Annotated in this window: 118 protein-coding genes and 1 pseudogene (1 of these 119 only partly in view); 47 read left to right on the top strand and 72 right to left on the bottom strand. The window is 71.3% G+C overall.

Annotation, left to right across the window (positions count from 1 at the left end; genetic code table 11):
- The 3 genes and pseudogenes from FHX82_RS21285 to FHX82_RS21295 form a co-directional block, all read left to right on the top strand.
- Positions 1-378, top strand: a pseudogene (locus FHX82_RS21285) (DEAD/DEAH box helicase); the annotation flags it as partial.
- Positions 379-1269: 891 nt separating this feature from the next.
- On the top strand, positions 1270-2652 hold the full coding sequence (locus FHX82_RS21290) for an Rv3212 family protein (RefSeq protein ID WP_183176745.1): 1383 nt from the start codon (positions 1270-1272) through the stop codon (positions 2650-2652).
- Positions 2649-3509, top strand: a complete 861-nt coding sequence (locus tag FHX82_RS21295; RefSeq protein WP_145939296.1) for an alpha/beta fold hydrolase — start codon at positions 2649-2651, stop codon at positions 3507-3509. The genes FHX82_RS21290 and FHX82_RS21295 overlap by 4 nt, the downstream gene beginning before the upstream one ends.
- Positions 3510-3513: 4 nt before the next feature.
- On the opposite strand, the gene FHX82_RS21300 is transcribed toward FHX82_RS21295, so the two are convergent.
- From FHX82_RS21300 to FHX82_RS21325, 6 genes are read right to left on the bottom strand one after another with little or no spacing between them, the layout of a single operon-like run.
- The gene (locus FHX82_RS21300; RefSeq protein WP_145939295.1) at positions 3514-3834 is read right to left on the bottom strand and encodes a hypothetical protein; all 321 of its coding nucleotides are present in this window, start codon (positions 3832-3834) and stop codon (positions 3514-3516) included.
- A 19-nt stretch (positions 3835-3853) separates the two neighbouring features.
- A complete protein-coding gene (locus FHX82_RS21305; protein ID WP_183176746.1) occupies positions 3854-4711 on the bottom strand; it encodes a RecB family exonuclease in 858 nt (285 codons plus the stop codon).
- Positions 4712-4725: 14 nt separating this feature from the next.
- Complete coding sequence (locus FHX82_RS21310; RefSeq protein WP_261377319.1) at positions 4726-5343, bottom strand: MarC family protein; 618 nt, start codon at positions 5341-5343, stop codon at positions 4726-4728.
- On the bottom strand, positions 5344-6213 hold the full coding sequence (locus tag FHX82_RS21315) for a PHP domain-containing protein (protein WP_183176747.1): 870 nt from the start codon (positions 6211-6213) through the stop codon (positions 5344-5346). It abuts the gene before it with no gap.
- Between the two features lie 29 nt (positions 6214-6242).
- Positions 6243-6803 (bottom strand): PH domain-containing protein, encoded by a 561-nt coding sequence (locus FHX82_RS21320; protein ID WP_145939292.1) that lies wholly within the window; start codon positions 6801-6803, stop codon positions 6243-6245.
- A 3-nt stretch (positions 6804-6806) separates the two neighbouring features.
- A complete protein-coding gene (locus FHX82_RS21325) occupies positions 6807-6965 on the bottom strand; it encodes a hypothetical protein (protein WP_222426010.1) in 159 nt (52 codons plus the stop codon).
- 189 nt (positions 6966-7154) lie between these two features.
- Between FHX82_RS21325 and FHX82_RS21330 the strand changes: the two genes are divergently transcribed.
- Positions 7155-7541 carry an NUDIX hydrolase gene (locus FHX82_RS21330; RefSeq protein ID WP_145939291.1) on the top strand — a complete coding sequence of 129 codons (387 nt, stop codon included), beginning with the start codon at positions 7155-7157 and terminating at the stop codon, positions 7539-7541.
- A gap of 3 nt (positions 7542-7544) precedes the next feature.
- Here FHX82_RS21330 and FHX82_RS21335 read toward each other — a convergent pair whose 3' ends face one another.
- From FHX82_RS21335 to FHX82_RS21345, 3 genes are read right to left on the bottom strand one after another with little or no spacing between them, the layout of a single operon-like run.
- Complete coding sequence (locus FHX82_RS21335; protein ID WP_145939290.1) at positions 7545-9155, bottom strand: acyl--CoA ligase family protein; 1611 nt, start codon at positions 9153-9155, stop codon at positions 7545-7547.
- Between the two features lie 21 nt (positions 9156-9176).
- Entirely contained in the window at positions 9177-10265 is a 1089-nt protein-coding gene (locus FHX82_RS21340; protein ID WP_145939289.1) for a DUF2332 domain-containing protein, read from the bottom strand.
- Between the two features lie 12 nt (positions 10266-10277).
- On the bottom strand, positions 10278-10781 hold the full coding sequence (locus tag FHX82_RS21345) for a MaoC family dehydratase (RefSeq protein WP_183176748.1): 504 nt from the start codon (positions 10779-10781) through the stop codon (positions 10278-10280).
- A gap of 300 nt (positions 10782-11081) precedes the next feature.
- On the opposite strand from FHX82_RS21345, the gene FHX82_RS21350 reads away from it, so the two are divergent.
- The 4 genes from FHX82_RS21350 to FHX82_RS21365 all read left to right on the top strand — a co-directional run bounded on the left by FHX82_RS21350 (position 11082) and on the right by FHX82_RS21365 (position 14508).
- A complete protein-coding gene (locus FHX82_RS21350) occupies positions 11082-12164 on the top strand; it encodes a magnesium and cobalt transport protein CorA (protein ID WP_145935061.1) in 1083 nt (360 codons plus the stop codon).
- Between the two features lie 366 nt (positions 12165-12530).
- Positions 12531-12890 carry a hypothetical protein gene (locus tag FHX82_RS36585; protein WP_221216354.1) on the top strand — a complete coding sequence of 120 codons (360 nt, stop codon included), beginning with the start codon at positions 12531-12533 and terminating at the stop codon, positions 12888-12890.
- A gap of 27 nt (positions 12891-12917) precedes the next feature.
- Complete coding sequence (locus FHX82_RS21360; protein WP_145935062.1) at positions 12918-13574, top strand: metallophosphoesterase family protein; 657 nt, start codon at positions 12918-12920, stop codon at positions 13572-13574.
- Between the two features lie 85 nt (positions 13575-13659).
- Positions 13660-14508 carry a ParB N-terminal domain-containing protein gene (locus FHX82_RS21365; RefSeq protein ID WP_145935063.1) on the top strand — a complete coding sequence of 283 codons (849 nt, stop codon included), beginning with the start codon at positions 13660-13662 and terminating at the stop codon, positions 14506-14508.
- A 20-nt stretch (positions 14509-14528) separates the two neighbouring features.
- On the opposite strand, the gene FHX82_RS21370 is transcribed toward FHX82_RS21365, so the two are convergent.
- The gene (locus FHX82_RS21370) at positions 14529-16028 is read right to left on the bottom strand and encodes an MFS transporter (protein WP_145935064.1); all 1500 of its coding nucleotides are present in this window, start codon (positions 16026-16028) and stop codon (positions 14529-14531) included.
- 101 nt (positions 16029-16129) lie between these two features.
- On the opposite strand from FHX82_RS21370, the gene FHX82_RS21375 reads away from it, so the two are divergent.
- The 3 genes from FHX82_RS21375 (at position 16130) to FHX82_RS21385 (ending at position 18398) form a co-directional block, all read left to right on the top strand.
- Positions 16130-16795: a TetR/AcrR family transcriptional regulator gene (locus tag FHX82_RS21375; protein WP_373308667.1), complete on the top strand. Its 666-nt coding sequence runs from the start codon at positions 16130-16132 to the stop codon at positions 16793-16795.
- A gap of 101 nt (positions 16796-16896) precedes the next feature.
- Positions 16897-17229, top strand: coding sequence for a YciI family protein (locus tag FHX82_RS21380; RefSeq protein ID WP_145935066.1), 333 nt, complete (start codon positions 16897-16899; stop codon positions 17227-17229).
- Entirely contained in the window at positions 17226-18398 is a 1173-nt protein-coding gene (locus FHX82_RS21385; protein WP_145935067.1) for an RNA polymerase sigma factor, read from the top strand. The genes FHX82_RS21380 and FHX82_RS21385 overlap by 4 nt, the downstream gene beginning before the upstream one ends.
- On the opposite strand, the gene FHX82_RS21390 is transcribed toward FHX82_RS21385, so the two are convergent.
- From FHX82_RS21390 to FHX82_RS21420, 7 genes are all read right to left on the bottom strand, one after another.
- Positions 18383-19570: an ABC transporter ATP-binding protein gene (locus tag FHX82_RS21390; protein ID WP_145935068.1), complete on the bottom strand. Its 1188-nt coding sequence runs from the start codon at positions 19568-19570 to the stop codon at positions 18383-18385. The genes FHX82_RS21385 and FHX82_RS21390 overlap by 16 nt on opposite strands.
- 6 nt (positions 19571-19576) lie before the next feature.
- A complete protein-coding gene (locus FHX82_RS21395; protein WP_183176749.1) occupies positions 19577-20419 on the bottom strand; it encodes a carbohydrate ABC transporter permease in 843 nt (280 codons plus the stop codon).
- Positions 20419-21369 (bottom strand): carbohydrate ABC transporter permease, encoded by a 951-nt coding sequence (locus FHX82_RS21400; RefSeq protein ID WP_145935069.1) that lies wholly within the window; start codon positions 21367-21369, stop codon positions 20419-20421. The genes FHX82_RS21395 and FHX82_RS21400 overlap by 1 nt, the downstream gene beginning before the upstream one ends.
- Entirely contained in the window at positions 21366-22661 is a 1296-nt protein-coding gene (locus FHX82_RS21405) for an ABC transporter substrate-binding protein (protein ID WP_145935070.1), read from the bottom strand. Before FHX82_RS21405 ends, FHX82_RS21400 begins: the two co-directional genes overlap by 4 nt.
- A gap of 125 nt (positions 22662-22786) precedes the next feature.
- Positions 22787-23323, bottom strand: a complete 537-nt coding sequence (locus FHX82_RS21410; protein ID WP_145935071.1) for a general stress protein — start codon at positions 23321-23323, stop codon at positions 22787-22789.
- Positions 23324-23432: 109 nt separating this feature from the next.
- On the bottom strand, positions 23433-24629 hold the full coding sequence (locus tag FHX82_RS21415; RefSeq protein ID WP_145935072.1) for an acyl-CoA dehydrogenase family protein: 1197 nt from the start codon (positions 24627-24629) through the stop codon (positions 23433-23435).
- 78 nt (positions 24630-24707) lie between these two features.
- On the bottom strand, positions 24708-25538 hold the full coding sequence (locus FHX82_RS21420; protein ID WP_145935073.1) for an SPFH domain-containing protein: 831 nt from the start codon (positions 25536-25538) through the stop codon (positions 24708-24710).
- Between the two features lie 187 nt (positions 25539-25725).
- Here FHX82_RS21420 and FHX82_RS21425 point away from each other — a divergent pair, with 187 nt between their 5' ends.
- The 3 genes from FHX82_RS21425 (at position 25726) to FHX82_RS21435 (ending at position 28740) form a co-directional block, all read left to right on the top strand.
- Positions 25726-27018, top strand: a complete 1293-nt coding sequence (locus tag FHX82_RS21425; RefSeq protein WP_145935074.1) for a magnesium transporter MgtE N-terminal domain-containing protein — start codon at positions 25726-25728, stop codon at positions 27016-27018.
- Complete coding sequence (locus FHX82_RS21430) at positions 27011-27529, top strand: DUF1003 domain-containing protein (RefSeq protein WP_145935075.1); 519 nt, start codon at positions 27011-27013, stop codon at positions 27527-27529. Before FHX82_RS21425 ends, FHX82_RS21430 begins: the two co-directional genes overlap by 8 nt.
- Before the next feature lie 65 nt (positions 27530-27594).
- A complete protein-coding gene (locus FHX82_RS21435; RefSeq protein ID WP_145935076.1) occupies positions 27595-28740 on the top strand; it encodes an Mrp/NBP35 family ATP-binding protein in 1146 nt (381 codons plus the stop codon).
- 10 nt (positions 28741-28750) lie between these two features.
- On the opposite strand, the gene FHX82_RS21440 is transcribed toward FHX82_RS21435, so the two are convergent.
- From FHX82_RS21440 to sigE, 5 genes are all read right to left on the bottom strand, one after another.
- Positions 28751-29665 carry an NADP-dependent oxidoreductase gene (locus FHX82_RS21440; RefSeq protein WP_145935077.1) on the bottom strand — a complete coding sequence of 305 codons (915 nt, stop codon included), beginning with the start codon at positions 29663-29665 and terminating at the stop codon, positions 28751-28753.
- Between the two features lie 321 nt (positions 29666-29986).
- Positions 29987-30385, bottom strand: coding sequence for a Sec-independent protein translocase protein TatB (gene tatB / locus FHX82_RS21445; protein WP_145935079.1), 399 nt, complete (start codon positions 30383-30385; stop codon positions 29987-29989).
- Between the two features lie 44 nt (positions 30386-30429).
- The gene (locus tag FHX82_RS21450) at positions 30430-31944 is read right to left on the bottom strand and encodes a S1C family serine protease (protein ID WP_145935080.1); all 1515 of its coding nucleotides are present in this window, start codon (positions 31942-31944) and stop codon (positions 30430-30432) included.
- Positions 31945-32027: 83 nt separating this feature from the next.
- Positions 32028-32690 (bottom strand): anti-sigma factor family protein, encoded by a 663-nt coding sequence (locus FHX82_RS21455; protein ID WP_145935081.1) that lies wholly within the window; start codon positions 32688-32690, stop codon positions 32028-32030.
- On the bottom strand, positions 32687-33313 hold the full coding sequence (gene sigE, locus FHX82_RS21460) for an RNA polymerase sigma factor SigE (protein WP_145935082.1): 627 nt from the start codon (positions 33311-33313) through the stop codon (positions 32687-32689). The genes FHX82_RS21455 and sigE overlap by 4 nt, the downstream gene beginning before the upstream one ends.
- Before the next feature lie 177 nt (positions 33314-33490).
- Here sigE and FHX82_RS21465 point away from each other — a divergent pair, with 177 nt between their 5' ends.
- Both FHX82_RS21465 and FHX82_RS37785 read left to right on the top strand, forming a co-directional pair.
- Positions 33491-34123 carry an O-methyltransferase gene (locus FHX82_RS21465; RefSeq protein ID WP_145935083.1) on the top strand — a complete coding sequence of 211 codons (633 nt, stop codon included), beginning with the start codon at positions 33491-33493 and terminating at the stop codon, positions 34121-34123.
- Positions 34124-34181: 58 nt separating this feature from the next.
- Complete coding sequence (locus FHX82_RS37785; RefSeq protein WP_145935084.1) at positions 34182-34964, top strand: helix-turn-helix transcriptional regulator; 783 nt, start codon at positions 34182-34184, stop codon at positions 34962-34964.
- 232 nt (positions 34965-35196) lie between these two features.
- On the opposite strand, the gene FHX82_RS21475 is transcribed toward FHX82_RS37785, so the two are convergent.
- Positions 35197-36564: a leucyl aminopeptidase family protein gene (locus FHX82_RS21475; RefSeq protein WP_145935085.1), complete on the bottom strand. Its 1368-nt coding sequence runs from the start codon at positions 36562-36564 to the stop codon at positions 35197-35199.
- 71 nt (positions 36565-36635) lie between these two features.
- Positions 36636-36803, bottom strand: coding sequence for a DUF3117 domain-containing protein (locus tag FHX82_RS21480; protein WP_081617745.1), 168 nt, complete (start codon positions 36801-36803; stop codon positions 36636-36638).
- A gap of 184 nt (positions 36804-36987) precedes the next feature.
- On the opposite strand from FHX82_RS21480, the gene FHX82_RS21485 reads away from it, so the two are divergent.
- Complete coding sequence (locus FHX82_RS21485; protein WP_145935150.1) at positions 36988-37782, top strand: enoyl-CoA hydratase-related protein; 795 nt, start codon at positions 36988-36990, stop codon at positions 37780-37782.
- Between the two features lies 1 nt (position 37783).
- On the opposite strand, the gene FHX82_RS21490 is transcribed toward FHX82_RS21485, so the two are convergent.
- The 3 genes from FHX82_RS21490 to FHX82_RS21500 are packed head-to-tail and all read right to left on the bottom strand — an operon-like array spanning position 37784 to position 39101.
- A complete protein-coding gene (locus FHX82_RS21490; RefSeq protein ID WP_145935086.1) occupies positions 37784-38350 on the bottom strand; it encodes a DNA-3-methyladenine glycosylase I in 567 nt (188 codons plus the stop codon).
- A complete protein-coding gene (locus tag FHX82_RS21495; RefSeq protein WP_145935087.1) occupies positions 38347-38802 on the bottom strand; it encodes an SRPBCC family protein in 456 nt (151 codons plus the stop codon). The genes FHX82_RS21490 and FHX82_RS21495 overlap by 4 nt, the downstream gene beginning before the upstream one ends.
- Complete coding sequence (locus FHX82_RS21500) at positions 38799-39101, bottom strand: DivIVA domain-containing protein (protein WP_145935088.1); 303 nt, start codon at positions 39099-39101, stop codon at positions 38799-38801. The genes FHX82_RS21495 and FHX82_RS21500 overlap by 4 nt, the downstream gene beginning before the upstream one ends.
- A 112-nt stretch (positions 39102-39213) precedes the next feature.
- Between FHX82_RS21500 and FHX82_RS21505 the strand changes: the two genes are divergently transcribed.
- Positions 39214-39885 (top strand): lysophospholipid acyltransferase family protein, encoded by a 672-nt coding sequence (locus FHX82_RS21505; RefSeq protein ID WP_145935089.1) that lies wholly within the window; start codon positions 39214-39216, stop codon positions 39883-39885.
- A gap of 94 nt (positions 39886-39979) precedes the next feature.
- Here the strand turns inward: FHX82_RS21505 and FHX82_RS21510 are convergent, their stop codons facing one another.
- The 3 genes from FHX82_RS21510 to dapE are packed head-to-tail and all read right to left on the bottom strand — an operon-like array spanning position 39980 to position 42400.
- Positions 39980-40549, bottom strand: coding sequence for an LOG family protein (locus FHX82_RS21510; protein WP_145935090.1), 570 nt, complete (start codon positions 40547-40549; stop codon positions 39980-39982).
- The gene (locus FHX82_RS21515) at positions 40549-41325 is read right to left on the bottom strand and encodes an LOG family protein (protein ID WP_373308668.1); all 777 of its coding nucleotides are present in this window, start codon (positions 41323-41325) and stop codon (positions 40549-40551) included. Before FHX82_RS21515 ends, FHX82_RS21510 begins: the two co-directional genes overlap by 1 nt.
- Before the next feature lie 10 nt (positions 41326-41335).
- A complete protein-coding gene (dapE, locus tag FHX82_RS21520; protein ID WP_145935091.1) occupies positions 41336-42400 on the bottom strand; it encodes a succinyl-diaminopimelate desuccinylase in 1065 nt (354 codons plus the stop codon).
- Between the two features lie 36 nt (positions 42401-42436).
- On the opposite strand from dapE, the gene FHX82_RS21525 reads away from it, so the two are divergent.
- Both FHX82_RS21525 and dapD read left to right on the top strand, forming a co-directional pair.
- The gene (locus tag FHX82_RS21525) at positions 42437-42868 is read left to right on the top strand and encodes a hypothetical protein (RefSeq protein ID WP_145935092.1); all 432 of its coding nucleotides are present in this window, start codon (positions 42437-42439) and stop codon (positions 42866-42868) included.
- A 25-nt stretch (positions 42869-42893) separates the two neighbouring features.
- The gene (gene dapD, locus FHX82_RS21530; RefSeq protein ID WP_145935093.1) at positions 42894-43874 is read left to right on the top strand and encodes a 2,3,4,5-tetrahydropyridine-2,6-dicarboxylate N-succinyltransferase; all 981 of its coding nucleotides are present in this window, start codon (positions 42894-42896) and stop codon (positions 43872-43874) included.
- Here the strand turns inward: dapD and FHX82_RS21535 are convergent.
- On the bottom strand, positions 43849-45237 hold the full coding sequence (locus tag FHX82_RS21535) for an FAD-dependent monooxygenase (RefSeq protein WP_145935094.1): 1389 nt from the start codon (positions 45235-45237) through the stop codon (positions 43849-43851). The genes dapD and FHX82_RS21535 overlap by 26 nt on opposite strands.
- A gap of 69 nt (positions 45238-45306) precedes the next feature.
- Here FHX82_RS21535 and FHX82_RS21540 point away from each other — a divergent pair, with 69 nt between their 5' ends.
- Positions 45307-45879 (top strand): TetR/AcrR family transcriptional regulator, encoded by a 573-nt coding sequence (locus tag FHX82_RS21540; RefSeq protein ID WP_145935095.1) that lies wholly within the window; start codon positions 45307-45309, stop codon positions 45877-45879.
- Positions 45880-45887: 8 nt separating this feature from the next.
- Here FHX82_RS21540 and dapC read toward each other — a convergent pair whose 3' ends face one another.
- Together dapC and fdxA are read right to left on the bottom strand one after the other, a co-directional pair.
- Entirely contained in the window at positions 45888-46970 is a 1083-nt protein-coding gene (gene dapC / locus FHX82_RS21545; RefSeq protein WP_145935096.1) for a succinyldiaminopimelate transaminase, read from the bottom strand.
- Positions 46967-47287, bottom strand: coding sequence for a ferredoxin (fdxA, locus tag FHX82_RS21550; protein ID WP_145935097.1), 321 nt, complete (start codon positions 47285-47287; stop codon positions 46967-46969). The genes dapC and fdxA overlap by 4 nt, the downstream gene beginning before the upstream one ends.
- Before the next feature lie 108 nt (positions 47288-47395).
- Between fdxA and FHX82_RS21555 the strand changes: the two genes are divergently transcribed.
- The 5 genes from FHX82_RS21555 to FHX82_RS21575 are packed head-to-tail and all read left to right on the top strand — an operon-like array spanning position 47396 to position 51320.
- On the top strand, positions 47396-48124 hold the full coding sequence (locus FHX82_RS21555) for a GNAT family N-acetyltransferase (protein ID WP_145935098.1): 729 nt from the start codon (positions 47396-47398) through the stop codon (positions 48122-48124).
- Complete coding sequence (gene cofD, locus FHX82_RS21560; protein ID WP_145935099.1) at positions 48121-49116, top strand: 2-phospho-L-lactate transferase; 996 nt, start codon at positions 48121-48123, stop codon at positions 49114-49116. The genes FHX82_RS21555 and cofD overlap by 4 nt, the downstream gene beginning before the upstream one ends.
- A complete protein-coding gene (locus tag FHX82_RS21565; protein ID WP_145935100.1) occupies positions 49109-50443 on the top strand; it encodes a coenzyme F420-0:L-glutamate ligase in 1335 nt (444 codons plus the stop codon). Before cofD ends, FHX82_RS21565 begins: the two co-directional genes overlap by 8 nt.
- Positions 50440-50967 (top strand): NUDIX hydrolase, encoded by a 528-nt coding sequence (locus FHX82_RS21570; protein WP_145935101.1) that lies wholly within the window; start codon positions 50440-50442, stop codon positions 50965-50967. Before FHX82_RS21565 ends, FHX82_RS21570 begins: the two co-directional genes overlap by 4 nt.
- Entirely contained in the window at positions 50964-51320 is a 357-nt protein-coding gene (locus FHX82_RS21575; RefSeq protein WP_145935102.1) for a GntR family transcriptional regulator, read from the top strand. The genes FHX82_RS21570 and FHX82_RS21575 overlap by 4 nt, the downstream gene beginning before the upstream one ends.
- Positions 51321-51681: 361 nt before the next feature.
- On the opposite strand, the gene FHX82_RS21580 is transcribed toward FHX82_RS21575, so the two are convergent.
- Both FHX82_RS21580 and manB read right to left on the bottom strand, forming a co-directional pair.
- On the bottom strand, positions 51682-52578 hold the full coding sequence (locus FHX82_RS21580; protein WP_145935103.1) for a DNA-3-methyladenine glycosylase family protein: 897 nt from the start codon (positions 52576-52578) through the stop codon (positions 51682-51684).
- Positions 52578-53657, bottom strand: coding sequence for a mannose-1-phosphate guanylyltransferase (gene manB / locus FHX82_RS21585; RefSeq protein ID WP_229881320.1), 1080 nt, complete (start codon positions 53655-53657; stop codon positions 52578-52580). The genes FHX82_RS21580 and manB overlap by 1 nt, the downstream gene beginning before the upstream one ends.
- A gap of 141 nt (positions 53658-53798) precedes the next feature.
- Between manB and FHX82_RS21590 the strand changes: the two genes are divergently transcribed.
- Positions 53799-54149, top strand: coding sequence for a hypothetical protein (locus tag FHX82_RS21590; RefSeq protein ID WP_183176750.1), 351 nt, complete (start codon positions 53799-53801; stop codon positions 54147-54149).
- Between the two features lie 9 nt (positions 54150-54158).
- Here the strand turns inward: FHX82_RS21590 and FHX82_RS21595 are convergent, their stop codons facing one another.
- Positions 54159-55052, bottom strand: coding sequence for a glycosyltransferase family 2 protein (locus FHX82_RS21595; RefSeq protein WP_145935104.1), 894 nt, complete (start codon positions 55050-55052; stop codon positions 54159-54161).
- A gap of 223 nt (positions 55053-55275) precedes the next feature.
- Here FHX82_RS21595 and FHX82_RS21600 point away from each other — a divergent pair, with 223 nt between their 5' ends.
- Entirely contained in the window at positions 55276-55536 is a 261-nt protein-coding gene (locus FHX82_RS21600) for a hypothetical protein (protein ID WP_145935105.1), read from the top strand.
- Between the two features lie 177 nt (positions 55537-55713).
- Positions 55714-56247 (top strand): hypothetical protein, encoded by a 534-nt coding sequence (locus FHX82_RS21605; RefSeq protein ID WP_145935106.1) that lies wholly within the window; start codon positions 55714-55716, stop codon positions 56245-56247.
- An 89-nt stretch (positions 56248-56336) separates the two neighbouring features.
- Here FHX82_RS21605 and FHX82_RS21610 read toward each other — a convergent pair whose 3' ends face one another.
- Both FHX82_RS21610 and FHX82_RS21615 read right to left on the bottom strand, forming a co-directional pair.
- Positions 56337-57485 (bottom strand): glycosyltransferase family 4 protein, encoded by a 1149-nt coding sequence (locus tag FHX82_RS21610; protein ID WP_145935107.1) that lies wholly within the window; start codon positions 57483-57485, stop codon positions 56337-56339.
- A 42-nt stretch (positions 57486-57527) separates the two neighbouring features.
- Positions 57528-58550 carry a glycosyltransferase family 4 protein gene (locus tag FHX82_RS21615; protein WP_145935108.1) on the bottom strand — a complete coding sequence of 341 codons (1023 nt, stop codon included), beginning with the start codon at positions 58548-58550 and terminating at the stop codon, positions 57528-57530.
- Between FHX82_RS21615 and FHX82_RS21620 the strand changes: the two genes are divergently transcribed.
- The 3 genes from FHX82_RS21620 to FHX82_RS21630 are packed head-to-tail and all read left to right on the top strand — an operon-like array spanning position 58531 to position 63097.
- A complete protein-coding gene (locus tag FHX82_RS21620; protein ID WP_145935109.1) occupies positions 58531-59478 on the top strand; it encodes a glycosyltransferase family 2 protein in 948 nt (315 codons plus the stop codon). The two genes, FHX82_RS21615 and FHX82_RS21620, sit on opposite strands and share 20 nt — an antisense overlap.
- Positions 59479-59511: 33 nt before the next feature.
- A complete protein-coding gene (locus FHX82_RS21625) occupies positions 59512-62019 on the top strand; it encodes a glycosyltransferase (RefSeq protein WP_145935110.1) in 2508 nt (835 codons plus the stop codon).
- The gene (locus tag FHX82_RS21630) at positions 62012-63097 is read left to right on the top strand and encodes a glycosyltransferase family 4 protein (protein WP_145935111.1); all 1086 of its coding nucleotides are present in this window, start codon (positions 62012-62014) and stop codon (positions 63095-63097) included. Before FHX82_RS21625 ends, FHX82_RS21630 begins: the two co-directional genes overlap by 8 nt.
- Here FHX82_RS21630 and rfbD read toward each other — a convergent pair.
- Entirely contained in the window at positions 63073-63963 is an 891-nt protein-coding gene (rfbD, locus tag FHX82_RS21635) for a dTDP-4-dehydrorhamnose reductase (RefSeq protein WP_145935112.1), read from the bottom strand. The two genes, FHX82_RS21630 and rfbD, sit on opposite strands and share 25 nt — an antisense overlap.
- Positions 63964-63971: 8 nt before the next feature.
- Entirely contained in the window at positions 63972-64964 is a 993-nt protein-coding gene (gene rfbB / locus FHX82_RS21640; protein ID WP_145935113.1) for a dTDP-glucose 4,6-dehydratase, read from the bottom strand.
- A 125-nt stretch (positions 64965-65089) separates the two neighbouring features.
- Here rfbB and FHX82_RS21645 point away from each other — a divergent pair, with 125 nt between their 5' ends.
- From FHX82_RS21645 to FHX82_RS21655, 3 genes are read left to right on the top strand one after another with little or no spacing between them, the layout of a single operon-like run.
- Positions 65090-66403 (top strand): LCP family protein, encoded by a 1314-nt coding sequence (locus FHX82_RS21645; RefSeq protein WP_145935114.1) that lies wholly within the window; start codon positions 65090-65092, stop codon positions 66401-66403.
- A 55-nt stretch (positions 66404-66458) separates the two neighbouring features.
- Positions 66459-67661: an LCP family protein gene (locus FHX82_RS21650; protein ID WP_145935115.1), complete on the top strand. Its 1203-nt coding sequence runs from the start codon at positions 66459-66461 to the stop codon at positions 67659-67661.
- Positions 67662-67670: 9 nt separating this feature from the next.
- Positions 67671-68348 (top strand): TIGR03089 family protein, encoded by a 678-nt coding sequence (locus FHX82_RS21655; protein WP_145935116.1) that lies wholly within the window; start codon positions 67671-67673, stop codon positions 68346-68348.
- 33 nt (positions 68349-68381) lie between these two features.
- Here FHX82_RS21655 and FHX82_RS21660 read toward each other — a convergent pair whose 3' ends face one another.
- From FHX82_RS21660 to FHX82_RS21670, 3 genes are all read right to left on the bottom strand, one after another.
- Positions 68382-68720, bottom strand: a complete 339-nt coding sequence (locus FHX82_RS21660; RefSeq protein WP_229881322.1) for a DoxX family protein — start codon at positions 68718-68720, stop codon at positions 68382-68384.
- A gap of 212 nt (positions 68721-68932) precedes the next feature.
- A complete protein-coding gene (locus FHX82_RS21665; RefSeq protein ID WP_183176751.1) occupies positions 68933-69076 on the bottom strand; it encodes a hypothetical protein in 144 nt (47 codons plus the stop codon).
- A 242-nt stretch (positions 69077-69318) separates the two neighbouring features.
- On the bottom strand, positions 69319-70461 hold the full coding sequence (locus tag FHX82_RS21670; RefSeq protein ID WP_183176788.1) for an acyl-CoA dehydrogenase family protein: 1143 nt from the start codon (positions 70459-70461) through the stop codon (positions 69319-69321).
- Between the two features lie 113 nt (positions 70462-70574).
- Between FHX82_RS21670 and FHX82_RS21675 the strand changes: the two genes are divergently transcribed.
- Positions 70575-72200, top strand: coding sequence for a class I adenylate-forming enzyme family protein (locus FHX82_RS21675; RefSeq protein WP_145935118.1), 1626 nt, complete (start codon positions 70575-70577; stop codon positions 72198-72200).
- Here the strand turns inward: FHX82_RS21675 and FHX82_RS21680 are convergent.
- The 6 genes from FHX82_RS21680 to FHX82_RS21705 all read right to left on the bottom strand — a co-directional run bounded on the left by FHX82_RS21680 (position 72197) and on the right by FHX82_RS21705 (position 78453).
- A complete protein-coding gene (locus tag FHX82_RS21680; RefSeq protein ID WP_145935119.1) occupies positions 72197-73333 on the bottom strand; it encodes an AlbA family DNA-binding domain-containing protein in 1137 nt (378 codons plus the stop codon). The genes FHX82_RS21675 and FHX82_RS21680 overlap by 4 nt on opposite strands.
- A 42-nt stretch (positions 73334-73375) precedes the next feature.
- Positions 73376-73879 (bottom strand): 5-(carboxyamino)imidazole ribonucleotide mutase, encoded by a 504-nt coding sequence (gene purE, locus FHX82_RS21685; RefSeq protein WP_145935120.1) that lies wholly within the window; start codon positions 73877-73879, stop codon positions 73376-73378.
- Entirely contained in the window at positions 73879-75075 is a 1197-nt protein-coding gene (locus FHX82_RS21690) for a 5-(carboxyamino)imidazole ribonucleotide synthase (protein WP_145935121.1), read from the bottom strand. The genes purE and FHX82_RS21690 overlap by 1 nt, the downstream gene beginning before the upstream one ends.
- A 6-nt stretch (positions 75076-75081) precedes the next feature.
- Complete coding sequence (locus tag FHX82_RS21695; RefSeq protein WP_373308669.1) at positions 75082-76218, bottom strand: glycosyltransferase 87 family protein; 1137 nt, start codon at positions 76216-76218, stop codon at positions 75082-75084.
- A complete protein-coding gene (locus FHX82_RS21700; protein ID WP_229881323.1) occupies positions 76187-77512 on the bottom strand; it encodes a glycosyltransferase 87 family protein in 1326 nt (441 codons plus the stop codon). The genes FHX82_RS21695 and FHX82_RS21700 overlap by 32 nt, the downstream gene beginning before the upstream one ends.
- Positions 77513-77589: 77 nt before the next feature.
- Positions 77590-78453 (bottom strand): GGDEF domain-containing protein, encoded by an 864-nt coding sequence (locus FHX82_RS21705; RefSeq protein WP_145935123.1) that lies wholly within the window; start codon positions 78451-78453, stop codon positions 77590-77592.
- A gap of 225 nt (positions 78454-78678) precedes the next feature.
- Between FHX82_RS21705 and FHX82_RS21710 the strand changes: the two genes are divergently transcribed.
- From FHX82_RS21710 to FHX82_RS21720, 3 genes are read left to right on the top strand one after another with little or no spacing between them, the layout of a single operon-like run.
- The gene (locus FHX82_RS21710) at positions 78679-80886 is read left to right on the top strand and encodes a sigma-70 family RNA polymerase sigma factor (protein WP_145935124.1); all 2208 of its coding nucleotides are present in this window, start codon (positions 78679-78681) and stop codon (positions 80884-80886) included.
- Positions 80887-80910: 24 nt separating this feature from the next.
- Complete coding sequence (locus FHX82_RS21715) at positions 80911-81459, top strand: GtrA family protein (RefSeq protein ID WP_145935125.1); 549 nt, start codon at positions 80911-80913, stop codon at positions 81457-81459.
- A gap of 37 nt (positions 81460-81496) precedes the next feature.
- Positions 81497-82042, top strand: a complete 546-nt coding sequence (locus tag FHX82_RS21720) for a GtrA family protein (protein WP_145935126.1) — start codon at positions 81497-81499, stop codon at positions 82040-82042.
- On the opposite strand, the gene FHX82_RS21725 is transcribed toward FHX82_RS21720, so the two are convergent.
- Positions 82039-83328 carry an ATP-binding protein gene (locus tag FHX82_RS21725; RefSeq protein ID WP_145935127.1) on the bottom strand — a complete coding sequence of 430 codons (1290 nt, stop codon included), beginning with the start codon at positions 83326-83328 and terminating at the stop codon, positions 82039-82041. The genes FHX82_RS21720 and FHX82_RS21725 overlap by 4 nt on opposite strands.
- Before the next feature lie 3 nt (positions 83329-83331).
- Positions 83332-84024: a response regulator transcription factor gene (locus FHX82_RS21730; RefSeq protein WP_145935155.1), complete on the bottom strand. Its 693-nt coding sequence runs from the start codon at positions 84022-84024 to the stop codon at positions 83332-83334.
- A gap of 47 nt (positions 84025-84071) precedes the next feature.
- Between FHX82_RS21730 and hisN the strand changes: the two genes are divergently transcribed.
- Both hisN and FHX82_RS21740 read left to right on the top strand, forming a co-directional pair.
- Positions 84072-84857, top strand: a complete 786-nt coding sequence (gene hisN, locus FHX82_RS21735; protein ID WP_145935128.1) for a histidinol-phosphatase — start codon at positions 84072-84074, stop codon at positions 84855-84857.
- A 58-nt stretch (positions 84858-84915) separates the two neighbouring features.
- Positions 84916-85431 carry a DinB family protein gene (locus FHX82_RS21740; RefSeq protein ID WP_145935129.1) on the top strand — a complete coding sequence of 172 codons (516 nt, stop codon included), beginning with the start codon at positions 84916-84918 and terminating at the stop codon, positions 85429-85431.
- Between the two features lie 7 nt (positions 85432-85438).
- Here the strand turns inward: FHX82_RS21740 and FHX82_RS21745 are convergent, their stop codons facing one another.
- From FHX82_RS21745 to FHX82_RS21795, 11 genes are all read right to left on the bottom strand, one after another.
- On the bottom strand, positions 85439-85720 hold the full coding sequence (locus FHX82_RS21745; protein WP_145935130.1) for a DUF2218 domain-containing protein: 282 nt from the start codon (positions 85718-85720) through the stop codon (positions 85439-85441).
- A gap of 174 nt (positions 85721-85894) precedes the next feature.
- Positions 85895-86464, bottom strand: coding sequence for a TetR/AcrR family transcriptional regulator (locus FHX82_RS21750; RefSeq protein WP_145935131.1), 570 nt, complete (start codon positions 86462-86464; stop codon positions 85895-85897).
- A 77-nt stretch (positions 86465-86541) separates the two neighbouring features.
- Complete coding sequence (locus tag FHX82_RS21755; RefSeq protein WP_145935132.1) at positions 86542-86943, bottom strand: GNAT family N-acetyltransferase; 402 nt, start codon at positions 86941-86943, stop codon at positions 86542-86544.
- Positions 86927-88201 carry an adenylosuccinate lyase gene (gene purB, locus FHX82_RS21760; protein WP_145935133.1) on the bottom strand — a complete coding sequence of 425 codons (1275 nt, stop codon included), beginning with the start codon at positions 88199-88201 and terminating at the stop codon, positions 86927-86929. Before purB ends, FHX82_RS21755 begins: the two co-directional genes overlap by 17 nt.
- A gap of 18 nt (positions 88202-88219) precedes the next feature.
- Positions 88220-89710: a glutamine synthetase family protein gene (locus tag FHX82_RS21765; protein ID WP_145935134.1), complete on the bottom strand. Its 1491-nt coding sequence runs from the start codon at positions 89708-89710 to the stop codon at positions 88220-88222.
- Positions 89711-89714: 4 nt separating this feature from the next.
- Entirely contained in the window at positions 89715-91097 is a 1383-nt protein-coding gene (locus tag FHX82_RS21770; RefSeq protein ID WP_183176752.1) for an amidase, read from the bottom strand.
- On the bottom strand, positions 91094-92992 hold the full coding sequence (locus tag FHX82_RS21775; protein WP_145935135.1) for a hypothetical protein: 1899 nt from the start codon (positions 92990-92992) through the stop codon (positions 91094-91096). The genes FHX82_RS21770 and FHX82_RS21775 overlap by 4 nt, the downstream gene beginning before the upstream one ends.
- Positions 92989-93333 (bottom strand): ATP-binding protein, encoded by a 345-nt coding sequence (locus FHX82_RS21780; RefSeq protein ID WP_145935136.1) that lies wholly within the window; start codon positions 93331-93333, stop codon positions 92989-92991. Before FHX82_RS21780 ends, FHX82_RS21775 begins: the two co-directional genes overlap by 4 nt.
- 97 nt (positions 93334-93430) lie before the next feature.
- A complete protein-coding gene (locus FHX82_RS21785) occupies positions 93431-95329 on the bottom strand; it encodes an FAD/NAD(P)-binding protein (protein ID WP_229881325.1) in 1899 nt (632 codons plus the stop codon).
- Positions 95330-95349: 20 nt separating this feature from the next.
- Positions 95350-96735 (bottom strand): class-II fumarase/aspartase family protein, encoded by a 1386-nt coding sequence (locus tag FHX82_RS21790; protein WP_229881326.1) that lies wholly within the window; start codon positions 96733-96735, stop codon positions 95350-95352.
- On the bottom strand, positions 96732-97757 hold the full coding sequence (locus tag FHX82_RS21795) for a ketoacyl-ACP synthase III family protein (protein ID WP_145935137.1): 1026 nt from the start codon (positions 97755-97757) through the stop codon (positions 96732-96734). The genes FHX82_RS21790 and FHX82_RS21795 overlap by 4 nt, the downstream gene beginning before the upstream one ends.
- Before the next feature lie 251 nt (positions 97758-98008).
- Between FHX82_RS21795 and FHX82_RS21800 the strand changes: the two genes are divergently transcribed.
- Positions 98009-98263 (top strand): phosphopantetheine-binding protein, encoded by a 255-nt coding sequence (locus tag FHX82_RS21800; RefSeq protein ID WP_221216359.1) that lies wholly within the window; start codon positions 98009-98011, stop codon positions 98261-98263.
- On the opposite strand, the gene FHX82_RS21805 is transcribed toward FHX82_RS21800, so the two are convergent.
- On the bottom strand, positions 98247-98954 hold the full coding sequence (locus FHX82_RS21805; RefSeq protein ID WP_145935139.1) for a response regulator transcription factor: 708 nt from the start codon (positions 98952-98954) through the stop codon (positions 98247-98249). The two genes, FHX82_RS21800 and FHX82_RS21805, sit on opposite strands and share 17 nt — an antisense overlap.
- Positions 98955-99144: 190 nt before the next feature.
- Positions 99145-100578: a PucR family transcriptional regulator gene (locus tag FHX82_RS21810; protein ID WP_183176753.1), complete on the bottom strand. Its 1434-nt coding sequence runs from the start codon at positions 100576-100578 to the stop codon at positions 99145-99147.
- 246 nt (positions 100579-100824) lie between these two features.
- Here FHX82_RS21810 and solA point away from each other — a divergent pair, with 246 nt between their 5' ends.
- Positions 100825-101973 carry an N-methyl-L-tryptophan oxidase gene (gene solA, locus FHX82_RS21815; protein ID WP_145935141.1) on the top strand — a complete coding sequence of 383 codons (1149 nt, stop codon included), beginning with the start codon at positions 100825-100827 and terminating at the stop codon, positions 101971-101973.
- 324 nt (positions 101974-102297) lie between these two features.
- On the opposite strand, the gene FHX82_RS21820 is transcribed toward solA, so the two are convergent.
- Positions 102298-103359 carry an LLM class flavin-dependent oxidoreductase gene (locus FHX82_RS21820; RefSeq protein ID WP_145935142.1) on the bottom strand — a complete coding sequence of 354 codons (1062 nt, stop codon included), beginning with the start codon at positions 103357-103359 and terminating at the stop codon, positions 102298-102300.
- Between the two features lie 232 nt (positions 103360-103591).
- Here FHX82_RS21820 and FHX82_RS21825 point away from each other — a divergent pair, with 232 nt between their 5' ends.
- Genes FHX82_RS21825 through FHX82_RS21835 form a run of 3 tightly spaced genes read left to right on the top strand, consistent with a single transcriptional unit; the run spans position 103592 to position 106643 of the window.
- A complete protein-coding gene (locus FHX82_RS21825) occupies positions 103592-105211 on the top strand; it encodes a (2,3-dihydroxybenzoyl)adenylate synthase (RefSeq protein WP_145935143.1) in 1620 nt (539 codons plus the stop codon).
- A gap of 11 nt (positions 105212-105222) precedes the next feature.
- The gene (locus FHX82_RS21830; protein WP_145935144.1) at positions 105223-106470 is read left to right on the top strand and encodes a DegT/DnrJ/EryC1/StrS family aminotransferase; all 1248 of its coding nucleotides are present in this window, start codon (positions 105223-105225) and stop codon (positions 106468-106470) included.
- Entirely contained in the window at positions 106461-106643 is a 183-nt protein-coding gene (locus tag FHX82_RS21835; protein WP_145935145.1) for a tautomerase family protein, read from the top strand. The genes FHX82_RS21830 and FHX82_RS21835 overlap by 10 nt, the downstream gene beginning before the upstream one ends.
- 20 nt (positions 106644-106663) lie before the next feature.
- Here the strand turns inward: FHX82_RS21835 and FHX82_RS21840 are convergent, their stop codons facing one another.
- The 7 genes from FHX82_RS21840 to FHX82_RS21870 form a co-directional block, all read right to left on the bottom strand.
- Positions 106664-106942, bottom strand: a complete 279-nt coding sequence (locus FHX82_RS21840) for a hypothetical protein (RefSeq protein ID WP_145935146.1) — start codon at positions 106940-106942, stop codon at positions 106664-106666.
- Positions 106939-109194 carry a TNT domain-containing protein gene (locus FHX82_RS21845; RefSeq protein ID WP_183176754.1) on the bottom strand — a complete coding sequence of 752 codons (2256 nt, stop codon included), beginning with the start codon at positions 109192-109194 and terminating at the stop codon, positions 106939-106941. Before FHX82_RS21845 ends, FHX82_RS21840 begins: the two co-directional genes overlap by 4 nt.
- 1 nt (position 109195) lies before the next feature.
- Positions 109196-109495: a hypothetical protein gene (locus FHX82_RS21850; protein WP_145937902.1), complete on the bottom strand. Its 300-nt coding sequence runs from the start codon at positions 109493-109495 to the stop codon at positions 109196-109198.
- A complete protein-coding gene (locus tag FHX82_RS21855) occupies positions 109492-109911 on the bottom strand; it encodes a YbaB/EbfC family nucleoid-associated protein (RefSeq protein WP_145937903.1) in 420 nt (139 codons plus the stop codon). Before FHX82_RS21855 ends, FHX82_RS21850 begins: the two co-directional genes overlap by 4 nt.
- A gap of 84 nt (positions 109912-109995) precedes the next feature.
- Entirely contained in the window at positions 109996-110937 is a 942-nt protein-coding gene (locus FHX82_RS21860) for a hydroxymethylglutaryl-CoA lyase (protein WP_145937904.1), read from the bottom strand.
- A gap of 1 nt (position 110938) precedes the next feature.
- Positions 110939-111478, bottom strand: a complete 540-nt coding sequence (locus FHX82_RS21865; protein WP_145937905.1) for a PH domain-containing protein — start codon at positions 111476-111478, stop codon at positions 110939-110941.
- A 34-nt stretch (positions 111479-111512) separates the two neighbouring features.
- Entirely contained in the window at positions 111513-112325 is an 813-nt protein-coding gene (locus tag FHX82_RS21870) for a biotin--[acetyl-CoA-carboxylase] ligase (protein WP_145937906.1), read from the bottom strand.
- A gap of 70 nt (positions 112326-112395) precedes the next feature.
- Between FHX82_RS21870 and FHX82_RS21875 the strand changes: the two genes are divergently transcribed.
- Positions 112396-112551, top strand: partial view of a C40 family peptidase gene (locus tag FHX82_RS21875; protein WP_145937907.1) — the start only. The gene runs 981 nt beyond the window's last position; only the first 156 of its 1137 coding nucleotides appear in the window; it begins with the start codon at positions 112396-112398; the stop codon falls past the right edge of the window.

Here is a 112551-nt window from a genome sequence, read left to right on the forward strand (position 1 = left end):
GGCGGCAGGCTGCCGCTGGGCAAGCGGACGCGGGCCGGGCTGGCCGCCGAGCCGGAGGAGAAGATGGGCGGCGGGCGCAAGCGCCGCTCGGAGTCCCCGTCCTCGGCGGCGCGGACCACGCGCAAGCGCCGCCGCACGCGCGGCGGAGCGGGTGCCGCGGAGGCCATCGAGTCGGCGGACGCGAAGGCCGAGGCTGGCTCGACGGACGACGAGCGCCCGGCACGCCGCCGGACCCGGACGCGCAGTGGCGAGACCGCTCCCCCGGCGGAGCGCGAGAACCGCGAGAGCGCGGACAACGCGGAGCGCCCCGCCCGGCGGAGGCGCCGCAGGCGTTCCGGCGCGGCAAACGCATCTGATACGCCCGCTTCGGCAGACTGAGCACTCGGGAAGTCGCGCCGAACAACGGGAGCAGTGCAGGTGAGGGAGCCCGCCGAGGGGACGTCGAACCACGACGAGGGCCGGACCGGTGGCCAGGAGGAGACTGCCGACCACCGTCCGGCACGGCCGGAGGCCGGTGCGCCCGCCAGCGGGACGGCCGAGGCCAGTGCGCCTGCTGGCGGCACGGCCGAGGCCGGTGCGCCTGACAGCGGGGCGGCCGAGGCCGGTGCACCTGCTGATGGCGTGCCGGAGGCTGACGCACCTGCTGGCAAGGCGGCGGAGGCTGGCGCGTCTGCCGACGGGGCGGCCCAGGCCATGCCGCCGGAGGTGGCAGGCACATCAGCCGAGCCCGGTGGCTCCGAGGTGCCCGCGGCGCCGGAAGCTCAGGCAAGTGAGGCGGGCGACCAACCTGCCGATCTGCCCAGCACGAGCCACTCACCTGCTCCGGAGTCCTCCGCAGGTCAAGGCCCTGCGGAGGAAGCCCCGGTGGCCACCACTGCGCCCGCTACCGAGCCCCCCGCCGCGGAGGCTCCCTCGGCAGGCACCACTTCGGCGGGCACTTCCCCCACCGAACCCGCCCCCATGGAGGCGCGCGCGGGCAACCCACCCGCCGAGCCATCAGGCACCACTCCGGCGGGTGCTTCACCCGTAGAACCGGCTGCCGCCGACGAGGTACCGGGCAGCGGTCACTCCCCAACGGGAAGCGCCGAGCCACCGGTCACCGCCCCGGCGCCCACGGACGAAACCCCCAACACCGGCCACTCCCCGACCACCCCCCTGAGCTGGGCCGCCTTCACCCCCCGCCACTCGCCTTCCTCCACTGACCAACCCGACGCCAGGAGCCGCGAGCCGAAGCACGCCCTTGGCACCCGGGACAACCTCAAGCCCGTCGTGTTCACCCCCGACCCCGCCCAGCCCCGCGGCGGGCGGCACCGGCGGCGGCCCGACGACTCCGAGGTCACCCAGATCATCGGTGTCGAGGACGTGCTCGCCGCCGCGGGAGCGAACACCACCACCTCGCCGCCCCGCCGGCACACCGTCGGCCGTGACCGGCCCTCGCCGTGGAGCAAGCCCCGCGATCGGGTGATCGCCGTGGTCATCGCGGTCGTCGTGGTGGCCGTGGGCGTCGTCGTGTGGGCCGGCAGTGAGAGCCGCGCCACCGTCTCCGAGACCACCACCCCCGGGCCCGCGCTCCCCGCCGCCCCCGGCGCCGTTCCCGCCCAGCTCAGCGAACTCTGGCAGGCCCCCAGCGGCGCCACGACCGTGCCCATCGCCGCGGGCAACGCCGTCGTCACCGCCTCCGGTGGCGAGCTCGACGGGCGCGACCCCATCACCGGCCAGGTCCGCTGGCGCTACTCCCGCGACCTCACCCTGTGCACCGCCGCCGAGGGCTGGTCCCGCGCCGTCGCCCTGTACCGCCAGGACGGGGTCAACGGCGAGAGCGGCTGCAGCGAGGTCATCGCCCTCGACCCCGACACCGGGCACCGCAAGGCGCAGCGCACCGGCAGCGCCCAGCTCGGCACCGGCCTCGTCACCGACGGCACCTACGTCACCGCGTCCGGCCCGACCCTGCTCAACACCTGGCGCGACGACCTCGTCGAGACCGCCGAGTACGGCCAGGTTCCCGCGCTCATCAACCCCGGCAAGCAGCCCCGCACCGGCTGCACGTACGGCTCCGTCGCGATGGCCTCCAGCCGCGTCGGCGTGATCGAGCGCTGCCCCGGCGACCCCGGCGACCGCCTCACCGTCTTCCGCGCCGCACCGAAGGAGTCGGACTCGCCGCAGGTCGTGTTCAGCGTGCTGCTGCCCGGCGTCACCGGCCGCCTGGTCGCGATGTCCGGCGACTACACCGCCGTCGCGGTCGCCGACCAGAAGCAGCTCGTGCTGTTCGGCCCCGAGGGCTCGGAGGTGTCGGCGTACCCGCTCGATTTGCCCGCGACCGACCTCGCGCAGGACCCGCCGAACGCCATTCCCGTCACGTCGTCCACCGCGGCCAACGTGTACTGGTACACCGGTTCCAAGCTGATGGCCTTCTCCCGCGACAAGCTGACTCCACTGTGGACGCTCAGCTCGGCGCTGGGCCCCGGCGTCACGTTCGACAACCAGCTCGTCGTGCCGATCACGGGCGGACTCGCGGTGCTGAACGAGCAGGACGGCTCGACGATCCGCACCATCGGCGTCGACCGGCACGGCTACACCGGTCCCGTCCGGCTCTCCGCGATCGGCCCCGTGCTGCTGGAGCAGCGTGGCGAAACCCTGGCGGCACTGCGATGACCGGCCCTCTCACCCCGCACGACGCCGAGCGCCTCGAACTGCCGGGCCCGCACGGCCCGGTCGCGGCACTGAGCACCAAGGAGGCGGGCAAGGCCATCGCCTTGCTGGTGCACGGCTACACGGGGTCCAAAGAGGACTTCGCACCGGTGCTGGACGCCATCGCCGACGACGGGTTCCGCGCTGTCGCGATCGACCTGCCCGGCACCTTCGAGTCACCGGGTCCGGAGGACGAGTCCGCGTACCTGCCCGCCGCGCTCGGGCAGGTCGTGGCGTCGGTCGCCGAGCACCTGGCGAACGAGGGCAAGCCGGTGCTGCTGCTCGGCCACTCGTACGGCGGGCTCGTCGCGCGCGCCGCGGTGCTCGCCGGGGCGCCGGTCGCCGGGCTGACGCTGATGGACACCGGCCCGTCCGCGCTGCCCGAAGGCCACCGCCGGACGGCGCTCGCCCTCGGCGAGCCGCTGCTGCGACGGCACGGCATCGAGGCCGCGTATCGGATCCGCGAGGAGATGAACGCCCAGTTCCCTGGCTGGCTGGCCCTGCCTGAGGAGCTGCGGGAGTTCTACCGGCACCGCTTCGTCTCCTCCAGCCCGCAGGCGCTGCTGGGCATGGCCGACGGCCTGCGCTACGAGCCGGACCTCGTCGCCACGCTCGCCGAAGCCCTGCGGGAACGCACCGTCCCGGCGCTGGTCGTCGCGGGCGAAGGCGACGACGCGTGGAGCGTGCCGTCCCAGCGGGACATGGCGCAGCGTCTCGGCGTCCCGTTCGAGACCGTGCCGCACGCCGCGCACTCGCCGAACACCGAGAACCCCCAGGGCCTGCTCGACGTGCTGCTCCCGACGTGGCGCTCCTGGCTGTGACCGCCTAACCCCACCAGAACAGCCACAGCGCGGCGAGCAGGAGCACCACGACGACACCTCCGGCGACGCCCGCCACGCGGCCCTCGCCGCGGTCCGCGAAACGCTGCGCCACCAGGGCGAGCACCGCGGCCACCGGGTGTCCCACCAGCAGCCACAGCCCCGGCCCCGGCGCGCCCAGCAACGCGCACACCACGCCCGAGCCGAGGACGATCACGGCCAGCCCCGCCAGCCCGGCGGCCAGCGAACCCGTCAGCCCGCGCCACCACCGGCCCCGCCGGGGGCGTTCCCGCTCCTCCGGCGCGGCCCGCAGCTCCTCCGTACTCACGAGACGCTCGCCACCTCCCTCACGGCGCCAGCAGCTCCCATGACTTCGCCGGCGGCGCCGCCTGCTGGCCCTCCGCGCAGCTCGGCCGGAAGTCGCACCACGAGCAGCGCACGCCGGGGTTCACCGGGAACAGGACCTCCCTGTCCCCGCCCGCGGTGAGCGTATCCGTGGCGACCCGCAGGTCCTCGGCCGTCTCCTCCGCCCGGGTGAGGTGCCGCCGCAGGGTGTCCGGCGTGTGCTCCGCCGCCGCGACCGTGCCCGTCGGCAGGTGGTGCAGCTCCACACGGTGACACGGGCGCCGCAGGGTCCGGGCGGCCGCGACGGCGTACATCGCAAGCGCTTGCGAGCTGCGGGCCTCGTACTCGTCGGGCGCGCGGCGGCCGGTCTTGTAGTCGACGATCACCAGCTCCGCGTCCCGCTCGTCGATGCGGTCCGCGCGCCCCTCGATGATCATCGACGGCGGCTGCCCCGGCTCGGGGTTCACCGGCGCGGACACCCAGCGCTCCAGCCCGACCGGCGTCGACGAGACGTCGTTGTGCTCGACGTACTCCATCACCCAGGTCTTCGCCCGGTCGCGGTACACGGCGGCCTGCTCGGCGTCGGCGAACCCCGCGTCCTGCCAGTGCTCACTGACCAGCTGCGCGGCGCGGACGGGCGTGCGGCGCTCCGGCGGCAGCTCGAACAGCGCCCGCAACGCGTTGTGCACCACCGCGCCGAGGGTGCTGTGCGCCCACGGACCGCTGCGCTGCGGCGTCGGCCGGTCGAGGTAGCTCAGCCGGTACCGGCGCGGGCAGTCGGCGAACGTCGCCAGCCGCGCCGGGCTCACCTTGGTCAGGCGCCGCGGCTCCACCGCGAACTCGAACCCCAGTTGCTCCACGGCCACCACCGTACTCAGGCCCCGTCGATGAACCCGCGGACGGAGTTCGCGACGAGCTCGACCGCGATCGCGGCCAGCAGCAGACCCGCGATCTTCGCCAGCAGCAGGATCCCGCTCTCCTTGATCAGCCGGATGACCAGCCCGGAGTAGCGCATGCACAGGAAGATCACGACGTGCACGACGACGATCGCCAGCGCGAGCGCGACGTACGACCCCAGGTGCCCGGACGCCTCCCGCACGAACACGATCGTCGCGGCGATCGCCCCCGGCCCGGCCAGCAGCGGCGTGCCGAGCGGGACCAGCGCGACGTTGACGTCCTCGGCGGCCTCCGGCTCGGTGCCGCCCTTGCCGGTCAGCAGGTCCAGCGCGATCAGCAGCAGGAGCAGCCCGCCCGCGCCCTGTAGTGCGGGAATGCCGATGCCGAGGTACGCGAGGATCGCCTGCCCCGCCACCGCGAACAGGGAGATCACCAGCAGCGACACCAGCACGGCCTGCCGGGCGGCGCGCGCCCGCGCGCCCGGTGACTTGCGGCCGACCAGGCTGAGGAACACCGGTACCGTGCCGGGCGGGTCCATGATCACGACGAGCGTGATGGTGGCCTCGATGAAGACGTTGACGTCGAAGAACGACACTCAGCCCACCGCGACCCGGTAACCGGAGGCCTTGTCGACGAGCGCTTCGAGCGACTCGGGCGGGGTGGTCTCCGCGCCGATCGCGATCGTCTTGTTCGTGCCGTGGTAGTCGCTCGACCCGGTGGGCACGAGGTTCAGCTCGCGGGCGAGGCCGCGCAGCTGGACGCGGGTCTCCTCGTCGTGGTTGGGGTGGTCCACCTCGACGCCGGTCAGCCCGTGCTCGGCGAGCGCGACGAGCGTGTCGACGGAGACGATCCGGCCCCGGCTGCGGGCGAACGGGTGCGCGAACACGGTGACCCCGCCCGCTTCGGCGATCATGTCGATCGCGTCCTCGACCGGCGTGTCCTGACGCGGGAGGTAGTAGCCGCGCCCGGCGCCGAGGTACTCGGCGAACGCCTGGTCGACCGTCGAAACGAGCCCGGCGCGGACCAGGGCCTGCGCGAGGTGCGGGCGCCCGGCCGGGGAGTCGGCGGGCAACAGACCCATGATCTCGTCGGCGTCGACGGGCAGGCCGTCGGCAGCCATCCGCTCGGCCATCGCCCGGACGCGCGTACGCCGTTCGAGGCGCAGGCGCGTCTGCTCGGTGACGACCGCGGGGGACGTCGGGTCGAACAGGTACGCGAGCAGGTGCACGCTGATGCCGTGCGGGCTGTCGTGGTAGCTCACGCACGACAGCTCCGCGCCGGGCACGAGGGTCAGCCCGGGTGGCAGCGCCGCGGTGGCGGCGTCCCAGCCCGCTGTGGTGTCGTGGTCGGTGAGCGCGACCACGTCCAGGCCTGCCTGTGCGGCCACCTGGACGAGTTCGGCTGGGCTGTCCGTGCCATCGGAGACGGTCGAATGGGTGTGCAGGTCGATGCGCATCGAGCCCATTCTGACCTATGCGCCGAGCGGGCCCTTCCTCAACCGACCATCTTCTTGCCGCGCGCGAGGCGCTGGGCCTTGATCATCGAGAAGCGCTCGCTCTGCTTCTGCTTGTCGCCGAACACCAGCTCGGAGATGGTGTCGTAGAACTCCTCCGGCCGCGGCAGGTAGTCGATCCGGTTCAGCGCCTGGATCTGGCCTGCCGACTCGACGATCACCGTGCCGTAGCCGAACAGGCGACCCCACGCGGTGCGCTCGTACGTCAGGTCGGTGACCTTGCTGATCGGCATCATGGCGACCTTCGTGGTGAACACGCCGGTGGTGAGCACGAACCGCTTGTCCGTGACCACCAGGCGCTCGACCCACCACTCCATCACCTTGAAGGCGAAGACCAGCACCACCAGCAGCGCCGCGTACCACAGGATGTTCTGCACGATGTACAGCGACGGCGGCAGCAGGTAGGACACCATCACGCAGATCGCGAGCAGCGCGACCGTCTCGAAGATGTCCCAGGCCAGTACGGACCAGTGCCTGCGGACCCGGACGACTCGCCGCTCGGTGTCGAGCAGGTACTCGTCGGGATCGCGGGGGGCGAACACCGGCTATCCGTTGAACACGTTGCTGACGAAGGTGATCACCGCTTCGGCCGAGCTCCGCAGGAAGTCGACGATGTTGCTGACGAGGTGCGCGGCTTGGCCTGGTTGGGCGATGACGAAGAACAAGACCAACGCGATACCCGCGATCGACGCTATCTTCTTCACGTCCACAACGATCAATCCCGTCTCTTGCTCCGGCATCGGTTCTGCGAGCTCACCAGTAACGTTGTACCGCACTGCGCACCGTTACGGGAGAAAAGTCCCGCGCTTGGGTCAGTGCCCGCTTACGATCTTACCGTATGGCTACTCTCCGTGTACACCTTGAGGCTGTCGGAAGCCCACTACGCTGCGGTTATGGGTGCGGAGCGTTGCGTCGGAGGCATCGTGCACGACCCGGCCGGCCGGCTGCTGGTGATCCGGCGCGGGCACGAGCCGGGGCGCGGGCTGTGGTCGCTACCGGGCGGGCGGGTCGAGCCCGGCGAGAGTGACGCGCAGGCCGTGGTGCGGGAGATGCGCGAGGAGACCGGCCTGGACGTGCGTCCCGGCGCGCTGGTGGGCACGGTGGTGCGCGGGCGGTACGAGATCCACGACTACGCCTGCGAGGTCCTCAGCGGCGACCTCAGGGCGGGCGACGATGCGGACGAGGCGCGCTGGGTGGACTCAGCGGCCTTCACGGCGCTGGAGCTCACGGAGGGTCTGGCGGAGGTTCTCGCGGAGTGGGACAGCCTCCCCCGCTGCTAGGTCTCAACCCTGGATGCGGCTCTCCCGCCCCGACCAGTCCCGCTCCCGCAGCTGGAACTTCTGGATCTTCCCCGTCGACGTCTTGGGCAGCTCCCCGACGAACTCCACCGCGTCCGGCACCTTGTACCGCGCGATCTGCCCGCGCACGTGCTCCCGCAGCTCGTCCGCCGTCACCGAAGCACCGTCGCGCAGCACCACGTACGCCTTCGGCCGCTCGCCCCACCGCTCGTCGGGCACGCCGACCACGGCGACCTCCAGCACCGCGGGGTGCGAGTCCACCGCGGCCTCCACCTCGATCGTCGAGATGTTCTCGCCACCCGAAACGATGATGTCCTTCGCCCGATCGCGTAGCTGGATGTACCCGTCCGGGTGCCAGACGCCGAGATCGCCGGAGTGGAACCATCCGCCACGGAACGCCTTTTCGGTCGCCTCCGGGTCCTCGAAGTACCCGGACATGACGTTGTTCCCGCGCATCACGACCTCGCCCATCGTCGCGCCGTCGCGTGGCACGTCGCGCATCTCCTCGTCCACCACGCGCACGCCGTCGGTCACGATCATCCCGACGCCCTGGCGGGACATCACCCTGCTGCGCTCGGCGACGTCGAGCTTCAGCCAGCCCTCCTGCGGCTCGCACACGGTGTACGGGCCGTACGTCTCCGTCAGCCCGTACACGTGCGTCAGGCGCGCGCCCAGTTCCGACATGCGCCGGATGACCGTCGGTGACGGCGGGGCGCCCGCCGTGGTCACCACGACCTCGCGCGGCAGCGGGTGCGCCTGCGGGGCGTTCGCGATCGTCACCAGCACCGTGGGCGCGCCGTTGAGGTGGGTGATGCCCTCGGTGTCCAGCAGGCGCCAGATCTCCGTGGCGTCCACCGAGCGCAGGCACACGTGCGTACCGCCGATCGCCGTCACCGCCCAGGTGGTGCACCAGCCGTTGCAGTGGAACATGGGGAGTGTCCACAGGTAACGCGACTCCGGCGTGTGTCGCGAGTGGACGATCTCGGCCAGTGAGTTCAGGTACGCGCCGCGGTGGTGGTACATCACGCCCTTGGGCTGCCCGGTGGTGCCGGACGTGTAGTTGATCGAGATCGTGCCGCGCTCGTCCGCGACCGTCCAGGGCAGCGGTTCGCCGGAGCCGCGCGCCAGCAGGTCGGGGTACGAGATGCCGCCCACCGCGGGGTCGGGCGTGGCGCCGGAAGCGGGGTCGGTGACCGTCACGACCTCGGCGACCGGGAGGTCGGGCGGGAGCGACGGGTGCAGCGCCGCGTCCACGACCAGCACCTTCGCGCCGGAGTGGCTCAGGATGTGCCGGATCTCGGCAGGCGCGAGGCGCGTGTTGATCGCGACCAGGACCGCGCCCGCCAGCGGCACGGCGAAGTGCGCGACGAGCATCTCGGGCAGGTTCGGCAGCAGGTAGGCCACGCGGTCCCCGGCCTCGACCCCGGACGCGCGCAGGGCGTGCGCGACGCGGGTGGTCTCCGCTGCGAACTCCCGGTACGTCACGCGCCGCTCGCCGTAGACGATGGCTTCCTTGTCGGGGAAGACCTCCGCGGAGCGCTCCAGGAACGCCAGCGGGGTCAGTGGCGTGAACCAGGTGTCGTCAACGTTGACCATGCCTGGAAGGTTAAGCGGCGGTCAGCCCGCGAGCCAGGTCATTCTGTTGCCGTAGCGGGAGGTGAGCGCCAGCGCCCGGGCGTCGGGTTCGCCGTCGTGCCAGGTGGTCAGGCCCAGGACGCACCCGCCGAGGTCGGAGAAGCTCAGCTCGGGGCGTCCGGGCAGGACGTGGGACAGCGCGGCCTCGTACGGCTCGTCGCTGACCCACCACACGGGACGGTCGGCGGCGAGCTTCGCCAGTGCCTCGACGAACTCCGCGCCCCGCCCGACGTGCCCCAGGGTGCGGCAGGTCAGGACCACCAGCGGGCCCTCGGTGCGGGCCGCCGCGGCGGCGAGGTCGTCCACCGCGTCGCCCTGGACCAGTTCCGGCACGTCCTTGCGCTGGGCCGCGGCGGCGGCGCGCAGGAGGCGGATCCGGTCGAGCTGGTCGGCCCACACGCACGCCTCCAGCCACGCCAGCTCGTCCTCGTCGGACACGTCGACGGGATGCGTGTCGAGGCCCACCTTCGCGGTGACGGTGATCTTCTTCGGCAGCTTCGGCAGCACCGCGCCCGGTTCGAGGCCGAGCGCGCAGTGCAGGCCGACCGGCGCCTTCGCGGGACCGGACACGAGCTGCTCGCCGCCGTCGCACTGGTAGCGGTAGCCGAACCTGTCCAGCCCCAGCAGCAGGCCCGCGGCGCAACCCACTTCGAGCAGGGCGACCTTCCCGCCGGCCTGCTTCGCGGCGAGCGCGACGGCGGGGAACAGCCCGGCCGCGCGGCCCACGTCGTTGGTGGTGGCCTCCCGCGTGGCGACCAGCTCCCGGACCCGGTCCGCCCGCTCCAGCAGGAACTCGCGGAACAGCGGCCAGGTCTCGTCGTCGACCCCGTCGGAACCGCCGAGGGACGGGTAGTAGCGGAACAACGGGTGCACGGGCTCGGCCTGGACGAGGCGGTGCGCGGCGGCGAGCAACAGCAGGGCGGCGGCGTGCTCGTCGGACGCGGAGACGAGCAGCCCCGCGACCTCGTCGTCCTCCGCGGCGCGCCCGGCGAGGTGCTCGTACAACGGCGACACTTCGGCTGCCTCCGCCGCGAACGCTCGCAGCCGCTGCTTCGCCTCGTCCAGCTTCACCCGACGTCCTCCCTACTCGTGCGGGACCGGGCGGGCGGGTTGCTCGCCACCGCGGGCCTCGCCGTACGAGCGCTTCGGCACCATCACCTTCCGGCGGAAGGTGCAGACCACCGTGCCGTCCTGCTTGTAGCCCCTGGTTTCGACGTACACCACACCGCGGTCGTCCTTGGACTTCGACGGCGTCTTGTCGAGCACCTCGGTCTCACCGTAGATCGTGTCACCGTGGAAGGTCGGCTTCACGTGCCTGAGGGATTCGACCTCCAGGTTGGCGATCGCCTTCCCGGAGACGTCCGGCACGGACATGCCGAGCAGCAGCGAGTAGACGTAGTTGCCCACCACGACGTTCTTGCCGAAGTCGGTGGTCTCGCCCGCGTAGTGCGCGTCGAGGTGCAGCGGGTGGTGGTTCATGGTGAGCAGACAGAACAGGTGGTCGTCGTACTCGGTGACGGTCTTGCCCGGCCAGTGCTTGTAGACCGCACCCACCTCGAACTCCTCGAAATACCGCCCGAACTGCACTGGTTCACTCCTCGAAAAAGCGGGTAACGCCACACCGGCCGAAAACGACGTGACAGATGTCGAGGAGTACCCTCGACCAACGGAGGCGGTCGCGTCAACGCGACCACCGGCACATGTCCCCGGCCCGAGGAGGTGAGGAACGCGCGATGAGTAGTGGCGATAGTCCGCTCCCTAGGAAGACCAGCGTTCCCCCGCCGGCCGGGCCCGTTCTCTAGCTCGCATCCCCGGGACGCTGGTTCCGGCCGGGCGGACACCCCCGCACGGCCGTCGTAGCACGCACTACGTCAGCCAGGAGATCCCATGCCTGCGATTCCCTCCCTCGGCGGCCTGCGCGGCCGCGGCAATGGCCGTGCCCGCGTCCAGCCGCCCATTCCGGTCCCCCTTTCGGCGTACGTCGTCGACTGCGCGGTGTACGTCGACGGCAAGCGCGTACCCGGGCGCTGGACGCACGCCGAAGCCATCAAGGAGGTCCGGCGGCGACGGGAGGGGTTCGTCTGGATCGGCCTGCACGAGCCGGACGAGCAGCAGATCCAGGGCATCGCGGACATGTACGGGCTGCACGAGCTGGCGGTCGAGGACGCGGTGCAGGCGCACCAGCGGCCGAAGCTCGAACGCTACGACGAGACGCTGTTCATGGTGCTCAAGACCCTGCGGTACGTCGAGCACGAGTCGCCCACCACGGCCAACGAGATCGTCGAGACCGGCGAGCTCATGACGTTCCTGGGCAGGGACTTCATCATCACCGTCCGGCACGGCGCGCACTCCGGGCTGGCCCGCGTGCGCCAGGACCTGGACGAGGACCCGGAGCGGCTGAAGTTCGGGCCCGCCGCGGTGCTGCACGCGATCACCGACCACGTCGTGGACCACTACCTCGACGTGACCGCCGCGGTCGAGGACGACATCGAGGAGATCGAGACCCGCGTCTTCGCGCCACGCACGATGGTCAGCGCCGAGCAGATCTACCTGATGAAGCGCGAGGTGCTGGAGCTGCGCCGGGCGGTCGTGCCGCTGGCGGCCCCGGTCCGGCGCCTCGCGGAAGGTTTCACGCGGCTGGTGCCGGACGAGGTGCGCTCGTACTTCCGCGACGTCGACGACCACCTCATCACGGTCTCCGAGCGCGTGGCGAACTTCGACGAGCTGCTGAACACGCTCGTCGACGCGACGGTCGCGAAGATCTCGCTGCAGCAGAACACCGACATGCGCAAGATCACCGCCTGGGCGGCGATCATCACGGTGCCCACGATGCTCGCCGGTGTCTGGGGCATGAACTTCGACTACATGCCCGAGCTGCACTGGCAGTTCGGCTATCCGCTGGCACTCCTCGTGATCTTCGGGGCGTGCCTGCTCCTCTACCGAATATTCAGGAAGAACCAGTGGCTGTGACTCCCCCTTCTCCCTGAAAACCTCGTGAAAGGAGTGATGACCCATGTCGCGCTTCCTGACCAACCTCAAGTTCTGGGCCGTCGCCTTCAGCCTGACCTGGATCGCCGTGGTGGTGTTCGTGATCGCCGACCACCCGGAGTTCGCCCGCGCGGCCCACTGAACCGGGTGGTCGTGCTCGCATCCCGGCCCGATCACATTTAGTGTCCGATAGGTCACTTAAAGTGATCGGGGCGGCTGCGATGGCGCTGCCACTGGCCGGGACGGCTTCGGCGGCTGCCGCGCCACGCCAGCTCCCCTCGCCGCCGGCGCCCGGCACGGAGTACACGTGGACGCGCCCGCCACCGGTCTGCCGGTACGGGATCCACCGTGACCGATTTCCGGCTCACCGGGCAGGACCGGCAGGGTCTCGGCCAGATCACCCTCCAGCACGACGACTCCGGGACCACCCCCGCCAGCCTGCTCCGCAGCGTCTCGCAGACCCCGCCGAAGTGGGAGCAGACGTTGTTACTCGACTTCACCATGACGATCGAGGACCCGCCGGAACGCCAGAACGAGCCGCTGGTGCTGACCACCAAGGACCCGGGGAAGCTGGTCGGACAGCTCACCCAGTTCCCGCCGCGGGGAGACCTCTACAAACTCCAGAACCCGATCGACCTGGTGCTGCCGGACAACCCCGACGAAACCATCGCGAGCATCGAGAAGTTCCCCGTCAAGGTCGCCGGTTAGTACCCCCCTGCCTCTAGTCTGGGAGGCATGCGCGCCCTCGTTGTCGCGGATGAAGTCGACGAGCGGTTGCGGGCCTGCGGGGTCCGCACCGGGGTCGACGTCGTCCTCGGGGCGGGTGACCTGCCCTTCGACTACCTCGGTTTCCTCGCCGACGCAGCGAACCGGCCGTGCGTGTTCGTACCCGGCAACCACGATCCCGACCTGACCGGCTTCCGCCGCTCCGCCGGATTGTGGACACGCGCCGGGTTTCCGCAGGCGTGGCCGGGGCCTCCCGGTGCGGTGAACGCCGACGGGCGCGTGGTGGACATCGCCGGGCTGCGCATCGCCGGGCTCGGTGGGTCGGTCCGTTACAGCGGCGGACCGAACCAGTGGACGCAGGCGCAACAGGCCCGCCGCGCGAAACGGCTCGTGCGGGCCGCCGAACGCCGCCGGCGCCGGGACGGGCGCGGCGTGGACGTCCTGCTCACCCACTCACCGCCACGCGGCGTCGGCGACCGCGAAGACCCGCCCCACCACGGCTTCGACTGTCTGTTGTGGATGGTCGAGCGGCTCGCGCCGAAGTGGTTGCTGCACGGGCACATCCACCCCTACGGCGAACACCTGCCCGAGCACCGCCTCGGCGGCACGAGGGTGCGCAACGTGGTGGGGTCGCACGTACTGGACCTCGACGAGGTGACGGTATGAGGACTGCTTGCAGGTCCGAATCATCCAACGCCATGCTGGCCGAGAACACAGTCGCGGCTTGCCGCGTCCTTGAAGGTAGGGCCGCATGACCCCGGCCAAGGACACCGGTTTCCCCCGCGCCGACGCGGAACACGACTTCCTGCGCGCCCGCCGCCGCCAGGTGCTGTCGCGGCTGGCGAACTGGCTGCGCCGCGAACCCGACGACGTGAACATCATGCTGCCGTTCGACGAGGTCGTCGAGGCGCTCGGCTACCAGGGCGAACGCCGCATCGGACTGCGCGTGATCAGGCTCGACTCGATCGTCGGGAGCGTGGACCGCGGGCACGACTTCGACCGCCGCTTCCGCCCCACGTCCGGCCGGGTGCGCGAGCGGTGGGAACGGCTCGCGCTCGCCGCGCGCCGGGGCGAAGCGCTGCCGCCCATCGAGGTGTACCGGGTGGGTGAGCTGCACTTCATCATCGACGGTCACCACCGCGTGTCCGTGGCGCTCGCGATGGGACTGTCCACAGTAGACGCCTACGTGACCGAGGTGCGGACGAAGCTGACGCCGAGCGGGATCCGGTACCGGGGCGACCTGATCGTCAAGGACTACCGCAGGCTGTTCCTGGACCGCGTGCCGCTGACGGGGCAGGCCCGCGCGTCGATCGTGCTGTCGGACCCGTGGCACTACGCGATGCTCGGCGAGCACGTCGAGGCGTGGGGCTTCCGGCTGATGCAGGACGAGGGCACGTTCCTCGACCGCGCCACCGTCGCGAGCCGCTGGTACGCCGACGAGTACCAGCCCGTCGTGGAGATGCTGCGGCAGGCGGACCTGGTCGGCGACCGCACCGAGGCCGAGGCGTACATGTGGGTCGCGGGCGAGCGTTACCGGCTCATCCGCACCCACCGCTGGGACGACGACGTGATCGAGGCGCTGCGCTCCCACCGGCGGTGAGGGCACAGCGCCCCGGAGTGTCACATGTGGACGGCGGCGGGCGCCTCGCCCTGGTCCGGCACGCCCGGCTTCATCAGCGCGCCGCAGACCACCGCGCCGACCACGAAGATCACGGCGGCCCAGGTGAACGCGGTGGTGTAGCTGTGCACCGCGGCCTCGGCCACCACCTGCGGGGTGAGCTGTTTGCCCGCGACGAACGAGGTGACGGCGTTCGCCGCGATCGAGCTGAGCAGCGCCGTACCGATCGAACCGCCGACCTGCTGCGCGGTGTTCACCGTCGCGGAGGCGACCCCGGCGTCGTGCGCGCCGACACCCGCCGTGGCGACGTTCATCGCCGGCGCCATCGACAGCCCGATACCGATCCCAGCGATGATCAGCGGGAACAGCACACCGTTGGCGTAGGTGCTGCTGGTGTCCAGCGTGCTGAGCCAGAACATGGCCCCGCCCGCGATCAGCATCCCCAGCCCGACGAGCCACTTCGGCCCGTAACGCGGTAGCAGCACCGCGGTCGCCGTGGTGGCGGTGATCATCAGTCCGCCGACCATCGGCAGGAACGCCAGCCCCGAGGTGATCGGCGAGAAGCCGAGGTTCTGCTGCAGGTAGTAGGTCAGGAACAGGAAGATCCCGAACATCCCGATGCCGATCATGAACACCGCGAGGTACGCGCCGCCGCGGTTGCGGTCCAGCACCACGCGCAGCGGCAGGAGCGGGTGCTCGACTCGCCGCTGCAGCGCGACGAACACCGCCAGCAGCACGACACCCGCGGCCAGGAAGCCCCACACCAGCGCGTTGGACCAGTCGTGCGTCTCCGCGTTGGAGAAGCCGTAGACCAGCGCGAACAGTCCGGCGGACGCGGACAGCGTGCCCGGGATGTCGAGCTTCGGCCGGTGCTCCGACCGCCGGTGGTGCAGCAGCGCCAGGCCCCCGACCAGCGCGACGGCGGCGATGATGATGTTCACGAACATGCACCAGCGCCAGTTCAGGTACTCGGTGAGCACACCCCCGAGCAACAGGCCGACCGCGGCACCCCCGCCGGCGATCGCCCCGAAGATGCCGAACGCCCGGCCGCGTTCCCTGACGTCGGTGAATGTCGTGGTCAGCAGCGAAAGCGCGGCCGGCGCGAGCAGCGCGCCGAACGCCCCCTGAGCCGCGCGGGCGATGACGAGCATCTCGAACCCGTTCGCCGCTCCCCCGACGGCGGACGCCACGGCGAAGCCGCCGAGGCCGATCAAAAGGGCGTACTTTCGACCGAAGAGGTCGGCGACGCGGCCGCCCAGCAGCAGGAGGCTGCCGAACGCGAGCGCGTAAGCGGTGACCACCCACTGCCGCGCATCACTGGAGAAGCCCAGGTCGTGCTGCGCGGTGGGCAGCGCGATGTTCACGATGGTCGCGTCGAGCACCACCATCAGCTGCGCCAGCGCGATCACCACCAGGATCAGCCACCGGCGCGCGTGGTGCGGATCTTCGGTCGCGCGCGAGCCCGCTCTGGGCTCGGCGACGGCCGTGGACGAGTCAGTCATGCTGGTCCCTCGCAGACATATGTGGAGTAGAGACCTCCCCTTACAAGTTCACCGTACCGGAAGCGGAGGAGTGCCCTCGGCTTGTTGGTAGAATGGAAAACATGACGCGGGACACAACGCGGACCGCAACGACGCGGCCGCTCAGGCGCGACGCGGAGCGCAACCGCCAGCGCATCATCGCCAGTGCCCGTGAGGTTTTCCGCGAGCGTGGCTTCGAAACGACGCTCGATGACGTCGCTCATCACGCCGGACTCGGGGTGGGGACGGTCTACCGGCGGTTCCCGAACAAGGAGCACCTGGTCGACGCGATGTTCGCCGACCGGCTCGAAGGAATCGGGCGGCTCATGAGCGAGTCGCTCACCAAGCCGGACCCGTACCAGGCACTGCTGGACTTCCTGTGGGAGGCGGCGGCGCTCATCGCGGAGGACCGCGGGCTGCACGACGTGATGCTCAGCACGGCCTTCGGGCACGACAAGGTCGCGCAGGCCCGCGACCGGCTGATCCCGCTGGCGCAGGAGCTGATCCGCCGGGCGAAGGAGGCGGGCGAGCTGCGGGCCGACTTCGAGCCCGAGGACGTCCCGATGCTGTTCAAGATGATCGGCGGGGTGGCGGAGTACACGCACCGGAGCGCGCCCGAGCTGTGGCGCCGGTACGCGGCGCTGCTGTTCGACAGCCTGCGCGCCCGGCCGTCCGGCCCGTCACCGCTGCCGTGCCCCGCACTGGACATCGACGCGGTGCGGGACACCATGGACAACTGGTGCCGCTGACGTCGACCGAGTGATCCAGGTCACATACACTCCCTGTCGATCCACGGGGGCTTCGCTCGTCCTCCTCGTGCAAGCCACACCGGAACCGAAGGGGAACTCCCATGCAGTACCTGGTCATGCTTTACATGAACGAAGACCCCGCAGCCGACTACAGCAAGATCAGCCCCGCCTTCGTCGAGTACGCGCGGCAGCTCACCGACGCCGGCGTGCTCAAGAGCGGCGCCCGTCTGCTGCCCTCGACCAGCGCCACCACCGTCCGCGTGCGTGACGACGAGGAGCTGTTCACCGACGGGCCGTTCGCCGAATCGCGGGAACAGCTCGGTGGCTACTACGTGTTCGAGTGCCCGGACCTCGACGACGCCCTCAAGTGGGCGGCCCGGTGCCCGGTCGCGCGGGAGGGCGCGATCGAGGTCCGGCCGCTCGCGCACCGGTGACGACGGAGCCGCTCGCGGCCGTGTTCCGCGCGGAGCACGGCCGCGTGCTGGCCAGGCTGATCCGCCTCCTCGGCGACTTCGACCTCGCCGAGGAGGCGCTCGCCGACGCCTACGCCACCGCCGCCGCGAAATGGGCGGTGGACGGGGTGCCGGACCACCCCGCGGCCTGGCTCGTGACGACGGCCCGCCACCACGCCGTCGACCGGATCCGGCGGGCGCGGACGCTCGCGGAGAAGCTCCCCTTGCTGGAGCCGGAGCACGCCGAACCCGACGAGGGCCCGGTACTGGACGACCGGCTGCGCCTGTTCTTCACCTGCTGCCACCCCGCGCTGTCCCGCCCGGCGCAGGTGGCGTTGATCCTGCGCTGCCTCGCCGGACTGTCCACTGTGGAAATCGCACGGCTGTTCCTGGTCGGCGAGAACACGATGCAGCAGCGGATCGTGCGTGCGAAGCGGAAGATCCGCGAGGCGGGGATCCCCTTCCGGGTACCCGAGCCCGAGGAGCTGCCGCAGCGGCTGCCCGCCGTGCTGTCGGTGCTGTACCTGCTGTTCACCGAGGGGTACGCGGCCACCTCGGGACCGGAGCTGATCCGGGCCGAGCTGTGCGACGAGGCGATCCGGCTGGCGCGGGTGCTGCACGAACTCCTGCCCGAGCGCGAGGTCGCCGGGCTGCTCGCACTGGTGCTGCTCACCGACGCCCGCCGTGCCGCGCGGGTGGACGCGGCCGGACAGCTCGTGCCGCTGGAGGAACAGGACCGGACGCGGTGGGACCGGGCCATGCTCGACGAGGGACGGCGCCTGCTCGGAGGCAGCGCCGGGTCGTACGCGGTGCAGGCCGCGATCGCCGCGGTGCACGCGGACGCGGCGACACCCGAGGAGACCGACTGGCCGCAGATCGTGCGGCTCTACGGCCTGCTGGCCCCTTCGCCGATCGTCGAGCTGAACCGGGCGATCGCCGTCGCCATGGCGTCCGGACCGGAGGAGGGCCTGCGGCTGCTGCGGCACGTCCGGCTGGACTCGCACCTGCTGCCGGCCGCCCGCGCGGAGCTGTTGCGCCGCGCGGGCCGCACCGCGGAAGCCGTTGCCGCGTACCGGGAAGCGCTCGCGCTCGCGACGAACGACGTCGAGCGCGAGCACCTCAGACGGCGGCTGGCTCAGTCCTCCTCGTAGGTGAGGTTCCGGCCCGACGACGGGTCGAACAGCTGCAGCTTCGTCGCGTCGAACCAGACCTCGGCCTGCCCGCCCTCGGTGATCGGCGACGCCGCCGACAGGCGCGTGACGATCTGCGCGCCACCGCCGCCCGGCACGTCGTCCGCACCGGCGTCCGCGGCCAGCTCCGCCAGCTCCGCGGCGTTCGCCAGCTCGCCCTCGACCGTGAAGTACGCGTACTTCTCCGAGCCCATCGACTCCAGCACGTCGACGTGGGCGCTGAACGTCACGCCGCCCCGCCGTGCCGCCTCGTCCACCAGCGACGCGTCCTCGAAGTGCTCCGGCCGCACGCCCGCGATCACCTCACGCGGCGCGCCCGCCGCCTCCGCCAGCCGCCGCACGCGGTCGGGCAGCGCGACCGAGCCGAGCGGGCTCTTGAGCTGCCCGTCCTCCAGTGTGGCGGGCACGAAGTTCATCGACGGCGAGCCGATGAAGCCCGCCACGAACAGGTTCGCCGGGTGGTCGTAGAGGAACTGCGGGCTGCCGATCTGCTGCACGTACCCCGCACGCAGCACCACGACCCGGTCGCCCAGCGTCATGGCCTCGGTCTGGTCGTGCGTCACGTACAGCGTGGTGGTGCCCAGCTGCTTCTGCAGCTTCGACACCGACGTGCGCATCTGGCCACGCAGCTTCGCGTCCAGGTTGGACAGTGGCTCGTCCATCAGGAACGCCTTGGGGCTGCGGACGATCGCCCGGCCCATCGCCACGCGCTGGCGCTGCCCACCCGAGAGGTTGGCGGGCTTGCGGTCCAGGTGCTGGGTCAGGTCGAGAATCTGCGCGGCCTCCTCGACCTTCGCCCGCACCGTCGCGTCGTCCACTTTGGCCAGTCGCAGCGGGAACGCCATGTTCTCGCGCACGCTCATGTGCGGGTACAGCGCGTAGGACTGGAACACCATCGCGATGTCGCGGTCCTTCGGCGCCCGCTCGTTCATCCGCTGCCCGTCGATACGCAGCTCGCCGGAGGAGATGTCCTCCAGGCCCGCCACCATGTTCAGCGTCGTCGACTTCCCACAACCCGACGGGCCGACCAGGATGATGAACTCACCGTCCGCCACTGTCAGGTCCACTTCGGACACCGCGAGCGCGCCGTCGGGATAGCGCTTGCTCACTTTTTCCAGAACGATCTCAGCCATTGAGCCTTACCCCTTCACGGCACCGGAGGTCAGCCCCGCGACGATACGGCGCTGGAAGAACAACACGAACAGGATGATGGGAATGGTGATCACCACGGCGGCCGCGGAGATCGTCCCCGTCGGGTCCTCGAACTGCGAGGCGCCGGTGAAGAACGACAACGCCGCGGGCACCGTGCGCGACGCGTTGGTCGACGTCAGCGAGATGGCGAACAGGAAGTCGTTCCAGCAGAAGATGAACACCAGGATCGCGGTGGTGAACACGCCGGGCGCGGCCAGCGGCGCGATCACCCTGCGGAACGCCTGCGCCGGCGTCGCACCGTCCATCTTGGCCGCCTTCTCCAGCTCCCACGGGATTTCGCGGAAGAACGCCGAGAGCGTGTAGATCGCCAGCGGCAGCGCGAACGTGATGTACGGGATGATGAGCCCGATCCACGTGTCGAACAGCCCCAGCGTGCGCTCGATGTTGAACAGCGGGGTCACCAGCGACACCTGCGGGAACATCGCGATCAGCAGCGAGACGCCCACCAGCAAGCGCTTTCCGGGGAAGTCCAGCCGCGCCACCGCGTACGCCGCCATCGTGCCGAACACCACCGCGATCAGCGTCGCGATGAGCGCGATACCGATCGAGTTGACCAGCGCGCGGATGAAGTCACCGGTCTGGAAGATGTCGGCGTAGTTCTGGAAGGTCCACGACCGCGGGATGAAGTTCCCGTCGTCGAGGGTGTCCTTCGTCTTGAACGACAGCGACAGGATCCACAGCACCGGCACCAGCGCGTAGACCACGACCACGATGTCGATCAGGGTCCACCGGGCGCGGCGACCCGGCGTGATCGCACCCTGCATCACCATCAGCGCTTACCTCCCGTGTCCGAGCCCGGCGCGGCGGTGCCGAACAGCTTGATGAAGACGAACGCGATCAGCGCGACCGTGAGGAAGATCAGCACGGCCATCGTCGAGCCGATGCCGAGGTTCAGGCCCTTCAGCAGGTTGTTGTAGGTCTGCATCGACACCGACGAGGTGTCGTTCGCCCCGCTGGTGAGCACGAAGATGTTGTCGAAGATGCGGAACGCGTCGAGCGTGCGGAACAGCAGCGCGACCAGGATCGCCGGCTTCATCACCGGCACCATGACCTTGATGAACCGCTGCCACGCGTTCGCCCCGTCCATCGCGGCGGCCTTGAGCAGGTCGTCCGGCACGAGCGCGAGCCCGGCCATCAGCAGCAGCGCCATGAACGGCGTCGTCTTCCACACCTCGGCCAGCACGATGATCAACAGCGACGGCACGAACTGCGTCAGCGGCGCGGAGTCCGGGCCGAGCAGGTTGGCCAGGTACCCGGTGCCCGGCGTCCACGCGTAGTACCACGAGAACGCGGCCACGACGGTCACGATCCCGTACGGGATCAGGGAAACCGTGCGCACCAGTCCACGCCCGACGATCGTGCGGTGCATGATCAGCGCGAGCAGCATGCCCAGTACCAGCTCGATCACGACGGAGACCACCGTGATCAGCATGGTGACGCCGAACGCGGTCCACCAGTACGAATTGGACAGTACGGCCGCGTAGTTCGCCAGCCCCACGAAAGTCCGCTGCGACGGGAACCTCAGGTCGTAGCGCTGCAGCGACAGCCAGATCGAGTAGACGATCGGGTAAGCCGTGACCAGCAGCATGATGATCGCGGCCGGCGCGCACAGCAGCAGCCCGAGCCGCCGCTCCGCCTTCTTGCCCTCGCTCAGCACCGGCTTGCCCTTGCGCCCCGTTTCCGGCTGTGCCGCGGGAGTTTCGGCGACAGTGGAACTCACGGGATCACCCCTTTCGACTGCAGCGCATCGGACAGCTGGCTGCGCAGCTCGTCCGCGGTCTTCTGCGGATCGATCTTCGACGGCGGCGAGAGCACCTTCGAGATCACCGTGGACAGGCTCTGGTAGGCCGGGGTGAGCGGCCGCACCGCGGCGTTCTTCAACGCGGCCAGGATCGCGTCCCGCATCGGGTACGCGGTCTGCATGCTCGGGTTGTTCTTCGCGTCGACGGGCTTGCTCGGGTCGAGCGGCGCGTTGTCCGTGTAGAGCGACTCGATGCTCGGCGGCACGCCGTCCTTGAGCGCGGAGAACTTCTGGTTGTCCTTGTTGCGCAAGCACAACGCGGCCTCGAACGCCTCAGGCTTGTGCTGCGAGTACGAACTCACCGCGAGGTCGTAGCCGCCGATCGTGGTCTTCGCCGGCTGCCCCGGGTTCACCGCGGGATAGGTGGACCACTTGAAGTGCGCCAGATTCTGCGGGTCCTCCTTGGCGAAGGAGGCGTAGACGAAGGGCCAGTTCAGCTCGAACGCCCCGTTGCCGCGCTGGAACGCCTGCCGGACGTCGTCCTCCTTCTGGTTCGTCAGCGACGGGTCGGTGATACCCGTGGACGTGACCTGCTTGAGGATCTCCAGCGCCTTCACCGCGCCCGCGTCCATCACGACGGACTTGCCGTCGTCGGACAGGATGTGCCCGCCCGCGGACTCGACGAGAGTGTTGTAGACGACCACCAGTCCCTCGTACTGGGCGCCGGTGAACAGGACGTTCCCCGGCTTGCCCTGCGCCTTGAGGTCGTGGGCCTCGGCCATCAGCTGGTCCCACGTCGCGGGCGGCTGCGGCGTGATCCGGTCGTCGTACCACAACAGCTGCACGTTGGTGTTCTTCGTTGCGGCGTAGAGCTTTCCGTTCCAGGTGGCCGTTTCCAGCGGTCCGGGTAGGACACCCGCGCTGGCGGCCGCCTTGTTCGAGCCGGTCCACTCCTCGGCCCAGCCCGCCTCGGCGAACTCCGGCACCCACGTCACGTCGAGCCCGAGGATGTCCAGGCCCTTGTCGCCCGCGGCGAGCCTGCGGACCATGCCCTGGCGCTGGTCGTCGGCGCCGCGCTGCAGCTTGTTGTAGACGATGTGGTACCTGCCCGCGGCCTGCGCGTTGCAGTTGTCCACCACGCTCTGGAACGTGTCCTCGGGCGCGTAATAGAGATTGATCGTGATACCGCGGTCGGAGCTGCACGCGGCCAGCGCGCCGGCGGCGAGCACGCCCGCGCCCAGCGCGGCCACTCCCCTCCTGCCCTTCCCCATCAGGCCTCCTTGTCCCGACGCGCACGCCGGCGGGAGACCGTACCCGCACTACAGCGTGCCTGTGGATCGGTGGTGCCTCAAACTATGCCGGGAGATGATCAGCCGCAAGCGACTTGAGGAATGCTTTAGCTCGTTGACCCGGATGGACGCATGGCGAGCTTCGCGAGCAGGTTCCGGCCCTGCTCCGCGTTGCGGGGCTGGCACAACACGTCGTACCGCCCGGCCACGAGCTGGCTCGCCGAGGAGAAGTCGCGGCGACCGCGCGTGGAGGCGTAGGAGATCGCGGCGAACACCAGCCCGAAGAACATGCCGGAGACCAGGCCGACGAGGATCGGCTCGTAGTGGATGCCGGGGCCACCGCCGCTGAACAGGCCCAGCAGGATGCCCACGAACAGGCCGAACCACGCGCCCGACACCGCGCCGGTGCCCAGCACCTTGCCCCACGACAGCCTGCCGATGACCCGCTCGACGAGCATCAGGTCGACGCCGACGATGGTCACGTCCTCCACCGCGAAGTCGCTGTCCGCGAGGTGCTCGACCGCGCGTTGCGCCTCCGCGTACGTCGCGTACGAGCCGATGGGCCAGCCGCTGGGTGGCGTCGGCATCCGGGGCAGCCCCTGCTGTTGCCTGGTGGAGGAGGAGAACGGGCTGGTCACGGTCATCACCTGTATCGGAAGTTCGAACGGGCTTCCATCCTGCCAATGTTCAGGAAACCACGCCCACCCGGCACGCCGTGAGTGGTTGCGCCGGATTTCATCCCCGATGGGCCGTTCAGTCCCTCACCCGGTACTCCCGCAGCAGGCCGCGGCTGATGATCGTCTTCTGGATCTCGCTCGTACCCTCGCCGATGAGCAGGAACGGGGCCTCGCGCATGAGGCGCTCGATCTCATACTCCTTCGAGTAGCCGTAGCCGCCGTGGATGCGGAAGGCGTCCTGGGTGACCTCGGCGCAGTACTCCGACGCGACCAGCTTCGCCATGCCCGCGGCGACGTCGTTGCGCTCGCCGGTGTCCTTCAACCGGGCGGCGTTGACCATCATCAGGTGCGCGGCCTCGACCTTCGTGGCCATCTCGGCGAGCTTGAACGCGATCGCCTGGTGCTCGGCGATCGGCTTGCCGAACGTCCGGCGCTGCTGGGCGTACTCGATCGCCAGCTCGAACGCGCGGATCGCGATGCCGCACGCCCGGGCGGCGACGTTGACCCGGCCGACCTCGATGCCGTCCATCATGAACGAGAAGCCCTTGCCCGGCGCCTCCCCGAGCACCTGGGCGGCCGGGATGCGGAACCCGTCGAACACCGCCTCGGTGGTGTCGACGCCCTTGTAGCCCATCTTGTCGATCTTGCCGGGGATGGTGAGGCCGGGCGCGACCTCGCCGTAGCCCTCGGGCTTCTCCACCAGGAACGTCGTCAGGTTCTGGTGAGCCTTCTCAGCTCCTTCGTCGGTCTTCACCAGCAACGCGATGAGGTTCGACGTGCCACCGTTGGTGAGCCACATCTTCGACCCGTCGATGACGTAGTCGTCCCCGTCGCGCTTCGCCCGGGTCTTGATGGCGGCGACGTCGGAACCGAGGTCCGGCTCGGACATCGAAAAGGAACCGCGGATCTCACCGGCCGCCATCTTCGGCAGGTAGCGCTGCTTCTGCTCCGGCGTGCCGTGCCGGGAGATCATGTGCGCCACGATGAAATGGGTGTTGATCACGCCGGACACGCTCATCCAGCCCCGCGCGATCTCCTCCACGACGAGCGCGTACGTCAGCAGGGACTCACCGAGACCGCCGTACTCCTCCGGGATCGTGATCCCGAACAGGCCCATCTCCTTCATGCCCTCGACGATGTCCGCCGGGTACTCGTCGGCGTGCTCCAGCTCCTGCGCGTGCGGGATGATCTCCTTGTCCACGAACGAGCGCACCGTCGACAGGATCTCCGACTGCACCTCGGTCAGGCCGGCGGTCCGGGCCAGTCGGGCCATGGGGCGACTCCCTCGTCCTCGGGCGTTTCGTTACCGCCGAGTATGACGGGGGCGGTGGACGCCCGCATATGAGCAGCCTCACTGACCGGGCTTGTCGTCCTCCGGCAGCCGCGGAACCGGGGCGTGACCGTTCGCGGCCTCGTGCCTCTCGTCGGCGTTGCGCGTGTACTGGTCGACGAACCGCAGCAGCTCCACCGGGAATGGCAGCACGAGCGTGGAGTTCTTCTCCGCCGACACCTGCACCACGGTTTCCAGCAGGCGCAGCTGCAACGCGGCCGGGGTGTCGGCCATCGTCGCCGCGGCCTGCGACAGCTTCGCCGACGCCTGCAGCTCGCCGTCGGCCGAGATGACGCGCGCGCGTCGCTCCCGCTCGGCCTCCGCCTGCCGCGACATGGAGCGCTTCATCGTCTCCGGCAGCGCCACGTCCTTGATCTCCACGCGGTCGATGTGCACGCCCCAGTCCAGCGCCGGGCTGTCGATCATCAGCTCCAGCCCCTGGTTGAGCCGCTCGCGGTTGGACAACAGGTCGTCGAGGTCGCTCTTGCCGATGATCGAGCGCAGTGACGTCTGCGCGACCTGGCCGACGGCGAAGCGGTAGTCCTGCACCTGCACGGCCGCCACGACGGGGTCGATGACCTTGAAGTACACGACGGCGTCCACCCGGACCGTCACGTTGTCCCTGGTGATGCCCTCCTGCGCGGGCACCGGCAGCGTGATGATCTGCATGTTGACCTTCTGCAGGCGGTCGGCCACCGGCACCAGCAGCGCCAGGCCGGGCTCCCGCACCTTGGCCCGCACGCGCCCGAACCGGAAGATCAGCCCGCGCTCGTACTGCTTGATGACCCGCACGCTGGCGCCCAGCCCCACCAGCCCCACAGCGGCGAGGGCGGAGACGAGTTGCACGATCATGGCAGCTCCCGGGGTCTAGTCCCTGTACTCGATGTTACCCCGGTCACAGCGGTTCGGACCCGCCGATTTGACCGCTTGGAAGAGGCCGTCCGCTCACGATCCGGTCCACAGTGGACACAGAAGACATCCCGGTCCGGGGCGACCGACATGCTGGGCGGCGGGTTCCAACTCCGGATAACCTGGGCCCGTGTCCCCCGTGAACAGGGTTTTCGCCGCTCAGCTGGCCGGTCTGCCCGTGTTCGGGCCGGACGGCGAGTCGATCGGCAAGGTGCGGGACCTCGTCGTCGGGCTCCGGCTGGACCGGCAGCCGCCGCGAGTGCTGGGACTGGTGGTCGAGCTGTCCACACGGCGGCGCGTGTTCGTGCCGATGCTGCGGGTCACCTCGATCGAGCCCAACGCCGTCACGCTCGCCACGGGTTCGGTCAACATGCGCCAGTTCCACCAGCGCCCCAACGAGGTGCTCGTGCTCGGGCAGCTCACCGACGCCCACGCGACGCTGCGCGAGAACGACACGCGCGTCACGGTCGTCGACGCCGCGATGGAACCGATCCGCACGCGCGACTGGGTGCTGACGAGGCTCGCCGTCCGCGAGCGCACCAGCCGCCTCGGGCTGGGCAGGCGCCGCGCGTCGCTGCAGGTGCTGCCGTGGGACGACGTGTCCGGGCTCGGCCTCACCGATCTCACCGCGCAGCCGCAGGGCGCGGGCCAGCTGCTGATGCTGTTCGACACCATGCGGGCGGTCGACATCGCCGCGACGGTGCGGGACCTGCCGACCAAGCGCAGGCACGAGGTCGCCGACTCGATGGACGACGAGCGGCTCGCCGACGTGCTGGAGGAACTGCCGGAGGACGACCAGAAGGAGCTGCTGCAGCACCTTTCGGAGGAACGCGCGGCGGACATCCTGGAGGCGATGAACCCGGACGACGCGGCCGACCTGCTCGCCGAGCTGGCGCCCGCCGACCAGAGCCGCCTGCTGGAGCTGATGGAACCGGAGGAGTCCGAGCCCGTCCGGCGGCTGCTCGCGTACTCGTCCGACACCGCAGGCGGCCTGATGACGCCCGAACCCGTGGTCCTCGCTCCGGACGCGACCGTCGCGGAGGCCCTCGCCCACATCCGCAACGCCGACCTGCCCGCCGCGCTCGCCACGATGGTGTTCGTGTGCCGACCGCCGTCGGCGACACCCACCGGCCGTTACGTCGGTGTCGCGCACTTCCAGCGGCTGCTGCGCGAACCGCCCGCGGAGCTCGTCGCGAGCGCCGTCGACACCGACCTGCCCGCGTTGCGCCCCGGCGCCCCGCTGGCCGAGGTCACCCGCTACTTCGCGGCGTACAACCTGGCGTGCGGGCCGGTGGTGGACGAGCAGGACCACCTGGTCGGCGCGGTCACCGTCGACGACGTGCTGGACCACCTGCTGCCGGAGGGCTGGCGCGAGACCGGCCTGCACGACGTGACCAACAAGGAGGAGGTGGAGCATGCCTGAACTGCTTCAGAGGCGGCGGCTGGACCAGCCACGCGCATCGACGCGCCGGGTGATCTCGATCGACCCGGACGCCTTCGGGCGGATCTCCGAGCGGCTGGCCCGGTTCCTCGGCACCGGCAAGTACCTGTTCTGGCAGACGCTCATCGTCGTCGTGTGGATCGCCATCAACCTCGGCGCGGCGTCGCTCCGCTGGGACCCGTACCCGTTCATCCTGCTCAACCTGGCCTTCTCCACGCAGGCGGCGTACGCGGCGCCCCTGATCCTGCTCGCGCAGAACCGGCAGGACGACCGCGACCGCGTCTCGCTGGAGGAGGACCGCAACCGGGTCGCCCAGACCAAGGCCGACACCGAGTACCTGGCGCGGGAGCTGGCGGCGCTGCGGCTGGCGATCGGCGAGGTCGCGACGCGCGACTACCTGCGCGGTGAGCTGGACAAGCTGCGCGAGGACCTGAACACGAAGCCGCGGAAGAACAAAGGGAGGCAGGCGCCGGAGCCCGTTACCCCTACGTAGCCGCCAGCCCCTCGCCCGACCACCGCCCCTCAACGAGGCGCTTCGCGCCGCAGTAACCTCGACCTATGACCAGCACCCAGCAGAGCCCCAGCGTCGAGGACGTCCGCGCGGCGCTGAAGGACGTCTACGACCCCGAGATCAAGAAGCCGATCACCGATCTGGGCATGGTCAAGGACGTCGTCGTCGGCGACGACGGGGTCGTGACGGTCTCGGTGTACCTGACGGTCGCGGGCTGTCCGCTGAAGGACACGATCACGCGCGACACCACGAAGGCCGTCGGCAAGCTCGACGGGGTGCGGGACGTGCGGGTCGAGCTGGACGTGATGAGCGACGAGCAGCGCACCGAGCTGCGCAAGTCGCTGCGCGGGGACGCGGCGGAGCCGGTGATCCCGTTCGCGCAGCCGGGCTCGCTGACGCGGGTGTACTGCGTCGCGTCCGGCAAGGGCGGCGTCGGCAAGTCGAGCGTGACGGTGAACCTCGCGGTGGCGATGGCCGAGCGCGGCCTGTCGGTCGGCGTGGTGGACGCGGACATCTACGGCCACTCGGTGCCGCGCATGCTGGGCGCGACCGAGAAGCCGACCAAGGTCGACACCATGATCATGCCGCCGCAGGCGCACGGCGTGAAGGTCATCTCGATCGGCATGTTCACCCCCGGCAACACGCCGGTGGTGTGGCGCGGGCCGATGCTGCACCGCGCGCTACAGCAGTTCCTGGCCGACGTGTTCTGGGGCGACCTCGACATCCTGCTGCTGGACCTGCCGCCGGGCACGGGCGACATCGCCATCTCGGTGGCGCAGCTGATCCCGAACGCGGAGATCCTGGTGGTCACCACGCCCCAGCAGGCGGCGGCGGAGGTGGCCGAGCGCGCGGGCGCGATCGCGATGCAGACCCGTCAGCGCCTGGCGGGCGTCATCGAGAACATGTCGTGGCTCGAAACGCCTTCCGGTGAGCGCATGGAGATCTTCGGCGCGGGCGGTGGCCAGACGGTGGCGGACAGCCTGTCCAAGTCGACGGGCGCGAAGGTCCCGCTGCTGGGCCAGGTCCCACTCGACCCCCGCCTGCGTGAACAGGGCGACGCGGGCACGCCTCTCGTACTGGCCGAGCCGGAGGCCCCGGCCGCGCAGGTGCTCAAGGACGTGGCGAAGCAGCTGTCGGTCAGGGCCCGCGGCCTGGCGGGCATGATGCTGAACGTGACCCCGAAGGGCCGCTGAGCAGGCGGTTCTACGCCACCTGAATGATCGTCCGGCCGCCGGCGCGGCGGCGGGAAGCCAGCGCGTCGGGCGCCTCGGTCAGCGGCCGTACGGCGCCGATGCGGGGCTTGAGGCGCCCGTCCCGCACCCGCTGGGCCAGCTCGGCCAGCTGCCCGCGGTCCGGCTCGACCACGAAGAAGATCGCGCGGCCGTCCTCGGGCTGCACCTCGGGTGGCGTGGCGATGCTCACGACGGTGCCGCCGGGACGCACCAGCGCGGTCGACTGCTTCAGTACGTCGCCGCCGATCACGTCGAAGACCACGTCGACCTGCCCGACGCCCGCCAGCGGTTCGGCGCCCAGGTCCACGAACGCCCGGGCACCGAGGCCGAGCACGACCTCGCGGTCATCGGCCCGTCCGGTGCCGATCACGGACGCGCCCGCCTCGCGCGCGAGCTGAACGGCAGTCGACCCCACCGCACCGGCGGCGCCGTGGATCAGGACGGTCTGGCCGGTGGTGAGCCCGGCGTGGACGAACAGCCCCTGCCACGCGGTCAGCCCCGAGATCGGCAGTGCCGCGGCCACGGTGTGGTCGATGTCGGCGGCCAGCGGAGCGAGGTTGCGGGCCTCGACGGCGGTGTACTCCGCCAGTGAACCGTTGCGGGCCCAGTCGGTCAGGCCGAACACCCGCTGGCCGACGGTGAGGCCGGTGGTGCCGTAGCCCAGCTCGGTGACGACGCCGGACAGTTCGTGGCCCGGCACGCTGGGCGTGCGGTCGCGGCCCGCCCGGTCGGTCCACGTCGCGGGCCAGTCGAGTTCGCCGGGAGTGAAGCCGGCCGCGTGGACGCGCACGATGACGTCGTTCTCGGCGGCATGCGGGTGGGGCAGGTCGGTCGGGGTGAGCCCGCCGATCCCGGCGTTCCGGTCCCGTACGACGATGGCTTTCACGTCGAATCCCTTTCTCGGGTCTGGTTTTTCGGTCAGCGCTCCAGGCCGAGCCGGTGTGCGTGCGTCCATGTTGCCGAGCGCGGTGCCCCCGGCGCCGCCTTCATCCGGCCAGAAACCCCTCGAATCCGGACGCGTGCTACGAAGGGCTTTGCCTTCGTCCACCTCGCGATCCTCGTCTACGACGAGGTGACCCTGCTGGACGTCGCCGATCCGGCGGAGGTATTCAAGGAGGCCAACCGGTTCGGCACGGCTCGCCGCGGCGAGTCCGGCTAACGGCACCCGGCACGACGACCGGCACCGGCCGCCAGCCCGTGAAAATTCCTACGTCGCGTCCGGGTCGACCGGCGGCTTCTCCCCCGGCTTCAACGCCTCCGGCTCCGCCTTCGCGGCCGCCGGGTACCCGTTCGGCTTGGTGCTCCCGCCGCTGGTTCCGTTGAGCCCCAACGGGTCCGGGTCGCCGTCGAAGAGGTGGTTGGTGATCGCCCTGCGGGGGTCGAAGTTCCGCAGCTGCCGCAGGTCCTCCAGCGGCTTGCGGAATTCGTCGAACTCCGGGCCCATCTCCTCGCGCAGCTGCTCGCGGGCGCCGTTGGCGAACTCACGCACCTTCCGCACGCTCTTCGCCAGCCAGGACGCCGCCTCCGGCAGCCGCTCGGGACCGAGGATGAACAGCCCGGCCACGATGAGTACGAGTATCTCGCCCCAGCCCACACTGTCGAACACCAGCGAACCTCCTCGCGACCCAAAGCCCCGCTCAGGGTACTCCGCTAATCAGAACCCAGGGTTACGTCAACCACAAGAGGCCGCCCCTGCCGGACCAGCTGCACGGGCACGACATCGCCCACGTTGTGCGCCCGCACCGCGACAGTCAGCTCGGCCGCGTTGCGCACCAGCCGGTCCCCGACCTTGGTGATCACGTCGCCCTCGGCGATGCCGGCCTTCGCCGCCGGGCCGCCGTCGGCGACGTTCAGCACCTGCGCGCCCTCGGAGGTGTCCGCGGAGACCGACGCCGCGTTGATGCCGATGTCCGCGTGCTTGACCTGCCCGCTGCTGATGAGCACCTTCGCGATGCGCATCGCGTCGTCCGCCGGGATCGCGAACCCGATGCCGATGCTGCCGCCCTGCCCGGACTCGCCGCTGTCGGTGCGGATCGAGGAGTTGATGCCGATCAGCGCGCCCGTGGAGTCGACGAGCGCGCCGCCGGAGTTGCCGCGGTTGATGGGCGCGTCGGTCTGGATCGCGTCGTACGTCACCGGCGGCTCGCCGTTCTCGCCCTGCGCGGTGATGGGCCGGTGCAGCGCGCTGACGATGCCCGCGGTCACGGTGTTCTGGAGCCCGAGCGGCGAACCGACCGCGATCACCGAGTCGCCGACCTCCAGGTCGGAGGACTTGCCGACCTGGATCACCACCGGATTGGCCACGGCGACCTTGATGACGGCCAGGTCGGTCTTCGGGTCGGTGCCCACGACCTTCGCCTCGGTGCGCGTGCCGTCGGTGAACACGGCGGTGATCGTCGCCTGCGGGTCGGTGGTCGCGAGCGAGATGACGTGGTTGTTGGTGACGGCGTAGCCACCGGCGTCGATCATCACGCCCGACCCGACGCTGCCGGACTCCCCGGACTTGACCTCGATCGAGATCACCGCCGGGGACACGCGCTGCGCGATGTCGGCGATCGAACCCGGCGCGCGTTCCTTGCCCGCCTCGGCCTCGGCGATCGTGGCGCTGCCGGTCAGCGAGTTGCCGGTGCTGGCGACCCACCAGCCGACGAACCCGCCCACGGCGCCGATCAGCAGGCACACCACGCCGAGCAGACCCAAGGCGGTCGGCTTCACGCGGCGCCCGAACAGCACCTCCGGCAGGGACAGCAACGCGCCGCGCGGGCGCTCGTCGTCGCCCTTCGCCGCGTCGTCGGCCGCCAGCGCGGGGCTGCCGAGCACGGCCGGAGCACCGGGATCACGCCACGGGTCCGCCGTCTTCGACCACAGCGGTGCTTCACCGGGCTTGCCCGAGCCGTTGCCATTGTCGTCCGCCGGGCGCTGCAGCTGGACGTCCTCGGCGCCGGGCGGCCGCCCGAACGCCTCGGCCAGCGACTCCGGGGCCGGCGGCTTGGCGATGATCGTGTCCGAGCCCCGCCCGTTGGGCGTGTAGAGCTTGTCGAACGCCCCGTCCACCCCGCGCGGGCGGCCGAACACGGCGGCCTGCGCGGCGTCGACCGGGGGCCGGTCCAGTGGCTTCGGGGCGAGCCGCGGCTCTTGGTCCTCTGGCGTGTTCGGCTGGCTCATCGTTCCCCGGGGCTGGACGGACATCGTGGGCTCGGCAGAACCCTACGTCACCCCATGATCCCGCTCGACCGGTGAAACGGGCGTCAGCGGGCCTGCGCGACCGGTGTGGTCGTCGGCGTGGAGGTGGTCGTGGGAACCGCGGACACCAGCGGCGGCTGACCGCCGAGCTGGGCACGCAGCACGCCCGGCGAACCGTTCGGCTGCTGCGGCACCTGGTCGTTACCGCCGCCGGAGGTCGCGACAAGCACGAGCGCGCTCAGCACGATGCCGGACACGACGACCCCGGCGCCCTGCGCGGCGCGGCGCCGCACCGAGCTCGACCGGTGGGAGTTCAGCACCGCGGACCCGCCGCCCAGCGGCGTGCCGGAACCCAGCGGAGCGGACGAGCCGAACATCGACGGCAGGTGCCGCAGCCCGGCGACCCGCTCGGGACGCTGGATGGCGACCAGCTGGCCGTCCTGGGTGATCGCCAGGTTGTCGGGCGTGGTGGGCAGGTCGGTGTGCTCCGGGATGGCACGCAGGCTTGCCAGGAAACCGGCGGACATGCTGGGCGCACCGGCGCGTTTCACCTCGGCCCGGGCCTGTCGTTGCGCTGCCACCTCGGCGGCGCAGCACGGGCACCCGGCGATGTGCGAAGCGGCGCGGTCCCGCGCACCCAGCGACAGCTCGCCGTCCACGAAGGCGACGACCACGTCGGGCAGCAGATGCGACTCGGGAAGCAGACCCCGGCCTCGCAGATCGGTCATACGGACGCCTCCACGGATTCCTCCTCCTTCAGCGCGCGCCGCCGCTCGAGCGAGGCACGCAGCGCCTGCCGCCCGCGGTGGATGCGGCTGCGCACCGTGCCCAGCTTGACGCCGAGCGTGGCGCCGATCTCCTCGTAGGACAGTCCTTCGACGTCGCACAGCACCACCGCGGCGCGGAACTCCGGCGGCAGCTCGTCGAGCGCGGCCTGCAGGTCCGGGTCGAGGTGGGTCTCGCTGTACACCTGCTCCGGGCTCGGGTCGTCGCCGACGATCCGGTCGGTGTCCTCGGGCAGCCCCTCCATGCGCACCCGCGAACGGCGGCGCGCCATGTCGAGGAAGAGGTTGGTGGTGATGCGGTGCAGCCAGCCCTCGAAGGTGCCGGGCTTGTAGGAGGCGAGGGACCGGAAGACGCGGATGAAGGTCTCCTGCGTCAGGTCCTCGGCGTCGTGGGTGTTACCGGTGAGGCGGTACGCGAGCCGGTAGACCCGGTCGGCGTGCTCCCGCACGACCTCGTCCCAGGACGGCGGCGTCCACGCGGCCTCGTCGACCGTCACGGGACGGCCTTCGGGCGCGAGCTGCTCGTTCGACGGGCTCTTCTGCATCGGCGGGGAAGGCACCTCCATCAGGCTGTTCTCCCAACTGCTTGCTCCAACGTGGTCCGGCCACGCCGTGTTCCCTGGCGTCGAGAACGAGCTTGGCGCGTCTCCTTATGGATGTAGTGAGACCGGACTGAGAGGTACCTGAGAGAAGTGTGCACGTCTTGCGCGGATTTGGCGACGACCAGCGCTAACCTTTCCCGCGTGACCTCCGAGACGCACGCCGGCGTCACCGACTTCGCCGCGAGCTACCTGCCCGACGACGACGTCCTGCTGACCGCCCGGCTGCGCGCGGAGGACCTGGGCTGCGGGGCGCTCGGCGCCTCGGTGGGCGCCACGCTGTGCTTCCTCGCCGCGAGCCTGCGGGCCCGCGCTGTCGTCGAGATCGGCACCGGCACCGGCGTCAGCGGCCTCTACCTGCTGCGGGGCATGGCGCCCGAGGGTGTGCTGACCTCGATCGACCTGGAGCCGGAGTACCACCGGACGGCGCGTAAGACCTTCGCCGAGGCCGGGTTTCCGCCGGGCCGGACGCGGTTGATCATGGGCCGCGCGCTGGAGGTGCTGCCCCGGCTCACCAGCGGCGGCTACGACCTGGTGTTCGTCGACGGGGTCCGCGAGGAGTACCCGAGCTACTACGAGCACGGCGTGCACCTGCTGCGGCCCGGCGGCGTCATCGCGTTCCACGGGGTGCTGCCGCCGCGCGTCGACCCGGCCCGGCGCGATCCGGGCGCGCTGGCGGCGCGCGACCTGGCCAGGGCGCTGCGCGACGACGAGCGGCTGGTGCCCGCGTTGCTGCCGGTCGGCGGCGGTCTGCTCGTGGCGGCGCTGCGCGCCTGATTTCTGTCGTACCCCTCGGCTAGCGTGGCGGACGTCACGAAAGGAGAGGGGGTGCGCAGTGCGCGATGCCGTGGTCGAGGCCGCCAGGTTCCTCGCCGTGCGCTGCGGTGAGCAGGTCACGCTGGGAGATGTCGCGGACCACGTCGGGTACAGCCCGTTCCACCTTTCGCGTGCGTTCGAGCGCGAGCTCGGCCAGCCGCCGGGGCAGTTCCTGGCGGCGCACCGGTTCCAGCGGGCGAAGCAGCTCCTCCTGGCGGGGGACGAGCGGGTGATCGACATCTGCCACGAGGTCGGGTTCTCCTCGGTGGGCACGTTCACCACGCGGTTCACGGCGGCGGTGGGTCAGTCACCGGCGCGTTTCCGGCGGCTGCCGGAGGTGCTCGCGGAGGCGCCACCGGAGCCGGTGATCGTGCCGGGCAGCGCGCGGGACGGCGGCATGGTCACGGGCGTGGTCCGGCTGACCGCGGCGGCGCAGGCGGCGCTGGGGCAGGTGTCGGTGTACGTGGGGCTGTTCCGGAAGAGGAGTGCGCGCGGGTTCCCGGTGTGCGGCACGCTGCTCGCGGGGGCGGGCGACTTCCTGCTGCTCGGAGTGCCGCCGGGCACGTACTGGGTGCTCTCGTCGGCGCTCCCGGCCCGCGCGGGCCCGGTGCGGCAACTGGTGCCGGGGATCCAGATCTCGGGCGCCGCCCGGCTGCCGGTGCACGTCAGCGCCCGGCAGCCCGTGCACCACCGCGAGGTGTGGCTGGACGTGGCCCCACGGTGGGAGGCGCCGGTCCTGGTCGCGCTGCCGCCGCTGGCTTCGCCCCGGACGCTCAAGCGACTGGTCCCCGCGGGGCGGTGAGGCACGCCTTCGAGGACCAGAAGTCGGACACGGTGCGCGGCCTCGTCGGGGCCGGGCGGGGAGTGGCGCTGCCGCCCCGGTCCGTGGCAGGCGTGGTGGCGGTCTTGCTGTCCCCGGAAGGCAGACGATCTGCCTGATGTGGTTCGCAGGCGGCCACTGCACCCGGCGGTCCTGACGCGGGCCTGAACCGTACGAGGCGACGGCCTCCACGAGCGCCCGCGTCGCCGGGGCCTCAGGCGTACGAGGCCGCCAGCTCCACCAGCGTCCGGGCCGCGAAGCCCGTCGCGCCCGGGACGACCTCCGCGTAGGTCTTGTCCGCCCTTGCCGGGCCCGCGATGTCCAGGTGTGCCCACGGCACGCTGTCCACGAACTCGCGCAGGAACAGCGCCGCCGTGATGCCGCCCGGGCCGCCAGGGGCCTGCCGCACGTCGCCCAGCTCGCCGCGGACCGCGCCGGCGTGGGCGTCCAGCAGCGGCATCCGCCACCACGCCTCGCCGGTGCGCTCCCCCGCCGCCGCCAGCCGCGCGGCCAGGTCGTCGTCCGTCGCGAACAGGCCGCCCGTGCGCAGGCCGAGCGCGACCTTCATGGCGCCGGTCAGCGTCGCCACGTCGACCACCGCATCCGGCCGGAAGCGGCGGATCCCGTAGGCCAGCGCGTCCGCCAGCACCATCCGGCCCTCGGCGTCGGTGTTGCTCACCTCGGTCGTCGTGCCACCGTAGTGGCGCACCACGTCGCCCGGCCGGTACGAGCCACCCGAGACGTGGTTCTCCGCCGCCGGCACGAGCGCTGTCACCCGCACCTCCAGCCGCAGTGCCGCGATCGCCCGCAGCGCCGCGATCACCGCGCCACCGCCGGCCATGTCGGTACGCATGAGGTGCATCCCGTCCGCGGGCTTGATCGACAGGCCGCCGGTGTCGAACGTGATCCCCTTGCCGACCAGCAGCAGGTGCTTCACGGCCCCACGCGGCCGGTACGTCAGCTCGATGAACCGCGGCGGGCTGGCCGAACCGCCACCCACGGCGAGCACGCCACCGAAGCCCTGCTCGGCGAGCCACGCCTCGTCCCGGATCGTCGCGCGCACCCCCGGCACGCCGGCCACGACGCGCTCCGCCGTCTCCGCGAGCCACGCCGGGTTCTTGATGTTCGACGGGGTGTTCGCCAGGTCCCGCGCCAGTGCCGTCGCGGCCGCCAGCTCCCGGACCCGGGCCACGAGCTGCCGGTCAGCCGAGGCCGTCACCAGCCGCAGCGTCTGCAGGCCGGGCCGCGTGTCGACGCTGACCTTGAACCGGTACCCGCCGAGCAGCGCCCCCAGCGCGAACTCGGCCACCCGCGCCTGCGGACCCAGCTCGACCTGCACGCTCCGCACCGGTTTCGCGTCGTCGGCCTGCACCGCGCGGACGAACGCCGCACCCGCCGCGCGCCAGTCCTTCGCCGCGCCTTCACCCACGCCCACCAGCCAGCGGAACTCGCCCTGACCGTCGCGCACGTCCCCGGCCTTGCCGGTGTCGACGGAGGCGACCGGGACGCCGCGCCGGAACGACTCGGCGACCTCGACGTCGATCAGCGGGCTGGGCACGGGCGGCAGGGGAAAGCGCGGCAAAGGAAGCCTCCGGAGGGGACGGCGAAAGACCGGCTGACCACCTGTCAGCCGGCGGACGAAAGGGACGGGAACTAGCTGGTGGCCTCCTGCAGGGCGACGCCCAGGTCCTTGGCCTCCTCGGCCGACAGCTCGACGACGAGTCGCCCGCCACCCTCGAGCGGAACGCGCATCACGAGGCCCCGCCCCTCCTTAGTCACCTCGAGGGGACCATCTCCGGTCCGGGGCTTCATGGCCGCCATAGCGTGCTCCCTCCGTCTCAACCGGCGCGCCCGGGTCGCGCTTGTCTGAGCCAACCGGGTGTCACCGGTCATTCTCCCTCATCAACGCGGGCGTGCGAACGCGGACCGATCTTTTCGTGTTTGCATAGGTGCTGGTATGCGGCTCGCAAGCCGCCAGAACGAGCTTTCCCGCCAGGAGGACACCGTGACCACCGAGGACGTGCTGCTGACCGCCGATGCCGACGGCGTGCGCACCCTGACCCTGAACCGCCCGAAGGCGTACAACTCGCTGACCGTGGAGCTCAAGGAGCGCCTGCTCGCGGCGTTGCGCGAGGCCACGGACGCGCCCGAGGTCCGCGCGGTGGTGCTCACCGGCGCCGGCAAGGCGTTCTGCGCCGGGCAGGACCTGAAGGAGCACGTCGGGCTGCTGCAGGCGGGCGACCCGTCGCCGCTGCGCACCGTCGTCGACCACTACAACCCCATCGTCAAGGCCATCGTGGGCATGCCGAAACCGGTCATCGCGGCCGTCAACGGACCTGCCGCCGGTGCGGGCGCGGCGTTCGCCTACGCGTCCGACCTGCGGATCGCCGCCGAGTCGGCCAATTTCCTGATGGCCTTCGCCAACGTCGGCCTCGGCCCCGACTCGGGCGCGTCGTGGACGCTGCAGCGGCTGGTCGGCTACGGCCGCGCGGCCGAGCTGATGCTGCTGGCGCGCACCGTGCAGGCGGAGGAGGCGCTGCGGCTGGGCCTGGTCGGCGAGGTCGTGCCGGACGGCGAACTGGCCGAGCGCGCGCACGCCGTCGCGGCGAAACTCGCCTCCGGCCCGACCGTCAGCTACGCCAAGATCAAGCAGGTACTGACCATCGCGGCGGAGAGCACGCTCGACGAGGCGCTCGCGGCCGAGGACGCCGCGCAGAGCGCGCTCGGCGAGACGGCCGACCACCGCGAGGCGGTCGAGGCGTTCGTCGCCAAGCGCAAGCCGGTCTTCCAGGGCAAGTAGGTCAGGACGCGCGGAAGCAGCCGGCGAGGTGGTCGTCGACCATGCCGGTCGCCTGCATGAGGGCGTAGCAGGTGGTCGGGCCGACGAACGCGAAGCCGCGCTTCTTCAGCGCGCGGGCCATGGCCGTCGACTCGGGCGTGATCGCCGGGACGTCGGCCATGGCCACCGGGCGCTCGCGCGGACCTGACGGCGCGAACGACCACAGCAGCTCGTCGAGCGGCCGGTCCAGCTCGGCGACGGCGCGCGCGTTGGTGATCGCGGCCTGGATCTTGGCGCGGTTGCGGATGATCGTGGCGTCGGCGAGCAGGCGCGTGACGTCGTCCTCGCCGAACTCGGCGACCTTCTCGGGGACGAACCCGGCGAACGCCCGCCGGAACGCCTCGCGCTTGCGCAGGATCGTGATCCACGACAGCCCGGACTGGAACGCTTCGAGGCACAACCGCTCGTACAGCGCGTCGTCCCCGTGCAGCTCCACGCCCCATTCGGTGTCGTGGTACGCGACGTAGTCCGGTGCGGTGTTGCCCCAGGGACAGCGCACGAGGCCGTCTTCACCCGGCAGCGCGGTCACGGCGCCCCCATCGTGTAGTCGGCGGCGAACGCGGCGAACCGCTTGAGCGACTGCCGCACGCCCAGCTCGAACAGCGGCCGCGCGACCGGCCAGCCGAGGCGGCCGAGCAGCCCTAACGGCACGTCGAGGCTTTCGGACCAGACGAACGTCGACGACTGCGGTCCCTTCGGGTGGACGTGGAACGCGCCGCTCCCCCTGATCAGCGTGCCGGAGTGACGGACCGTGCACCGCACCGGCGGCTCCCACGCCGTGATCTCCATCGTGTCGGTGAAGCCGACGCCGCCCAGCCCGGTGAACGCGGCAAGCCGTGACCCGACGCTGCGCCCGTCCCCGGACTCGACCCGCACGTGGGTGCCGAGCATCCACTCGCCCTGCCGCGTCCAGTCGGTGAGCGCGAGCCAGGTGGTCCCGGCGGGCGCGGCGACGTCGACGGAGAAGACGAGGTCCATCAGTGCTGTCCCGCGCGCTGGGCTTCCAGCTCGGTGACCCTGGCCCGCAGCGTGTCGATCTCGTCGCCGAGTCTGCGCACCACCCAGTCCACTTCGGACATCTTGTAACCGCGCAGGACCAGCTGGAACTTCACCACCTGCACGTCCTCACCGGTGATGTCGCGCACTGGCAGCCGTGTGGGCGAGCTGCCCGGCGGCAGCGGCGCGAGCTCTTCCCCGCGCCCGAAGACCACGGCGGCCAGCAGGAACACCACCGCCGCGACAAGCAGCATGACTACGAGGTAGATCAGCGCGGTCGTCACGGCACGATCGTGGCACACCGGCCGCCGGCGTGTCCGGTGCGACTAGGAAACGCACCCCCGGTGGTGCGATGCTGGGAGTGATGCCTTCGAGGTGGGCTGGTCTGGAGGAGTCTTGCTACAACTGTTGATCCGGTACGTGCTGGCACCGTTCGCCAGGATGGTCTACCGGCCGGAGGTCCACGGCACCGAGCACGTGCCGCTGACCGGGCCGGTGATCCTGGCGGCCAACCACCGGGCGGCGGTCGACACCTTCGTGATCCCGGTCGTCGCGCCGCGCCCGGTGTCGTTCCTGGGGAAGGCCGAGTACTTCACCGGCAGAAGTCCCAAGGCCAGGTTCGTGGCGGCGTTCCTGCGGGGGCTGAACTACGTGCCGGTGGAACGCGGCAACGCGGCGGCCGGACTGGCAGCGCTGGAGTCGGCGCGCAAGGTGCTGAACGCGGGCGGCGCGTTCGGCATCTACCCGGAGGGCACGCGCTCGCTCGACGGCCGCGTGCATCGCGGCCACACGGGAGTCGGCGCGCTGGCGCTGACGACGGGCGCGAAGGTGGTGCCGGTGGCGCTGACGGGCACGGAGAAGATGCTGCCGATCGGCAAGAAGATCCCGCGCCTGGCGAAGGTGTGCGTGCGGTTCGGGGAGCCGCTGGACTTCTCGCGGTACGCGGGCATGGAGAACTCGCCCGCGATCCGCCGCGCGGTGACGGACGAGATCATGTACGCGATCTTGGAGCTGTCGGAGCTGGAGTACGTGGACCGCTACCACAAGCGCCCCGGCGAAGCGGCGTGAGTGACTGCTCCCGGGAGGCCACCCGGCAGCCCAGTTCCTGACGCGGCCAAGGGTGGCCTCTCCCGCTATCCCCGAATCGGGCGAGAAGCTGCCGCTACTTGATCCACTTCGCCACGTCGGGGGCCTCGTACCGGGCGAAGGCGTCCAGCAGCGCGGCCGGGTCGGCGTCGACGAACAGCAGGTCCCGGTGCTCCTGCCGCAGGAAGCCCTCGGTGACCATGTGGTCGGCGAACTCGCGCAGCGGCCGGTAGTACCCGGCGACGTCCACGAGCCCGAGCGGTTTCGCGTGCAGGCCCAGCTGCGCCCACGTCCAGATCTCCGCCAGCTCCTCCAGCGTCCCGGCCCCGCCGGGCAGCGCGAGGAAACCGTCGGACAGCTCGGCCATCTTCGCCTTGCGCTCGTGCATGTCGGCGGTCACGTGCAGCTCCGTCAGGCCCGCGTGCGCGATCTCCACGCGCTTCAGGTGCTGCGGGATCACGCCGATGACCTCGCCTCCGGCGGCCAGCGCGGCGTCGGCGACGACGCCCATGATCCCGACGCTCGCCCCGCCGTACACGAGCCCGATGCCCCGGTCGGCGAGCAGCTTGCCCAGCGCGGCGGCCTGCTCGGCGTACACCGGGTCGCGCCCGGTCGAGGAACCACAGAAAACGCAGATCCGGCGCACTAGTGGGTGTCCTCCCAAGCCTTGTACGACTCCTGCACCACGCGCACCGCGTCGTCGATGTCGTCCGTGACGTGCAGCAGCGCGAGGTCCTTCTCCCCGATCTTGCCCTCGCCGTGGACGGTGCTCTTCACCCAGTCGTAGAGGCCGCCCCAGTACGACCGTCCGAACAGGACGACCGGGAACTTCGTGACCTTTTTGGTCTGCACCAGTGTCAGCGCCTCGAACAGCTCGTCGAGCGTGCCGAAACCGCCGGGCAGGCAGATGAACGCCTGCGCGTACTTGATGAACATCGTCTTGCGCGTGAAGAAGTAGCGGAAGTTCACGCCGAGGTCGACCCACGGGTTCAGCCCCTGCTCGAACGGCAGCTCGATGCCCAGCCCGATCGACAACCCGCCGGCCTCGGACGCGCCGCGGTTGACCGCCTCCATCGACCCCGGGCCACCGCCGGTGATCGCCGCGAACCCGGCGTTCGCCAGCGCCGCGCCGATCTTGCGGCCCAGCTCGTACTCGGGGTGGTCACGCGGGGTGCGGGCGGAGCCGAACACGGTCACCGCGCGGGGCACCTCGGCGAGCGCGCCGAAGCCCTCGACGAACTCGGCCTGGATGCGCAACACCCGCCACGGGTCGGTGTGCACCCAGTCGCTCGGCCCCCGCGAGTCGAGCAGGCGCTGATCGGTGGTGCTGTCCTCGTCCCGGCTGCCACGGCGCAGCACTACCGGTCCCCGGTGCTTCTCGCGCGGGTGCTCCGGGTAGTCGGTGCTTTCTTCCACTGTCACCTTCGCGAGCTTATCGGGGGGACAGAAACTCCCGCAGCACGCTGGCCACCTGCCTGATTTCCGCCGCGTGAACGAACTCCTCCCGGGTGTGCGCGAGCGTCGGGTCACCCGGGCCGAAGTTCACCGCGGGCATGCCCAGCGCGGCGAACCGGGCCACGTCCGTCCACCCCAGCTTGCCCGCCGCCTTCCCGCCCGCGGCCGCGACCAGCTCCGCGGCGGCAGGCGCCGACAGTCCGGGCAGCGCTCCGGGAGAGGAGTCCACGACCGTCACGTCGAAGCCGTCGAACACCTCGCGCACGTGGGCTTCGGCCTGCTCGGGCGTGCGGTCGGGGGCGAACCGGAAGTTCACGGCGAGCACCGCCTCGTCCGGCACGACGTTGCCCGCGACCCCGCCGGAGATGCGCACGGCCTGCAGCCCCTCGTGGTAGCGCAGCCCGTCGATCTCGACCTCGCGCGCCTCGTACGCGGCCAGGCGCTGCAACGGCTCGGCGAGCTTGTGGATCGCGTTGACGCCCATCCACGCCCGCGCGGTGTGCGCGCGGCGGCCTTCCAAACGCAGCTCGACGCGCATGGTGCCCTGACAGCCGGCCTCGATCCCGGCGTTCGACGGTTCGCCGACGATCGCCAGATCCGCCCGCAGCCAGTCCGGCAGCTCGCGCTCGATGCGCCCGAGGCCGTTGCGGACCGCCTCGACCTCCTCCTGGTCGTAGAAGACGAAGGTCACGTCGTGCCGCGGCTCGGGCACCGTCGCGGCCAGGCTCAGGAAGACCGCGTCGCCGCCCTTCATGTCCACCGTGCCGAGGCCGTGCAGCTCGTCACCTTCGCGGCGCAGCGGCAGGTTCCGGTTCACGGGCACGGTGTCGAGGTGCCCGGCGAGGATCACGCGCGACGGACGGCCGAGGTGGGTGCGCGCGAGCACGGCGTCGCCGTTGCGCACGACCTCCAGGTGCCCCGCCTGCCTGGTCAGCGCCTCCTGCACGGCATCGGCGATCGCCGCCTCCTCCCCCGAGACGCTCGGGATGTCCACCAGCGCGGCGGTGATGTCGACGGGATCCGCGTACAGGTCGAGTGCCATGTCCCGGACCGTAGCCCAGCCGCGTACCGTGGCTACGTGCGCACGCGAAAGATCCTGGCGGTGGCCGCCCTCACTCTCGCGTTGGCAGGCTGCTCCGGTGAGGAAGCCGGGCCCACTCCCAAGGCCGGCGGGTCGGCGGCGACCCCTGACGCGCTCGCGACGAAGCTGCGGGCGTACACCGCCGACACGTGCTTCACCGCCCCCGCGAAGCAGGTGCCCAAGGGCTGCGAGAAGTACGTCACCGAGCTGGGCGGTTCGGTGGGCATGGTGCGCCAGCTCGCCGGGCCGAAGCACCCCGAGCTGAACACCCTCGCCGACTCGCTCGACAAGAACGTCGCGGCCTACCGCGGCCCGCACTGCGAGAACGTGACGACGCCGGGAAACCCCTGCTCACAGGCACTGACGAACCTGGCGAACACGCTGCGCGACGTCAAGCAGGCCGTCGACACCCAGGTCACCACCGGCTGAGCCGCGGTCCGTTACCGTGGGGGCCGTGAGCGAAGAGACCCCGAACCCCGAGACCACCGGCGCCTCCGGCGTCGGGCTGGCGACCGTCACGGCCGACGGCACCGTTCTGGACACCTGGTTCCCGCACCCGAAGCTGTGCGACCCGGGCACGGCGGGCACGGAGCGCCTCTCGCACGCACAGGCGGTCGAGGCGCTGGGCGAGGCCGCCGCGGCGCTGCTCGGCCCGGACGACGCCCGTGGCGTGGAGGTGGTCGCGGTGCGCAGCAGCATCGCCCGCCTGGCCGACGCCCCCGCCGACGCACACGACGTGTACCTGCGCCTGCACCTGCTCTCGCACCGCCTGGTGCGCCCGCACGGGCAGAACCTGGACGGCATCTTCGGCCTGCTCGCCAACGTGGTGTGGACCAACCACGGCCCCTGCCCCGTCGAGGGTTTCGAGGCCACCCGGCTGCGCCTGCGTGCGCGGGGTTCGGTCGCCGTGCACAGCGTCGACAAGTTCCCCCGCATGGTCGACTACGTGCTGCCCACGGGCGTCCGGATCGGTGACGCCGACCGCGTCCGCCTCGGCGCACACCTGGCGCCCGGCACCACCGTGATGCACGAGGGCTTCGTGAACTACAACGCCGGCACGCTCGGCGCCTCCATGATCGAGGGCCGCGTCTCGGCCGGGGTCGTCGTGGGCGATGGCAGCGACGTCGGCGGCGGCGCCTCGATCATGGGCACGCTGTCGGGCGGTGGCAAGGAGATCATCTCGCTGGGCGAGCGCTGCCTCATCGGCGCGAACGGCGGCGTGGGCATCTCCCTCGGCGACGACTCGGTGATCGAGGCCGGGCTGTACGTCACCGCGGGCACGAAGGTCGTCGTCGAGGGCCGATCGGTCAAGGCACGCGAGCTGTCGGGCATCTCGAACGCCTTGTTCCGCCGCAACTCCGCCACCGGCGCCGTCGAGGTGGTGCCCCGCAACGGCGCCACCGTCGAGCTCAACGCCGCTCTGCACGCGAACTGAGGTAACCGTCGGGGCGCACCAGCACGTCCGTGCCGTCCGACGCGTCGTAGGCCGCGAAGGCGTGCCCGTCCGTGTCGACGACGTACGCGCCCGAAGCGGTCTGTCCCGGCCGTAGCACCGCGTACGCGTGGGGCTCGGCCGGGGCGGACGCGCCGAAGACCAGGCGGGTCGCGTGCGGCCCGCGGAACAGGTCGAACAGCCTCGTCGGGGTACCGTCGGCGGCCGTGACCGGCGCGTCCGGCGCCCGGTCACCGGCCACCAGCTTGCCGTCCGTCGTGCGGTAGCTGATGTTCAGCTGCTGGGTCTCCTCCCCACGCTCGTGCGCGGACTCGTCGCCGTCGGCGTACCGCTGCATCAGCTCGGTGCTCACCCCGAGGACCCGCTCGGCCACGGCCCGGCGCTCGGTCTCGTAGCTGTCGAGCAGCTCAGGTGCACCGTCGGCGAGCTTCCAGCCGAGGTTGTACGCGTCCTGCACGCCCGTGTTGAGTCCCTGCCCGCCGGTCGGCGGGTGCACGTGGGCCGCGTCCCCGGCGAGGAACACGCGCCCGACGCGGAACCGCTCGGCGAGCCGGACGTTCGGCCGCCACACCGTCGACCACGTGAGCTTCTCCAGGCGCACGCCCGCCTGCCGCTCGTCGAGCTTCGCCTGCAACGTCTCCAGCGTCGGGTCGGTGTCCTCCTCACCCAGCGGCGTGCCGAACTGGAACAGCCCCTGCCCCGGCAGCGGGCTCATCATGACGCCGGACATCGGGTCGTCCTCGCTCGCGAACCAGTACCCGCACGCCGGGTCGAGGTCGGCCGCGACGTCGCCCAGCAGCATCCGGAACGACTCGTCCGTGGTGCCCTCGAACGCGATGCCGAGCGCCTTGCGCACGAAACTGCGGCCGCCGTCGGCACCCACCAGGTAGGCCGCGCGCACGACCTCGCCCGTCGACAGCGTTGCCGTCACGCCGTCGACGTCCTGCTCGAACCCGGCGAGCGCGGTGTTCAGCTCCACCCGCACGCCGAACTCCGCCAGCCGATCGCGCAGGATCGCCTCGGTCTGTGACTGGCCGAGGAAGTAGGCGTTCGGATAGGGCACGTCCGGGCGGGGCTCCTGGAGCGGCGCCATCCACCGTTCTTCCACGAACCGCCCGTTCAGGTGCACGCGGAACGGCGCGGGCAGCATCCCCTCGGCGAGCACCGCGTCGAGCACGCCCAGGTCCTCGAACACCTCCATGGTGCGCGGCTGCAGGCCGTCGCCCCGCGAGCCCGCGAAGAACTCGGTCGCTTTGTCGACGATCCGCACCTCGACGTTCCGCCGGGCGAGCTCGATGGCGAGGGTCAGGCCGGTCGGTCCGCCGCCCGCGATCAGTACCTTCATGACTGAATCTCCTTTCAGTGAATTCAGATTCAGCATGCTCGCTGCTAGCGTTCCTGTCAAGGAGGTGCGGTGAAGCGCAAGGAGAAGGCGGCCGAGACGGAGGCCGCGCTGAAGGAGGCGGCGAAGCGGCTGTTCGCCGAGCGCGGCTACCTGAACACGAAGATCACCGACATCACGGCGGCGGCGGGCCGGGCGGCGGGGTCGTTCTACAACCACTTCGGCAGCAAGGAAGAGCTGCTCGAAGCGCTACTGAAGGACATGTCGGCGAGCAGCGACGAGACGGCGCGCGAGGCCGAGCACAAGTCCGACTTCTCGGACCCGGACGCGGTCCGCTGGCACGTGGTGGCGTACCTGCGCTTCTACGAGGAGAACGCGCCGACCCTGCTCGCGATGCAACAGGCGGCGCTGGTGAACGAGGAGTTCGCGGAGCGGTTCGCGCGCTTCGGCGAGGTCGAGCGCAGCGACCTGCTGAGCCACCTGACCGGGCTGGACCTCCCGGCACCGCCGGAGGTCAGCGTCGCGATGATGTACTCACTGGTGGACAGCTTCATGCGCCTCGCCCCGGCGGGACTGTCCGAAGAGGACACGGTGGAGGCGCTGACCCGCTTCGCCTACCGCGGCCTGACCGGCAAGGACTACTAGCCGCGACCTCAGCCCAGGCGCTCGGCGGCGGCTTCCACGCGCTCGTCGGTCGCGGTCAGCGCCACGCGGACGTGCTGCCCGCCCTTCGGGCCGTAGAACGTGCCGGGCGCGACCAGGATGCCGCGTTCGGCGAGCCAGTTCACCGTGGTCCACGCGTCCTCACCGCGCGAGGCCCACAGGTACAGCCCGGCCTCGGAGTGGTCGATGGTGAAACCGTTGTCCTGCAACGCCTTCTGCAGCACCATGCGGCGACGGGCGTAGCGCTCGCGCTGGGTGGCGAGCACCTCGTCGTCCGCCAGCGCGACCGTGATCGCCTCCTGCACCGGCCGTGGCACGATCATGCCGGCGTGCTTGCGCACCTCCAGCAGCCGCGCGACCACCGCCGGGTCACCGGTGACGAACCCGGCCCGGTAGCTGGCGAGGCTGGCCGACTTCGACAGCGAGTGCACGGCGAGCAGGTTGGCGGTGCTGCCGCCGCTGACCGACGGGTGCAGGATCGACAGCGGCTCGGCCTCCCAGCCCAGCGCGAGGTAACACTCGTCCGACACGACCAGCACGTCCCGCTCCCGCGCCCACTCGACCACCTTGCGCAGGTGGTCGACGCCGAGCACGCGCCCGGTGGGGTTGGACGGCGAGTTGAGCCAGATCATCTTCGGGCGCTGCGGCCCGAGCGCGAACAGGCTGTCCGAGCGCAGCACGGACGCCCCGGCCAGCAGCGCGCCGACCTCGTACGTCGGATACGCCAGCTCGGGGATCACCACCGTGTCGCCGGGCCCGGCGCCGATCAGCTTCGGCAGCCACGCCACCAGTTCCTTGGACCCGATGGTGGGCAGCACGGCGTCCGGCTCCAGGCCGGTGACGCCGTGGCGGCGGCGCAGCGACTCGACGGCCGCGGCCCGCAGCTGCGGGGTGCCGTGGGTCTGCGGGTAGCCCGGGATCTCCGACACCGAGGCCAGCGCCTCGCGGATGTTCGGCGCGACCGGGTCGACCGGGGTGCCGACGGACAGGTCGACCACCCCGCCCGGATGGGCGGCGGCGGTCGCCTTGGCCCCGGCGAGGGAGTCCCAGGGGAAGTCGGGCAGCGAGCTCATTCGCCCTGCGGGGGCAGGTCCTTGATCCACTGCGGGTCGTCGCTGGTCTTGCCGACCTTGGACGCGCCGCCGGGGGACCCGAGCTTGTCGAAGAAGTCCGCGTTCGCCTTGGTGTAGTTCGCCCAGTCGTCGGGGACGTCGTCCTCGTAGTAGATGGCTTCCACCGGGCAAACCGGCTCGCAGGCACCGCAGTCCACGCACTCGTCGGGGTGGATGTAGAGCATCCGGTCGCCCTCGTAGATGCAGTCGACTGGGCACTCGTCGATGCACGCCTTGTCGAGCACGTCGACGCAGGGCTCGGCGATCACGTAGGTCACTGCGCACTCCTGCTGTGTGAATGAGATCCAGCTACGACGTCGGACATTACGCGTCCGCGGCGCGCCAATCCCAGGTAAGGCCACCCTTACGTAGGCACAATGTAGCGCATGAACCCCGCTGAAAACGTCGAACTCCGGTGCGCCGACGCCTGGCGCCCGGTGGTCGAGGACAAGGTGGGCGACTGGCGCCTACGTGCTGCTTCCGGATTCACCGGCCGGGCCAACAGCGCACTGGCCGTGGGCGACCCCGGGATGCCGTTCGACCAGGCGCTGGCACGGGTGTGTGAGTTCTCCCACGTCCACGGCATTCCGCCGGTGGTGCAAACGATCGTGGGAAGCGAGACCGAGCAGGCGCTCGAAGCGGCCCGGTGGGTGCCGAACACCGGGCACGCGGCGGGACATCTCGTGGCCGTGTTGCTCGGGCCATTGGGCACCGGCGCCGACGGGATTTCCTTCCTGCCCGAGCCTTCTCCCGCATGGTGGGAACTCACCGCGGGCACCACCGCCCCCTCGCCCGCGCAGCGGCACGTGCTGACCACCGGCGAGGTCGGCTACGGCGTGGCGGAGGGCACGGCGGGCGCTGTGCGGACCGCCATCGCGGGCGAGTTGCTGCACGTCTCACGGCTCGCCGTCCGCCCGGAACACCGGCGGCGCGGGCTCGCGAAGGCGCTGATGGCCGCGTCCGGGTCGTGGGCGGCGGAGCGGGGCGCCACCGAGTGCGTGCTCCAGGTCGCCGTGGACAACGCCCCCGCGCTGGCGCTCTACGTGGCGCTCGGTTTCCGCGAACACCACCGGTACCGGTACTGGACGCCAGCGTGCGAGGATCGCTCCTCGTGAAGGTTGTCGTACTAGTCGGCGGAGTCGGCGGCGCCCGCTTCCTGCTCGGCGTCAAGGCCGCGCTCGGCCTGCCCCCGATCGGCCCCGGGGAGTCCCCGCACGAGGTCACCGCCCTGGTCAACACGGGCGATGACGTGTGGATGCACGGGTTGCGCATCTGCCCGGACCTCGACACGTGCATGTACACCCTCGGCGGGGGTGTCGACACCGGACGGGGCTGGGGCCACGCGGGCGAGACCTGGGTGGTCAAGGAGGAGCTGGCGGCCTACGGCGCCGAGCCGAGCTGGTTCGGGCTCGGTGACAAGGACATCGCCACGCACCTGATCCGCAGCCAGATGCTGCGCGCGGGCTACCCGCTCTCGGCGATCACGGAGGCGCTGTGCGACCGGTGGCAGCCGGGCGTGCGGCTGCTGCCGATGACCGACGACCGCGTCGAGACCCACGTGGTGGTCGACGATCCCGAGGAAGCCGGGCAGCGCAAGGCACTGCACTTCCAGGAGTGGTGGGTGCGGTACCAGGCCGGGCTGCCCGCGCACTCGATCGTGCCCGTCGGCGCGGACGAGGCGAAGCCGGGGCCGGGCGTGCTCGACGCGATCGCGGAGGCCGACGCGGTGCTGTTCGCGCCGTCGAACCCGGTGGTGTCGATCGGGACCACGCTGGCCGTGCCCGGTGTGCGGGAGGCGCTGCGCAAGACGGCGGCCGGTGTCGTGGGCGTGTCGCCCATCATCGGCGGCAAGGTCGTGCGGGGCATGGCGGACGCGTGCCTGACCGCGATCGGCGTGGAGACCTCCGCGGAGGCGGTGGGCCGCCACTACGGCTCGCGCCAGACGTCCGAGGACGGGCTGCTCGACGGCTGGCTGGTGGCCGCCGGCGAGACGGTGCACGTGCCCGGCGTCGCGGTGCACGCGGTTCCGTTGCTGATGAGCGACGTGGACGCCACCGCCGCGATGGCCCGCGCGGCGCTCGAACTGTCCGGAGTGGACCTTGACTGAGCATTCCACCGACCGGCTGGAAATCCTGCCCGTCGAAGGGCTCCCGGAGTTCCGGCCCGGCGACGACCTGACCGGCGCGATCGCGTCCGCCGCCCCGTGGCTGCGGTCGGGGGACGTCGTCGTGGTGACCAGCAAGGTCGTGTCGAAGATCGAGGGCATGCTGATACGCGTGCCCAGTGACCCGGAGGAGCGGGACGCGGCGCGGCGCCGGCTGGTCGAGGAGGAGGCGGTCCGGGTCATCGCCCGGTTCGGCCGCACCCTGATCACGCAGAACCGCATCGGCGTCGTGCAGGCGGCTTCCGGGGTCGACGGGTCCAACGTGGACCAGGGTGAGATCGCACTGCTGCCCACGGATCCGGACGCTTCGGCGCTCGCGCTGCGCAACGGCCTGCGGGAGCGGCTCGGCGTCGAGGTGGCCGTGGTGGTCACCGACACGATGGGCCGGGCGTGGCGCGTGGGCCAGACCGATGCGGCGATCGGTTCGTCGGGGCTGCGCGTGCTGCACTCGTACGAGGGCGAGGTCGACGGCCAGGGCAACGAGCTGATGGTCACCGAGATCGCCGTGGCGGACGAGGTCGCGGCGGCGGCCGACCTGGTGAAGGGCAAACTGAAGGCCACTCCCGTCGCGGTCGTTCGTGGACTGTCGCTTGTGGACGACGGCTCCACGGCCCGAAACCTGGTGCGCCCGGTGGAGCAGGACATGTTCCGCCTCGGTGTCGCGGAAGCGATCGCGCAGGGCCGCCGCGAGGCCGTGCCCGCTCGGCGTTCGGTGCGGCGGTTCACGGACGAGCCGGTGGAGCCGGAGGCGTTGCGCCGGTCCATCGCCGCGGCGTTGACCGCCCCGGCGCCGCACCACACCAAGCCAGTGCGGTTCGTGTGGCTGCGTGACCGTGGGCTGCGCACGAAGCTGTTGGAGGCGATGCGCGAGTCGTGGCGGGCGGACCTGCGGGCCGACGGTTTCACCGACGAGCAGGTCGCGAAGCGGGTCGGCCGGGGCGACATCCTGTTCCAGGCGCCCGAGGTCGTGCTGCCGTTCCTCGTGCCCGAGGGCGCGCACACGTACGCGGATGAGCGTCGGAACGCCTGTGAGCGCACGATGTTCACCGTCGCCGGCGGGGCCGCGGTGCAAGGTCTGCTGGTCGCATTGGCCGCCGAGGAGCTGGGTTCGTGCTGGATCGGCTCGACCATCTTCGCGGCGGACGTCGTGCGCGAGGTGCTGGGGCTGGGCAGGGAGTGGCAACCGCTGGGTGCGGTCGCGATAGGTCATCCCGTCGAGATTCCGGAGCGGGGCCCGTTGTCCACCGGTGAAGGCTTGGTGGAACTGTGAGCCTGCACGCGGATGCGGTGTCCACACTGGACAAGTGGCGCCCAGCCCTGCCGTCACAGGAGTCCCTGCGTCAAGCGTTCCTGGGTTTCCTGGCGGCACGCGAGGATGCGTGTAGGCGGTCGTGCGAGGCCGGCCACATCACGGCGTCGGCGGTGCTCCTCGACGCGGACGGTGCACGGGTGCTCCTGACGTTGCACCCCCGCGTCGGCCGCTGGCTCCAACTCGGCGGCCATTGCGAACCGTCGGACTCGTCCTTGGTGGACGCGGCCCTGCGGGAGGCGCGGGAGGAGTCCGGGATCGCGGACCTGCACATCGACCCGGAGCCGGTGCACCTGGACGTGCACCCGATCACGTGTTCTCTTGGAGTCCCGACGCGGCATTTCGACGTACGTTTCGCCGTGCGCGCCCCTCGCGGCGCGGAACCGGTGCGCAGCGACGAGTCGGACGACCTGCGCTGGTGGCCGGTCGACGCCCTGCCGCCGGGCTCGGAGGACTTGGCAGAGCTGGTGGCGGCAGCACGATGATCGTTCGCGTCGACCCGGAATCCGCCATGCCACCGTACGAGCAGGTGCGCTCGTCACTGGCGGAGCAGATCAACGACGGTCGCCTGGCGGTCGGCACCAGATTGCCCACGGTCCGGCAACTGGCGGCGGACGTGGGGATCGCACCGAACACGATTGCGCGGGCGTATCGGGAACTGGAAGAAGCCGGGCTGATCGAGACGCGCGGCCGAGCGGGCAGCTTCGTGTCATCATCGGGCGACGAGTCCCGGCGGCTGGCACAGGAAGCGGCAGCGAGGTACGCGGCAACGTGCCGGTCTTTGGGGTTGGGGGATAAGGAAGCTTTGGCGATCGTGAAGGCAGCCTTGGGGGCGTAAGCCCGCTTTGAACACACCCCGAGAGTTGGGTGGTCATCCCGTCGCCTGACACCGGACGATCACTTTGAGCCAGGCCCGCAACCCTCGTGCTCGCGTGAGCTGACATGCCAAGCTTGCGGGCCTGGGTCAAAGTGATATGCACAAACCGCAGGCGACGGGATGACCACTCAACTCGACCACCCACCCGAGGTGAGATCCCTTGGGGCCCCATCATCCTGGAGCCTGCCCGCCGGCGAGGCATTCTTTTCATCTTTAAAGCCGCGCCTTCGCGCGCGAGCCGTGGTCACCTCGGGCACGAACTTGACCGGGCGCTGGGAGGCCTGGGCGTGTGCCGGGCGGCTTTGTGTTGCCGGGTTTCCGTTTACATTGCTCGATAATCTCTTACTGCGTATCTTGGCCCGAATCTTGGGCGTTGGAAGCCTGCTGCTTCCAGGTAGCGCACTGCGCGTTGTCGTTGTGGGGCATAGGGTGCCAGGACTTCCGCTAGTCCTGCGTCATCCAGTGGCTCGCCCAGCAGTGCGTAGCCTACGACTGTGGGGATGTGAAAGTCCCCGAAACTGACTGCATCGGCGTCGCCCCAGGCGCGTTGGGCTACTTCCGCCGCGGTCCACACTCCGATTCCCGGGACTTTTTGCAGCCAGGCCCTTCCTTCTGCGCCACGCAACTCCGCTGCTCGTTCCAGGCGGTGTGCTACCTGCGCCGCAAAGACGAGAGCCTTCCTGCGGGACAGGTCGACGCCCGCCTTGTGCCACTTCCAGTCCACAATAGACAAGATCGCGCGTGGCGTCGGGGGGACGCGCATGCCGGCAGGCGCCGGGCCCGGGGCTGGTTCGCCGTACCACCGGCACAGCTCACGCCACGACCTGCGCGCCTCGTAGCCTGTGACCTTCTGCTCCAGCACCGCCGGGATCAGGACGTCGAACACACGGCCCGTCGCGCCGATGCGCAGGCCCGGCATGGCTCGCCGTGCGCGGGCGACCGGGTCGTGGTGCGCGACGAAACCGCTGTCATCGTCGTCCGCGCCCAGCAACGCGGGCACGCCCGTCAGCAACCGGTCCGCGCCGGGGCCCCACGCGTCCGCCTCGATCTCGCCGTCCGCGAAACGGCGGAAAGCCAGTGTGCCCGGACCATCCTTCGTGTTACCTGTCAGCCAGGTGACGCCGGACTCCTCGGCCCGGAAGCACGGATCACCCTTGCCGCGGCGCAGTGGGGCGAGCACCGCGCCGAGGTCCACAGTGAACGGGGGCCGGTACCGCACTAGCAGTCGCTGGAGAAACGGATCGAACGATCGGCCAACGTCATGTCCGGCCACACGCGCGCGCCGTGCAGCAGCTCGCACCCCGCGCCGACCACCGCACCATCGCCGAGCACCACGCCCCGCAGCACCGCGCCCTTGCCGACGCATGCGCCGACCCCGAGCACGGAGTCCTCGACAACCGCGTCTTCCGCCACGGTCACGCGGTCGAACAACACCGAACCCGTGACGCACGCGCCCGAGGCGACCTGCGACTCCGCGCCGATGGTCGAACCACCGCGCACCTGCGCACCGTCCTCGACCTTTGCCCCATCGAGCACGAGTGCGTCACCGATCGGGCCGGGCAGCGCGGACGTCGGCGCCAGGCCGCGCACGAGATCCGCGGAACCTCGCACGAAAGCTTCGGGCGTACCGACGTCCAGCCAGTACGACGCGTCGACGAACCCGTGCACGTGCGCGCCGTTCGCGAGGAGGCCCGGGAACGTCTCGCGCTCCACCGAAACCCGGCGACCCGCGGGAATGGACTCGACCACTGAGCGGCGGAAGACGTAGCAACCCGCGTTGATCTGGTCCGTCGGCGGGTTCGGCGTCTTCTCCAGGAACGCGGTGACCCGGCCGTCGGGATCCGTGGGCACCGAACCGAAGCGGCTCGGGTCGTCGACGCGCTGCAGGTGCAGCGTGACGTCGGCCGACACGTCCAGGTGCGCCTGCACGAGGGCGTTCAGGTCCGCGCCGGAGAGGATGTCGCCGTTGAAGATGACGGCGTGCTCGGCGCGCAGCTTGTCGTACACGTTGCGGATGGCGCCGCCGGTGTCCAGCGGTTCGTCCTCCACGACGTACTCGAGTTCGAGCCCGAGGGACTCGCCGTCGCCGAAGTACTCCTCGAAGACCTCGGCGCGGTAGGACGTGCCCAGCACGACGTGCGTGATGCCCGCGGCCCGGATCCGGGACAGCAGGTGGCTCAGGAACGGCACGCCCGCGGTGGGCAGCATGGGTTTCGGCGCGGACAGGGTGAGCGGCCGCAGCCGGGTCCCCTTGCCGCCCACGAGCACCACGGCGTCGACATTCTCCGTCGGCGTCACAACTTCCTCCCGTGATCGAGCACCTGCCGGGCGACAGGCCGCACGTTTTGCTGACGGCGACCGCCTGGAGGGCCTACCCTAGACAGCACACGGGCGGCCCCGGTCGGAGAGGGCCTCAGGTCGAGTCGGGAGGCCGAGCGGATGGACCCCCGCGAACGAGCGGACGCGTTGCTGGCCCGGGCGCGGGCGCGCGGCGCTTTCGTGGTCACGCCCGATGACGCGGTGTCGCCGATGGACGCGTCGAACACCCAGCAGATCCCCCGTTCGGTGGTCGACCGGATCGACCAGGGCGAGGATCCGGACACCACGGCGGTGGTGCCGTCGTCGGTGATCGACTCGGTGCAGAGCAGTCTCCAGCCGAAGCCGGGTACGCGGGTCGACCTGCGGCCGGTGGCGCCGGACCCGCAGGAGGAAGAGGTCGGCGGGCTCATCCCCACCACCAAGCAGACCACGGGCCGTTCCGACCTTTCCCGTCGTCTCGAAGGCTTCTGAGGCGGCCGGTCACCGGTCGCGCGTCTCGAGTTTCAGCCGGACCGCGAGTCCGAGCTTGATCGCGGCGAGCACGGGCCGCCACGCGGGGCCGCGGTGGCGGTCGGCGAGGTAGCGGTAGGCGCTTTCGTGGTGGGCGGCCAGCATCTTCTTCGGCGCGCGGGCAGTCGCCTTGCCACCGATGTGGGTGACCGCGGCGGAGGGTACGTAGACGTTCTGCCAGCCGGCGCGGCCGATGCGGTCGCCGAGGTCGACGTCCTCGAAGTACATGAAGTAGCGCGAGTCGAACCCGTTGACGGAGTCGAAGGCTTCGCGGCGGAAGAGCTGGCAGGAACCGGACAACCAGCCCGAAGTGCGTTCCTCGGGGGCGCGTTCCTGGCGGTAGGCGCGGGTCCACGGGTTCGCGGGCCAGACCTTGCCGAAGACGGCGTGCCCGACCCCCCGGCCGAGTGACGGCAGGAGGCGGGCCGAGGGGTAGACGGTGCCGTCGGGCTCGCGGATGAGCGGCCCGAACGCGCCACCGCGCGGCCACCGGTGGGTGGCTTCGAGGAGCACGTCGAGCGAGCCGGGTTCCCATTCGAGGTCCGGGTTGGCGACGACGACCCAGCCGTAGGACTCGTCGAGCTCGGCGACGCCGCGGTTGGCGCCGCCGCCGTAGCCGAGGTTCTCGCCGATGCGCAGGAGCTGCACCCCGTCCCGCTCGGCGGCGCTGTCGAGGGCGGCATTGTGGACGGCGGCGTCGGAGGCGGGGTCGGCACTGTTGTCGGCGAGCACCACGCGGACGTCGCGGGTGGTGGCCTTCTCGAGCGTGTCGAGGAAGCGGGCGAGGTCGTCCCCGGGGAAGTAGGTCACCACGACCACGGCGACGCCGTCCCCATAACGTGTCGGCTCGGTCACCCGGGTCATTGTGCCGGGTTCACTCAGTGCAACGGCGCGGTGGGGCGTTTTGTGGGTGGTGGGGGTAGGGACCGCGTTGCGCCACACCATCGCGCGACCGTCCACGTTCCCGCGCACCCCTCGCCACCTCGAACGCCAAGATGAGCCGGTGCCAGTGCATGCCTTCATCGACGAGTCCGGGCGAGACCGCCGCTACTAGTCAGTCTTCGTGTGCTTGCCCAACGCCTGGTAAATGGTCGCCCTGTTCTTGTGGGCCGCGGTGATCGTGGCTGTCCAGGATCACCCGATCGGCCCGCAGCTCGGCGAGGTCGTGGATCGCCTGCCCCAAGCGCCGTTGACGGTCGTGCTCCTCCGTCTTCTGACGCACCAGCACCTGAACTCGGCATCCGTACCGCTGCTGTGGGTTCCCGACGCCGTCGCCTGGTGCTACGGCGCGGGCGGAGACTGGCGCCGCCGCGTGATGCCGATCGTCTCGAAGGTGATCGAGGTCTAGACAGCGCAAAGCCCGTGACACGACCGTCCGGACGCACCACGGGCTCACTTCTCGGCCCTAAGGGGGCCTCGCACTGGCAAGGTTACCAGTCTGCCCCGCCCATGCGCCAACCACACCATTGCGCGACCGTCCACGTTCCTGCACACCCCTTGCCACCTCGAACGCCAAGATGAGCCGGTGCCAGTGCATGCCTTCATCGACGAGTCCGGGCGAGACGGTTCCTACATCGTCTGCGTCAGCGTCGTCGATCCCGCCCAGCTCGTGCCCATCCGCAAGCAGCTGTCCGCGCTGCTGCTTCCCGGGCAGCGGGAACTGCACTTCAAGAAGGAGAAGTCACCACGACGCCGCCTGCTCGCCGACCGGATTGCCGCGCTTCCCGCGATCTCCTGGCTCTACACGACGTCGTGCACGCCCAAGACCGCGGAACAGGACCGCCAGCGGTGCCTGGCCGAAGCGGTGCACGACCTCGTCGAGGCGGGGGCGTACCGCGTGATCATCGATAGCAGGCAGGAGCAGGACAAGCACGACCAGGTGACCATCTACCGCACATTGGGAGGGTGCCCGTCCGCGCCTCTGGTCGTCTACGAACACCACGAATCCACCGCCACCCCACTGCTCTGGATTCCCGACGCGGTGGCCTGGTGCTACGGCGCGGGCGGCGACTGGCGACGACGCATCTCACCGGCGGTCGCCAGGATCACCCGTCTCTAGACAGCGCAAAGCCCGTGACACGACCGTCCGGACGCACCACGGGCTCACTTCTCGGCCCTACGGGGGCCTCGCACCATGAAGAATACCAGTCACCCTCGCCGATGTGCCAGCCACGCCTTTCCGTACGCCTCGCGGTGACGCTCGGCGCTCGTGGTCCACGAGAACTCCTTCGCCCGGCGCTGGGCTGCCTCCGCGAGCTTCGCGCGGCGGCCGGGGTCGTCGAGCAGCTCCGAAAGGGCCAGTGCGACGTCTCCCGCGCCCACGCCGCAGTACGCCACCGCGTCGCCGCCGACCTCCGGGAGTGACAGCCTGCGCGTGGTCAGCACACACGCCCCGCACGCCATGGCCTCCAGTACCGGCAGGCCGAAGCCCTCCCCGAGGCTCGGGTACGCCACCAGCTCCGCGCCGCCGAGGAAACCCGCCAGCGAGTCGAACGGCAGGTACCCCGCCCGGATCACGCGCAGCCGCAGCGGCGCGGCGTCCAGTGCGCGCTCCACCTGCGTGTCCCACCCCGGCTGACCGGCCAGCACGAGCGCCGGCGCGTCCGCCCTGTGTTCGACGGCCTTCGCGAACCCCCGGATCAGCGCCGGCACGTTCTTGCGCGGTTCGAGCGCCCCCAGGAACGCGACGTACGGCTGCGTCTCCAGGCCGATCGCCGCCCGTGCCGCGCGCACCTCCTCCGGCGACGGCGGGTGGAACCGCTCCATGTCGACGCCGTGTTCGATGATCTCCAGCGCTCGCGGGCGCGCCTTCGTGACGCGCGCCAGCTCGTTCGCCGTCGCGTGGCTCGGGACGATGCACATCGTCGCGCGGCGCAGGGCCGTGACCGTCCAACCGCGGAAGAACCGCGCCTTGACCGACGAGTGCAGCACCGCGTCGGTGAAGAACGTCGCGTCGTGCAGAGTCACCACCGACGCGGCCGGGCTGGCCAGCGGCATCGTGTAGTGCGGCGAGTGCACGACCTGCACGTTCAGCCGCCGGGCGAGCATCGGCAGCGTGGTCTGCTCCCACGCCAGCCGCGCCGTCCTGGTGACCGTGGACGGACCCGCGGGCACGATTCGCGACCCCGGCGCGAGCCGCGCGAACAACCGCACGTCCCGCGGCTGGCACACGACGCTGACCGGCGCCCCGTCGGCGTCCAGGGCCTGCACGAGGGAATCGACGTAGCGGCCGACACCACCACGGTCGGCAGGCACGGCCGTGGCATCGATCAGGACGCTGGGTTCACCTCTTCCCACCAGTGCAGCGTACGACCGTCCCCCGTCCGTTTGGTGAGGAACTCACAATCTCGTCCCCGCGTGAATGGTCCAGACGGCCTCCGCCGCGCGGCGCCACGAGAACTCCGCCGCCCGGGCACGGCCCGCCGTGACCAGGGCGGACACCGGCGACGACAGCACCTCCCGCAAGGCCGCCGCCAGCGCCTTCGCGTCCCCGCGAGGCACGCACATGCCCGCCCCGCCCGCGACCTCCACCAGCGCCGGGGCATCCGAGTGCACCACCGGCACCCCCGCCGCCATCGCCTCCAGCAGCGGCAGGCCGAAACCCTCCGCGAGACTCGGCACCGCCAGCACCGAAGCACGCCGCAGCACGCCCGCCAGCCGCGCGTCCGACAGGCGCCCCAGCACCCGCACGTCCACGCCGTCCCGCCGCGGGTCGACCCCGCCCCAGCCCGGCTGCCCGACCAGCACCAGCGGTACGTCCACTTCGGTCATCGCGTCCAGCAGCACGTCGATGCCCTTGCGTGGCTCGATCGTGCCCACCGCCAGCACGAAACGCCCCGGCAGGTCCGGCACCTCCTCCGGCGACGACAGCACCTCCGCCACCCCGTGCCCGGCCACGTGCACGGGCACCGTGACCGGCACCCATCGGCGCAGGTCGTCCGCCACCGCCCGCGTCGGCACCACCAGGCCCCGCGCCCGCCCGGCCGCCCGCCGGATCATCTGCCGGTGCCACGAGACACCACGCCGGGTCAGCGTCTCGGGATACGTCCACGGCACGGTGTCGTGCACCGTCACGGACACCGAGCCCCGCGGCGGCGCGAGCGGCGTCGGGGCGTGCACGGCATCCCCGCCCGGCCAGTACGGCACGCCCAGCTGCCACGCGGCGACCAGGGCACGCGGCGGCAACGGGAGCATCCGCAAGCCCTCCACCTGCACTTTCGGCCGCCGTGCGACGACGCCGGTGACCTCCCAGCCCGGCGGCGCGGTCTCGGCCAGCGCACGCAGCAGCTCGGCGGTGTAGCGGCCGGTGCCGCCCGGCACGGGCGCCAGCAGTTGCTCGGCGATGACCACGAGTTCCGGCACGAGCCGTATTGTGCTCGCCGTGACCGAGGTCAGCTCCACCGTGGTGGTCGTCACGTGGCGTGGCGCCGGGCAGATCACCGCCTGCCTCGACGCGCTCGCCGCCCAGGACCGTCCACACCGGACCCTCGTGGTGGACAACGCGTCCGACGACGGCACCGCCCGCCTGCTCGCCGAGCACCCGTCGAAACCACGCGTCGTGCGCCTGCGGCGCAACGCCGGCTACGCGGGCGCGATGTCCACGGCACTGTCCCTTGTGGACACTCCGCTGATGGCCTGGCTCAACGACGACGCGGCGCCCGGCCCGCACTGGCTCCGCACGCTGGAAGACGCGCTCGGTTCCGCCGCGGCCGCCTCCGCGCGGCTGAACCGCCCGGACGGCACCCCGCAATGCGTCGGCGTCCGGTTGACCGCGGACGGCTACGGCGCGGACACGCTCGACGCACCGGCGTTCGGCTTCTGCGGCGGCGCGGCCCTGCTGCGCACGGACGTCCTCCGCGAGATCGGCGGGGTGCCCGGCCACTTCTTCTGCTACTACGAGGACACCGACACCGCCTGGCGCCTCAGGCTCGCGGGGCACGAGCTCGTCACCGTGCCGGACGCCCAGGTCACGCACCGTCATGGCGTCAGCACGAAACCGGGCTCGCGGCAGTTCCACCTGTGGAACGAACGCAACCGCCTGCTGACCCTGCTGCGTTGCGCCCCGGCCGCCGTCGCGGCCCGGGAACTGGCGCGCTTCGCCGCGATCACCGCCCTGCTCCCCCTGCGCCGGAAGGTGCCCGGCGCGGCCAACTTCCGCGTCCCGCTGCGCATCCGGGTGCTCGCGGAGGTACTCCTGCGACTGCCCGCGACCCTGCGTGACCGCCGCGCCATCTCCCGCCGCTCGACGGTCCCGCGAGGGCAGGTCTGGCGAAACTGGACACCCGGCTAAGCTTCGCTCAACCGATGAGCTGGAGGTCGCGCGTTGAGCCAGGGGGACACGCCTTTGCCGCTCGTCTCGGTGATCGTGGTGAACTACCGCGGCGCGAGCGACACGATCACCTGCCTGCGCGCGCTCGCCGACGACCTGGACTACCCGCGGCTCGAAATTCTCGTCGTGGACAACGCCTCCGGCGGGGACGACGTCGCCCGGATCAAGGCCGCGCTGCCCGACGTCAAGCTCATCGAGTCACCCACGAACCTCGGCTTCGCCGGCGGCTGCAACCTCGGCGCGAAGCAGGCGCAGGGCAGCGTGCTCGCGTTCCTCAACAACGACGCCCGCCCGCATCCCGGCTGGGCGCGTGCCGCCGTCGCCGCGCTGGCCGCCGACCCGACGGTCGCCGCCGTCGCGAGCAAGGTCCTGGACTGGGACGGCACGGGCACGGACTTCGTCGACGCCGGGCTCACCTGGTTCGGCATGGGCTACAAGCGCCACGCGGGGCGGCCGGTGGCCGAGGTGCCGTCCGGCGAGCACGAGACCGCCAAGGACGTGCTGTTCGCCACCGGCTCCGCGATGTTCGTGCGAGCCGGCGTGTTCGCCGAGCTCGGCGGGTTCGACGAGCGCTTCTTCATGTTCTACGAGGACGTGGATCTCGGCTGGCGGCTGAACCTGCGGGGCTGGCGCGTGCGGTACGTGCCGGAGTCGCTCGCCTACCACCGCCACCACGCGACGATGTCCGAAGTGGACGCTCCCGACACCGGCCGTGAGACGTTCCTGTTGGAGCGCAACGCGCTCGCGGCGCTGTACAAGAACGTCTCCGACGAGACGCTGGCGAAGGTGCTGCCCGCGGCGCTCGCGCTGGCGATCCGCCGCGCTACCGCCCGCGGCGAGCTGGACGCGACGCAGCTCGACCTCGCGAAGGGCGTGAAGCCGGTCGACACGACACCCGTCGAGGTGCCGAGGACGACGCTCGCGGGAGTGCTCGCGGTCGACCAGTTCGTGGAGCTGCTGCCGTCGCTGGCGGAGTCGCGCAAGGCCGAGCAGGCCGCCCGCGTGCGCACCGACGCCGACCTGGTTCCCTTGCTGCGCAAGGCGTTGGAGCCCGCGTACCCGTTGCCGCGCTACCTCGCCGCGCACGAGATCCTGGTCGAGGCGTTCGGCATCGAGAGCGTGTTCGGGCAGCGCCGCAAGGTCCTGGTGATCACCGGCGACGCGATCACCGACCGGATGGCGGGCCCGGCGATCCGCGCGTGGAACATCGCAAGCGTCCTCGCCCCCGAGCACGACGTGCGCCTGGTCACGGTCAACCCGCTGGCCGCGCCGCCGCCCGCGCCGTTTCCGGTGAGCGCGGCCCGCAAGCGGGACCTCACCGAGCCGATCGAGTGGGCCGACGTGGTGATCCTGCAGGGCCACGTGCTGGAGATGGCGCCCGCGCTCAAGGCCGGGCACTCGAACAAGATCGTGGTCTGCGACCTGTACGACCCGATGCACCTGGAGCTGCTCGAACAGGGCAAGAGCGCCCCGGACGACAGGCGCGCGGCGGACCTCGCCGGCGTCACGCGCGTCCTCGACGCGCAGCTGGAGCGCGGCGACTTCTTCCTCTGCGCCTCCGAGCGGCAGCGGCACTTCTGGCTCGGTCACCTCGCCGCGCTCGGCCGCCTTACGCCGCGGCTCTACGACGCCGACCCGACCACGCAGTCACTGCTGGCCGTGGTCCCGTTCGGCCTGCCCGCCGAGCCGCCCGTGCGCACCGCGCCCGGCCTGCGCTCGACACTCGGCCTCACCGACACCGACCACGTCGTGCTGTGGGCCGGTGGCGTCTACAGCTGGTTCGACCCGCTGACCCTCGTCGACGCGATCGACCGGCTGCGGCAGCGGCGGCCGGACGTGCGGCTGGTGTTCCTCGGCATGAAGCACCCGAACCCCGAGGTCGCCGAGATGGACATCGGCGCGCGCACGATGCAGCTGGCCGACCGGCTGGGAATGACCGGCAAGCACGTGTTCTTCAACGAGCACTGGGTGCCCTACGGCGAGCGGCAGAACTGGCTGCTGGACGCGGACTGCGGGGTCACCACGCACTTCGAGCACGTCGAGACCACCTTCGCGTTCCGCACGCGGGTGCTGGACTACCTGTGGTCGGGTCTGCCGATCGTGACCACCGACGGCGACGCGTTCGCCGACCTGGTGCGCGAGGAGAAGCTCGGCGTGGTCGTGCCGGCGGAGGACGCCGACGCGCTCGCGGACGCGCTGGAACGCGCGATGTACGACACGGAGTTCGCCGAGGCGTGCAAGGAGCGCATTGCCGTCGTGGCGCAGCGGTTCGCCTGGCCGCAGGCGCTCAAGCCGCTCGTCGAGTTCTGCCGCAACCCGCGCCCGGCGGCCGACAGGCTGGTCGGCGCGGCCGACCTGACCGTGTCCGATCCCTTGCGGGGCAGCGAAATGGTGCGGCGGGACCTCGCGCTGGTGCGGGAGTACCTCGCCGACGGCGGGCCGAAGGAGCTGGCCCGCCGCGTCGCGGGCCGGCTGCGGAAAGTGGCGCGAAGCCGTGGCTGAGCGGACGCTGAAGGTCCTGCTCGACGGCACTCCCCTGCTCGGCGAACGGACGGGGATCGGGCGTTACACCGCCTCGCTGGCCGAGGAACTGGCTTCAAGGTCCGATGTGGACACTCGTGCGGTCGCGTTCACCTTGCGCGGCTGGCGGCGGCTGCGCCACGTCCTCCCGCACGGTGCCCGCGCCCGCGGGATGCCCGTCGCGGCGCGCCTGCTGCGCCGGAGCTGGCTGCACTCGCCGTTCCCGCCCGTCGAACTGTTCGCCGGGCTCGCGGACGTCGTGCACGGCACCAACTTCGTGCTGCCCCGCGCCGCTCGCGCCGCCGGGGTGCTGACGATCCACGACCTGGCGTTCCTCGACGCCCCGGAAGAGCTCGCGCGGAGTGACCGCGAGCTGCCGCAGCTCGTGCGCCAGGGCGCGAAGCAGGCCCGCGTCATCTGCACGCCGACCGCGGCGGTCGCCGAAACAGTCGCCGAACGGCTCGACGTGCCACGGGAAAAGATTCAGGTGACCCCGCTGGGCGTCGACGCGGCGTGGTTCACCGGGCGGCCACCGAACAAGGAGACGCGCGACCGGCTGCGGTTGCCGTCGGAGTACCTGCTCTACGTCGGCGCCTCGAACCCGCGCAAGGGCCTCGACTGGCTGCGGAAGGCGCACGCCGCCGATCCGGAGCTGCCGCCGCTGGTGTTCTCGGGGCCCGGCCCGGTCAGCGCCTCCGGCCGTGTGCTGCACGCCGGTTATCTGTCCGAAGTGGACCTGCGCAACGTCGTCGCGGGAGCGTCCGCGTTGGTGCTGCCCTCCCGTGACGAGGGTTTCGGGCTGCCGGTGCTGGAAGCGTTGGCCTGCGATGTTCCCGTGGTGTGCACGGACATCCCGGCGTTGCGCGAGATCGCGGGAAGCTTCGCGCGCCTGGTGCCGTACGGCGATGTCGAAGCGCTGGCTGTCGCGATGGGCGAGGCAGTGGCCGAACCCCGCGTCGCGTCGCTGTCCGTCGGACGCCGCGCGCACGCGGCGGGCTTCACGTGGCGCCACTGCGCGGACGCCACGGTCGAAGCCTACCGGCGCGCCGCGGCGAAGTAGGCGGAAAGCGCTTCCCGCCACGGGCGCAGCGGCGTCAGCCCCGCGTCCACCCACGACTTGTTGGACAGCACGGAATACGCCGGACGCGGCGCGGGCCGCGGGAACTCCTCGGTGGTGCAGGGCTTGACGCGTTCCGGGTCCGCGCCCAGCTCCTCGAAGATCGCCCGGGTGAAGCCGTACCACGTGGTCTCGCCGCCGCCCGTGCAGTGCAGCACCCGGCGCTCCGGCCCCCGGCCCGCGGCGATGGCCTCGCCGAGTTCGAGCAGCCCGGCAGCCAGATCCGCCGACCACGTCGGCGCTCCCCGCTGGTCGTCCACAACGGACAGTGTCTCGCGCTCGCCTTCCAGGCGCACCATGGTCTTCACGAAGTTCGACCCGCTCGCCCCGTACACCCACGCGGTACGGACCACCCAGGCCCGCGCACCGGAGCCGAGCACCGCGTCCTCCCCCGCTGCCTTCGTGCGGCCGTAAGCACTGCGCGGGCCCACCTCGTCCTCGGGCTCGTACGGCCGGTCCGCGTCACCGGGGAACACGTAGTCCGTCGACACGTGCACCAGCGGCACACCCCGCGACGAGCAGGCCGCGGCGAGCACGCGCGGACCGTCCACATTGACCGCGAAGGCGCGCCGCTCGTCGGTTTCCGCCGCGTCGACAGCCGTGTAAGCCGCCGCGTTGATCACCAGCGGCCGGCGGCCCGTCTCCCGGGCCCGTTCGGCGAGCGCGCCGACCGCCTTGAGCACCGAACCCACGTCGGTCAGGTCCAGCTCCGCCGAACCGGGCGCGGTGACCTCGACGTCCGCCGACGCCAGCGCGGCCAGGTCGTGGCCGAGCTGCCCCGTCCCGCCGGGCACCAGCACACTGAGCATCGGGCTCCTCACTTCCCCACCAGCGCGGCGCGTTCCTTGAGCGGCTCCCACCACGAGCGGTTCTCGCGGTACCACCGCACAGTGTCGGCCAGCCCCTGGTCGAACGGAACCGCGGGGCGGTAACCGAGCTCGGTGCTGATCTTCGTGATGTCCACCGAGTAACGCCGGTCGTGCCCCTTGCGGTCGGGCACCGGCTCGACCCGGTCCCAGCCCGCGTCGAACGCGGCCAGCAGCCGCTCGGTGAGCTCGCGGTTGGTCAGCTCGGTGCCGCCGCCGATGTTGTAGACCTCGCCCGCCCGGCCGGATTCCGCGACCAGCTGGATGCCGCGGCAGTGATCGTCCACGTGCAGCCAGTCACGGACGTTCAGCCCGTCGCCGTAGAGCGGGACTTTCCCGCCGTCGAGCAGGTTGGTGACGAACAGCGGGATGACCTTTTCCGGGAACTGGTACGGACCGTAGTTGTTCGAGCACCGCGTCACACACACCGGCAGGCCGTGCGTGCGGAAGAACGCGCGGGCGAGCAGGTCGGAGGACGCCTTCGACGCCGAGTAGGGGGAATTCGGCTCCAGCGCGTGGTCCTCGGGCCACGAGCCCTCGTCGATCGACCCGTACACCTCGTCGGTGGACACGTGCACGAACTTGCCCACCCCCGCGCCCAGCGCCGCCTGCAGCAACGTCTGCGTGCCCAGCACGTTGGTCAGCACGAAGTCCGCCGAACCGAGGATCGAGCGGTCCACATGCGACTCGGCGGCGAAGTGCACCACCAGGTCGACGCCCGTCATCAGCTCCGACACCAGCGCCCCGTCACAGATGTCGCCCTGGACGAACTTCAACCGCGGGCTTTCGGCCACCGGCGCGAGGTTCGCCGGGTTGCCCGCGTACGTCAGCTTGTCCAGCACCACGACCTCGGCATCGGCGAGCGCCGGGTACGCCCCCGACAACGCCTGCCGCACGTAGTGCGATCCGATGAAACCCGCTCCCCCGGTCACCAGCACCCGCATGGGTCACGCCCTCCTGTACATCGATTTCGTGCAACCCGGGCAACGTAACCCAGCCGAGACACGTCTCAGTAGAGGGAACAGTAATCTGGAAGCATTCACCAAGCCTGGGGGCAGGAGGAGCGAGCGTGACCGACGGGGTTGCGACCCGCCAGGATGACGCTGCGGAGGAAGTTCCCGACTGGCCCCCTCCGCCCGTCCCTTCACCGAGACGGCGCCACCGCCGCCACTGGTTCGCGGTCTTCGCGTTGCGCGGCGCGCGGTCGCTGGTCGCGCTCGTGTCGGCGGCCGTGCTGGTGCTCACGTGGTACGGCTGGCAGTTCGTCGGCGACCCCAACAGCGGGCTCGCCACCAGCGAAGTCTTCGAGGACAACCAACTGCACGCGGTCCCGCTGGACGGCGCGGTGGACATCCTGCTCGTCGGCATGGACAGCCGCACCGACGAGCAGGGCAACCCGCTGCCGCGCGAGGTGCTGGACATGCTGCACGCCGGGGACTCCAACGGCGAGAAGCAGACCGACACGATGATCCTCGTGCACATCCCGCAGGACGGCCGCCGCGCGGTGGCGATCTCCTTCCCGCGCGACTCGTGGGTGGAACTCGCCGGGGGCTACGGCAAGCACAAACTCAACGGCGCGTTCGTCTACGCCTACAACGACCGGTTCCACCAGCTGCAGCAGAAGGGCGTGGACCTGAAGGAGGCCGAGCGGCAGGCGAAGATCGCCGGCAGGCGCAACCTGGTCACCACGCTCGAGAACCTCATGGGCAAGCCCGGCATGATCGACCGCTACGCCGAGGTGAACCTGGCGAGCTTCTACGAGGTCACGAAGGCGCTCGGGGGCGTCGACGTGTGCCTGAACAAGCCGGTGCACGAGCGCAACTCCGGCGTGGACCTGCCCGCCGGGAGGCAGACCGTCGAAGGCGTGCAGGCGCTGGCGTTCGTGCGGCAGCGCTACGACCTGCCCAACGGCGACCTCGACCGCATCGCGCGGCAGCAGGCGTTCCTGTCCGGGCTCGCGCGCAAGGTGCTGTCGCGGGACGTGCTGGCGAACCCGGGCAAGCTCAGCGACGTGATCGCGGCCGTGAAGAAGTCGGTGGTGCTGTCCGACAACTGGGACCTGGTGCAGTTCGCCGGTCAGCTGCGGGGGCTGGACAGCGGACGGATCGAGTTCCACACCGTCCCGACGCTCGGCAACGCGGTCATCGGCGGCGCCGACGTGCTGCGCGTCGACGTCCAGCAGGTGCAGGGGTTCGTCGAGGGGCTGACGGCCGACCCGGGCGCCACCACGAGCGCCACGCCGCCTCCGCCGACCACCACGACCTCGGTGTCGAAGCCGCCTTCCGCCAAACGGTCGAGCGCGCCGTCCACCAGCGTGTCCCCTTCGCTTCCGGCCAGCACCGAGGCGCCGATCACGGGTGGTGAAGTCGCCTGTGTGAACTGACCCCCGTGCCTTAACCTGGACCGGAGGGCAGGGGCGAGCAGGGGGAGACACCAGGGTGGACGACGAGCCGGAGTGGCCGGCTGAGGAGCCGGTCGCGGAGCCGGCTCCGGACTCGGCCGGGCCGGCGCCGCGGAGACGGTCGGTCCCCCGGCGCGTGGGGCAGGTCGTGCTGGCGCTGCTGTCGGTGGTGGCACTGGTGGCAACGGGGTACGCGTACCTGACGTACCACCAGGTGCAGGGCGACCTGCACACGACGGACGTGCTCGGCGAGCCCGATTCTCCCGACGTGCAGGCGCCGCCCGCGGACGACGGCGCGGAGGACATCCTGCTGGTCGGCGTGGACGCGCGGACGGACATGCAGGGCAACCCGCTGCCGCTGTCGGTGCTCAAGACGCTGCGCACCGAGCAGACCGGCGCCATCAACACCGACACGCTGATCATCCTGCGGGTGCCGAAGAACGGCGGGAAGCCGGTCGCGATCTCCATCCCGCGGGACACGTGGGTGACCGTGCCCAAGGGTGGCCAGGCGAAGATCAACTCGGTGTTCGGCACCACGAAGGCGGCGGCCGCGGCGCAGCTGCGCGCCCAGGGCAAGCGGGACCAGGCGGAGATCGAGCGGGACTCGGACCAGGCGGGCCGCAAGGCGCTGGTCCAGACCATCCAGGACTTCACGCAGGTGCGCGTCGACCACTACGCGGAGGTGAACCTGCTCGGGTTCTACCTCATCACCGAGGCGCTCGGCGGTGTGCAGGTGTGCCTCAGCCACGCGACGGAGGACAAGGACTCGGGGGCGGACTTCAGCGCCGGACTGCACACCGTGACGGGCGCCGAGGCGCTGTCGTTCGTGCGGCAGCGGAAGAACCTGCCGCGCGGCGACCTCGACCGGATCGTGCGGCAGCAGGTGTTCCTCGGGTCGGCGCTGCACAAGGTGCTGACCGCGGGGGTGCTGACGAGCCCGTCGAAGATGAGCGACCTGACCGACGCGCTGCACAAGTCGCTGGTGCTGGACCCGGACTTCGACCTGCTGCAGTTCGCGGAGAAGGCGAAGGGCCTGGCGTCGGGTGACGTGACGTTCGAGACGATCCCGGTGATCACGATCAACGGCCGCAGCCCCGACGGGCAGAGCATCGTGGAGGTCGACCCCAAGGCGGTGCAGCAGTACGTCGCCGGCCTGGCGGGCCGCACGGGCGGCGGGGGTGCGGCTTCCGGCGGGGGGTTCGCGCAAGCCAGCATCAACGGCGTGACGTGCGTGAACTAGGTTGGCCTGGTGAGCCTCACTGACCGCCTGTTGCGCCCGCTGTCCCCGTCACGTCCGCTGATCACGCACTACGACGACGCGGCCGGGACGCGCGTCGAGCTGTCCGTGGCGACGGTGGCCAACTGGGCTGCGAAGACGGCGAACTGGCTGGTGGAGGAGTTCGACGTCGAGCCGGGTGACGAGGTGGCCGTGCGGCTGCCCGCGCACTGGCAGACCGCGGGGGTGCTGCTGGGCGCCTGGTGGTGCGGGGCGCACGTGGTGGCGGAGTCGCCGAGCGCGCGGGTTTCGTTCGTCGCGCAGGGAGCGCCTGTCGTGGGGACCACGGCGGTGGTCGCGCTCGACCCGATGGGCCGGGGCCTGACGTCGCCGCCGCCGGACGGGGCACTGGACTACCTCGCGGAGGCGCGCATCGCGGGCGACACGTTCAGCCCGCTGGTGCCCATCGATGGCGACACCCCGGCGCTGGCCGGGTCCACAGTGGACGAGGTCTTCGAGTCCGCGCCGCGGGTGGCCGAGGGGGCGCGCGTGCTGTCCACTGTGGAGTGGACCGTGCCGGAGGGCGTGTTGCGTGGTTTCGTCGGCCCGCTCGCGGCGGGTGCACACCTGGTGCAGGTGTCCAATCCGGACCTGGCCAAGCTGGAAGACCGCCGCCGAGCCGAACGCACCACGGCTGATTTGTTGGACTGACCGGGCGCCCGCCACGCTGCGGGTGTCCGGTCGTCAGGCCGTCTGCAGCTCGCGCCGCTGGGCGAGCCTGCGCCAGAACAGGAAGTGGTCCAGCGAGAGGCGCCCGCCGTTGAAGCCGAGCGCCAGTGCCGCGGCGCAGAGGGCCAGTACCAGTTCGTAGCCGCCCTGACCGGTCAGGCCGTGGTCGAGGTGGACGTAGAAGATCGCGCCGATCATGTCCACCGCGAACGCGATGCCGAGGAGCGGCAGCGCGAGGCCGAGCATGAACGCGATCGCGCCGGCCGTCTCGACCGCGATGAGGAAGACCGCCGAGACCGACGGCAGCGGGATGCCCATCCCGGTGGTCATGTTCGTGACGCCGCTGACCCCCATGTCCCACTTCTGCAGACCGTGCGCGAGGAAGACCGCCCCGACCCCGATGCGCCGAGAAGGGCCGCCACGTCCTGGACTCGTGCGTACATCGGCTCTCCGTACGTTGAAGTTTCAACTACAGAAGGCGACCATACCGGAGGTACGTGAAGGAGGGGTGAATTTCCCACCGGATGGACCAGTGGACGGTTGCTCTCGGCGGTCCGGCTGGAGCGTCAGGTGCCGACGGGTTTCTCGATGAGCAGCACACAAGCGACGACGCCGGCCAGGAACCACCAGGCATCACCGTTCGCCGCCGCCGCGATGATCCCGAGGACCACCGCGGCAAACGCCAGGACGGGAGTGGCATCCTTCGCCATGGGTCCAGCCTGCCCTATCAGCGGTACGCCGGAGGTGTGAAATCGGGTGGCGATTTCAGAGACGGCGGCAAGTGGCCCCTCGCACCGCCCGGAGAGAGCCTGCTTGGGGGAAGGCGGCCACGTGAATTCGTCAGCCCAAGCGGGCTCGGCAGGCCATCGACGCGATGTTCGGGCGGCCCGGCTCCCCTGACAGCCTGATCATGGAAACCGAGGCCCGCCCGAACTACCGGATCAAGATCAACCTAACCCTTCAGCAGCGCACGGGCCATGACCATCCGCTGGATCTGGTTCGTGCCCTCGTAGATCTGCGTGATCTTCGCGTCCCGCATCATGCGTTCCACCGGGAAGTCGCGCGTGTAGCCCGCGCCGCCGAAGAGCTGGACCGCGTCGGTGGTCACCGACATCGCCACGTCGGACGCGTAGGACTTCGCCGCCGAGGCCATGAAGCCCGCGCGGGCGTCGCCGCGTTCCGAGGCCGCCGCGGAGGCGTACACCAGGTGGCGCGCCGCCTCGATCTTGGTGCCCATGTCGGCCAGCATGAACTGCACGCCCTGGAACTCGGCGATCGCCTTGCCGAACTGCTTGCGCTCCTTCACGTACGCCACCGCCGCGTCCAGCGCGCCCTGCGCGATCCCCAGCGCCTGCGCCCCGATCGTCGGCCGCGTGTGGTCCAGCGTCGCCAGCGCCGTCTTCAGGCCCGTGCCGGGCTCACCGATGATCCGGTCCGCCGGAATGGTGCAGTTCTCGAAGTAGATCTCCCGCGTCGGCGAGCCCTTGATGCCCAGCTTGCGCTCCTTCGGCCCCACCGAGAAGCCCGGGTCGTCCTTGTGCACCGCGAACGCCGAGATCCCGCGCGCCTTCTTCTCCGCGTTCGGGTCCGTCACCGCCATCACCGTGTACCACGTGGACTCACCCGCATTGGTGATCCACGCCTTGGTGCCGTTGAGCACCCAGTGATCCCCGTCCAGGACCGCCCGCGTGCGCATGGACGCGGTGTCCGAACCGGCCTCGCGCTCGGACAGGCCGTACGACGCCGACGCACCCGCCGCGATGTCCGGCAGCACCAGCTTCTTCAGCTCCTCCGACGCCGACAGGATGATCGGCTGCGTGCCCAGCTTGTTCACCGCCGGGATGAGCGAAGCCGACGCGTCGACCCGCGCGACCTCCTCGATCACGATGCACGCCGCGACCGCGTCCGCACCCTGGCCCTCGTACTCCTCCGGGATGTGCACGGCGTTGAACCCGGCCGCGTTCAGCGCCTTCAACGCCTCCACCGGATAGCGCTCCTGCTCGTCGACCTCGGCGGCGTACGGAGCGATCTCCTTCTCCGCCAGCGCGCGCACGGCGGCCCGCAGCTCTTCGTGCTCCTCGGCCAACTGGTACAAGCCCGACACCGGTGTCCACCCTCCTCGCGCGGCAACTTCTCCAATCGATGTTAGCGCTCGTTCACCACCTGATTCCTGTGTCCTGGACCGCAAAACCGCCTTATGGTGGAGTGATGCCGATCACCTTGCCCGCCGAAGTGCCTGGTTCGTTCGATTACCCCGAAGTCCCCGTCGGTTCGATCCTCGCCGGTGCCGCCACCCGATACGGGGACCGCGTCGCATACCTCCACCACGACCGCCAGCTGACCTTCGCCGAGGTCTACCGCGCCGCCTGCCGGTTCGCGCACGCCCTGCGCGCACACGACGTCGAGCCCGGCGACGTCGTCGCCATCCACGCACCGAACTGCCTCGCCTACCCCGTCGCGTACTACGGGATCCTGCTCGCCGGCGCCACGTTCACGCCGGCCAACCCGCTGCTGCCACCCGCCGACCTCGCCGCGCAGCTCGCCGACTCTGGCGCCGTGGCCGCGGTCACGTTCGGCAAGGCCGCGCAAGCGCTTGCGGCCGTGCAGGACCGGACGAAAGTACGGCTCGTCGTCGAGGCCGCCGAGCTCGACGAGTTCTCCTCCGGACAGTCGGAAACGCGGCCCGACGTGGAGATCGACGTGTACGACCGGCTCGCGCACCTGGCCTACACGGGCGGCACCACCGGCCGGTCCAAGGGCGTCGAGCTGCCGCACCGCAACGTGGTGGTGAACTCGCTGCAGTACGCGTGCTGGGGCAGCGGCTCGGTGCCGGTGCTCGACGCCGACGGGAACCTGACGCTGGACCAGCGCGGCAGCGAGGAGGAGTACCCCGGCAGGCTGGGCACGGGCATCGGGCTCAACCTGACGCCGTGGTTCCACGCGATGGGCACGATCGGCGGCCTCAACGTCCCGATGCTCACCGGCGGCACCACCGCGCTGCAGGACGGTTTCGACCCGGTGCGCTACCTCGCCGACGCCGAACGCCTGCGGGTCACGCAGATCGGCGGTGCGCCCGCGTTGTTCGCCGCGCTGCTGAACTGCCCGGACTTCGCCACGCGCGACCTGTCGTCGGTGCGCGCGCTGAGCTCGGGCGCCGCTCCCCTGCCGCACGAAATGCTCCGCGCGCTCGCCCGCCGGTTCCCGGACGCGACGATCAACGAGGGGTACGGGCTCACCGAGGTCACGATGGGCGCCACGAGCGGGCCACCGTTCCGCTCCGGCGTGCGGAAGCAGGGGACGGTCGGCGTGCCGGTGTTCGACACCGAGGTCAAGATCGTGCCCGCCGAGGGCGGCGAGGACCCGCTGCCCGCCGGGGAACAGGGCGAGGTGTGCATCCGCGGGCCGCAGGTGATGCGCGGCTACCACAACCGGCCGGAGGAGACCGCCGCCGTGCTCGTCGACGGCTGGCTGCACACCGGCGACATCGGCGTGCTGGACAAGGAAGGTTACTTGTCGATTGTGGACCGCAAGAAGGACATGCTGCTGTACAAGGGGTACAACGTGTACCCGCGCGAACTCGAAGAGCTGTTGATGGCGCAGCCCGGCGTCCGCGCGGCCGCAGTGGTCGGGCGCAAGCGCATGGACGTCGGCGAGCTGCCGGTGGCGTTCGTGGTGCGCAGCGACGACTCGGTGACCGAGGACGCGCTGCTCACGGCGATCAACGAGAACGTGTTGCCGTACAAGCGGATCCGGGAGCTGTTCTTCGTCGACGAGATCCCGGTGTCGGCCGCGGGGAAGGTGTTGAAGCGGGAGCTACGAGCCCGGCTAGGTTAGTCAACTCGACGATTCGCACTCCGAAGGGAAAAGCCCAGCGAGAGCATCTCGTGCACGGCCTCGATGGACATATACTGTTTCGTATCGTCATGCCTGAAGGGGATGGTGAATGAGGTCTTGTTGAGCTTTCCCCTACTATCCATGCTTCCTTTGACAAGGAAAGGATGGAGGGCCTCGTCCTGCCGAGGAACGAGCAACAAGAGCAGTTCCTTCCCCTCATAGGGAACTACATCGACAAGGACATCATGCACCGGCGGAAAGATTCCTTGACGCAGAACCGATCGATAGGCATCGACGTTGAAGGAACCCGGCCTCCAACCCGTCACGCAGCGCACGACATCTTGATTGGCGCCGTCTTTGTCCGTGGTCAGCCCAATCGCGATCAGGCCGGGATGACCGGAATTCGCAAAGGCTGCCACATCGAGACAGAGTTCGAACTTCCCCGAATCGACGGCCAGGCCGTACCCCTCGCTCTTCGCATCGAAGTATGATGACTCGCGCCGACCGAGCAGTTGCTCCACGTAACCGAGTTTGATGAGCGCATACAAGCCGAGTGCCGACTCGAGCGAAACGGCGTCACTCCGCAGCATTTGCTCTATATCTTCCGTGAGTTGCCACACCGATCCCACAGTCCCGCCGCCAGACAGGAGAAGCTCCAAGGTTAGATGGCCGAAAGCACCGAAATCCCCATTCGGAAACGCGTAGAATTTAACCAGCTCGACATCCTTGGCTTCGAATATCGACTCCAGCAACAGGGCAACATCATCGAAATCGAATGTCTTCGGATCCAAGACCTCAAAAGATACAAGCAGATCACCTTGCGCATCGAGCCAAAAATTTCGCTCAGATGCGATGGATCGGCTGGCCCGCACCCAAGGTGGCTCGGAACTGGACGAATCATCGTCGCGAGCCACGGCTATATAGGTCCGATCGAGCGCACCCTTGCCCAGCCTGTCGCGGTCAGCGGCGGCCAGAGCGGGGCGCAGGTCGGCCAGTGCAACCTGGGAAACTTCACTCAAGTGAGTGTGATAATCGGGCCCGTTATCGTGCGGCCGGGATTCGATCCGGCCGCCTTGCAACGTCACAAAGTGGTCCTGGTCATCCCATCGAACCGTCGCAACTTCTTCCGGCATCCCTGTTCACCTCGGCCGGTCGGCAGGAGGTACGTCTCAGTCCTACGAGCCCGGCTGTAGCTTCGAGCGCAGGGCCGCGTCCTTGTCCAGCACCAGCTTCTCCAGGTCGGACTGGAACGCGGCCATCCGCTCCCGCAGCGCCGGGTCGTGGGCCGCCAGGATGCGGACGGCCAGCAGCCCGGCGTTGCGGGCCCCGCCGACCGACACGGTCGCCACCGGGACCCCCGCGGGCATCTGCACGATCGACAGCAGCGAGTCCAGCCCGTCGAGGTACTTCAGTGGCACCGGCACGCCGATCACCGGCAGCACCGTCGCCGACGCGACCATGCCCGGCAGGTGCGCCGCGCCACCGGCGCCCGCGATGATCACCTGCAGTCCACGAGAAGCCGCCGACGTGGCGTAGTCCAGCATCCGCTGCGGGGTCCGGTGCGCGGAGTAGACGCCCACCTCGTACGGCACGCCGAACTCGTCCAGCGCCTGCCCGGCGGCCTCCAGCACGGGCCAGTCCGAGTCGCTGCCCATGATCACGCCGACCTGCGGGGCCATCACCGCTCCTTGCCGTGGATGTCGTAGCCGTCGGGCCATTCCGCGTGCGAAAGCCAGTGCGCGGACAGGGTCGCGCGCCTGCGCAGCTCCGGCACGTCCTGGCCGACGAAGTTGACGTGCCCGAGCTTGCGGCCCGGTCGCTCGCCCTTGCCGTACAGGTGCACGCGCGCCTCCGGGAACCGCGCGAACAGGTGGTGCAGCCGCTCGTCCGGGCTCATCTGCGGCGTGACGGGCGCGCCGAGCACGTTCGCCATCACGGTCGGCGCGAGCAGTTCCGTCGAGCCCAGCGGGTAGTCCAGGACCGCACGCAGGTGCTGCTCGAACTGCGAGGTGCGCGAGCCGTCCATCGTCCAGTGGCCGGAGTTGTGCGGGCGCATCGCGAGCTCGTTGATCACCAGCCCGCCGTCGGTGTCGAACAGCTCCACCGCCAGCACCCCGACGACGCCGAGCGCGTTCGCGATGCGCAGCGCCAGGTCCTGGGCCTCGTCGACCTTGCGCGCGGTGAGCCCCGGCGCCGGCGCGAGGACCTCGGTGTTGATGCCGTCCTTCTGCACGGTTTCGACCACCGGCCAGGCCGCACCCTGCCCGAACGGCGAGCGGGCCACCAGCGCGCACAGCTCGCGGCGCATCTCGACCCGCCGTTCGACCATCAGCTGGGTGCCCGCGGCGAGCAGCTCCGGCACGAGCGAACGCGCCTCGGCGTCCGAGTCGAGCATCCACACGCCCTTGCCGTCGTAGCCGCCGGTGGCGGCCTTGAGCACGACGGGCCACGAGTGCTGCGCGCCGAACTTCAGCACGTCGTCCACATCGGACACTTCGGCGAACGGCGGGCAAGGGTAGTCCTCCGCCGACAGCCGCTCGCGCATGACCAGCTTGTTCTGCGCGAAGGCCAGCGCGTCCGGGCCGGGGCGGATCGGCGTGTCGTCGTTCATCGCCAGCACCAGCAGGTGCTCGCCTGGCACGTGCTCGTGGTCGAACGTGAGCACGTCCACCGTCTTGGCGAACGCCGTGAGGGCTTCGAGGTCGGTGTAGTGCCCGATCGTGACGTCGGCGGCGACGAGCGCGGCAGCGTCGTTCTCGTCCGCCGCGAGCACCCGCAGCGACTGGCCGAGCGCGATCGCGGCCTGGTGCGTCATGCGGGCGAGCTGCCCACCGCCCACCATGCCGACTACGGGAAGGCCCGTGCGTTTGTCCACAGCGAATCAGGATAGATGGAGACGCAGCTCACGGGCCGCGAGGCCGAGGATGCCGAGGACCGCCGCGAGCACGTAGGCGTTCCCGAGAACCGAGTACCCGAGCCCCCACGTGAACTCCGTGGTCCCGCCGTTGGGCACGAGCATCACCACGCAGCTCGCGAACAGCACCGCTACCGCCGCGGCCCAGGCCCACCGGCGCTTCGTCACCAGCAACGCGAGCAGCGGCACGCCCCACACCCAGTGATGCGTCCACGACACCGGCGACGCGAGCAGCCCCAGGAACGCGGTCACCAGCAGCGCACCCAGGTGCTCGCCACGGGCGTGCAACCGCCGGGCGAGCCACAGCGACGGCACCGCCAGCACGGCCGCGACCAGCAGCGCCACCTTCCCCGACCACAGTGCGTCGTGCGAGGCGCGGTGGAGCAGGCCGTTCAGCGACTGGTTGAAGATCCAGTGCACGCCGCCGATCCGGTCCGGGTCGAACGCCGCCTTCGTCCAGTAGTTCAGCGCGTCCCGCGGGACCAGCGCGAACATCAGCGCCTGCAACCCGGCGAACGTACCGAGCGCCCGCAGCCCGTCGCGCCACCGGCCGGTGACGAACAGGTGCACCACGAAGATCAACGGGGTCAGCTTCACCGCCGCCGCGATCCCGATCAGCACGCCCGAGAACCGCGGCCGCGCGAGCACGTCGACGACGACCAGCGCCAGCAGGATCAGGTTGATCTGCCCGAGCACGAGCGTCTTCCACACCGGCTCCAGGCCCAGCGCCAGCACGGTCAGCACCAGCGCCCGCCGCGCGCACAGCCGCACCACGACGGCCAGCGACACCACCGACGCCGTCGTGACGATGCCCCACGCCAGCCCGGAGGGCAGGGCCGCCAGCGGCACGAACAGCAGCGCCGCCGCGGGCGGGTACGTGAACGGCAGCGCAACCCACGATGGCAGCGCCGACAGCCTGTCGAGCGTGTACAGCGGGTCGCCGTGCAGCAGGGTCAGCGCACCCGCCCGGTACACCGCGCTGTCGGCGCCGAGCCGCCAGCCCGCGAGCCAGGCGCAGACCCCGACGGCGAGCGCGCCGAGGACGAGCAGGCCGGCCAGCAGCCGGCCCGGGTCAGCGGGCAGCCGGGGAGTCGACACGGGCACGCCGCCGCAGGGCCCAGCGCGTGACCAGCACCGCGGCGAGGACGAGGGGCATCAGGATGTACGCGTTGCCCAGCACGCCCTGCCAGAACTTCCAGTGCAGCTCGATGTTGCGCCCGTTCGGCAGCACCAGCAGCACGCAGCTGATGAACACCGCGATCACCGCGCCGGTGCCGAACCACAGCCGCCACGCCCGCGCGGTGCCGGTCTGCGGCAGGCGCGAGATCAGCAGCACGACCAGCGGCACCGCCCACACCCAGTGGTGCGACCACGAGATCGGCGAGGCCAGCAGCGCGAAGAACGCGCTGACCAGCAGCGCGGCGAGCGCCTGGCCCCGGCGGTGGAAGCGCAGCATCAGCCAGATCGCGGGCACGGCCAGCAGCGCGCTGACGCCGATCGCCGCCTTCGACGCCCACGGCGCGAGGTCGGTGACGCGGTTCATCAGCCCGTTCAGCGACTGGTTGCCCGCCCAGTGCACCGGCCCGATGCGGCCGGTGTCGGAGATCGTCTTGGTCCAGTAGCGGATGGTGTCGCCGGGGATGAGCAGCAGCATCAACAGCTGCAGCCCGACGAACGTCACCAGCGCCCGCACCGCGTCGGCACGCTTGCCGGTGAGGAACAGGTGCACCACGAAGATCAACGGCGTCAGCTTCACCGCCGCCGCGACGCCGACCATGATCCCCCCGCCGCGGCCGCCGCGGGCGGTGACCACGAGGACGTCGAGCACCACGAGTGCCATCAGGATCAGGTTGATCTGCCCGAGGAAGATCGTCCGCCACACCGGTTCGAGCCCGAGCATCAGCACGGAGAACACCAGCGTCGCGCGCGCCGGGGAGGACCACCAGCGCGGGCCGTCGGCCGCGGGCTTGGGCAGCGAGCCGATCGCCACCCGGATCACCAGCGCCATCGCCAGCACCGAGATCGCCGTCAGGATGCCCCACGCCACCTGCGTCGGCACCAGCGCGAGCGGGACGAACAGCAGCGCCGCCGTCGGCGGGTACGTGAACGGCAGCAGCGCCCACCACGGCTCGGGCGCGAGCGTGCTCGCGTCGTACAGCGGGTCGCCGTGCAGCAGGGTCAGCGCACCCGCCCGGTACACCGCGTTGTCGACGCCGAGCCGCCAGTCCAGGAGCCAGCCGACCACGCCGACCGCGATCGCGAGCACCGGCACGAAGGACAGCAACAGCATCGACCGCGGCCGCATCGACAGCCGGGCGAGCGAGGTCCGCAGCGCCAGGCGCGGCGGCGTCGGGCGCAGGAACTGCTCACTGCCGGCAGCGGGCACTGACTGGGTCACCCTTTCAGGAAATCACGAATGCGTGTCGGGCGTCGCACAAGCCCCGGAGATTGCGGAGCGCGAACGGGACGAGACGGTCAGGAGTGGGCAAGCCGCCTCAGCAGCCGGCACGCGGCGTCGTGCGTGGAGGGCAGCCGGACGAGCCGGATGAGCGGGCTGCCGGCGTCGGCGAGCTGGTCGTCGACCGCCAGCCGGTCGTGCACCGCGCGCCGCAGCTGCACGGCCTTGGACGCGATACCGCCGTCCCGCGGCAGGACCGCGACCAGCGTCGACGGCCCGACCGTGGCGATGCTCTCGCCGCCGTCGAGCACGGTCCGCAGCGCCTCGGCGAGCAGGATCATGCCGGTCACACGGTGCCAGCCGGACACCGCGGACAGGTCGAGCCCCACCACCAGCAGCGCGTGGTCCTCGCCCACCGCCCGTCCGTTGACCGCGGCCTGGCGGTAGATCTCGCCGAGCCGCGTCCGCAGGTACGCCGTCGTGGGCAGGCCCGTGAGCGGGTCGATGACCTCGATGTGCGCGAGCTGGTCCATCGCGACTTCCGCCCACGCGAGCGCCGTCACTCTCAGTAACTGAGCGGGCAGCGCGTCGACATCAGGTGCGATGGACCCGTCATCCTCCTGGGTGTCGCTGAGCACGGCGTGCAACGCCGCGATGTCGCTGAGGACCTCGGCGAGCCCGGCGCCCGCCGTGGCACGGGCGCGCGCCAGCGCCGCGAGCGGCGCCTCGGGGTCGCGGCCGCGCAGCACCGCGGCACACACCGAGTCGACCTCGGGCAGCGCCCAGTCGCTCGGAAAGCGCCACCCCGTGCCCAGGCTCGCCGCCTGCCATTTCGCGCGCAGCTCGTGCAACGGACGGTCGGCGTCCGGGTCGCTGAGCGCACCGCGCGGTCTCCAGCTCCGCTGCGGGGGACTGTCCCCACCGCCGGCCGGTTTCTCCACTCGCGACCGTCCTTTCACTTCGGCTGTGCCGGTCGGGTGACGCCCGAAACCCATTGGCGTGACGCGGATCCGAACGGATTCGGGTGATCTTGTTGCATCCTTGGTGTCTTCCGCGACCCCGGAGGGTGACGCGTACGACGAGTTCAGTCACACTGATCGCTGCGACTCTGAATTGATAGGCGGTGCGGCGGTCACCGTTACAGCAACCCGGGCAGAAGGAGAGCAGTGTCCACCGTTCCCGCGGGTTTCGACGAGAAGAGCGACGCCGAGCTGATCTCCTCGGTCCGGGGTGGCGAGCTGGCCGCGTACGGCACGCTCTACGAGCGCCACGTCGGGGCCGCCTACAACCTCGCCCGCCAGCTGGCCCGGTCGAAGGCCGAGTCCGACGACCTGGTGTCCGAGGCGTTCGCCAAGGTCCTCGACACGCTCCGCGCCGGCAAGGGGCCCGACAGCGCCTTCCGCGCGTACCTGCTCACCGCCCTCCGCCACACCGCGTACGACCGCACGCGTAAGGAGAAACGACTCGACCTCAACGAGGACATGACCACGTTGAGCGGGGCGGGCGGCGCCGCGACGGACGCGCTCACCGTCCCGTTCTCCGACACCGCCGTCGCCGGGCTCGAACGCACCATGGCCGCGAAGGCGTTCGCGCGGCTGCCGGAACGCTGGCAGGCCGTGCTGTGGCACACCGAGATCGAGGGCCAGACGCCCGCCGAGGTCGCGCCCCTGCTGGGGCTGACGGCGAACGGCGTGTCCGCGCTCGCCTACCGCGCCCGCGAGGGGCTGCGGCAGGCGTACCTGCAGGTCCACCTCGCCGAGACGTCCGCGGAGCGCTGCCGCGCCACCGCCGACCGGCTCGGCGCGTGGACGCGGGACGGACTGTCCAAACGCGAGCGCGCCCAGGTCGAGGCCCACCTCGACGAGTGCGACCGGTGCCGTGCGCTGGCCGCCGAGCTGGCCGACGTCAACGGCGCGTTGCGGGCCGTGGTCGCGCCGATCGTGCTGGGTGGCGCGGTCTTCGGGTACCTCGCGGCGACCGGCGCGAAGGCGAGCGCCGTCACGGTCACCGCCGCGGCGGCTTCGGCCGGTTCCGCGGGCGGTGCGGCGGGAGCCGCGGCCGCCGGGCCGCGCCAGTTCCTCGGCGTCGCCGCGTCGGGGGTCGGCATCGCGGCCGCCGTCGCCGTCGCGCTCGCCGCGGGCGGGGGCTCGCAGGAAATTCCGGCCGCCGCTTCGCTGCCGGCTCCGCCGCCCGCGGTCGTCGCGCCCGCACCCGCTCCGGTTCCGGCCCCGGCGCCACCAGCGTCACCGGCTCCCGCTCCGGCTCCAGCGCCCCAGCCGGTGCCCGCTCCGCCCGCGCCCGCGGTCGTTCCCGCGCCCGCGCCGGTCGCCCCGCCACCGCCGCCGCCGGCCGCGCCCGCGAACCTCACCACGCAGTCGCCCGTGGAAGGTGTCGAGCTGGAGCCCGGTTCGGGCACGCCCATCGCACTGCCGATCACCGTCCGCAACGACGGTGGCACGGTCTCCGATCCGGTCACCGCCACGCTGAACCTGCCCCAGGGCATCCGCGCGGTCGGCCCCGGCGGCGGAGGCGGCGCTCCGGGCGCGCGCGGGTTCGCCGTGCAGACGAGCCAGGGCCCGCTGAACGTCGACTGCCCCGCCGGTACCGGCACGGTCACGTGCTCGACCGACCGCGGACTGCAACCCGGCGAGACCGCGACGCTCACGTTCCGGCTGCTGGCCGACCAGGACGCGCAACCCGGTGAGGTGACGGGGTCGGTCACCGCGGGCCGCACGATCCGGCTGGCGGTCCGGGTCCCCGTCGCGGTGAAGCAGCAGCCCGACGTCGTGGACCTGGCCGTGCTGCCGTCGTGGGACGTGCCGTGGCCGTGGCTGCACCCGCGGGTGTTCACGGTCGACGTCGCCAACGAGGGGCCGAACACCAAGCCCGTCACCGTCGCGCTGGACCGGCCGGCGCGGCTGCTCACGGGATTCGCCGACTGCACCTCGGACGGCGACGGGACCAGCTGCACGAGCACGGCGCCGCTCGCGCCGCACCAGCACCTGCTGCTGACGTTCAAGCTCGACGGGCACCCGTTCGACGTCGAGTCCGTCACGGTCACCGCGACGCTGGGCACGGCGACGAAGACCGCGACGGTGCAGTCCTCCTGCTGGCCCGGCCTGCCGTGCGACCCGGACGACGACCCGGTGCCGAGCGGGCTGCTGCCGACTTCGAGCACCACCACCACGACGACGGGCACTTCGTCCTCGTCGAGCAGCAGTTCTTCGCGGCCCTCGGCACCCGCGGTGACCACGACGACCACCCCGGAGTCCAGCACCACGACGACCACGACGACCTCGTCGAGCAGCTCGTCCAGCACCACGAAGACCAAGCCCCCGAGGCCGTGGTGGTGGCTGCCGTGGCTGCCCTGGTGATCGCCAGGAGTACTGTCCGGCGACATGACCGCCATCCAGACGGTGCTGCGATTGCTGCCGCGCCCCGTGCGGACGCTGCTGATCAAGCACCGTGAGCTGCTGAAGTTCGCCATGGTCGGCGGCCTCTGCTTCGTGCTGACCAACGTCGTGAACTACGCGCTCAAGCTGACGATCCTGCACGACAACCCGGTCACCGCGCTGATCCTCGCGGTGCTCGTGGCCACCGTCGTGTCGTACGTGCTTTCGCGGGAATGGTCGTTTCGCACGCGCGGCGGGCGCGAGCGCCAGCACGAAGCCGCATTGTTCTTCCTCATCAGTGGAATTTCGGTCGGGCTCAACTCGGTGCCGCTCGCGATCTCCCGTTATGTGCTGGAACTGCGGACGCCGCACGTCGGGCTGATCACGCAGGAGGTCGCCGACTACTTCAGCGGCATGATCCTCGGCACGCTCGTCGCGATGGTGTTCCGCTGGTGGGCCTTCAAGAAGTGGGTTTTCCCGCAGGCCGGGGCGCGGCCGCGAGTGGTACGGACCGCCGTCGTGGAACCGGACGAACCGGGCGAGCGCGCCGCCTGAAACCCCGGGCTGTTCCCCTCCTCCGTAGACTGCGCACGTGACCGTTGTGGAAAGCGTGCTTTCGCACACCCCGGAGCCGCTGCGCTCGGTGCTGATCAAACATCGGGAACTGCTGAAATTCGGCATCGTCGGCGGTACGACGTTCGTCGTCGACAACGGTATCTGGTACCTGCTCAAGCTGAGCGTGCTCGAGGACAAGCCCACCACGTCGAAGGCGATCGCGGTCATCGTCGCCACCATCGTGTCCTACGTCCTCAACCGTGAGTGGTCGTTCCGCACCCGCGGCGGCCGCGAGCGCCACCACGAGGCCGCGTTGTTCTTCGTGGTCAGCGGGCTCGCCGTGGTGGTGAACCTGATTCCGCTGTACCTGTCGCGGTACGCGTTCCACCTCGAAGTCCCCGAAGTGAGCCGCTGGGTGCAGGAGACGGCCGACTTCGTGAGCGGGTCGATCATCGGCATGCTGCTCGCGATGGTGTTCCGCTTCTGGGGCTTCAAGAAGTGGGTTTTCCCCGACGACCTGGGGCAGCGCCGCCGGGACGTCGTGAAGGACGCCGAAGTCAAGGAACTGCGGCCCAAGAGTTAGCGCGGGACCCGTTCCGACGGCCAGCGCACTTCCCGCACGTCGCCGGGGCTCGGCACGCGCAGGAACAGGCTGAACACCGCCGGCCGCCGGCTCGACAGCTCCAGCCGCCCGCCGTCGGCCTCGGCCAGCGCACGCGCCAGCGCCAGGCCCACACCGGTCGAACCGCCGCCCGAGAACCCCCGCTCGAACACGTGCGGCGCCAGCTCGTCGGGAATGCCCGAGCCGTTGTCAGTCACCTCGACGACCACCGTGCCCTCGGCGTCACCGCGCCGAGCGGCCAGCGTGACCGTGCCCGCGCCGTGGCGCAGGGCGTTGTCCAGCAGCACGCCCACGACCTCGCGCAGCCGCCCCGGCGTCGCCCGCGCGATGAGGCCCTCGCCGAGCCGAAGCCGCAGGTTCCGGCCCTCCGCCCGCAACAGCTGCCGCCACTCCTGCGCGACCTCGGGCAGCGCGCCCGCCAGCTCGACCGGTTCGGCGTCCACCTCGCTCGCCGCGCGCGCCGCCGCCAGCAGCTCCTCCAGCGCCTCCGACAGCCGGTCGGCCTGCTCCTGCGCGGCGCGCGCCTCCTCGGCGATGTCCTTGTCGTCGACGATCGTCAGCGACTCCAGCCGCAGCTGCAGCGCCGTCAGCCTGCTGCGCAGCTGGTGCGAGACGTCCCCGACCAGTTGCCGCTCCCGCTGCACCAGCTGTGCCAGCGCCCGGCCGGACGTGTCGAGCGCCTCCGCGACCATGTCCAGCTCCCCCACCCCGTACCGGCTGGGGTCGGGCCGGAAGTCCCCGCCGCCGAGCTTCGCCGCGCGCTCCGCGACGTGCCGCAGCGGCTTCGCCAGGCGGCGCGCCGTCACCGTCGCCACGACGGTGCCGATGCTCACCGACAGCACCACCAGCAACAGCACCGCGAGCGTGACGGTCGTCTGCCGCGACCGCAGCGGGCCCGCCGGGATCGCGAGTTCGAGGCTGCCGTCGCGGGCCAGCTGGACACGCGCGGTGACGATGTCGGTGCCAGGGTCGGAACCCTCGCTCTGCTCCGGGTGGCCAGGCAGCTGCACGCTCAGCCTGCCGCCGCTGGGGATCGCGACGGCCACCGCGGCCAGGTCGTCGGCGCTGAGCTGCCCGTCGGCGAGGTCGGTGTCGAGGGTGGCGGCGATCTGCGAGGCGCGGGCGCCGAGGTCCTCCGTCGTGATGCTGTCGACCAGCTTCCACGCCGTGACGCCCAGCGGAATCCCCAGCGCGGCGGCGGTGACCGCGACGGCGAGCAGGATGGCCAGCAGGATGCGGCGGCGCACGGGCTATTCGGTGTTGAACCGGAAGCCGACGCCGCGGACGGTGGCGATGCGGCGCTCGCCGTCGCCGGAGTGCACCACCGCGCCCTTGCCGTCGCTGGTCACCGACAGCTTCCGCCGCAGCCAGGACATGTGCATGTCGAGCGTCTTCGAGGTCTTGGACTCCAGCTCGTTCCACACCTCGGACAGGATCTCGTCGCGGCTCACGACCTGCCCGGCGCGGCTCATCAGCACCCGGAGCAGCTCGAACTCCTTGTTCGCGAGCTGGATCTCCTTGCCCTCGACGGTGACCAGCCGCGCGCCCAGGTCCATCCGGACCCCGCCGGCCTCCAGGACCTCGGGGGCCCGGCGGCGCAGCAGCGCGCGGATGCGGGCCAGCAGCTCGGCGAGCCGGAACGGTTTCGCCACGTAGTCGTCGGCGCCGGCGTCGAGCCCGACGACGAAGTCCACCTCGTCCGTGCGGGCCGTGAGCATCAGGACCGGCAGCTCGGTGCCGCTGGCACGCAGGCGGCGGCAGACCTCCAGCCCGTCCATGCCGGGCAGGCCCAGGTCGAGCACCAGCAGGTCGACGCGGTGCTCGCCGGTGGCCTCCAGCGCGGCGGGCCCGTCGCCGACGACCTCGACCTCGTACCCCTCCCGCTGCAACGCGCGCGACAGGGGTTCCGCGATCGCCGGATCGTCCTCGGCCAGTAACACCATGCTCACCTGGCCAACTCTACGACCGGTAGGCGTGAAACCATCGTCGTGTGGCCAGCTACTCCGATGATCTCACCCTGGCAGGGCGCCTCGCGGACGCCGCCGACGCGATCACCACCGCCCGGTTCCGCGCGCGGGACCTGCGGGTGGCGAGCAAACCCGACCGCACGCCGGTGACGGACGCCGACACGGCCGTCGAGGACGCGGTGCGCGAGCTGCTGGCCGCGGAGCGCCCGTCCGACGCGGTCGCGGGCGAGGAGCGGGGCGGGACGGCCTGGTCGTCGGGGCGGGCGTGGGTGCTGGACCCGATCGACGGGACGAAGAACTTCCTGCGTGGCGCGCCGGTGTGGGCGACGCTGATCGCGCTGGTGGAGGACGGCACGCCGGTCGTCGGGATGGTGAGCGCGCCGCTGCTGGGGCGGCGGTGGTGGGCGAGCCTCGGTGAGGGCGCGTGGCTGCGCGACGCGGCGGGCGAGCGGCGGATTTCCGTGTCGGGCGTGTCGGCGCTGTCGGACGCCTACCTGTCGACGACGCACCTGAACTCGTGGAGCGAGCACCACTCCCGCGAGGCGTACCTGACGCTCAACGACGCCTGCTGGGAAACCCGCGCCTTCGGCGACTTCTGGCAGCACTGCCTCGTCGCGGAGGGCGCGATCGACCTGGCGGCGGAGGCGATCGTGAACCCGTGGGACGTGGCGCCGATGCAGGTACTGGTCACCGAGGCCGGGGGCCGGTTCAGCGATTTGGGTGGCGAGGTGCGCTTCGACGGCGGGTCGGCGCTGTCGTCGAACGGGCACCTGCACGACGAGGCGCTGGGGATCCTGCAGGGCAGCTGAACGGTCCGTGCAGAAATCCGCGCTGGTCCTTCCCGGCCGGGCGGCCGATGCTGGGGCCATGATTCAGCCGGACACCAAGGACTGGACGTGGGTACTCGACCGGCCCTGCCCTGATTGCGGGCTTGACACCGCGAGCTTCGCCAAGGAGGACGTCGGGCGGTTGCTGCGGGAGAACGCCGACGCGTGGCAGCCCGTGCTGGCCCGCCCGGGTGCGCGGGACCGGCCGGCACCCTCAACGTGGTCGCCACTCGAATACGGCTGCCACGTGCGGGACGTGTGCCGCCTCTTCCTCGTGCGGCTCGACCTCATGCTCACCGAGCAGGACCCCGAGTTCCCGAACTGGGACCAGGACCGCACGGCCGTCGAAGAACGCTACGAGATCCAGGACCCCGCGCAGGTCGCGAAAGAACTCGCCGAGGCGGCGGAAAAACTGGCTTCAGCGTTCGACAACGTCTCCGGCGAGATGTGGCAGCGCACGGGCAGACGCGGCGACGGCGCGAGGTTCACGGTGGAGACGTTCGCGCGGTACTTCCTCCACGACCCCGTGCACCACCTGCACGACGTGCACGGCTAGTCGATGATCACTCCCACGTCACCTCCAGGCCGTCACGGCGGGCAAAGCGCTCCAGGTGCCCGCCGACGGTGACCCGGATCCGGTCGAGCAGCTCGGGGACCGTGGCCTCGGCGATCAGCAGCAGGCCGTCGGTGTCCGCCCGCAGGTGACACGTGCCGCCGCGCGGGAACTCGATGAAGCCCGTCGGCGGGCTCCACTCCGCCTTGACCCGGTGGGAGAAATGGCTGCACAGCTGTTTCGCGTAGCGGTTGGCCGAGGGCGTGGGCACGCGAGCCTGGGTGCGCAACATCGCGATGAAGTCCTTTCACGCAGCGGACGACCGCGGCGGAAGTCGTCTCCCGACCGAGAATACGGAGACGCTCTGTCGTCCGTCAAGACACTGTGTCTCCACCACGACACTCACGCACGAAAAGGGGCTTCCCTCGCCTGCGCGGCGGGGGAAGCCCCGGTGTGGTGGGACAGCTCAGCCCGGTGGCCGGAGCCCGGAAAGCGTGACACGCACGAGCCGCCGCACGGCGGCCTTCGACGTCAGCACCCCCGCCGCGGCGAGCGAGTGCACGCAGAACAGCGCCAGCTCCTCCGGGGACACGTCGTCGCGCAACGTGCCGGCCAGCGCCCCCTCGGCGAGCAGGTCGCGGAGGAAGTCGGTCAGCTCCCTGCTCGCCCGCACGGCGTGCTCACCCTGGTGCAGCAGTGCCGCGAGCTCGGTGCGGTGGTGCTCGAACGAGATCATCGCGTACTTCTCCAGCACCGCTTCGAGCCGCTGGTCGGCCGCGTCCGCGGTCTTGCTCGCCGCGGCCAGCTGTTCGAGGCTCCGCTCCATCTCTCTGGCGTGCCAGGCCACGAGGACGGAGTCGATGTCGGAGAAGTACTTGTACAGGGTGGCGCGCCCGATGCCGGCCTCCTCCGCGATGCCGGACATCGTGATGGAGGAGAGCCCGTGCTGGGCGATCAGGGCCGCGACGCTGTCGAGGGTCGCCTCGCGCACGGCACGACGGTGGTCGTTCACCGACTGATCCCACCGTTTCGACATGCCGCCAGTATAGGCGCGTTCGGGTCCGGTGGAGACATCATGTCGCAGTCGTGACAACCTCCGTCCCGAATGGTCACTCACGGACTGCGCAACCACGCCGATTCGTGCCGGGAGAAACCGATGTGCGGGTAGTACTCGCGTGCCCCCGGCGCGGACAGCAGCACGATCTTGGCCTGTGGTGCCTCCTGGGCGAGCGCGTCGATCAACGCGATCCCGATTCCGCGGCGCTGGTGCGGCCCGGCGACCGCGATGTCGGACAGGTAGGTCACGTACGAGAAGTCCGAAACGGCGCGCGCGATCCCGGCCAGCTCGCCGTCGATCCGGCAGACCAGCACCAGGTTCGCGTTGGCCACCATGGCGGCCATCCGCTCCCGGTCGGCCACGGGACGGCGTTCGCCGAGCCCGGACGAGTGGTAGACGGCGAGCACCTCGTCGAGGTCCAGCTCGTCGCCCCGCACGCGGTCAATCTTCCAGTCCACGAAGGGCCTCCAGACGGTATCGGAGCACGGAATGGCGGGTCAGGAACAGATCGGGCGACAGCGTTCCGGGGTCGACGCCCTCCTCCGCCAGCGCGGTGCGGAAGTCCCCGCCGCGGTCCGCGGCCCGCTGTACGAGACGGTAGGCCTTCTCCCGGTCCATCCCCTCGGCGAGCAGCCGGGCGAGCACCACCGAGCTGTACACGAGCCCGCCGGTCGCCTCCACCGCGGCGGCCATGCGGTCCGGGAACACCGTGAGCGTCTCGACCAGCTCCGTCGCGGCGGTGACCTGGTAGTGCCCGGCGATGAGGCAGTCGGCGAGCGCGACCCGCTCCACCGACGAATGCGACAGATCGCGTTCGTGCCACAGCGCGACGTCCTCCAGCACCGGCCCGGCGTAGCCGCGCACCAGGCGCGCCAGCCCGGTGAGCCGCTCGCTGGTGGTCGGGTTCCGCTTGTGCGGCATGGCACTGGAGCCCTGGTACGCACCGGTCCGCTGCTCCTCGACCTCGCGCACCTCGGTGCGCTGCAACAGCCGCAGCTCCAGCGCGAGCTGCTCCACGCACGCGGCCAGCACGGCCACGGCGCAGGCGAGTTCGGCGTGCCGGTCGCGGGCGACGACCTGACTCGGCACGTGTTCGACGCCTAGGCCGAGCGCGCCGCAGACGTGTTCCTCCACCTCGGGATCGATGAGCGCGTAGGTGCCCACGGCACCGGAGATGGTGCCGACCGCGACGGCGTTGCGGGCCGCGCGCAGCCGCCGGAGCGAGCGGTCGACGGCGAACGCGTGCCCGGCCAGCTTGTGCCCGAACGTCGTCGGTTCGGCGTGCACGCCGTGGGTCCGGCCGACGCAGACGGTGTCCCAGTGCTCGACGGCGCTGTCCACCAGCACCCGCCGCAGCCGCTTCGCCGCCGTCAGCACCAGGTCGCCGGCCCGGGCGAGGGTGTGGCCGAGCGCGGTGTCGACGAGGTCGTAGCTGGTCATGCCCAGGTGCACCCAGCGCGCCGCGTCGGCGGGCATCGGTTCGCAGAACGCCGCGAGGAAGGCGAGGATCTCGTGGTCGCGCTCGCGTTCGTGCTCGGCGACCCTGGCGGCCGTCGGCGCGGGAGTCCGGCGGATCTCCGCGAGCGCGTCCTCGGGCACCCGCCCGAGCCGCGCCTGGGCCTCGGTGGCGAGCACCTCCACGCGGGTCCACAAGTCGTAGCGGGCCTGGTCGGTCCACAACGCGGCCATCTCCGGCCGCGAGTACCGCGGGATCACGCTGCCGCCCCCGCCCGCTCAGTAGACGTCGAAGTACTCACGGTGCTCCCATTCGGTGACCTCGCCGTCGAGTGGGTCCCCGCCGCCGGTGGCGGTCTCGAACCGGACGACCTCGCTCTCCTTGAGCTTCCCCAGCAGGGTCGCCAGCGGTGCACCGAGCAGGTCGGCGGCCGCGGGACCACCGCGGAAGGACTCCAGTGCGTCCCGCAGCGAGGTCGGCAGGGCGCTGCCGCCGTCGTCCGGCAAGGTTCCGGCGAGCCCGTTGAGCCCGGCGAACAGCTGGGCGCCGATGGCCAGGTACGGGTTCGCGGCGGGCTCGCCGATGCGGTTCTCCACGTGCGCCGCCTCACCCCCGCCGACGATCCGGGCGAGCGCGGTGCGGTCCTCCACCCGCCAGTCCAAACGCGACGGGGAAAGTGCCGGACCGGGCCGCAGCCGCCGGTAACCGTTCACCGTGGGCACCGACAGCAGGCACAGCTGCCGGGTCAGCGCCAGCAGCCCGTCGACGTAGCCCTTGGCCGCCGGGGACAGCGGCTCGGCCTCGGAATCGGCCGCGAACGCGTTCCGCCCCGTCGTAGTGTCCACAACAGACTGATGGAGATGCCAGCCGCTCGGGTCGAACCCGGGCAGTCCCGGCAGTGCCATGAAGGAGGCGTGGAAGCCGCGGCGGGCGCAGAGCTGCTTGGTCAGCGTGCGGAACAGGAGCATGGCGTCGGCGGCGTCCACAGCGGACAGCGGGTCGAACGTGAACTCCAGCTGCCCGGGGCCGGACTCGTGCTCGATCGACCGCAGCGGCAGCCCGAGCGCCTCCAGCGCCTCGGCCAGCGGGCCGGTGATCTCGGCCGCGAGGTCGAGGTGGCTGTCCAGGTTGAACTGGTAGCCGGAGTCGAGCGGCGCGACCGCGGGAGCCTGCGCCTGGCCACCGAACCCGTTGCCCGCCGCGCTGGGCTGTCCCGGCAGCCTGCGCGTGAGGTACCACTCCACCTCCAGCCCGATCACCGGGGCCAGCTCGCGCGTGGCGAACAGCTCCGTGACCCGCCGCAGCACCGCGCGGGAACCGAGCGGGTGGGGCGAACCGTCGCGCAGGTACTCGTCACCGAGCACCCACGCCGTCGCCGGTTCCACGCCCGGCAGCACCTGGAAGGTCCGCGGATCGGGCACCACGACGAAGTCGCCCGCACCCGCCAGCTCACCGACCCCCACTCCGGGGTCCTCGGCGAGGAAGTCGACCGCGACCGCGTGCCCGGTGTCCAGCACGAACGGTCCGGCGCTGAAGTCCATGCCGTTGCGCAACGCGGCCCGGAACGCGGCCGGGGTCAGTGCCTTGCCCCTGGCCAGCCCGTGCGGGTCCGCGAAGACGAGCCGGACCTGCCGGACCTCGTCCAGCGCCGCCTCGACCCGCGCTGCCGCGGCCGTCTGCTCGTCGTCCCACAGGCCGTGCCGGGCCACGAACCCGGGGAGCCCCACGCTGCCGTCCGGGTACGGACGAGGCCACCGTCGCGAAAGCATTGCCTCACTTCACCCCTTCGTCGGTCGGTACGGGTAGCGGATAGCGGTGGAAGGCGAGGGCGGCCTCGATCGTGGCCGCCACGCCGAACACGAGTTCGTCGCCTCCCGGCGGGCCGACCAGCTGGATCCCGACCGGCAGTCCCGCCGGGGTGAGCCCGGCTGGCACCGAGACCGCGGGCTGACCGGTGAGGTTGAACGGGTAGGCCGCGGGCGCCCAGGCGAGCCACTGCAGGTCCGCCGGGCGGGCGGCCCACGACGGCCCGACGGCGTACGGGTGGAACGGTTCGATCGGCACGGTCGCCATGGCGAGCAGGTCGTGATGTTCGAACACCGTCGAAATCCGCGCCCGCAGTGCCAGCTGCGCGTCCGCCGCCCGCACCAGGTCCGTGCCGCTGAGCGTGCGGCCGTAGCGGACGACCTCCAGCCGTCCCGGGTCGCACCACTGCTCGTCCTCGGGGCCCGTGCCCGCCGCCTCGTTCGCGGCGAGGACGTCCACCAGTGCCGGGTACGGGTCCTCGAACGGCACGTCGGCCTGCTCCAAGCGGTGGTCGCCGAACACCGGCAGCACGCTCTCGCACACCCGGCGCACCTCCGGCGCGGTCCCGGGGAACTCCAGCCACGCGATCCGCAACGACGTCCGGTGCCGGCGCGGGGCCCGCCGCACCAGCCAGGAGTCCGGGTCTCCGCGATGCGGCCCCGACGCGTACCGGAGGACTTCCTTCGCGTCGCGCACGCTGCGCGCGAGCGGGCCGAGGTGGGCCAGCCGGTCGGCACACGGGGGTACGTACGGCACCCGGCCGAAGGACGGCTTGTACCCGACCACCCCGCAGAAGGCCGCCGGGATGCGGATCGAGCCCGCCCCGTCGGTGCCCAGCGCGAGGTCGCACAGCCCGGCCGCGACCGCGGCGGCCGCTCCGCCGCTCGAACCACCGGCGGAACGGTCGGGCGCCCACGGGTTGCGGGTGGGCTCGGCGACGCGGCTGGCCGTGCTCGCGCTCCAGCCGTACTCCGACGTCGTGGTCTTCCCGACGACGATCGCCCCGGCCTCCCGCAACCGCGCCACCGCGGGCGCGTCCACCCGCGGCCGCCGGTTCTCCAGCAGGGAACCGCGGGCCGTGGGCAGGCAGGCGGTCTGGACGAGGTCCTTCACCGACAGGGTCAGGCCGAGCAGCGGCCGGGCGAGCCAGGCGTCCCGGCCGAGCCTGCGCACCAGCTCGTCGGCCGACGCCGCGGCGTCGAGCGCGCTGTCCCCGGCTACCGAGACGTACGCGCCGAGCACCGGGTCGAGGCGTTCGATGGCGGCGAGCGTGGCCTCGACGTGTTCGGTGACCGACAGTTCCCCGCCGCGGAGCCGTTCCCTGGTCTCGTGGGCGTCCGGGAGGGTCAAGCCGACTCCCCCGGCCGCCCGCCCGCGATCCGCGACCAGTGCCAGCGGCTGTCGAACGCGGTGACCGCGCAGTCCGCCCCGGCCGCGACGGCGGCGCCCGTCAGCGTCGTCGCGTGGGCGAGGAACCGCGACGCGCGGTCGGCGGCCAGCAGGTCCTGCTCGTCGAAGGGGGTACCGGCGCAGCGCAGGAGCCGCAGGTCGACGAAACCGCCGAAACGCCGTCCGGCCAGCTCGACGGCCTGCGGGCTGCGGATGCTGAACCGGACCTTGGCCGCCACGTGGCCGTGGTGGTGCTGGTCGGAGTAGTAGGCGAGGTCCGGCACCACCGGGGGCACGAAGTAGTCCCTGGCCACGACCTCCGGTGTCTTCGGCAGGTTGCCCGCCAGGAAGTGCCAGGAGTTGTACTGCATCCGCGCGGACATCGACCAGGCGACGTCCGCGAGCCGGGCGGCCGAGCCGCCGAAGTGGCGGGCGGCGGCGGGATCGGGGATCACGCAGCAGAAGAAGTCGGGCAGGTCCCACTGCACGATGCGGGACCAGTCCTGCTCACGCAGGGCCGCGAGCAGCATCGGCAACGACCGGATACCGCGGCTCATCGCGAAGTCCGTCTCGAACGCGTCGACGGTGGCGGACACCGTTTCGGCGACCAGCGCTTCCAGGCCCGTGCCGAAGTCTCCGTACGGCCGGGTCAGCCAGTCCGGCGCGGCGCTCAGCGCGGCCGAAAGTTCGTCGAGGCCCTTGCCGTCCAACGGAAGTCGCTCGCTCAGCCGCGCGGCCAGCGCCGCCTCCCTGGCCAGCGCCTGCTCGCCCCGCGGTGCGGCGACCTGCTCGATCTTGTGCATCAGCGGGCCGTGGATCTCGCGGTACAGCTGGACCCGGCCGCTGATCTCCTGGCGTTGCTCGCGCAGCCGCCAGGCCAGGTCCCGCAACGAGTTCACGTCGGCCGACGCGGCGTGCGGCACCTGCGGAGCGCCGGGCACGCTGTTGTACTTGCGGCGCACGCGGTCCAGTAGCGCGGCGACGTGCGCGACGGTGAGCTGTGTGCCGTTGGCCTCCTCGATCCTGCCGTAGCCGACCGAGAGCACGAGGAGTTTCAGGCACACGACGAGCACGACGTCGTTGTCCGACCACAGGTCCAGCGCGAGCCCCTGGAGGCTGCTCAGGGCGCAGTCGGGGTGACCGGGCCAGAGGGTCTTCCCGGTGAGCGTGTTGTGTTCGCGGAAGTTGGTGTACCGCTTGGTGTCCTGGTACAGCACGAACGGGGCGGTGCGCAGCGCGGCGTCCTTCAGCTCGTCCAGCAGCTCGTTCCGCCCCTTGGTACCGAGACCCGCCAGCCACTTGCGACAGTCCACAACGGACGAAAGCGCACGGCGTTCCTCCCGGTGCAGCTCCTCGCGGTAGCGCTCCAGCGCGGCCGCCGTCCACCGCACGCGCAGCACGCCGTCCACCAGGTCCTCGCCGTCGCCGAGCGGGCGCTGCGACGGTACGCCGACGGCGATGCGACCGCCCGTCGTCAGGCCGAGCTCCCCGACGTGCACCGGTTCGCCGTCCGCCGTGCCGTCCGGGTGCTGCCGTCCGTCCTGCCAGGACAGTCCGAACAGGGCCTTCAGCGCGCACTGCTCGGGCAGGCGCAGGGCCCGCAGCTGGACGTCGGCGGGCACGTGCCCGTCGAGGGTGAGCAACACGTCCACCGCCGCGGCCGGGTCCGGCGCCGCGATGGCGCGCTGCCAGGCGCGGCGGAGCAGGCCGGGAAAACCGTCGTCGGGTGCGAGGACGTGGTCCGGTTCCGGTGCCGTGCCGGCCTTGCTGCCCAGCCTGCTGGGGCGGCGGCTCAGCCGGGCTTCGGCGAGCGCTGCCCGGTGCGAGGAGGCCGTCCGCAGTGTCGTCAGCTTCATGATCGGTCTCCGCTCGTGGCTCCGGTGAGCTCGATGTGGGTCCACATGCCTTGGCCGGTCGGCGTCCAGTCCTCGTCGACGTAGATGCAGTCGACCGGGCACACCAGCACGCAGGCCGGGCAGCCCGAGCACAGTTCCGGCACGATCACCACGTCCAGCCCGTCGTCGAAGATGGCCCCGAACTCCGGCGGGCAGTTGCGCAGGCACGTGTCGCACACGATGCATTCGGACGACTCGATGCGGCGCGGCGGTTTGCGCCAGTTCTCGTCCCGGGTCCGGGTGGCGATGCGCGCGGCCCGGTTCGCGCCCGCGCGAGCGGGCGGGTTCGCCGGTTCGGCCATTTCAGCCCCTCACTCGAGAAGTCTCGTTCCCCTTGTTCCGGAAAACACGGTATTGGGGTCGCCTGCACACGGGTTGCCACAGTTTCTAAACATTCCCTCAATTTGCCTGCTCGACCTTTTCCCCGGCCGGCGCGCTTTTCCCGTTCCCCACCACGGCGAGCACCGCTCTGGCGATGGCGTCCGCGTCACCGAGGATCACCGAGTCGACGTCGGGGCGGACGCCGGCCGCCGTCACCCAGTGCACGGTCTCGGTCGGCACGCCGTAGGCGAACCGGCGCGGGTGCGGCCTCTTCCAGCGGTCCAGCAGGTGGTACGGGCGCGGTGTGACGGCGAGGCCGCCGGTTTCGTACGCGCCGCCGCGAGTGCGGGGCAGGCCGTAGGGCCGGCACTGCCCGGAGTTCAGCAGCAGGCGGGCGAGCGGGTCGGCCGAGCGACGGACGTCGAACTCCGGCAGCCGCGCCTCGACCAGCGTGGTCACCCGCACCGGCGGCGCGTCCACCGACGAGGCGCCGACCACGAACGCCCGCCGGTCCGGCGCGATGTCCACCCGCATCCCCGGCCCGAGCGGGCGCAGCACGCCCGCCTCGACCAGCGCGATCAGCTCGGCGACGCGTCGCGCCGGCGGTCCGATGGACAGGAAGGCGTTCAACGGCGTGTACCAATCCTGCAGGTCGCGCCGGTACGAGTCGCCGGTGACGCCGCCGTGGTCGACCACCAGCCGGACCTCGTTGCGCAGGTCCCGCAGCACGTCGAGCGCGGCCTTCAGCGGACTGTCCACATTGCCCAGTCGCGCCTCGGCGAGGTCCCGGCGCAGGTGGTCCAGCAGCCAGGCGCGGAACTCCTCATGGCTGCCGAACCCGCGGCCGCGGTCGGGATGCGCGATGACGTCCCAGTTCCAGCGTTCGCCGGCGCCGATCCCGTACTCGCGGAGCAGCTCGTCCTCGCCGGACTCGGGCAGTTCCCGGTACCGCCGGAGGAAATCCGGGTGGCCGCGGGAACGCAGCAACGTCGAGTAGTAGACGGCACGGACCTCGCGGGAGATCAACGGCCAGACCTCGGCCCGGAAGTCGACGGGCCTGCCCGCCCGGAGCCGCGCGATCACCTCGGGTGTCAGGAAAAGCGGTTCGTGCCGCCCCGAGACGCCCTTCTGGTTCTCGCCGCGGGCGTGGTACGGGATGCCGCGCCGCGATCCGGCGTACAGCACCGGTTCCGCACCTGAACGCACGTACCGCAACTGGTCGCCGTCGCGCTCGAACCGGCCGCCACGGCCCTGGGTGAGCAACGTCAGGTAGTCGAAGAAGTTCAGCCCCAGCCCCCGGAGCGCGACCGCGCCGCCCGGCGGGATCCGCGCCAGGTCCTCCCCCACCTCGGCCGGGTTCGCGGGTGGGAGGTAACGCACCTGCCGGGCGACGAACGTGCCCAGCCGCCGCGACTCCCCCGTCAGCGGCATGTCGAGGTGCCCCTGCGCGAGCACCACCGCGGCCAGCCCGCCCAGCCGCGTGCCGTCGGCGAGCACCACCGTCTGCAGCCCGGCCGTGTCCTCGTCCAACGCCAGCGCCGACACCTCGTGCAGCCGCACGGTCACGCCGTCGGGCGCGGACGCGCACAGCGAGCGCAGGGCCCAGCGCAGGTACTCCCCGTAGAAGGCACGGCTCGGGTAACTGTCCGGGCCGAGCCGGGCCGCCTCCTCGCGGACGCGTTGGCCGACGTCGTCCGGCAACGCCTTCGCCCATTCGTACAGGCTGGGACCGGGCAGGATCGGCCCGGCGCACCGCACGCTCTCGTCGGTGAACACGGTGACCTGCGAGGTGACCGTGTTCATCAGCAGCGACGGCGGCTGGTCCACCGACCAGACCCGGCTCCCCCTGTGCACGAAGGGATCCACGACGTGCACCACCAGCTCGCCGCCGGTGTGGTTCGCCAGTACCCGCTCCAGCACGCAGATTCCCCGCGGCCCGGCCCCGATCACGCAGACGGCCGCACGTTCGGATGTCACCCCACCCTCCCCGACTTCCCTCAGCCGCGGCGGCGTTCGGCGTAGCGGTCGAGCACCCTGGCGGTCAGCGGTTCCGCGGCGCCGAGGTAGCCCACCGGGTCGAACAGCGGCGCCAGGTGCCCGTCGGGCAGCAGCCCGGCCAGCCGCGGGTCCTGCCGCGCGAGGTCGGCGAACGCCGTTCCCGTGTCGTCCGCGTCCACCGCCACCTCGGTCAGCAGACTCTTCGCGCGTGCCTTGCCCACCAGCGGGGCGAGCGCGACGTTGAGCCGTTCCGCCAGGATCGCGCCGCCCGTGCGGGCCAGGTTCTCGGCCATCCGCTCCGGGTGCACCACGAGTCCGGCGCACAGCTGCGCCGCGGTGTGCGTGGCGCCGCCGGTGAGCCGCAGCGCCTCGGCCAGCGGCTGCCACTCGGTGTGCCACGCGCCGGCGGGCCGCTCGTCCTCGGCGAGCATGCACTCGGCGAGCACCGCGGCCAGCGCGGGCACCTGCCGGGCCGCGGACAGGATCATCGTGGCCAGCACGGGATTGCGCTTCTGCGGCATCGCCGAGGACGCGCCGCGTCCGGCCTCGAACGGTTCGGACAGCTCGCCGATCTCCGTGCGGCACATCAGTTGCACGTCGAGCGCGAGCTTGCCGAGCGCCCCGGTGACGAACTGGAGCACCGCGGCCAGGTCGGCGATCGGCGTGCGGGCGGTGTGCCAGCTGGTGACCGGCTCCGCCAGTCCCAGCTCGGCCGCCATCGGGGCCAGCAGCTCGACCCCGCCGTCCTGCAGTGGAAACCCGGACTGCCCGTCGATTCCCGCGTAGGCCGCGTACGCCGCCAGTGTGCCGGCCGCCCCGCCGAGCGAGACGGGCAGCTCCAGCCGCTGCACGCGGTCCTGCGCGTCGAGCACCAGCTGCAGCCAGGTCGCCGCCTTGAGCCCGAACGTCGTCGGCACCGCGTGCTGGGTGAGCGTGCGCCCCGCGAGCAGTGTGCCCACGTGGTCCTCGGCCAAGCCGGCCAGCGCGTCCGCGACCAGGTCCAGGTCGGCCTCGACCACGCCCAGCGCCCGCCGGGCCACCAGCATCGCGGCGGTGTCGAGGATGTCCTGGCTGGTGCCGCCGCGGTGCACGTACTCCGCGGCGGACGGCTCGCGCCGGGCCACCTCCCTGGTGAACGCCGGTACCAGTGCCACCACGGGGTTGGCCGCGGCCCGCGCCGCCACCGCGAGCTCGGTGATGTCGAGCCGGGCGTGCCCGGCGGCCCAGGTGATCGCCTCCGCGGCGGCGGCCGGGATCAGCCCGAGCGAAGCCTGTGCGCGGGCGAGCCCGGCCTCGGCCTCCAGCATCGCGCGCAACCACGCCTCGTCGTCGGTCAGCGACTCCACCGGCGTGCCTGCCCACACCGGGGCGAGCAGGCCGCTCAAGGCGCCTGGACGATCTCGACGACGGCGCAGGCGGCCTCCATCCCGGGTGCGCCACCGACCAGCAGCACCTTGTCCCCCGGCACGACCTGGCCGGTGCGCCACACGTGCTCGAGGCCGCGGATCATGTCGACCGGTCCGGCGTGCCCGTGCCGCCGCGTGAAGTCCCAGATCCCGTGCGACTCCTCGACGCCGATCGGGTCGAGGAACACGTCGCGCAGACCCTGCCAGGTGAAACCGTCGTGGACGACCCTGGCGATCCGCTCCAGCGACGTGTCCGCCTCGTCCATCGCGGTCTTCGCGGCTTCGATCATCACGCCGCCGAAGTCGCCCATCGGCGGGAGCGTGCCCTCCACCATCTGCTGCCCGAACCGCGCCCAGCGCTCGTCGAAGTTCAGCGCCTTCCCGACCGTGAGGCTCGGCGGGAAGATGTTCTCCCCCGCGCGGTCGCGCAGTTCGAGCTCGGGGTCGGACACCGCGTGCACGGACAACAGCCGGGCGAAGCCGGGCTTCTTCGACAGCACCAGCGCACCACCGCCGTCGGCCAGCACGAACAGGGTGGTGGCGCGCCACCGGTCCACCGCGGGCGTACCGAAGTTGTCGCCCGCGGTCAGCAGCACCGAGACCCGGTTCGGGTCCGCCTGGAGGAAGCAGGTGGCCAGGTGCAGCGTCGCGAAGGAACCAAGGCAGCCGTTGTGCACCTCGATCGAGGTGACGGGCTGGTTCACGGTGTTGCGGTTGATGTAGTGCTGGGCGGACCAGCCGTCAGGGCCTTGCGGGTGCACGTTGGTGTGGAACACGCCGCCGAACTCCGCCGGCGCGCGCCCGGCCTGCTCCAGCGCCCGCTGCGCGGCCTCGACCGCAAGGTCGGGAGCCGGGCGCGTGCCCGCCACGGTGATCGACAGCAGCCGGCTCTGCTCGCGTTCCTCCGCTCCGTACCACCCGCGGTCGACCGCGTCGGCCGTCTCGACGAAGTCGGTGTCCGCGGTACCGATACCCGCGAAGAAGACGTCGTTGACCTTCACTGGATTCACTCCCGGTTTTCGAGGAAATCGTGCTGGGTCGGACCCGGCGGGCGCGGCCGGTCACCGGTTCCCGACGCTAGCGCCGGATCCCTATACTTCCGGCGCCCCGGCCGACAACAACGGTTAAACGGCCTTCCCGGCCGCGATGCCGAACAGTTTTCCCGATGGTTAGGCGGCATTTGCCGCTCGTGTGAGCACGACGGGTCATGCTGCCCGCGACGAACACCTCGCACTCCCCAGGAGGAACGCCCGTGGTGGACATCCCGACGTTCGAAGAAATGCGGGAAACGGTCGCGGAACTGGTCGGGGCCGACCCCGCCGCGATCACCCCGGAGACCGACCTGCTGGAGCTCGGAGTCACCTCGCTGGGCATGATGCGGCTGGTGAACCGCTTCCGCCGCGCCGGGCTGGCGGTCGAGTTCCGCGTGCTGTCGGCCGAACCCACGCTCGGGGCGTGGCTGCGGCACGTGGCGGCCGTCGCCGCCGACGTCACGGCTCGAACTTGAAACCGAGACCGCGGACGGTGAGCAGGTGCCGCGGATGGGCGGGGTCCCGCTCGACCTTCGCCCGCAACCGTCCGATATGGACGTCCAGGGTCTTCGTGTCGCCCACGTAGTCGGCACCCCAGACCCGGCCGATCAGCTTCGCGCGCGTGAGCATCCGGCCGGGGCTGCGCAGCAGGCACTCCAGCAGCTCGAACTCCTTGAGCGGGATGTGCACCTCCTCGCCGTGCACGGTGACCACGTGCCGGTCGGCGTCGATCCGCACCGGCCCGGCGGCCAGCACCTCGGCCGGCGGTTCGGGATCCGGCGGCGGTTCGGGGTGGTCCGGCTCCAGCCGCCCGCGCCGCAGCACCGCGCGCATCCGCGCGACCAGCTCGCGCACGGAGTAGGGCTTGGTGACGTAGTCGTCCGCACCGAGTTCGAGGCTCACGATCTTGTCGACCTCGTTGTCGCGCGCGGAGACGACGATGACCGGCACCCCGGAGCCCGCCCGCAGCCTGCGGCACAGGTCGGTACCGGGCATGCCCGGCAGGATCAGGTCCAGCAGCACGATGTCCGCGCCGCGGCGGTCGAACTCGGTGAGGCCGGTGGGGCCGTCGGTGGTCACGACGGTGCTGAACCCGTGATCGCGCAGCGACGAGGCCAGCGAGTCGGCGCTGGCGGTCTCGTGATCGACGATCAGGACCCTGGTCATGGTCGGAACGCTCCATCCTCGGGGCGCGGACCCGCGTCCGCGGCGGTGGGCAGGACACGACCGGCCGCGCGGGAGGGATCCTCCCCTGGCCACGAGCCGGTCGAATCCAGCTAACGGCACCGGGGTGGCGGGAAGATAGGGCGCCGGAACCAGACTTCGGGCGAAATCTTGCGGTCCCGGTACGAGTGGATCAACGTCCGCGGTTCCGGCCCGCCGGGCGCCGCTCCTTCGGGGTACCGCGGCCCGAGAGCAGTGCCGGTCCCATCCGTTCGGCGAGGTGCAGCGCCAGGTGCAGGCGGAGCTGGTCCTGGCCGATCGGCCTGGACCGCAGCTGCTCGGCCTTCTTCACGCGGTAGGCCACCGTGTTCTTCGCGATCCGCAGCCGCTCGGCCGTGGCCGTGGTGCTGCGCTCGGAGTCCAGGTAGCACTTGAGTGTCTCGCGCAGCGTGACCACCGGGCGCTCCTGGTCGGCGAGCCCGCCCAGCTCGCGGCGGACGAACTCGGTCAGCCGCCCGACGTCGCCGCCCATCAGCACGAACAGCTCCAGCGTGCGGTAGTCGTGGATGTTGCCGGAACCCGCGAGCACGGTGCGGCTCAGGTGCTCCAGCGTCGCCGCCTGCCCGTAGGAACGGCGGAACCCGGCGACGCCCTCCGCGGGCAGACCGCCCGCGACGTGCACGTGCCCGCCCGGTAGCGCCGTGGGGTCGAGTTCGCCGAGTTCGGCGGGCAGGCCGTGGACCCGCCCGCCCCACGCCCACAGCCGCGCCGAGCCCGCGGGCACCAGTAGCGTCGAGGAGCAGCCGGCCTCCCGCAGCAGCCCGGTGGCGACGGTTTCGAGCTCCCGCGTCCAGTTGCGGGTGTCGTCGTCGCACCACGGGACGGTGTCCTCGTCGTACCAGAGCACCAGGCCGAGGTGGTGCAGCGACAGGTCGTAGCCGAGGTGGCGGTGGGCGCGCTCGGCGTTCACCCTGGCGCCGTCGAGGATGCCGTGCACCAGCTTCGCGCGCTCGGCGGCCGCGCCGGCGCTCTGGCGCCGCCGCTCGGCCAGGAACGCGAGGGTGATCTCGTCGCCCAGCAGGCTCATGCTGTGGAACAACGTCGTGGTGATTTCCTGCATGGCGGTCGCGTGCTGCTCCGGCGGGAGGCCCGTGGCGGCCGCGTGCAGCAGGCGTTCGGTCAACACGGCGTAGAGGTCGTTGAGGGCGTGCAGCCAGCTCTCGGGCGTCGAGCCGTTCGCCAACCGCTCCCGGACGCACTGGCCCAGCTCGCGGCGGAAGTACCCGGGTACCGGCTCGGCGCGCGCGAGCCGGTACAGCGTCCACGTGACCGTGCCCTCGACGAGCCGTTTCTCCGCGGGGGAAACGGGATTGTCCGGCGAAGACGAGCAGCTCAGCTGGTCGACGATCAGCTGGGTGGTCTCCGCCGTCCACGCCGCGGCGGCCAGCCCGGCGTCCGCGACCAGTTCGTCGACCTCGCGGGCACCGGTCAGCACCGATTCGAAGGCGGCCGGATCTGCGGGGTGCAGCAGTTTTGCCCAGAAGTACGTCGATTTCGATTCTTCCGGGACCTCGCCGGAATCCGGCTCGCGGTTCTCCACAACGGGTGGCGAGCATTCCCGGGTCATGCGCTCGGCCTCCTCACGAATCGCTCGCGCTGCGCGGCTTTCTGTGGCCCCACAGGGCATCGCCCTCACCGACTGTACGCGGCCGACGCAATAGGCCATCCGCACTTCGCGCTGGGACACACACCGGGGACGGCGGAATCGTGCTATCTTCGGCGGGGTCGAACCCTGTGGGCGCAGGGATTGTTCTACTTTTCCATTTCCCCGTGCCGGTGCCGCAGTGTGCATCCGGAACGAGGGAGAGACACCATGCCGGAATGGGACGCGGAAGTCGCTGTGGTCGGCCTCGGCGCGTGGGGCGCGTCGGCGTTGTGGCGGCTGGCCGTGCGCGGGATCGACGTCGTCGGCATCGAGCGCTACCGGCTCGGGCATGCGTTCGGCTCGTCGCACGGCGGCAGCCGGATGTTCCGGATCACCTGCCTGGAGCACCCCGGACTGGTGCCACTGGCGCGTGCGTCACTGCGCCTGTGGCGGGAGCTCGAGGTCGGGTCCGGTCGCGAACTGCTGCGGCAGGTGGGTGGTCTGCTGATCGGGCCGCCGGACGGGGTGGTCGCCGGCGGCACGCTGCGGGCGGCTTCCCAGCACGGGATCGAGGTCGAGCAGCTCGCCGCCGAGGAGCTGAGAAAGCGCTTTCCGGCGCACGCGGGGATTTCCGACGACCAGATCGGCGTGTGGGAACCCTCGGCGGGCATCCTGCGTCCGGAGCTGTCGATCCAGGCCGCGGTCGCGGTGGCCGAACGGGCAGGTGCCCGGGTTCACCTCGACACCGCGGTCAGCGCCGTCGAGTTGGTCGACGGCGGGGCGCAGGTGCACACCCCGCTGCGGACGCTGCGGGTGCGCCAGGTCGTGGTGGCGGTCGGCAGCTGGCTGTCCTCGCTGGTGCCCGGCCTGCCGCTGCGCGTGCTGCGGATGCCGATCACCTGGTACCGCCCCGAGGACGACCCGCACGCCTTCGCGCTGGAGCAGTTTCCGGTGTTCATGCGCGAACGGGAGAACAACCTGATCCTTTGGGGCAACGGCCGGGACGGCGACGAGGGGAACGAGGTCAAGCTCGGCCTGGAGAACCTGCCCGGGGAACCACCGGCGCTCGACCCGGAGACCGACGACCGTTCGGTGGGCCCGGCCGACTGGGCCGCGCTCAGCGCCGAGCTGGCAACGGCGGTGCCGGGCCTCGAACCGTTGCCCGCCAAGGTGTCGGTCTGCATGTGGGCGCAGACCCCGGACGGCCAGTTCGTCCTCGGCAGGCCCGGCGGGGACCAGCGGCTCGTTCTCGCGGGAGGCTGCAACGCACACGGGTTCAAGCACGCCACTGGCATCGGCGAGGTGCTGGCCAGGACGGTCACCGGCGAGCCCGAGCTGTGCGACCTGTCGTTCACCTCGCCGGACCGGTTCGCCTGATGTAGTCCTGTCGGCAAGTAGGAAGAGCCTATCGCCTGATTGTTGACAACAGGCTCTTCCTACTCGCGACTCAGTGCCGAAACCGCGGCATCACCCGGCCCGCGACGAACACCCGCGCCCGATGAACAAAACCGATCACCACTGCGGCGTTCCTGCCGCGATCGACCTTCTTGACCTGCCCACTACCTCTGCCGCCACCCCGCCACCACCGCGAGTCAGCATCCCAGCCGACCACGCCACTGCAGCCACAAGACGCCAGCCTTGTCGGCAAGTAGGAAGAGCCTATCCTCTGATTGTTGACAACAGGCTCTTCCTACTCGCCACTCAGTGCCGAAACCGCGGCATCACCCGGTCCGCGAAGAGCGTCAGCGCTCGGTGGCTGTCCTCGAAGTCCTGGTAGCCGGGGCTGAACTGGAGGCTCACGCACAGGTCGGTGCCAAACCACTCGCCGATCGTGGCCACCTGCTCGGCCACCGCCTCCGGCGTCCCGGCGAAGACCTTGTTCTGCCGCAACGACTTCTCGAAGTCGTACTGCTTCACCTTGTCGATGAACCCCTCGTAGCCGGGGTAGGCCGCCGACCGGGTGGTCGCCCACGCGGCGATCGCGCCGGTCATCTGCTCGATGTAGTTGGTCTCGAACCGCTCGGCGAGCGCCAGCGCGTGCCCGCCGTCCTCGGCGACGTAGCAGGTGTACTTGATCTGGATGCGGGCCCCGCCCTCCGCGTGTCCGGCGGCCGCCCACGCCTCGCGGTAGGCGGCGAGCATCTCGGACAGCTGCTCACGGCTGGTCACCGACGGCACCACCTGCAGGTGGTAGCCGGCCGTGCCCGCCGCCGCGCACGACTCGGGGCTCGTCGCGGACGCGACGAAGATCGGCGGGTGCGGCTGCTGCACGGTCCGCGGCTGCAGCGTCACCGGACCGAACGACGAGAACTTGCCGGAGAACACGACGTTCTCCTCCGACCACAGCCTGCGGCACGCCTCGATGCCCTCGTCGAACCGCTCCCGGCTCTCGGCCATCGGCACGCCGAACCAGTCGAACTCGTCCGGCAGGAACCCGCGGCCGAAGCCGACGTCGAGCCTGCCGCCGGAGAGGTTGTCGAGCATCGCGAGCTTTCCGGCGAGCTTCAACGGGTGCGTAAAAGCCGGAATGACCGCGCCGGTCGTGATGCGGATCCGGTCGGTGACCGCCGCGACGGCCGTCAGCAACGTGACGGGATCAGGACTGTAGCCGCCGTAACCGGAACCGTAGTGCTCGACGGTCTGCACGTGCTCGAAACCCCGTTCCTCCGCGAGCCGGGACAGCCGCAGGGTCTCGTCGTAGTAGTCCCGTGCGCTCTTGCGCCCGGGCTCCATTACCGGGAAGAAGTTCAAGCCGAAATCCATGTGGTCTCCCTGGGGTTTGACCGGGCCGGGCACGCGCACGGCGGCCCGTGACCTCGTTTCTACTGGCCCCGGCGCAACCGGTTCTTAAACTTTTCCGCAACCTGTGCTAACGGGATCTGCAAGAATCGTCGGGAGCCGCCGGAAGGCTTTTTCGGCGATTGTCCCCGGGGTTAGTCTGGCGGCATTCTTCCCGTGCTCCGGGAATCAGCTGCGTTCGTCGAAAGAGGTACCCATGCTCGAGGGTTGCGTCCCGCGCGCGGACGACGAGATCGGCAGGCTCCGAAAGGCAGGCTACTGGGCCGGGGTCACGCTGGGCGGGCTGCTGCGGGAGCGGAGCCGGGCCCACGGGCCCCGCACCGCGCTGGTCGACTACGACCGCCGGTTCAGCTACGCCGAGCTCGACGCGTGGGCCGACCGGCTCGCCACCGGTTTCGCCCGGCGCGGGATCTCCGTCGGCGACCGGGTGCTGGTGCAGCTGCCCAACGGCGCCGAGTTCGTGGCCGTGTGCTTCGGTCTGTTCCGGCTGGGCGCGCTGCCGGTGTTCACCCTGCCCGCCTACCGCGCCGACGAGGTGCGCCACCTCTGCGACATCGCTCAGGCGGTCGCCTACGTGATCCCGGCCGTGTTCGGCGGGTACGACTACCGGCGGCTGGCCCGGCAGGTGGTGGACAGTAGGCCGGCGCTGAAGGAGGTCTTCGTCGCCGGTGATCCCGGCGACTTCACCGCACTGTCCGAACTGGACAAGGAGTCGGCGGAGTTCGCGGACCCGGACCCTTCGGACGTCGCGTTCTTCCTGCTCTCCGGCGGCACCACGGCGCTGCCGAAGCTGATCCCGCGGACGCACGACGACTACTTCTACCAGGCACGGATCACCGCGGAGATCGACGAGCTCGGCGTGGACACGGTGTACCTCGCGGTGCTACCGGTCGAGTTCAACTTCACGTGGGGCTGCCCGGGGATCATCGGCACGCTGCACGCGGGCGGCACGGTGGTGCTGGCGGCCAGTCCCAGCCCCGACGAGTGCTTCGCGCTGATCGAACGGGAGCGGGTGACGATGACTTCGGTCGTGCCGACGGTGATGCACCTGTGGCTGGAGGGCAGGCACTGGTCCGAGCACGACCTGTCGAGCCTGCGCGTGGTCCAGGTCGGCAGCGCGAAACTGCACCGCGAGGTCGCCGAGGAGATCGAGCCCGCGTTCGGCTGCCGCCTGCAACAGGTGTTCGGCATGGCAGAGGGACTGCTGACCTTCACCCGGTACGACGATCCACATGAGACGGTCGTGGCCACGCAGGGCCGTCCGGTGTCACCGGCCGACGAGGTCCGGGTGGTCGACAGCGACGGCAGGGACGTGGCGGTCGGCGAGATCGGTGAGCTGCTGGTCCGTGGCCCGTACACGCTGCGGGGGTACTTCCGGGCGCCGGAGCACAACGCGGTCGCCTTCACCGAAAACGGTTTCTACCACAGCGGCGACCTGGTCCGGTTCACCGAGGACGGCAACATGGTCATCGAAGGCCGGCTCAAGGACGTCATCATCCGTGGTGGGGACAAGGTTTCCGCCACTGAGGTCGAAGCGCACCTCACCGCGCACCCGGACGTCGAGCAGGCCGCGGTGGTACCCGTGCCGGACGCGCTGTTGGGCGAGGGCACCTGCGCGTACGTCATCGTCGCGCCCGGCCGTCCCGCGCCGGGGCTGCCCGTGCTGAAGGAGTGGCTGCGCGGGCGCGGGCTCGCGGAGTTCAAGCTGCCGGACCGGGTCAAGGTGGTCAGGGAGTTCCCGTTGACGGGCCTCGGAAAGGTGGACAAGAAGGTTCTCGCCCGCAGGCTCGCCCAGCAGCCCGCCGAGGCCAGGTGAAGGGGGACACGATGACGTACCGGGTTCCGTTCGCGCGGCGGGGAAGCGTGGTCGACGAGCGCGACCTGCAAGCGCTCACCGAGGTCGTGCAGTCCGGGGAAGCGCTTTCTTCCGGCTCCTGCCGCGACCGGTTCGAGGCGAAGTTCCGTGACTTCGTCGGCGCGAAGCACGCCTTGTCGGTCACCAGTGGCACGGTGGCACTGGAGATCGCGATCCGGCTGCTCGACCTGCAGCCGGGCGACGAGGTGATCGCCACCCCGCAGACGTATCAGGCGTCGGTGCAACCGCTGCTGGCGCGGCAGGTCACCGTCCGGTTCTGCGACGTGGACCCGCAGTCGCTCAACCTCGACCCGGTGGCCCTGCGCGAGCTGCTCACCCCGCGCACCAAGGGGATCATCCTGGTGCACTACGGCGGATATCCGGCCGAGATGGCGGAGATCATGGGCATCGCGCGCCGCCGCGGCATTCCGGTGATCGAGGACTGCGCGCACGCGCTGGGCGCGCGCTACCACGGCCGCCGTCCCGGCGCGCTCGGCGACATCGGCTGCTTCAGCTTCCACACCAGCAAGAACATCACCACGCTCGGCGAGGGCGGCATGATCACCCTCAACCGCGACGCGTGGGCCAAGCGGGTCGACCGCATCCGGTCGAACGAGGTCGACGGCACGTACGCGCCCGCGGGCGTACTGGCCGGCCGGGCACCGCGGATCCTGCCGTGGATGAAGTTCTCGGCGGGCGTTTACCAGGACTCGTGCCGGTCGGTCGCCGGCGCGGGGACGAACGCGACGATGTCCGAGGCGGCGGCCGCGGTCGGCGTGGTGCAGCTCGACAAACTGCCCGCGCTGACCGAACGCCGACGCTGGATCGCCTCCCGCCTCGACGAGGTGCTGGAGGGCTACCCGGGCGTGCGGTTCCACCGGCCGCCGCCGGGGCTGGAGCACGCCCAGCACCTGTACACGTTCTTCATGCCCGGCGGCCCGGACGTGCGCTACGAGCTGGTGCGCGCGCTCGACGAGCGGGGCGTGGAGATCCAGCTGCGGTACTTCCCGCAGCACCTGCTGCCGGAGTGGCGGCTACGCGGCCATTCCATCGGCGAGTGCCCGGTGGCCGAGCGGCTCTGGTTCTCCTCGCACGTGAACCTGCCGTGCCACCCCGGCCTCACCGACGCCCAAGTCGACTACCTGGTCGAGGCCCTGTACGACGCACTGTCCACTGTGGGCGGTACGCGGAACCGGAGTGGAGTGCTGAAATGCCGCTGATCGACGTCAAGATCTACGAACACCGCCTCACTCCGGCCACCCGGGAGGCCCTGATCGCCCGCCTGACGGACGCGGTCGCCGAGGTCTTCGACGATTCCATCCGCGAGCACACGTGGGTGGTCCTGCAGCCGGTGCCGTCGGATCACTGGGGTATCGCGGGCAAGGCGGGCTGACGCCGGGGTTCCTGCGGGGCCTACGCCGATGCCGGCAACAGACCGACCGCGCCGCGGGCCACCTGGGCCCACGCGAGGCGGCCGAAGAGGTAGTGGCAGGCGACCTGTTCGTTGGTGAACCGCGCCCAGTCGTAGCGGTTGCCCTGCTCGCGCCAGAACACCTCCCACACCGCGGCGCCCTCTTCGGGGTCGTCCGCGCGCAGGACGCACCAGGCGTTGTCGGCCTCGGCGCCGATCGAGACCACCTCGTGCGGCACCCCGATCGATTCGAGCCAGCGCAGGATCGATTCGCTGTTCACTCCCCCTCCTCCAGGTAGCCCAACGTGACCAGCTCGTCCGCGGAGTGGACCGCGCGGTAGCGCAGGCCGCCACCGGGCTGGCCGAACCACGGCGCGGAAACGGCCTGCCACATCGGCACGGCGCGGGTCACGCGGTAGCGGCGGTATTCGGCGGTGGCTGTCGGCGGCAGCGACCGCTTGGCGAACAGCGTGCCGGCGGGGGCGAAGACGCGCCCTTCGACGGGGCCGAAGCGGTCGAGCAGCGTGCCTTCGGGCAGGACCTCGGGTTCGCCGGGTTCGAGGCCGCCTTCGGGGTACAGCTCGCCCGGGGGCCATGCGTACTCGGGGATGTCGTCGCGGTGCCCGGCCAGGAAGCGGCGGTCCCAGTCGCGTTCGTGGAGTCCGCCGAGGGGGTCGTGGTGCTCGAAGAGTTCGGCGGGCGCGGGTGTCGCGGGGCTGCTTTCGCCGCGGCGCGGCGGTGTTTCGCCGGGCACGATGAGGTCGGACCGCGGATGGTCGTAGGGCGGAAACCGCAACCCGGCGGCATAGTCCACCTCGGGCGACGGCGGAGGCAGCTGCCGGTGGGGGCGCACGGTGGCCACCGGCAGGTGCCCGATGGGGAACATGGCAACCCGGAACAGGGCGACGATGCTTTCCCGCTCCTGCCGCGGCGCGCCGAGGGGAGGCTGCCCGTGCGCCCGATCCCAGCCGGAGGCGGGATGGGCATCGGGGGCGGGGCGGGGGCGGCTGTCGGGCACGGGCTGGGCGTCGGGGGTGGGACGGGGGCCGGAGGTCGGGGCGGGCTGCCCGGGGCGAGCGTCGGGGGTTGGCGCGGGCTGTGCCGGGCGACCGTCAGGGCGGGAACCTGGCGCGGGCTGCGCGGGACGGGCGTCGGATCCTGGCGCGGGCTGTGTCGGGCGGGCGTCGGTGCGGGAGCCAGGCGCGGGACGGGCGCCGGACCCCGGGGCGGGCTGGGCCGGGCGGGCGGTGGGACTGCCGCCGGGTGCGGACGGCGCCGGGCGGGCCACGGAAGCACCGCCGGGTGCGGATTGGGCGGGGCGAGCCGTGGGCTGACCGTAGGCCGATCCGGGAGGCAGCACGCCGGCCGGCCGAGGCGGCTCGGGGAGGGAGGGTTGGGCCGGAACAGGGGAAACCGGGCCGGGCTGGCCTGTCACGTTCGGCAGGGCCGGGCGCGGGGTGGGAGCGGTGTTGAGATCCGGGCCCGGTGAAGGCAAGGACGCGGGCGCTCCCTCGGCGAAACCGGCGGCGACCGTGCCGCCCGGGATTCCCGCCGGTGGGGTGGGGACGTCGTCGAAACCGCCATGGGCCAGGAAACCGCTGTAGTGACCTGTGCGGATCGGTCCCGTGCCCGGCTCCGGCACCGCCGACGGCACCGGGCCGCCTTCGCTCGCGCCCGGTTCAAGGGACGACACCGGGTGATCGAGATCCGTGCCCAAGCCAGGCACTGGATGGTCCAGCCCGGTGCTCGGCTCGACGGGTGGCATCGGACGGTCGTCCACGGGGCGCAGCAGGGGTGCTTCGGGGAGCGGACTGTCCACAGCGGACAGTACGTGGCTCGGCAGGCCGGTCACCGCGCTCAGCAGGCCGCTCTGCCCTTCCGGCGTGTGCGTACCTGGGTTCACGTCCAGCAGCCCACCGGTGGTCGCCGCACCCCGGGCTCCGCTCACCAGCCCGTCCACCGCTCCGAACGCACTGCCCAGAACCCCGCCACGACCCGCCTCAGCCGAACCCGGGCCACCCGGCGAGCCCGCCCCGCCGCCGGGGCCGACCGCCGTTTCCACGTTGGTCGTCAGGATCGCCAGGTTCGCCGCCGTGCCCTTGAGCACCGGGGCCAGGCCCAGCAGCGCCGTCGGGTGACCCGCCTCCGCCGCGGCGGAGGCCGCGTCCCGGTTCTTCGCCGCGTCCACCAGTTGGCGCACCATCTCCACCTTCGCGGCGGCCACCTGCTCCGCCGCGTGCGTCAACCTGTCCGCCGCCTCGCCGGCGCCCTTCGCGGCGAGCGTCAGGTGCCCCCGGTCCGGGTCCACGAAACCCGCCCACATCTCCCGCGCCGCATCCGCCGACGGGCCCGTCAACGCACCCGCCGCGGCACTCGCCGTGCGGTCCGCCTCCGCCGCCAGCGCCGTCAGCTCGTTCTGCGCCCCGCGCCACGCCGTGGCCTGCGCGTGCAGCTCGTCCTCGTCCGCCTGCGGCCAAGACAAACCCGTGGCGGCGGCGACGTCCGCGAGTTCCCGCGGCAGCTCGATCCCCATGTCAGTCCCGGACCGCGTCCGCCGCCGCCGAGTCGCTCGCCCGGTACCGGCGCGCCGCCTCCCCGAACTTGCCCCCCGCCTCCGCCAGCCGCTCGGCCAGCCCGCGCACCCGCTCCGCCGTCTCCGCGGCCGGGCCCACGTGCGCCGCCGCGAAGCTCCGGCCGACGCCGTCCGCACCCCACGGCGCGCCGCCGACCGCCCGCTCCAGCTCCGCCGAGATGCGCGCGGCCCGCTCCACCAGGCCGCCGAAATCGGCCGCCCGCGCGGAAAGCCGCTCGACGTCGGCCTCGAACCCGCTCACCGGGAGATCCAGCTGCGGTCCTCGTAACTGTCCTCGTCGAGCGCGTGTCTCGGCTTCGAGACCTCCGCCGCCCCGAGGTCGGCCGTGCCGAGCAACAACGCCTGCGGGTCCGTGCCGCCCGGCAGCACCGGGGCCAGGACCTCCCCCGCGGCGGTCAGCGCCCGCACCGTCGCCTCCGCCGTCACGCGGACGATCCGGTCGGCCAGCTCCGCCGGACGGCACCGGCGGTACGCCTCGTCCTTGATCACCAGCCCCGTCAACGTGCCTCGCGGGCCGACGGTGGCCGTGACCAGCCCGTCCGCGTCGCTCGCCGAGGCCGTGACCGACGTCAGCTCACGCTGCACCGAGGCGAGCTGCTCCCGGCTGCGCCGGTACCCGGCCAGCAGCTCCTCGACCTGCGCGCGGTGCTCGCTCACGGCAGCCTCCTGACGTCGATGCAGCGATCGGCTTCGAGGTCCGACGCGCGCCCGGCCGCTCAGGTTCCCGCTCCGGCACAATCTTCACCCGGTCAGTGCAGAGACCACCCGTGACGGGCTCGGCCTGCCCAGCCGCTCCGCCATCCACGCGCTGGTGGCGGCGAGCTTGCCCAGGTCGACCCCGGTCTCGACGCCGAGGCCGTCCAGCGTCCACAGCAGATCCTCCGTGGCGAGGTTGCCCGTGGCCGACTCCGCATACGGGCACCCGCCGAGGCCCCCGGCCGAGGAATCCACTGTGGACACGCCGCAGCGCAGTGCGGTGACGGTGTTGGCCAGCGCCTGGCCGTACGTGTCGTGGAAGTGCACCGCGAGCCGCTCCGGCCCGACGCCCGCGTCCGCGAACGCGGCGAGCAGGCCCTCGACCTGCCCGGCGGTGGCGACGCCGATCGTGTCGCCCAGCGACAGCTGCGAGCAGCCCAGCTCCAGCAACCGCTTTCCCGCCGACACGACCTGCGAGTAGGGCACCGGCCCCTCCCACGGGTCGCCGAAGCACATCGACAGGTACGCCCGCACGTCCATCCCGGCGTCGAGCGCTCCCGAGACCACCGGCGCGAACATGTCGAACTGCTTCTCGACCGTCGAGTTGAGGTTCCGCTGCGCGAAGGTCTCCGTGGCGCTGCCGAAGATCGCGATGTCCCGGCAGTTCGCGTCGAGCGCCCGCTTCAGGCCGCGCTCGTTGGGCACCAGCACCGGGTATCGCACGCCTTCGCGGCGCGTGAGGCGTTCGAGCAGCTGCTCGGCGTCGGCCAGCTGCGGCACCCACTTCGGCGAGACGAAGCTGGTGGCCTCCAGCGTGGTCAGCCCCGCGTCGGCGAGCCGGTCCAGGAACTCCAGCTTCACCTCGACGGGCACGATCGCGCTCTCGTTCTGCAGCCCGTCGCGCGGCCCGACCTCCCAGATCGTCACGCGCGACGGCAGTCCACCTACCGCGGCCCGCTGCGGCAGGCCCAGCTCCCGCACACCCATGTCAGCGCCTTCCGCGGGTCGGCTGCGCGCCGCCGCCGGAGAAGTCGTCGTACGGGTTGTCGTTGACCTCGCGGTAGATCACGGTGTGCACCCGCTCGACCGACGGGATGTCGTCGAAGCGCAGCGGCTCGTCCGACGCCGACTCGACCACGAGCGTGCCGCAGCCGAAGATCCGGTCGACGAGGCCGTGCTCGAACTGCACGCTGTTGATCCGGCTCATCGGGATGTCGATGCCGACGCGCCTGATGACGCCCTCGCGCGTGATCAGCCTGTCCGTGGTGACGATGAAGTGCGTGGTGCGCCAGCGGATCAGCGGCGCGAGGAACAGCCAGCAGATCAGCAGGACGCCGACGACGCCGATGGCGATCTCCGCCACGTTGTGCCACGGCGCGGCGAGCCCGCCGGTGAGCGTCAGCAGCCAGACGCCGACACCGACGGTGACGACCAGCCAGAAGACCGGCCAGATGAGCATCTTGAAGTGCGGATGGCTGTGCACAATGACCTGCTCGTTCTCGCTGAGCAGGTCCTCCGGGTACGCCACGTCGGCACCCTCCGATTCTCGGTTTCCGGTGGGGTCACGGTACCGCCCGCAGGTGGACCACGTCCCCGGCGAACACCAAGTGCCGTTTGCCGTTCTCCTCGACCACCACGAGCTGCCCCGCGGGGTCGACGTCGGTGGCGGTGCCGAGCAGACCGGTGTCGCCGGGCAGCATGACCCGGACCTGCTGCCCCAGCGTCGCGCACGCGCCGCGGTACTCGTCCAGCATCCCGGCCCTGGCCAGGTCCCCGCCCGCGGCGCGCCAGCGGGCCTCGCGCTCGGCGAACGCCGTCAGCAGGATGGTGGCGATCTCGGTGCGGTCGGTGGTGCGGGCGCCGTTCTCGAACAGCGACGTGGGCGGCAGCCCGCCCGCGCCGGGGCGCACACCGGGGCCGAGCGGCCGCACGTTGAGGCCGATGCCGAGCACGACGGCGATCTCCTCGGCGGCGACGGCTTCGGCCAGGATGCCGGCGCACTTGCCGCGGTCGGCACCCGCGAGGACGTCGTTCGGCCACTTCAGCGCCGCGTCGACGCCGAGGTCCGCGGCGAGGTCCAGCACCGCCAGCCCGGCGACGATGGACAGCGACCCGAGGTCGGCGAACGCGACGCCCTGCGGGCGCAGCAGGACGCTCAGGCAGAGGCCGCTGCCCTTCGGGGAGCTCCAGGCCCGTCCCCTGCGGCCCACCCCCGCGGTCTGTTCCTCGGCGATGAGCACGCTGCGGTCGGGCGCGCCCGCGACGGCGGCCGCCCGCAGGTCGGCGTTGGTCGAGCCGGTGGTGGCGACGACGTCCAGCGCCGCGTACGGGCCGACGAGCTCGGTGCGCAGCCGGGCGGGGTTGATCTCGGTCATGTGCGGGAGACTAATAACGCTTGGGCGATTCACTCGTTAGGGGAGCAGAAAGTTCCCTAATCTCGGGGTGGTGACCATTCGTTTCCCGAAGTGGGCCCGTGCGGTGGCGGGCCGGGCCCTGATCGCATTGATCATCGTGGGCGCGCTGGTGACATCCGGCTGGATTCTCGTGCGCAAACCGCAGCCGGCTCCCGCGCTGCCGGCGGTGGCCGCGGCGCAGGCCGAG

This window comes from Amycolatopsis bartoniae (assembly GCF_014191255.1).
GTDB classification, from domain to species: domain Bacteria; phylum Actinomycetota; class Actinomycetes; order Mycobacteriales; family Pseudonocardiaceae; genus Amycolatopsis_E; species Amycolatopsis_E bartoniae.

Bases quoted from the DNA above. Each gene is read 5' to 3' on its own strand.
- FHX82_RS21295 (WP_145939296.1), top strand. From the start codon at position 2,649: ATGACCGGCCCTCTCACCCCGCACGACGCCGAGCGCCTCGAACTGCCG.
- FHX82_RS21315 (WP_183176747.1), bottom strand. From the start codon at position 6,213: ATGGGCTCGATGCGCATCGACCTGCACACCCATTCGACCGTCTCCGAT.
- FHX82_RS21330 (WP_145939291.1), top strand. From the start codon at position 7,155: ATGGGTGCGGAGCGTTGCGTCGGAGGCATCGTGCACGACCCGGCCGGC.
- FHX82_RS21335 (WP_145939290.1), bottom strand. From the start codon at position 9,155: ATGGTCAACGTTGACGACACCTGGTTCACGCCACTGACCCCGCTGGCG.
- FHX82_RS21350 (WP_145935061.1), top strand. From the start codon at position 11,082: ATGCCTGCGATTCCCTCCCTCGGCGGCCTGCGCGGCCGCGGCAATGGC.
- FHX82_RS21360 (WP_145935062.1), top strand. From the start codon at position 12,918: ATGCGCGCCCTCGTTGTCGCGGATGAAGTCGACGAGCGGTTGCGGGCC.
- FHX82_RS21365 (WP_145935063.1), top strand. From the start codon at position 13,660: ATGACCCCGGCCAAGGACACCGGTTTCCCCCGCGCCGACGCGGAACAC.
- FHX82_RS21370 (WP_145935064.1), bottom strand. From the start codon at position 16,028: ATGACTGACTCGTCCACGGCCGTCGCCGAGCCCAGAGCGGGCTCGCGC.
- FHX82_RS21375 (WP_373308667.1), top strand. From the start codon at position 16,130: ATGACGCGGGACACAACGCGGACCGCAACGACGCGGCCGCTCAGGCGC.
- FHX82_RS21380 (WP_145935066.1), top strand. From the start codon at position 16,897: ATGCAGTACCTGGTCATGCTTTACATGAACGAAGACCCCGCAGCCGAC.
- FHX82_RS21390 (WP_145935068.1), bottom strand. From the start codon at position 19,570: ATGGCTGAGATCGTTCTGGAAAAAGTGAGCAAGCGCTATCCCGACGGC.
- FHX82_RS21395 (WP_183176749.1), bottom strand. From the start codon at position 20,419: ATGGTGATGCAGGGTGCGATCACGCCGGGTCGCCGCGCCCGGTGGACC.
- FHX82_RS21405 (WP_145935070.1), bottom strand. From the start codon at position 22,661: ATGGGGAAGGGCAGGAGGGGAGTGGCCGCGCTGGGCGCGGGCGTGCTC.
- FHX82_RS21410 (WP_145935071.1), bottom strand. From the start codon at position 23,323: ATGACCGTGACCAGCCCGTTCTCCTCCTCCACCAGGCAACAGCAGGGG.
- FHX82_RS21415 (WP_145935072.1), bottom strand. From the start codon at position 24,629: ATGGCCCGACTGGCCCGGACCGCCGGCCTGACCGAGGTGCAGTCGGAG.
- FHX82_RS21420 (WP_145935073.1), bottom strand. From the start codon at position 25,538: ATGATCGTGCAACTCGTCTCCGCCCTCGCCGCTGTGGGGCTGGTGGGG.
- FHX82_RS21430 (WP_145935075.1), top strand. From the start codon at position 27,011: ATGCCTGAACTGCTTCAGAGGCGGCGGCTGGACCAGCCACGCGCATCG.
- FHX82_RS21435 (WP_145935076.1), top strand. From the start codon at position 27,595: ATGACCAGCACCCAGCAGAGCCCCAGCGTCGAGGACGTCCGCGCGGCG.
- FHX82_RS21450 (WP_145935080.1), bottom strand. From the start codon at position 31,944: ATGAGCCAGCCGAACACGCCAGAGGACCAAGAGCCGCGGCTCGCCCCG.
- FHX82_RS21455 (WP_145935081.1), bottom strand. From the start codon at position 32,690: ATGACCGATCTGCGAGGCCGGGGTCTGCTTCCCGAGTCGCATCTGCTG.
- sigE (WP_145935082.1), bottom strand. From the start codon at position 33,313: ATGGAGGTGCCTTCCCCGCCGATGCAGAAGAGCCCGTCGAACGAGCAG.
- FHX82_RS21480 (WP_081617745.1), bottom strand. From the start codon at position 36,803: ATGGCGGCCATGAAGCCCCGGACCGGAGATGGTCCCCTCGAGGTGACT.
- dapE (WP_145935091.1), bottom strand. From the start codon at position 42,400: ATGGCACTCGACCTGTACGCGGATCCCGTCGACATCACCGCCGCGCTG.
- FHX82_RS21535 (WP_145935094.1), bottom strand. From the start codon at position 45,237: ATGAAGGTACTGATCGCGGGCGGCGGACCGACCGGCCTGACCCTCGCC.
- dapC (WP_145935096.1), bottom strand. From the start codon at position 46,970: ATGAGCTCGCTGCCCGACTTCCCCTGGGACTCCCTCGCCGGGGCCAAG.
- FHX82_RS21555 (WP_145935098.1), top strand. From the start codon at position 47,396: ATGAACCCCGCTGAAAACGTCGAACTCCGGTGCGCCGACGCCTGGCGC.
- FHX82_RS21575 (WP_145935102.1), top strand. From the start codon at position 50,964: ATGATCGTTCGCGTCGACCCGGAATCCGCCATGCCACCGTACGAGCAG.
- FHX82_RS21590 (WP_183176750.1), top strand. From the start codon at position 53,799: ATGGACCCCCGCGAACGAGCGGACGCGTTGCTGGCCCGGGCGCGGGCG.
- FHX82_RS21595 (WP_145935104.1), bottom strand. From the start codon at position 55,052: ATGACCCGGGTGACCGAGCCGACACGTTATGGGGACGGCGTCGCCGTG.
- FHX82_RS21600 (WP_145935105.1), top strand. From the start codon at position 55,276: ATGGTCGCCCTGTTCTTGTGGGCCGCGGTGATCGTGGCTGTCCAGGAT.
- FHX82_RS21620 (WP_145935109.1), top strand. From the start codon at position 58,531: ATGACCACGAGTTCCGGCACGAGCCGTATTGTGCTCGCCGTGACCGAG.
- rfbD (WP_145935112.1), bottom strand. From the start codon at position 63,963: ATGCTCAGTGTGCTGGTGCCCGGCGGGACGGGGCAGCTCGGCCACGAC.
- rfbB (WP_145935113.1), bottom strand. From the start codon at position 64,964: ATGCGGGTGCTGGTGACCGGGGGAGCGGGTTTCATCGGATCGCACTAC.
- FHX82_RS21660 (WP_229881322.1), bottom strand. From the start codon at position 68,720: ATGGGGGTCAGCGGCGTCACGAACATGACCACCGGGATGGGCATCCCG.
- FHX82_RS21665 (WP_183176751.1), bottom strand. From the start codon at position 69,076: ATGGCGAAGGATGCCACTCCCGTCCTGGCGTTTGCCGCGGTGGTCCTC.
- FHX82_RS21675 (WP_145935118.1), top strand. From the start codon at position 70,575: ATGCCGATCACCTTGCCCGCCGAAGTGCCTGGTTCGTTCGATTACCCC.
- FHX82_RS21680 (WP_145935119.1), bottom strand. From the start codon at position 73,333: ATGCCGGAAGAAGTTGCGACGGTTCGATGGGATGACCAGGACCACTTT.
- purE (WP_145935120.1), bottom strand. From the start codon at position 73,879: ATGGCCCCGCAGGTCGGCGTGATCATGGGCAGCGACTCGGACTGGCCC.
- FHX82_RS21715 (WP_145935125.1), top strand. From the start codon at position 80,911: ATGACCGCCATCCAGACGGTGCTGCGATTGCTGCCGCGCCCCGTGCGG.
- FHX82_RS21730 (WP_145935155.1), bottom strand. From the start codon at position 84,024: ATGGTGTTACTGGCCGAGGACGATCCGGCGATCGCGGAACCCCTGTCG.
- FHX82_RS21740 (WP_145935129.1), top strand. From the start codon at position 84,916: ATGATTCAGCCGGACACCAAGGACTGGACGTGGGTACTCGACCGGCCC.
- FHX82_RS21745 (WP_145935130.1), bottom strand. From the start codon at position 85,720: ATGTTGCGCACCCAGGCTCGCGTGCCCACGCCCTCGGCCAACCGCTAC.
- FHX82_RS21750 (WP_145935131.1), bottom strand. From the start codon at position 86,464: ATGTCGAAACGGTGGGATCAGTCGGTGAACGACCACCGTCGTGCCGTG.
- FHX82_RS21765 (WP_145935134.1), bottom strand. From the start codon at position 89,710: ATGCTTTCGCGACGGTGGCCTCGTCCGTACCCGGACGGCAGCGTGGGG.
- FHX82_RS21775 (WP_145935135.1), bottom strand. From the start codon at position 92,992: ATGAAGCTGACGACACTGCGGACGGCCTCCTCGCACCGGGCAGCGCTC.
- FHX82_RS21780 (WP_145935136.1), bottom strand. From the start codon at position 93,333: ATGGCCGAACCGGCGAACCCGCCCGCTCGCGCGGGCGCGAACCGGGCC.
- FHX82_RS21805 (WP_145935139.1), bottom strand. From the start codon at position 98,954: ATGACCAGGGTCCTGATCGTCGATCACGAGACCGCCAGCGCCGACTCG.
- FHX82_RS21810 (WP_183176753.1), bottom strand. From the start codon at position 100,578: ATGACCCGGGAATGCTCGCCACCCGTTGTGGAGAACCGCGAGCCGGAT.
- solA (WP_145935141.1), top strand. From the start codon at position 100,825: ATGCCGGAATGGGACGCGGAAGTCGCTGTGGTCGGCCTCGGCGCGTGG.
- FHX82_RS21820 (WP_145935142.1), bottom strand. From the start codon at position 103,359: ATGGATTTCGGCTTGAACTTCTTCCCGGTAATGGAGCCCGGGCGCAAG.
- FHX82_RS21825 (WP_145935143.1), top strand. From the start codon at position 103,592: ATGCTCGAGGGTTGCGTCCCGCGCGCGGACGACGAGATCGGCAGGCTC.
- FHX82_RS21830 (WP_145935144.1), top strand. From the start codon at position 105,223: ATGACGTACCGGGTTCCGTTCGCGCGGCGGGGAAGCGTGGTCGACGAG.
- FHX82_RS21835 (WP_145935145.1), top strand. From the start codon at position 106,461: ATGCCGCTGATCGACGTCAAGATCTACGAACACCGCCTCACTCCGGCC.
- FHX82_RS21845 (WP_183176754.1), bottom strand. From the start codon at position 109,194: ATGGGGATCGAGCTGCCGCGGGAACTCGCGGACGTCGCCGCCGCCACG.
- FHX82_RS21860 (WP_145937904.1), bottom strand. From the start codon at position 110,937: ATGGGTGTGCGGGAGCTGGGCCTGCCGCAGCGGGCCGCGGTAGGTGGA.
- FHX82_RS21870 (WP_145937906.1), bottom strand. From the start codon at position 112,325: ATGACCGAGATCAACCCCGCCCGGCTGCGCACCGAGCTCGTCGGCCCG.